At 54.6% G+C, this 114,995-nt stretch carries 106 protein-coding genes, 2 tRNA genes and 1 pseudogene (1 of these 109 running past the window's edge); 48 read left to right on the top strand and 61 right to left on the bottom strand.

Annotated elements, in window-relative coordinates; genetic code table 11:
- A protein-coding gene (locus DES29_RS04260) for a molybdopterin-containing oxidoreductase family protein (protein ID WP_236578871.1) crosses the window boundary here: on the bottom strand, nt 1-1,927 show its 5' portion. Its footprint begins 758 nt before the window's first position; 1,927 of the gene's 2,685 nt are visible here — the first part of the coding sequence; its start codon is at nt 1,925-1,927; its stop codon lies off the left edge, out of view.
- Between the two features lie 762 nt (nt 1,928-2,689).
- On the opposite strand from DES29_RS04260, the gene dksA reads away from it, so the two are divergent.
- The 3 genes from dksA to sppA all read left to right on the top strand — a co-directional run bounded on the left by dksA (nt 2,690) and on the right by sppA (nt 5,738).
- Nucleotides 2,690-3,106 carry an RNA polymerase-binding protein DksA gene (gene dksA / locus DES29_RS04255; protein WP_016475237.1) on the top strand — a complete coding sequence of 139 codons (417 nt, stop codon included), beginning with the start codon at nt 2,690-2,692 and terminating at the stop codon, nt 3,104-3,106.
- A gap of 81 nt (nt 3,107-3,187) precedes the next feature.
- Nucleotides 3,188-3,913: a pyrimidine 5'-nucleotidase gene (locus DES29_RS04250; RefSeq protein ID WP_038025264.1), complete on the top strand. Its 726-nt coding sequence runs from the start codon at nt 3,188-3,190 to the stop codon at nt 3,911-3,913.
- 16 nt (nt 3,914-3,929) lie between these two features.
- Entirely contained in the window at nt 3,930-5,738 is a 1,809-nt protein-coding gene (gene sppA / locus DES29_RS04245) for a signal peptide peptidase SppA (protein WP_113854497.1), read from the top strand.
- A gap of 147 nt (nt 5,739-5,885) precedes the next feature.
- Here sppA and DES29_RS04240 read toward each other — a convergent pair whose 3' ends face one another.
- From DES29_RS04240 to DES29_RS04230, 3 genes are all read right to left on the bottom strand, one after another.
- Entirely contained in the window at nt 5,886-6,659 is a 774-nt protein-coding gene (locus DES29_RS04240; RefSeq protein ID WP_016475234.1) for a HesA/MoeB/ThiF family protein, read from the bottom strand.
- A gap of 80 nt (nt 6,660-6,739) precedes the next feature.
- Entirely contained in the window at nt 6,740-8,275 is a 1,536-nt protein-coding gene (locus DES29_RS04235) for a S41 family peptidase (RefSeq protein ID WP_021995115.1), read from the bottom strand.
- Between the two features lie 69 nt (nt 8,276-8,344).
- Complete coding sequence (locus DES29_RS04230; protein ID WP_021995114.1) at nt 8,345-9,595, bottom strand: murein hydrolase activator EnvC family protein; 1,251 nt, start codon at nt 9,593-9,595, stop codon at nt 8,345-8,347.
- A gap of 131 nt (nt 9,596-9,726) precedes the next feature.
- Here DES29_RS04230 and DES29_RS04225 point away from each other — a divergent pair, with 131 nt between their 5' ends.
- The 3 genes from DES29_RS04225 (at nt 9,727) to DES29_RS04215 (ending at nt 11,691) form a co-directional block, all read left to right on the top strand.
- Nucleotides 9,727-10,131, top strand: coding sequence for a rhodanese-like domain-containing protein (locus DES29_RS04225; RefSeq protein WP_005429343.1), 405 nt, complete (start codon nt 9,727-9,729; stop codon nt 10,129-10,131).
- Between the two features lie 120 nt (nt 10,132-10,251).
- Entirely contained in the window at nt 10,252-10,794 is a 543-nt protein-coding gene (gene secB / locus DES29_RS04220) for a protein-export chaperone SecB (protein WP_005429346.1), read from the top strand.
- Nucleotides 10,795-11,028: 234 nt separating this feature from the next.
- Nucleotides 11,029-11,691 carry a response regulator gene (locus DES29_RS04215; protein ID WP_005429348.1) on the top strand — a complete coding sequence of 221 codons (663 nt, stop codon included), beginning with the start codon at nt 11,029-11,031 and terminating at the stop codon, nt 11,689-11,691.
- Between the two features lie 74 nt (nt 11,692-11,765).
- On the opposite strand, the gene trmL is transcribed toward DES29_RS04215, so the two are convergent.
- From trmL to ftsY, 6 genes are all read right to left on the bottom strand, one after another.
- Nucleotides 11,766-12,236: a tRNA (uridine(34)/cytosine(34)/5-carboxymethylaminomethyluridine(34)-2'-O)-methyltransferase TrmL gene (gene trmL / locus DES29_RS04210; RefSeq protein WP_005429350.1), complete on the bottom strand. Its 471-nt coding sequence runs from the start codon at nt 12,234-12,236 to the stop codon at nt 11,766-11,768.
- Between the two features lie 73 nt (nt 12,237-12,309).
- Nucleotides 12,310-13,215, bottom strand: a complete 906-nt coding sequence (gene rpoH / locus DES29_RS04205) for an RNA polymerase sigma factor RpoH (RefSeq protein WP_113854500.1) — start codon at nt 13,213-13,215, stop codon at nt 12,310-12,312.
- Nucleotides 13,216-13,547: 332 nt separating this feature from the next.
- Nucleotides 13,548-14,456 (bottom strand): cell division protein FtsX, encoded by a 909-nt coding sequence (locus DES29_RS04200; RefSeq protein WP_005429352.1) that lies wholly within the window; start codon nt 14,454-14,456, stop codon nt 13,548-13,550.
- Complete coding sequence (locus DES29_RS04195) at nt 14,453-15,148, bottom strand: cell division ATP-binding protein FtsE (protein WP_005429353.1); 696 nt, start codon at nt 15,146-15,148, stop codon at nt 14,453-14,455. The genes DES29_RS04200 and DES29_RS04195 overlap by 4 nt, the downstream gene beginning before the upstream one ends.
- Before the next feature lie 12 nt (nt 15,149-15,160).
- Nucleotides 15,161-16,630, bottom strand: coding sequence for a Ppx/GppA phosphatase family protein (locus DES29_RS04190; RefSeq protein WP_016475230.1), 1,470 nt, complete (start codon nt 16,628-16,630; stop codon nt 15,161-15,163).
- A gap of 50 nt (nt 16,631-16,680) precedes the next feature.
- Nucleotides 16,681-17,613 (bottom strand): signal recognition particle-docking protein FtsY, encoded by a 933-nt coding sequence (gene ftsY / locus DES29_RS04185; RefSeq protein WP_016475229.1) that lies wholly within the window; start codon nt 17,611-17,613, stop codon nt 16,681-16,683.
- A gap of 47 nt (nt 17,614-17,660) precedes the next feature.
- Between ftsY and rsmD the strand changes: the two genes are divergently transcribed.
- Both rsmD and coaD read left to right on the top strand, forming a co-directional pair.
- The gene (rsmD, locus tag DES29_RS04180; RefSeq protein ID WP_236578873.1) at nt 17,661-18,365 is read left to right on the top strand and encodes a 16S rRNA (guanine(966)-N(2))-methyltransferase RsmD; all 705 of its coding nucleotides are present in this window, start codon (nt 17,661-17,663) and stop codon (nt 18,363-18,365) included.
- A gap of 77 nt (nt 18,366-18,442) precedes the next feature.
- Complete coding sequence (gene coaD / locus DES29_RS04175) at nt 18,443-18,934, top strand: pantetheine-phosphate adenylyltransferase (RefSeq protein WP_005429366.1); 492 nt, start codon at nt 18,443-18,445, stop codon at nt 18,932-18,934.
- Nucleotides 18,935-18,989: 55 nt separating this feature from the next.
- On the opposite strand, the gene DES29_RS04170 is transcribed toward coaD, so the two are convergent.
- The 8 genes from DES29_RS04170 to DES29_RS04135 form a co-directional block, all read right to left on the bottom strand.
- A complete protein-coding gene (locus DES29_RS04170) occupies nt 18,990-21,176 on the bottom strand; it encodes an AsmA family protein (RefSeq protein WP_021995110.1) in 2,187 nt (728 codons plus the stop codon).
- A 130-nt stretch (nt 21,177-21,306) separates the two neighbouring features.
- The gene (gene ahpF / locus DES29_RS04165) at nt 21,307-22,863 is read right to left on the bottom strand and encodes an alkyl hydroperoxide reductase subunit F (protein ID WP_021995109.1); all 1,557 of its coding nucleotides are present in this window, start codon (nt 22,861-22,863) and stop codon (nt 21,307-21,309) included.
- Nucleotides 22,864-23,051: 188 nt separating this feature from the next.
- On the bottom strand, nt 23,052-23,615 hold the full coding sequence (gene ahpC / locus DES29_RS04160) for an alkyl hydroperoxide reductase subunit C (RefSeq protein WP_016475226.1): 564 nt from the start codon (nt 23,613-23,615) through the stop codon (nt 23,052-23,054).
- A 151-nt stretch (nt 23,616-23,766) separates the two neighbouring features.
- Nucleotides 23,767-24,135 (bottom strand): helix-turn-helix domain-containing protein, encoded by a 369-nt coding sequence (locus DES29_RS04155; RefSeq protein WP_005429373.1) that lies wholly within the window; start codon nt 24,133-24,135, stop codon nt 23,767-23,769.
- Between the two features lie 126 nt (nt 24,136-24,261).
- Nucleotides 24,262-25,356 carry a redox-regulated ATPase YchF gene (ychF, locus tag DES29_RS04150; RefSeq protein ID WP_021995108.1) on the bottom strand — a complete coding sequence of 365 codons (1,095 nt, stop codon included), beginning with the start codon at nt 25,354-25,356 and terminating at the stop codon, nt 24,262-24,264.
- Between the two features lie 173 nt (nt 25,357-25,529).
- Nucleotides 25,530-26,051 carry a 2-thiouracil desulfurase family protein gene (locus DES29_RS04145; protein ID WP_021995107.1) on the bottom strand — a complete coding sequence of 174 codons (522 nt, stop codon included), beginning with the start codon at nt 26,049-26,051 and terminating at the stop codon, nt 25,530-25,532.
- A gap of 4 nt (nt 26,052-26,055) precedes the next feature.
- On the bottom strand, nt 26,056-26,709 hold the full coding sequence (gene pth / locus DES29_RS04140) for an aminoacyl-tRNA hydrolase (protein ID WP_021995106.1): 654 nt from the start codon (nt 26,707-26,709) through the stop codon (nt 26,056-26,058).
- 19 nt (nt 26,710-26,728) lie between these two features.
- On the bottom strand, nt 26,729-28,543 hold the full coding sequence (locus DES29_RS04135) for a DEAD/DEAH box helicase (protein WP_113854495.1): 1,815 nt from the start codon (nt 28,541-28,543) through the stop codon (nt 26,729-26,731).
- 78 nt (nt 28,544-28,621) lie between these two features.
- Here DES29_RS04135 and DES29_RS12455 point away from each other — a divergent pair, with 78 nt between their 5' ends.
- The gene (locus tag DES29_RS12455; RefSeq protein ID WP_156022155.1) at nt 28,622-28,795 is read left to right on the top strand and encodes a hypothetical protein; all 174 of its coding nucleotides are present in this window, start codon (nt 28,622-28,624) and stop codon (nt 28,793-28,795) included.
- Nucleotides 28,796-28,868: 73 nt separating this feature from the next.
- On the opposite strand, the gene DES29_RS04130 is transcribed toward DES29_RS12455, so the two are convergent.
- The 7 genes from DES29_RS04130 to DES29_RS04100 form a co-directional block, all read right to left on the bottom strand.
- Nucleotides 28,869-29,513, bottom strand: a complete 645-nt coding sequence (locus DES29_RS04130) for a 50S ribosomal protein L25/general stress protein Ctc (RefSeq protein ID WP_016475223.1) — start codon at nt 29,511-29,513, stop codon at nt 28,869-28,871.
- Between the two features lie 82 nt (nt 29,514-29,595).
- On the bottom strand, nt 29,596-30,549 hold the full coding sequence (locus DES29_RS04125) for a ribose-phosphate pyrophosphokinase (RefSeq protein ID WP_038025314.1): 954 nt from the start codon (nt 30,547-30,549) through the stop codon (nt 29,596-29,598).
- Between the two features lie 121 nt (nt 30,550-30,670).
- A tRNA-Gln gene (locus DES29_RS04120) sits at nt 30,671-30,745 on the bottom strand.
- The gene (ispE, locus tag DES29_RS04115) at nt 30,736-31,680 is read right to left on the bottom strand and encodes a 4-(cytidine 5'-diphospho)-2-C-methyl-D-erythritol kinase (RefSeq protein ID WP_021995104.1); all 945 of its coding nucleotides are present in this window, start codon (nt 31,678-31,680) and stop codon (nt 30,736-30,738) included. Before ispE ends, DES29_RS04120 begins: the two co-directional genes overlap by 10 nt.
- Entirely contained in the window at nt 31,677-32,219 is a 543-nt protein-coding gene (locus DES29_RS04110) for a lipoprotein insertase outer membrane protein LolB (RefSeq protein WP_005429394.1), read from the bottom strand. Before DES29_RS04110 ends, ispE begins: the two co-directional genes overlap by 4 nt.
- Nucleotides 32,216-33,982, bottom strand: a complete 1,767-nt coding sequence (locus DES29_RS04105; RefSeq protein WP_021995103.1) for a tetratricopeptide repeat protein — start codon at nt 33,980-33,982, stop codon at nt 32,216-32,218. The genes DES29_RS04110 and DES29_RS04105 overlap by 4 nt, the downstream gene beginning before the upstream one ends.
- 117 nt (nt 33,983-34,099) lie before the next feature.
- Nucleotides 34,100-35,515, bottom strand: coding sequence for a sensor histidine kinase (locus DES29_RS04100; protein WP_005429397.1), 1,416 nt, complete (start codon nt 35,513-35,515; stop codon nt 34,100-34,102).
- 106 nt (nt 35,516-35,621) lie between these two features.
- Here DES29_RS04100 and mutY point away from each other — a divergent pair, with 106 nt between their 5' ends.
- A complete protein-coding gene (gene mutY / locus DES29_RS04095; protein WP_016475218.1) occupies nt 35,622-36,725 on the top strand; it encodes an A/G-specific adenine glycosylase in 1,104 nt (367 codons plus the stop codon).
- On the opposite strand, the gene rapZ is transcribed toward mutY, so the two are convergent.
- The 14 genes from rapZ to DES29_RS04025 all read right to left on the bottom strand — a co-directional run bounded on the left by rapZ (nt 36,713) and on the right by DES29_RS04025 (nt 50,491).
- On the bottom strand, nt 36,713-37,603 hold the full coding sequence (gene rapZ, locus DES29_RS04090; RefSeq protein WP_016475217.1) for an RNase adapter RapZ: 891 nt from the start codon (nt 37,601-37,603) through the stop codon (nt 36,713-36,715). The two genes, mutY and rapZ, sit on opposite strands and share 13 nt — an antisense overlap.
- 27 nt (nt 37,604-37,630) lie before the next feature.
- Nucleotides 37,631-38,107 (bottom strand): PTS sugar transporter subunit IIA, encoded by a 477-nt coding sequence (locus tag DES29_RS04085; protein ID WP_016475216.1) that lies wholly within the window; start codon nt 38,105-38,107, stop codon nt 37,631-37,633.
- Nucleotides 38,108-38,141: 34 nt separating this feature from the next.
- On the bottom strand, nt 38,142-39,587 hold the full coding sequence (rpoN, locus tag DES29_RS04080) for an RNA polymerase factor sigma-54 (protein ID WP_113854494.1): 1,446 nt from the start codon (nt 39,585-39,587) through the stop codon (nt 38,142-38,144).
- 26 nt (nt 39,588-39,613) lie between these two features.
- Nucleotides 39,614-40,390, bottom strand: a complete 777-nt coding sequence (gene lptB, locus DES29_RS04075) for an LPS export ABC transporter ATP-binding protein (protein ID WP_005429403.1) — start codon at nt 40,388-40,390, stop codon at nt 39,614-39,616.
- A gap of 35 nt (nt 40,391-40,425) precedes the next feature.
- Entirely contained in the window at nt 40,426-41,022 is a 597-nt protein-coding gene (gene lptA / locus DES29_RS04070) for a lipopolysaccharide transport periplasmic protein LptA (RefSeq protein ID WP_113854493.1), read from the bottom strand.
- A gap of 7 nt (nt 41,023-41,029) precedes the next feature.
- Nucleotides 41,030-41,722: an LPS export ABC transporter periplasmic protein LptC gene (lptC, locus tag DES29_RS04065; RefSeq protein ID WP_005429405.1), complete on the bottom strand. Its 693-nt coding sequence runs from the start codon at nt 41,720-41,722 to the stop codon at nt 41,030-41,032.
- Nucleotides 41,723-41,724: 2 nt separating this feature from the next.
- A complete protein-coding gene (locus DES29_RS04060; protein WP_005429406.1) occupies nt 41,725-42,258 on the bottom strand; it encodes a KdsC family phosphatase in 534 nt (177 codons plus the stop codon).
- Nucleotides 42,258-43,250 (bottom strand): KpsF/GutQ family sugar-phosphate isomerase, encoded by a 993-nt coding sequence (locus DES29_RS04055; protein WP_016475212.1) that lies wholly within the window; start codon nt 43,248-43,250, stop codon nt 42,258-42,260. The genes DES29_RS04060 and DES29_RS04055 overlap by 1 nt, the downstream gene beginning before the upstream one ends.
- A 196-nt stretch (nt 43,251-43,446) precedes the next feature.
- Nucleotides 43,447-44,175, bottom strand: a complete 729-nt coding sequence (locus DES29_RS04050) for an amino acid ABC transporter ATP-binding protein (RefSeq protein WP_187116533.1) — start codon at nt 44,173-44,175, stop codon at nt 43,447-43,449.
- Between the two features lie 58 nt (nt 44,176-44,233).
- Nucleotides 44,234-44,917 carry an amino acid ABC transporter permease gene (locus DES29_RS04045; protein ID WP_005429419.1) on the bottom strand — a complete coding sequence of 228 codons (684 nt, stop codon included), beginning with the start codon at nt 44,915-44,917 and terminating at the stop codon, nt 44,234-44,236.
- A gap of 10 nt (nt 44,918-44,927) precedes the next feature.
- On the bottom strand, nt 44,928-45,662 hold the full coding sequence (locus tag DES29_RS04040; protein ID WP_005429420.1) for an amino acid ABC transporter permease: 735 nt from the start codon (nt 45,660-45,662) through the stop codon (nt 44,928-44,930).
- A gap of 170 nt (nt 45,663-45,832) precedes the next feature.
- Nucleotides 45,833-46,735 carry an amino acid ABC transporter substrate-binding protein gene (locus DES29_RS04035; RefSeq protein WP_113854492.1) on the bottom strand — a complete coding sequence of 301 codons (903 nt, stop codon included), beginning with the start codon at nt 46,733-46,735 and terminating at the stop codon, nt 45,833-45,835.
- 224 nt (nt 46,736-46,959) lie between these two features.
- Complete coding sequence (locus tag DES29_RS04030; RefSeq protein WP_005429422.1) at nt 46,960-47,802, bottom strand: enoyl-CoA hydratase-related protein; 843 nt, start codon at nt 47,800-47,802, stop codon at nt 46,960-46,962.
- The gene (locus DES29_RS04025; protein WP_016475211.1) at nt 47,762-50,491 is read right to left on the bottom strand and encodes a bifunctional acetate--CoA ligase family protein/GNAT family N-acetyltransferase; all 2,730 of its coding nucleotides are present in this window, start codon (nt 50,489-50,491) and stop codon (nt 47,762-47,764) included. The genes DES29_RS04030 and DES29_RS04025 overlap by 41 nt, the downstream gene beginning before the upstream one ends.
- A 236-nt stretch (nt 50,492-50,727) precedes the next feature.
- On the opposite strand from DES29_RS04025, the gene mtnA reads away from it, so the two are divergent.
- From mtnA to DES29_RS04000, 5 genes are read left to right on the top strand one after another with little or no spacing between them, the layout of a single operon-like run.
- Nucleotides 50,728-51,822: an S-methyl-5-thioribose-1-phosphate isomerase gene (gene mtnA / locus DES29_RS04020; protein WP_016475210.1), complete on the top strand. Its 1,095-nt coding sequence runs from the start codon at nt 50,728-50,730 to the stop codon at nt 51,820-51,822.
- Nucleotides 51,809-52,495, top strand: coding sequence for a class II aldolase/adducin family protein (locus DES29_RS04015; RefSeq protein WP_016475209.1), 687 nt, complete (start codon nt 51,809-51,811; stop codon nt 52,493-52,495). The genes mtnA and DES29_RS04015 overlap by 14 nt, the downstream gene beginning before the upstream one ends.
- Complete coding sequence (locus DES29_RS04010) at nt 52,492-52,749, top strand: hypothetical protein (RefSeq protein ID WP_021995100.1); 258 nt, start codon at nt 52,492-52,494, stop codon at nt 52,747-52,749. The genes DES29_RS04015 and DES29_RS04010 overlap by 4 nt, the downstream gene beginning before the upstream one ends.
- Before the next feature lie 17 nt (nt 52,750-52,766).
- Entirely contained in the window at nt 52,767-53,267 is a 501-nt protein-coding gene (locus DES29_RS04005) for a hypothetical protein (protein ID WP_016475207.1), read from the top strand.
- Nucleotides 53,268-53,270: 3 nt separating this feature from the next.
- Nucleotides 53,271-54,302 carry a DUF7146 domain-containing protein gene (locus DES29_RS04000; RefSeq protein ID WP_016475206.1) on the top strand — a complete coding sequence of 344 codons (1,032 nt, stop codon included), beginning with the start codon at nt 53,271-53,273 and terminating at the stop codon, nt 54,300-54,302.
- An 8-nt stretch (nt 54,303-54,310) separates the two neighbouring features.
- Here DES29_RS04000 and DES29_RS03995 read toward each other — a convergent pair whose 3' ends face one another.
- The 6 genes from DES29_RS03995 to DES29_RS03970 all read right to left on the bottom strand — a co-directional run bounded on the left by DES29_RS03995 (nt 54,311) and on the right by DES29_RS03970 (nt 61,668).
- Nucleotides 54,311-55,174, bottom strand: coding sequence for a DMT family transporter (locus DES29_RS03995; RefSeq protein ID WP_016475205.1), 864 nt, complete (start codon nt 55,172-55,174; stop codon nt 54,311-54,313).
- Nucleotides 55,175-55,280: 106 nt separating this feature from the next.
- Nucleotides 55,281-57,086 (bottom strand): aspartate--tRNA ligase, encoded by a 1,806-nt coding sequence (gene aspS, locus DES29_RS03990; RefSeq protein WP_021995097.1) that lies wholly within the window; start codon nt 57,084-57,086, stop codon nt 55,281-55,283.
- A gap of 330 nt (nt 57,087-57,416) precedes the next feature.
- Complete coding sequence (locus DES29_RS03985) at nt 57,417-58,070, bottom strand: DUF502 domain-containing protein (protein WP_016475204.1); 654 nt, start codon at nt 58,068-58,070, stop codon at nt 57,417-57,419.
- Between the two features lie 101 nt (nt 58,071-58,171).
- Nucleotides 58,172-58,396 carry an FmdB family zinc ribbon protein gene (locus DES29_RS03980; RefSeq protein ID WP_005429440.1) on the bottom strand — a complete coding sequence of 75 codons (225 nt, stop codon included), beginning with the start codon at nt 58,394-58,396 and terminating at the stop codon, nt 58,172-58,174.
- A 196-nt stretch (nt 58,397-58,592) separates the two neighbouring features.
- Entirely contained in the window at nt 58,593-60,641 is a 2,049-nt protein-coding gene (fusA, locus tag DES29_RS03975; protein WP_021995096.1) for an elongation factor G, read from the bottom strand.
- A gap of 325 nt (nt 60,642-60,966) precedes the next feature.
- Nucleotides 60,967-61,668, bottom strand: coding sequence for a response regulator transcription factor (locus DES29_RS03970; RefSeq protein WP_005429444.1), 702 nt, complete (start codon nt 61,666-61,668; stop codon nt 60,967-60,969).
- A gap of 237 nt (nt 61,669-61,905) precedes the next feature.
- On the opposite strand from DES29_RS03970, the gene DES29_RS03965 reads away from it, so the two are divergent.
- From DES29_RS03965 to DES29_RS03950, 4 genes are read left to right on the top strand one after another with little or no spacing between them, the layout of a single operon-like run.
- Nucleotides 61,906-63,330, top strand: coding sequence for an efflux transporter outer membrane subunit (locus DES29_RS03965; protein ID WP_113854491.1), 1,425 nt, complete (start codon nt 61,906-61,908; stop codon nt 63,328-63,330).
- Between the two features lie 14 nt (nt 63,331-63,344).
- On the top strand, nt 63,345-64,646 hold the full coding sequence (locus tag DES29_RS03960) for an efflux RND transporter periplasmic adaptor subunit (protein ID WP_113854490.1): 1,302 nt from the start codon (nt 63,345-63,347) through the stop codon (nt 64,644-64,646).
- Nucleotides 64,647-64,656: 10 nt separating this feature from the next.
- The gene (locus tag DES29_RS03955) at nt 64,657-65,379 is read left to right on the top strand and encodes an ABC transporter ATP-binding protein (protein WP_005429449.1); all 723 of its coding nucleotides are present in this window, start codon (nt 64,657-64,659) and stop codon (nt 65,377-65,379) included.
- Nucleotides 65,376-66,584 carry an ABC transporter permease gene (locus DES29_RS03950; RefSeq protein WP_005429451.1) on the top strand — a complete coding sequence of 403 codons (1,209 nt, stop codon included), beginning with the start codon at nt 65,376-65,378 and terminating at the stop codon, nt 66,582-66,584. Before DES29_RS03955 ends, DES29_RS03950 begins: the two co-directional genes overlap by 4 nt.
- Before the next feature lie 99 nt (nt 66,585-66,683).
- On the opposite strand, the gene DES29_RS03945 is transcribed toward DES29_RS03950, so the two are convergent.
- Together DES29_RS03945 and DES29_RS03940 are read right to left on the bottom strand one after the other, a co-directional pair.
- Nucleotides 66,684-67,190 carry a single-stranded DNA-binding protein gene (locus DES29_RS03945; protein WP_005429453.1) on the bottom strand — a complete coding sequence of 169 codons (507 nt, stop codon included), beginning with the start codon at nt 67,188-67,190 and terminating at the stop codon, nt 66,684-66,686.
- Nucleotides 67,191-67,225: 35 nt separating this feature from the next.
- Nucleotides 67,226-68,440: an MFS transporter gene (locus DES29_RS03940; RefSeq protein WP_021994889.1), complete on the bottom strand. Its 1,215-nt coding sequence runs from the start codon at nt 68,438-68,440 to the stop codon at nt 67,226-67,228.
- Between the two features lie 114 nt (nt 68,441-68,554).
- On the opposite strand from DES29_RS03940, the gene DES29_RS03935 reads away from it, so the two are divergent.
- Nucleotides 68,555-71,347, top strand: coding sequence for an excinuclease ABC subunit UvrA (locus DES29_RS03935; protein ID WP_113854489.1), 2,793 nt, complete (start codon nt 68,555-68,557; stop codon nt 71,345-71,347).
- A gap of 219 nt (nt 71,348-71,566) precedes the next feature.
- On the opposite strand, the gene galE is transcribed toward DES29_RS03935, so the two are convergent.
- Nucleotides 71,567-72,586: a UDP-glucose 4-epimerase GalE gene (gene galE / locus DES29_RS03930; RefSeq protein ID WP_016475197.1), complete on the bottom strand. Its 1,020-nt coding sequence runs from the start codon at nt 72,584-72,586 to the stop codon at nt 71,567-71,569.
- 136 nt (nt 72,587-72,722) lie between these two features.
- Here galE and DES29_RS03925 point away from each other — a divergent pair, with 136 nt between their 5' ends.
- On the top strand, nt 72,723-74,993 hold the full coding sequence (locus DES29_RS03925; protein WP_021994887.1) for a patatin-like phospholipase family protein: 2,271 nt from the start codon (nt 72,723-72,725) through the stop codon (nt 74,991-74,993).
- Between the two features lie 56 nt (nt 74,994-75,049).
- On the opposite strand, the gene DES29_RS03920 is transcribed toward DES29_RS03925, so the two are convergent.
- The 3 genes from DES29_RS03920 to DES29_RS03910 are packed head-to-tail and all read right to left on the bottom strand — an operon-like array spanning nt 75,050 to nt 76,556.
- Complete coding sequence (locus DES29_RS03920; RefSeq protein ID WP_005429460.1) at nt 75,050-75,523, bottom strand: DUF2721 domain-containing protein; 474 nt, start codon at nt 75,521-75,523, stop codon at nt 75,050-75,052.
- A gap of 11 nt (nt 75,524-75,534) precedes the next feature.
- Nucleotides 75,535-75,990 (bottom strand): DUF2721 domain-containing protein, encoded by a 456-nt coding sequence (locus tag DES29_RS03915; RefSeq protein ID WP_005429461.1) that lies wholly within the window; start codon nt 75,988-75,990, stop codon nt 75,535-75,537.
- Nucleotides 75,991-76,034: 44 nt separating this feature from the next.
- Nucleotides 76,035-76,556, bottom strand: coding sequence for a YbaK/EbsC family protein (locus DES29_RS03910; protein ID WP_113854498.1), 522 nt, complete (start codon nt 76,554-76,556; stop codon nt 76,035-76,037).
- 251 nt (nt 76,557-76,807) lie between these two features.
- Here DES29_RS03910 and ruvX point away from each other — a divergent pair, with 251 nt between their 5' ends.
- On the top strand, nt 76,808-77,233 hold the full coding sequence (gene ruvX / locus DES29_RS03905; protein WP_016475191.1) for a Holliday junction resolvase RuvX: 426 nt from the start codon (nt 76,808-76,810) through the stop codon (nt 77,231-77,233).
- A gap of 48 nt (nt 77,234-77,281) precedes the next feature.
- On the top strand, nt 77,282-78,130 hold the full coding sequence (locus tag DES29_RS03900) for a lysophospholipid acyltransferase family protein (RefSeq protein WP_016475190.1): 849 nt from the start codon (nt 77,282-77,284) through the stop codon (nt 78,128-78,130).
- 91 nt (nt 78,131-78,221) lie between these two features.
- Here DES29_RS03900 and DES29_RS03895 read toward each other — a convergent pair whose 3' ends face one another.
- Entirely contained in the window at nt 78,222-79,088 is an 867-nt protein-coding gene (locus tag DES29_RS03895; RefSeq protein ID WP_005429465.1) for a symmetrical bis(5'-nucleosyl)-tetraphosphatase, read from the bottom strand.
- Between the two features lie 165 nt (nt 79,089-79,253).
- Here DES29_RS03895 and galU point away from each other — a divergent pair, with 165 nt between their 5' ends.
- Complete coding sequence (gene galU, locus DES29_RS03890) at nt 79,254-80,093, top strand: UTP--glucose-1-phosphate uridylyltransferase GalU (protein ID WP_016475189.1); 840 nt, start codon at nt 79,254-79,256, stop codon at nt 80,091-80,093.
- Between the two features lie 100 nt (nt 80,094-80,193).
- Here the strand turns inward: galU and DES29_RS03885 are convergent, their stop codons facing one another.
- The 5 genes from DES29_RS03885 to rfaE1 all read right to left on the bottom strand — a co-directional run bounded on the left by DES29_RS03885 (nt 80,194) and on the right by rfaE1 (nt 84,258).
- A complete protein-coding gene (locus tag DES29_RS03885) occupies nt 80,194-81,066 on the bottom strand; it encodes an NAD(P)H-dependent oxidoreductase (RefSeq protein WP_113854488.1) in 873 nt (290 codons plus the stop codon).
- Between the two features lie 95 nt (nt 81,067-81,161).
- Complete coding sequence (locus DES29_RS03880; protein WP_016475188.1) at nt 81,162-81,656, bottom strand: adenylyltransferase/cytidyltransferase family protein; 495 nt, start codon at nt 81,654-81,656, stop codon at nt 81,162-81,164.
- A gap of 20 nt (nt 81,657-81,676) precedes the next feature.
- Entirely contained in the window at nt 81,677-82,243 is a 567-nt protein-coding gene (gene gmhB, locus DES29_RS03875) for a D-glycero-beta-D-manno-heptose 1,7-bisphosphate 7-phosphatase (RefSeq protein WP_005429469.1), read from the bottom strand.
- Nucleotides 82,243-83,244: an ADP-glyceromanno-heptose 6-epimerase gene (gene rfaD, locus DES29_RS03870; protein WP_021994884.1), complete on the bottom strand. Its 1,002-nt coding sequence runs from the start codon at nt 83,242-83,244 to the stop codon at nt 82,243-82,245. Before rfaD ends, gmhB begins: the two co-directional genes overlap by 1 nt.
- Before the next feature lie 90 nt (nt 83,245-83,334).
- Nucleotides 83,335-84,258, bottom strand: a complete 924-nt coding sequence (gene rfaE1 / locus DES29_RS03865) for a D-glycero-beta-D-manno-heptose-7-phosphate kinase (RefSeq protein ID WP_005429477.1) — start codon at nt 84,256-84,258, stop codon at nt 83,335-83,337.
- 346 nt (nt 84,259-84,604) lie between these two features.
- Here rfaE1 and DES29_RS03860 point away from each other — a divergent pair, with 346 nt between their 5' ends.
- From DES29_RS03860 to DES29_RS03790, 15 genes are all read left to right on the top strand, one after another.
- On the top strand, nt 84,605-85,990 hold the full coding sequence (locus tag DES29_RS03860) for a phosphomannomutase/phosphoglucomutase (protein ID WP_016475187.1): 1,386 nt from the start codon (nt 84,605-84,607) through the stop codon (nt 85,988-85,990).
- 8 nt (nt 85,991-85,998) lie between these two features.
- The gene (locus tag DES29_RS03855; protein ID WP_016475186.1) at nt 85,999-87,444 is read left to right on the top strand and encodes a glucose-6-phosphate isomerase; all 1,446 of its coding nucleotides are present in this window, start codon (nt 85,999-86,001) and stop codon (nt 87,442-87,444) included.
- A complete protein-coding gene (waaC, locus tag DES29_RS03850) occupies nt 87,441-88,409 on the top strand; it encodes a lipopolysaccharide heptosyltransferase I (RefSeq protein ID WP_113854487.1) in 969 nt (322 codons plus the stop codon). Before DES29_RS03855 ends, waaC begins: the two co-directional genes overlap by 4 nt.
- 5 nt (nt 88,410-88,414) lie before the next feature.
- Nucleotides 88,415-89,728, top strand: coding sequence for a 3-deoxy-D-manno-octulosonic acid transferase (locus DES29_RS03845; RefSeq protein ID WP_016475184.1), 1,314 nt, complete (start codon nt 88,415-88,417; stop codon nt 89,726-89,728).
- The gene (thiD, locus tag DES29_RS03840) at nt 89,689-90,513 is read left to right on the top strand and encodes a bifunctional hydroxymethylpyrimidine kinase/phosphomethylpyrimidine kinase (RefSeq protein ID WP_113854486.1); all 825 of its coding nucleotides are present in this window, start codon (nt 89,689-89,691) and stop codon (nt 90,511-90,513) included. Before DES29_RS03845 ends, thiD begins: the two co-directional genes overlap by 40 nt.
- Before the next feature lie 80 nt (nt 90,514-90,593).
- Nucleotides 90,594-90,670 (top strand) — tRNA-Met (locus tag DES29_RS03835).
- Nucleotides 90,671-90,833: 163 nt separating this feature from the next.
- Nucleotides 90,834-92,162: a tRNA (N6-isopentenyl adenosine(37)-C2)-methylthiotransferase MiaB gene (gene miaB / locus DES29_RS03830; RefSeq protein ID WP_038025254.1), complete on the top strand. Its 1,329-nt coding sequence runs from the start codon at nt 90,834-90,836 to the stop codon at nt 92,160-92,162.
- Nucleotides 92,163-92,196: 34 nt separating this feature from the next.
- Nucleotides 92,197-93,282: a PhoH family protein gene (locus tag DES29_RS03825; RefSeq protein WP_016475181.1), complete on the top strand. Its 1,086-nt coding sequence runs from the start codon at nt 92,197-92,199 to the stop codon at nt 93,280-93,282.
- Entirely contained in the window at nt 93,275-93,733 is a 459-nt protein-coding gene (gene ybeY, locus DES29_RS03820; protein ID WP_005429490.1) for an rRNA maturation RNase YbeY, read from the top strand. The genes DES29_RS03825 and ybeY overlap by 8 nt, the downstream gene beginning before the upstream one ends.
- Nucleotides 93,734-93,807: 74 nt before the next feature.
- Entirely contained in the window at nt 93,808-94,641 is an 834-nt protein-coding gene (locus tag DES29_RS03815; RefSeq protein WP_021995263.1) for a CorC family transporter, read from the top strand.
- Nucleotides 94,642-94,658: 17 nt separating this feature from the next.
- A complete protein-coding gene (gene lnt, locus DES29_RS03810) occupies nt 94,659-96,263 on the top strand; it encodes an apolipoprotein N-acyltransferase (RefSeq protein ID WP_021995264.1) in 1,605 nt (534 codons plus the stop codon).
- Nucleotides 96,264-96,412: 149 nt separating this feature from the next.
- Nucleotides 96,413-97,324 (top strand): glycine--tRNA ligase subunit alpha, encoded by a 912-nt coding sequence (gene glyQ / locus DES29_RS03805; protein ID WP_016475178.1) that lies wholly within the window; start codon nt 96,413-96,415, stop codon nt 97,322-97,324.
- A gap of 25 nt (nt 97,325-97,349) precedes the next feature.
- Nucleotides 97,350-99,440, top strand: a complete 2,091-nt coding sequence (gene glyS, locus DES29_RS03800; RefSeq protein ID WP_021995265.1) for a glycine--tRNA ligase subunit beta — start codon at nt 97,350-97,352, stop codon at nt 99,438-99,440.
- Nucleotides 99,441-99,596: 156 nt separating this feature from the next.
- Nucleotides 99,597-100,334 (top strand): lysophospholipid acyltransferase family protein, encoded by a 738-nt coding sequence (locus tag DES29_RS03795; protein ID WP_005429495.1) that lies wholly within the window; start codon nt 99,597-99,599, stop codon nt 100,332-100,334.
- A gap of 15 nt (nt 100,335-100,349) precedes the next feature.
- Entirely contained in the window at nt 100,350-101,081 is a 732-nt protein-coding gene (locus DES29_RS03790; RefSeq protein WP_021995266.1) for a M48 family metallopeptidase, read from the top strand.
- Between the two features lie 52 nt (nt 101,082-101,133).
- Here DES29_RS03790 and rsmA read toward each other — a convergent pair whose 3' ends face one another.
- The 4 genes from rsmA to DES29_RS03770 form a co-directional block, all read right to left on the bottom strand.
- The gene (rsmA, locus tag DES29_RS03785; RefSeq protein WP_016475175.1) at nt 101,134-101,931 is read right to left on the bottom strand and encodes a 16S rRNA (adenine(1518)-N(6)/adenine(1519)-N(6))-dimethyltransferase RsmA; all 798 of its coding nucleotides are present in this window, start codon (nt 101,929-101,931) and stop codon (nt 101,134-101,136) included.
- On the bottom strand, nt 101,912-102,874 hold the full coding sequence (gene pdxA, locus DES29_RS03780; RefSeq protein WP_021995267.1) for a 4-hydroxythreonine-4-phosphate dehydrogenase PdxA: 963 nt from the start codon (nt 102,872-102,874) through the stop codon (nt 101,912-101,914). Before pdxA ends, rsmA begins: the two co-directional genes overlap by 20 nt.
- A gap of 86 nt (nt 102,875-102,960) precedes the next feature.
- Complete coding sequence (locus tag DES29_RS03775; RefSeq protein ID WP_231293665.1) at nt 102,961-104,352, bottom strand: peptidylprolyl isomerase; 1,392 nt, start codon at nt 104,350-104,352, stop codon at nt 102,961-102,963.
- Nucleotides 104,336-106,654 (bottom strand): LPS-assembly protein LptD, encoded by a 2,319-nt coding sequence (locus tag DES29_RS03770; protein WP_113854485.1) that lies wholly within the window; start codon nt 106,652-106,654, stop codon nt 104,336-104,338. Before DES29_RS03770 ends, DES29_RS03775 begins: the two co-directional genes overlap by 17 nt.
- Before the next feature lie 238 nt (nt 106,655-106,892).
- Between DES29_RS03770 and DES29_RS03765 the strand changes: the two genes are divergently transcribed.
- From DES29_RS03765 to DES29_RS03725, 9 genes and pseudogenes are all read left to right on the top strand, one after another.
- Nucleotides 106,893-107,903, top strand: coding sequence for an aminoglycoside phosphotransferase family protein (locus DES29_RS03765; RefSeq protein WP_113854484.1), 1,011 nt, complete (start codon nt 106,893-106,895; stop codon nt 107,901-107,903).
- Between the two features lie 12 nt (nt 107,904-107,915).
- Nucleotides 107,916-108,638 carry a nucleotidyltransferase family protein gene (locus DES29_RS03760; RefSeq protein ID WP_005429506.1) on the top strand — a complete coding sequence of 241 codons (723 nt, stop codon included), beginning with the start codon at nt 107,916-107,918 and terminating at the stop codon, nt 108,636-108,638.
- Nucleotides 108,635-109,606, top strand: coding sequence for a tRNA dihydrouridine synthase DusB (gene dusB / locus DES29_RS03755; RefSeq protein ID WP_113854483.1), 972 nt, complete (start codon nt 108,635-108,637; stop codon nt 109,604-109,606). Before DES29_RS03760 ends, dusB begins: the two co-directional genes overlap by 4 nt.
- 53 nt (nt 109,607-109,659) lie before the next feature.
- Nucleotides 109,660-110,037, top strand: coding sequence for a helix-turn-helix domain-containing protein (locus tag DES29_RS03750; protein ID WP_005429509.1), 378 nt, complete (start codon nt 109,660-109,662; stop codon nt 110,035-110,037).
- A gap of 3 nt (nt 110,038-110,040) precedes the next feature.
- Nucleotides 110,041-111,594 carry a bifunctional phosphoribosylaminoimidazolecarboxamide formyltransferase/IMP cyclohydrolase gene (gene purH, locus DES29_RS03745; RefSeq protein ID WP_005429510.1) on the top strand — a complete coding sequence of 518 codons (1,554 nt, stop codon included), beginning with the start codon at nt 110,041-110,043 and terminating at the stop codon, nt 111,592-111,594.
- A gap of 135 nt (nt 111,595-111,729) precedes the next feature.
- Nucleotides 111,730-113,034 carry a Tol-Pal system beta propeller repeat protein TolB gene (gene tolB, locus DES29_RS03740; protein ID WP_005429512.1) on the top strand — a complete coding sequence of 435 codons (1,305 nt, stop codon included), beginning with the start codon at nt 111,730-111,732 and terminating at the stop codon, nt 113,032-113,034.
- 46 nt (nt 113,035-113,080) lie between these two features.
- On the top strand, nt 113,081-113,611 hold the full coding sequence (pal, locus tag DES29_RS03735) for a peptidoglycan-associated lipoprotein Pal (RefSeq protein WP_005429513.1): 531 nt from the start codon (nt 113,081-113,083) through the stop codon (nt 113,609-113,611).
- A 93-nt stretch (nt 113,612-113,704) separates the two neighbouring features.
- The gene (gene ybgF, locus DES29_RS03730) at nt 113,705-114,451 is read left to right on the top strand and encodes a tol-pal system protein YbgF (RefSeq protein ID WP_005429515.1); all 747 of its coding nucleotides are present in this window, start codon (nt 113,705-113,707) and stop codon (nt 114,449-114,451) included.
- A gap of 311 nt (nt 114,452-114,762) precedes the next feature.
- A pseudogene (locus DES29_RS03725) lies at nt 114,763-114,995 on the top strand (NAD-dependent malic enzyme); the annotation flags it as partial.

The raw sequence follows: 114,995 nt of genomic DNA, 5'->3' as shown, positions 1-114,995 counted from the left end.
TTTTGATGCGCTTCAGACGTCCGTCGAGCAGCTCTTCCATTGTGTCCCAATACGCAAGGTCATCCTTCATGAAGGACGGATCGCAGGCACGTTTGCAGTTCTCGTTGCCAAGTTCCGCGCAGCGCTTGATGAGCTTCGACCAGAACAGCGTTTCGTCCTCGGTCTCCCAGACGTGTGCGACGGCTTGCCGGGCAAATACCATGTTCATACACTCGACGAGCATGTTCGTTTCAAGCCATTCGCGTGCTGGCAGCAGAATGTCTGCGAATTTCGAGAATGAGGTCGGATACATGTACATGTGCACAACGAGATCCATTTTCTCGAGAGCGGGAACCCAAGAGGAAGCGTTCCCGTTAACGCCGAATTTATTGCCCGAACGCTCGAGCCACACTTTAAGCGGATAAGGTTTGCCGGTGAGAATGGCGTTGAGGATGGCTGAAGGCTGCCCGGCATCCCACTGCAACAATCCTTTATGTTCATTCGAACCCAGACGCTTAGTGAGCTGACCTTCGGGGAGCAGATAAGAGCACCGCGTTGCCAGAGAGCCCGCCGGCACGACGTTGCTCGACGGATTGCGCTGCATAAGGGCGCCCGGCCGCTCGACATTGCCCATGAGAGCGTTGAGGATGACTGACCCCATTGCGGCTTGGACGGAGTTTGGCGTTTGGTCAGTAGCCACGCCGAGCGATATGCCTGCGGGGCCATCGGCGTACATCAGAATGGCTTCTTCGATTTTCTTCGGATCAAGCCAACATTCTTTGGCGGTCGCTTCGAGCGTCCAGGGAGCACATCTTTCACGCAGCGCATTGAAGCCCGTGCGGTACTTCACGCCCGCCCATTCAAATTCGCCGTCAAGCACAGGATCCAAAGCATCATCCCACGGGTACTTGATTGGCTTGGGAGAATTGGTTTTTGCATCCCATACAACGAAGGTTTTGGCGTCACCTGCAGCATCAAGGTCTGAGGCACGAACAAGACGCTTCGTTTCTGCATTGACAAGATAAGGCAGGTTCGTCCACTTCATGACGAACTCATGATCGTAGAGATCCTTCTCAATGATGTAGCGGGTCCAGCCAAGCATGAGCGCAACATCCGTACCGGGGCGGATCGGCAGCCAAATATCAGCTTTGGCTGCATCGGGCTGAAATCTTGGGTCAATTGAAATCGTACGCACGCCTTTAGCACGCAGTTCGACCAATGCTCGGCCGCCGCCGGCCGTGCAGCTGTAGGAGGCGTCTGTACCCCAGAGGACGAGCGTTTTAATCGCTGAGTTCGGGTTGTAGATTTCGCGTGCAGATTCGTCCGCAATCGAGGTTGAAGGGCCGCCGTACATCATGTCGTAGGCGAGCGTTCGCGGGAGATAACACTGCGCGCACCCTGGTTCGTACCAGTTTGGTGTTCCAAAGGCGTTGCAAAAGCGTGGAATGCCGCGGAATGCAGGATTGCCGCCGCCGCCAGTGGTGACGAGCACGGCTTCCGCACCATACTCATGCCGTACGGTTTCCATCTTCTTGGCAATGATGTCAATGGCCTCATTCCACGAAATGCGTCGCCATTTGTTCTCACCGCGCTTGCCGACGCGAAGAAGCGGATATTTATTGCGGTTGGGGTGATAAAGCGCTGAAACGCCCGAAAGCGCTTTTGCGCAAAGTGCACCTTTGCTCATCGGATATTCAGGGTTGCCTTCGAGCTTCACCACGCGCCCATTACGTACATGGGCGAGCACCCCGCAGTTGTGGATGCAAGCGCGGCAGCAGGTCTTGACGATCTTTGTTTCTTCTTCCGCTGCTGCGGCGATAGGCGCTTCAGCGGCCGACGCGGTTGATACGAGCCCGCCCGATAGTGGGTGCGAGAAGACGGCAGCAGCGCCGCTGAGTGCTGTGGCTTCAAGGAAGCTTCGGCGGGAAATCTTGTGCAGTTCCATCATGATTCTCCTGGAACATATGAGACAGATGCGTTTTTTTGAGGCAAACACCACCCATCAGACGGAAAGACAATGCTTCCCGCCGGCTTATCGACTAAGGTCGTGTGTTGATCCGGCGCCTAGGGGTGGTTAGGCGCCTCTTGCTTGCGGGATGCGATGCGTTCGCGTGGTGGTCTCCTTTGTTTGAACGTGCATCAGACGAAGGTCATGTTGTTATCTTGGGGCTGCACTTCAAATCGTTTTTTGGGGTTGCTCTAGTGCTTTCGAACTAGTTTCATCGCAGCGGTTGAGAGTCGCTACGCAGAAAATGAAACCTATGTTGTGAATTAAGCAACTTAAAATGAGAACCAATCTCAAATAATGTAATATTGTTGAAAACCAATAAGATAAATGGGCACGAAAGCGGTGAGATGCGAATGGGCACATCAGAAGGCAAGATGCGGAATTACCCGAGCTCAAAACAAGGTGAAGTCACTGTTGGGATCTTGTATTTCGGGTTGAATTCAAGCGTGTGTATTGAATACTTAAATCGGCGTGATTGATGAAATCTGCTTAACGCGGAGAGCTTGAAATGCCGACGGGGTTTGAGGGTGGCATCAGCGTGATTTTTTCGGTATAAAGCACTCCTACCTTTTTACTGCTCTGGTTCAAAAAGGCGCATGGTTATAAGACTTCTCAAATTCAAACGGAGGGCAATCATGCGGCTGCAGCACCGCCTGTGCGGGCAACGGACTTGAGCGCATAACCAAGGGAAGAACACCGCAAATGGCCAAAAAAGTTCTCACTGCTGAAGAAATTCTCAAGATGCCTGATGACGACTACATGAACGCTCAGCAGCTTGAGTTTTTCCGCCGCCGTCTGACCGACTTGGAGAAGGAACTTCGCGCCAATGCCGATCAGACAACCGTGAATCTGCGTGAAACGACTGTTGTGCCCGATCCTGCTGACCGCGCAACGATTGAGGAGGAGCATGCACTCGAACTGCGCACGCGTGACCGTGAACGCAAGCTGTTGAAGAAGGTGCAGGCGGCCATCAAGCGCATTGATGATGGCGACTACGGATACTGCGAAGAAACGGGGGATCCTATTGGTGTGGCTCGTTTGATGGCTCGGCCGACGGCAACACTTTCGCTCGAAGCTCAGCAGCGTCGTGAACTTAAACAGAAGATGTACGGGGATTGATGCATCATGACGGTGCAGCGCCCGCAAGTAGGACGCGCTCCGCAATTGACATGGGCGGCACGGAACCCGGAGGAGGGAGTCGTGCCGTTTTTGCTTTCTGGAAAGCAGCTCCATGGCTCTGCCGGACGCAAGGTTTGGCTTCTTGATTTCGACGATACGCTTTTTGCTTCTTCTGCGGGTCTGCTCCATGAAGTGCACCTGCGCATGAATGCCTTCATGACGGAGCGCATGGGGATGAGTGAAGAAGAGGCTAACCGTCTGCGGAGTCATTATTGGCAGACGTACGGCTCAACCTTCATTGGACTCTGGCGCAGACACGGCGTTGATCCTAAGGAGTTTCTGCCTGCGGTGCATGACTTCGATTACGCGCCTTTTGTACAGAATGCACCACAGCTGCGGCGCCTGCTTTCCAAATTGCCGGGGCGTCGAGTGCTGTACTCCAACGGACCACGGCTTTATGTTGAGCGTTTGCTTCCAGCTTTAGGGTTGAGGCATTTTTTTCACGCTATCGTGAGCAGCACCGATATGCGGCTTTTCGGTGACTGGCGCCCAAAACCTAATGTCTCAATGTTGCGAGCGGTATGTGCTCGCTTGAAAACAAGGCCTGCCGATGCGGTGTTGGTTGATGACTCCCTCATGAATCTCAAGGCCGGAAAAGCGGCTGGACTTGCCACAGTCTGGTGCGTGGGATTGCGCAGGAAGCATGCAGGACTGCTTCTCCCTGCCGGAACACCAGCCAAACTGCCGGAAGTTGACTTAGTTGTGCGAAATGTTGAGGAACTTGTGCGGCGTGCGCACCTCCTTTGAACTTGGAGAGATTTGAATGACTGTTCTAAAGTGTCTCTGGCGAGTGCTGGATTTTTGCCGACGCCTTGTTTTGAATTTGATTTTTTTGGGAGTGTTGGCAGCTGCTGCGCTGATTTGGTTGTTTGCTCGTCCGAACACGCCAGCAGTGGAACCCGGAACTTTACTGGTGCTTGATTTGGACGGCACAGTCGTCGAATCAGATCCACTGCGCTCGATTTCCGCTGACTTAAAGTCCTTGATGAAGAGCCGTGGCGCATCAACGCGCTTAATCGACGTTACGGAGGCTCTTCGTTTCGCCGGTTCGGATGAGCGGATTGCGGGCGTTATTATCAAGGTTGACGGACTCACTAAACTTGGTCTTGCTAGCGCCCGCACGATTGGCAGTGCTATCGAAGACTACAAGACTGCCTCTGGCAAACCGGTATTTTCCTGGGCTTCCGGGTACACGCAAGCACAGTATGCGGCTGCTGCACATGCCGATGTGGTGGCGCTTCATCCGATGGGCTCTGTCATGGTGAAGGGACTTTCCGGAACTACTCTTTATTGGGGCGGATTTTTGGAAAAACTCGGCATTGGAGTGTCCGTCTTTAAAGCGGGCGCCTTCAAAAGTGCTCCTGAGGCTTACAGTCTGCGCGCACCGACCACAGACAATCTCATCGCTCAAGAGGGTTACTTGTCTGAAGCCTGGAAAGTTTTTGCTTCTGACCTTGAAGATGCCCGCGGTTTAATTCCGGGATCAGTGGATACGTATCTGAAGGGGCTGTCCGAGAGGCTCAATGCAGGGGAAAGTCCTGCTGAAGCAGCGAAGGCAGCAGGACTTATTACCGATTTGATGGCTCGCGAAGCATTTGATGAAACGCTTGCCAAACAGTTTGGCGGCGGTAATCTGAAGAACGTGAAGACAGTGAACTTCGGGGCATACCTTGCTGAAACGGCGCGTAGCCGCAGTGCGGCGCAGCCGGGAGCCGTTGCAGTTGTGCTCGCAGAAGGGGCGATCTCTTCAACGGGTGCCACTGGAATTGATGCCGAGGAATTGGTGCAGCGCATTGAGCGAGCCGCATCCGCTCCCTCAACCAAAGCACTGGTGCTGCGAATTTCGAGCCCGGGTGGTGACGCGTTGGCAGCTGAGGCGATTCGTGAAAAACTTGCGGCTGTCCGAACAAAAGGCCTTCCCGTCATCGTCAGTATGGGAAATGCGGCTGCTTCTGGCGGCTATTGGATTAGCCTGGCCGCAGATCGAATTGTGGCGGATCCCTTGACGCTCACCGGATCGATCGGCGTTTTCAGCATTGTGCCGGATGCCGCTGCAGCACTCGAGAAGCTTGAACTTGGTATTGGTGGCTTCCGAACCAGTGATTTTGCTGATTTTGGCAGCCCGTTACATAAACCTAATGCTGCAGAAGCAGCATTGCTGCGTGCTGGCGTGATGCGCACTTATGCGCGTTTCAAGGATTTGACGGCCCAAAGCCGAAAGAAAACGCCCGAAGCGGTTGAGGCGCTGGCTCAGGGACGCATTTGGATGGGAACGCAGGCAGCGCAAAATGGGCTTGTGGATAAGCTCGGTGATCTCAATGATGCTGTCAAACTTGCCCGTCAGGTTGCGGGATTGAAGACCAACGAGCCTATTCGTATCTATGATGTTGAAGCCGACGCAATGACGAGCATGTTGTCGGGCTTGATGGGTGAGGCAATGCTTAAAGTGTTCGTGCAGCTGCCGATCACTGATTTTTTGCAGTTAAGGAATATACCCATTCGAGATGCCGAAGCGGCGTTGCTGTCAAGCGGCCGTACATTGGCGTGGTCACCGGCAGGGCTTGATCTTTAACCCGTTATCGTTTGCAGTAAAGGCGAGGTCCTGAAGGACTAAATATAAAAGTTCAGTAAACCATACACATCATCCGACGATGCCATTGCTGCAGGTAGAGAGCAAAGCATAAGCATTGATCTCTACCTGATTGGAGTTGTGAAGGTTTCAGCAAGCAGTGCCGCCGCAACATGGACAGCCTTTTAGACGGCTATAGCGCATCTCATGCATGTCCATATTGAGAAGATCGACAAACAACATGCGTCGAGTTAGAGGGCGGCCAATACCGGCGGCAAGTTTCAGCGCTTCAGTAGCCTGTAGCAGTCCGATAGTGCCAGTAAGTCCCGAGAAGACCCCAAGCGTCGAGGCCTTTTCGTCATTTGCTGCGTCATCTTCTTCAAAGAGGCATCTGTAGCAGGGAGAGTCTGGATCACGAAAGTCAAAAACCGTGACCTGCCCGGAAAGCTTTACGGCTGCAGCGAAAACAAGCGGTTTCTTTTCGATGAAGCAGGCGCGATTGGCTAACTGCCGAGTGGCCAGATTGTCGGAGCAGTCGAGGACAATATCGTGTTCTCGTACGAGTGTGCGCAGTTCCTCCACATCTGCCATTCGGTGTGGAACGGCCCGAATGTCAAGCACTGGATTCCATCGCAGTAATTCCTGAGCAGCATTTTGGGCCTTATTTAGACCGATAGAGGAGCCGTCATGGAGAATCTGACGAGAAAGGTTGTTTTCGGACACTTCGTCAGGATCAACAACGGTGATGTGTGAAGCGCCGGAGGAGGCCAGGTAAAGGAGCGCCGGAGAGCCGAGTCCGCCCGCTCCGATCACTAAGAATCGCGTTTTGAGAATGCGCTTCTCACCGTCTTCGCCCAATTCCTTGATTCGCATCTGGCGGGATAGACGTTCGCGCAGCGCGGCAAAACGTTCTTGATCGTTCATATTTGTGGTCCCAAAAAAAGGCGGACGATCCTTCAAAAAGCATCGAAGGATGCGGCCGCCGGTTGAGGTGGGCGCGTTATTTATTCGCTCTTCTTTTGAGTCTCGGTGGGTTTGTTGTCCGATGTATTCTCTTTGGCCTTCTTTGCTTCGGCCTCGGCTTGCGCCTTAGCTTTTGCCGCATCTTCGGCGCGCAGCTTCTTCGCAACCGAAATCGGCTGACCGCGCAGACGGGAGGTTTCAACTTTTTCCCCCTTCAGATGAGCAATGGCTTGCTTAAGCTGCCAGTCTTTGTCATCACCGAAAAGGTAAACCCAATCTGGCGTCTTGGCTTCATCGTTGTCGTCATAAGGGAGCGCTTCGGCCTCAGCCTTTTTATCCTTGTCGGACTTTTTGGCGTCCTGCTGATTGGCAAGGTGGTGAGCCAGATCTGCCTCACGAACCTGGAAGGTCGGGAAGTTGCCTTTGGGCGTGTCGTCCACATAGAAGTCGGGTTCAATACCGCGGGCTTGAATCGAACGCCCCGACGGCGTGTAGTAACGCGCCGTAGTGAGTTTTACGCCGACAGTCTTTTCACCGAAGGTCATAGGCAAAATGGTTTGCACAGATCCCTTGCCAAAAGAGCGGTCGCCCAAAAGAACAGCGCGCTTGTGATCCTGCAGTGCACCGGCCACAATTTCGGATGCAGAGGCTGACGAAGAGTTAATCAGTACGACGAGCGGCACTGTTTTCGCTGCCGGGGTGAGCTCCGCAAGCGCTTTGGCCGCATTGCCCGAACGATAATCTTTTTCTACAGCTTTAAAAGCATAGTCGGACTGAGGTGTACGTCCCTTGATCGATACAACATCGCTTTTTCCCGGCAAAAATGCGGCGGAAACGCCGATCGCCGCCTGAAGCAGGCCGCCCGGATCATTACGCAGATCAAGAATAAGACCTTTCAAGTGTCCGGATTTCTCAAGCTTGTTGATGTTGGCAGCGAGATCTTCTGCCGTACGCTCTTGGAATTGCGAGATGCGGATGTAGCCGAAGCCGTCTGCAAGCTCTTTCATACGCACGGACTGCGTTTTGATGGTTGCGCGCTCAATTGTGAAGGAGAGCGGCTTCATTTCACCCTTACGAGCAATTTCAAGACGAATTTTTGTTTTCGGCTCACCGCGCATACGCTTCACGGCTTCTTCGAGCGTCAAGTCGGCAGTGGCTTCGCCGTCAAGCTTCGTAATGATGTCGCCGGCGCGAATGCCTGCTCTCGCGGCAGGGGTATCGTCGATCGGAGAGATCACGCGTACGCCGGAGACATCTTTAGTGACTTCAATGCCGAGGCCGCCGAAACTCCCATGTGTCGCTTCACTCATGTCTTCAAAGCCTTCTGGGTCAAGGAAGCTTGAGTGTGGATCAAGACCGCTGACCATGCCTTCAACGGCGAGCTCAAGAAGCTCCTTGTCGGAGACCTCGTCAACGTAGTAGTCCTTCACGGCGTTAAAGACGCTCGTGAACTGACGCACTTCCATCAGCGGGAGTTTGGTTTCAGCTTGCTTGTCGGCATAGACCTGCATGCCGGTAGTGGCAAGAGCGCCGGCCAGAGCGCCGGCGACGAAAAGAGAAAGAAGACGGAGCTTCATTGGTATATGTTCAATAAAAACGGTCGAGGGGAAATCCCGGGGGTGCCGCAAAAGTTTTTGTATTTTCGCTTATTTGGCGAGCCACGGCTGTGGGTTGATGGGTTTGCCCTTGTAACGTATCTCAAAATAGAGTCCGGGTTCATCGCTCGCACCAGATGTGCCAACGGTGGAAATGGTTTCGCCTGCGGTGACCTTGTCACCGACATTCTTTAAGACAGATTCGTTGTTTGCGTAGACAGACATGTAGGTGCCGCCATGATCAATGATGAGCAGGTTGCCGTAGCCGCGAAGCCAGTCCGAAAATACAACTCGTCCAGCCGCACAGGCAGAAACTTCGGCACCTTCTGGAGCACTAAAAAGAATACCTTGCCAAACGGCTGATCCTGTACGACGACTGCCGAAGCCAGCAGCGACTCGACCCGATACCGGGCGGATAAGACGTCCCTTTGATTGTGCAAAAGAGCCAGAAGGCAGCGGAGCAATGGGCTTTTGATTCTTTTGGGCAGCCGCCGCGCGTTTGGCCTCTTCTGCGCGAGCGGTAGCTTCTTCTGCTGCGCGCTCGCGTTCGAGTCGTTTGTCGATAGAAGCGACGAGATTTTCCAATCGAGTCTGGTCTTTTTTTAGTTTCTCAATTGCCGCCTGTTGGGTGGCAATCTCGCGGGCCAACTTCTTCACAGCAGATTGACGATCTCGTTTTTCGTCTAGCAGTTTGGCGTGATTTTCTTCCTCTTCGCGTGCAATGCGGGAGAGCTCTGCGCGTCGTGCACGCGTTTCTTTTTCGACAGTGTCGATCTGGGTCTGTTTTTGAGTTAAGGCCTTTGCCGCTTCTTGCTGAGCAAGCGACAGGTAGCGTAACTCCGCTGCCGTGCGGGCGAGTTCATTCGGGTTCCCGCCCTCAATGAGCGACTGCCAACTATGTCGCTGGGCATGTATATATTGCGCACGCATGATCTGCTCGTAGCGGCTGCGGGCTTCTCGGAGGTCTCGCTCCACGCTGCGACCGTCTTGTCTGAGTTCGGAGAGCCGCTGCTCGACAGTACTGCGTTCCGTTTTAAGGGTACGCAGGCGCCGGTTTGCTTCGGAGATGGACTGGTCGGCTTTCTTCAGGTCATTTTCGGCCGCTTCGTTTTCCGCCTCACGAGCAGAGAGTTTTTTTTCAAGTTCGGAGAGCTTTTCATCAACCGAGGCTTTGCGATTTTCGGCCTGTACCTTTTGCTTGGCCGTGGCGTCAGACTTGAGCGCAGCAGAAGTTTCTGCAGGCGCAAAAACACTGAGCAGCGCCAGACAGAGCACAAGCGAGAGCAGACGAAAGAATGACATGGGCAAGCGCATGGAGTGGTTTGCGCGGAAGTCCGGAGGCAAAAGTATGGAAGAGATGCGGGGTCGATGGTCGCCGCAACCTATAATCCTACCTTCTTGGGAATTTTTTCCAATCGATTTTTCATAGTCCCATGTCTCAATTCATTGTTCAAAACGCGCTTCTCATCATCATTGCCGTCATCGCAGCCGTGTCGCTTGCCATGCCGCTTATCAATACTCGCCGCTTTGGCCCGATGGTGTCGTCTGAGCAAGCCGTCTCCTTGATTAACAAGCAGAACGCACTTGTGGTTGATGTTCGAGCTCAGAAAGATTTCAAACGCGTGCGCATCGCCAATTCGGTGAATATTCCCGCCAATGAGATTCAGAACCGTCTGGGCGAGCTCTCAAAGGACCGTACGATTATTGTCGTCGACAACTCGGGGAATATGTCTGCAGCAGCATCAAAGCTTCTGCGCGGCGTGGGCTTTACTAAGGTTTACGTGCTTGACAGCGGTCTCGTTGGCTGGATGCGCGACAAGCTGCCCCTTGAATCCTGAGGATTCGTCCCCATATATAAAGATACTGGTGTGCGCAGCTCACTGGTACTGAATTTTTGAACGCTCGGAAGAAACATAGTGCCGACCGGGCGCCGCCACTTTTAGAAAGGACACTTCAAAATGGCCGAAAACGAAAACGTGCAGAATCCCGAAGCGCAGCAGCCGCAGGCTCAGCCCGAACAGGATGATCAGCCGGTCTTCCAGTTGCAGCGCTGCTACTTGAAGGACGCTTCTCTCGAGATGCCGCACGCACCGGATATTCTGCTGACTCCTCAGGAATCGGCTCCGCAGGTCGATATCCAGTTCGAAGTGAGCCAGCGCCTCGTTCAGGCTGATCTCTACGACATTACCGTGCGCGGCACGATTACGGTTAAGGCTCCGGAGGATAAAGTGATTATCCTGGCCGAAGGCCGTCAGTCCGGTATCTTCTCGATTCACGGAATCCCTGCTGAACCGCTGCAGCACGTCACTAATGTGCTCTGCCCGTCGATGGTTTATCCCTATCTTCGTGCCAATCTGGCGGATCTGATGACCCGTGCAGGCGTTCCGCCGGTTCATCTCCCGGAGGTGAACTTCGAGGTGCTCTATCAGCAGCGTCTCGCTCAGGCTCAGGCCGAAGCGCATGCTGCTGCTGAGAAGCAGGGTGACGCTGCGCAGAATTAATTCACATCTGCGCTGCACCAAAAGAACGGTCGGCCCCATCATATTAGGGACGACCGTTTTTTTCTGACGGAACGCTACGCTATACCTCTATAGTGGAGCAACCTTCGGCCATTGACTGAGTAGACCCTGGTCGAACGTATGGGTGGAAAAGCCGTATCCTGCGGCTAGAATGGACGTTAATAAGTAGAGGGCTTCCTCCGGCTGACGGATGAAGCATGTGGAGGGAACCAAATAATGATTCGTATTCTGCTGATTGACGACCACACGCTTTTCCGCAGCGGGGTTAAGGCACTTCTGCAGCGTCAGCCTGATTTTGAGGTTGTCGGCGAAGCCAGCGATGGCCTGGAGGGCGTGAAACTCGTCGAGCAGGTTGAGGCAGATGTCGTGCTTCTCGATTTGGATATGCCAAGCATGAATGGCCGTGAGGCGCTCGAGCAGATTCGTGAAACACATCCGAATCTTGCTGTGCTGATGCTCACGGTTAGCGAAGACTGTGAAGCACTCGGCGAATGTCTGAAGCTAGGTGCTCGTGGGTATCTTCTTAAGAAGATTGATCAGGATTTTCTGCTGCGCTCGATCCGCGCGGCTTATAACGGCGACAGCGTGATTTCCCCGCAAATGATGACAAAGTTTGTCAACCGTCTGTCGGAGCCGCCGGAAGCTGCTCGCACTCGTCAGGCACAAGGGACGGATCCGACTGTTTTGACTCGTCGGGAACGGCAGACTTTGGCCTGGCTTGCTCGCGGAGTTTCCAATAAGGAGATTGCACGTGCACTGAATCTTGCTGAGTCGACCGTCAAAGTTCACGTGCAGAGTATTTTGCGAAAGCTCAATCTTTCATCCCGTGTGCAGGCCGCGATCTATGCGATCGAGCACAAGATAGACAAAGAGCTCTAATGGGAGCTAGGGATGGAGGCGCTCTAAATCATTTTTCGAGCGCCTTTATCTTTGTCCTTGATGATAAATGACGGTCAGCAGCCACCAGCATAGTTCTGTTGCCGCCAGGCTTCAAAAACAGTCACTGCAACGGCATTGGAGAGGTTGAGCGAGCGGTTGTCCGGGCGCATTGGCAGTCGAATACGGTTTTGTGCACTGAACGCGCTGCGGATGTCATCAGGAAGGCCGGAGCCTTCAGCGCCGAAAATGAACCAGTCGCCCGGTATGAATTTCAGCTGCGAAAAGACGGTTGACCCTTTCGTCGTCATCGCGAACATACGTTCCGGGTTGGGGTGCTCAGCAGCTAGAAACGCTTCCCAATTGTCATGGATTTTGAGTGTTGCATATTCCCAGTAATCTAGACCGGCGCGTTTCATGTGTTTGTCTTCGAGTGAAAATCCCAACGGTCGGATGAGGTGCAGCGAAGCGCCCGTATTGGCACAAAGACGGATGACATTGCCGGTATTGGGCGGAATTTCAGGGTGAACGAGTACAACGTTAAACATGACGGAGAGCGGGAAAACGAAAGCCGCCGCATGATGCGGCGGGATATAAGTGTATTCGTTGTGCGTCTGCTGGTCAGAATGGATCTTGACCTGCGAGCTTTTCTCCCATTTTTTTGATGGCAAGCTTTTCAATCTGACGCACGCGTTCTGCAGAAACGCCAAGTTCGTGCGCAAGCGCCTGCAGTGTTACCGGTTTTGCAGTGCCGTCGGCGTCAACGGTGAGGTAGCGTGCTTCAATGACTCGGCGGCTGCGGGGGTCCAGTGCGGCTAAGGCCGTCTGCAGCCCTTCGCCTTCGAGGTGCTGGCGGTCTTCAGCTTCGAGTATGGCTTCGGGTTGATCGCTTGTGCGGGTAAGCCAGTCCGAAGGTGAGAAGCGGTCATCATCGTCAGAATCTGCCGGTCCATCAATGCTCGTTTCTTGCCCATACATGCGCTCTTCCATATCGAGGACCTCTTTGGGTTTGACATCCAATGTGAGCGCGATACGTTGGGCTTCCTGATTGGTGAGTGCTGCTTGGCTGTCTTCTTTCAGTTGTCGGAGATTGAAGAAAAGTTTTCGCTGATTCTTCGTAGTGGCGAGCTTGACGATGCGCCAGTTTCGGATGATGTATTCCTGAATTTCAGATCGAATCCAATGGACGGCAAAAGTCATGAGGCGGGCGCCACGATCAGGGTCGTATCGTCGAATGGCTTTCATCAGGCCAATGTTGCCTTCCTGAATGAGATCGGCGTAAGGGAGGCCGTAGCCCAGAAAGCCACGAGCAATGGAGATTACCAAGCGAAGATGGGAGAGCACGAGTTTTTGTGCAGCCTCCAGATCATTTTGATCGCGTAGCTTCAGGGCAAGCGTTTTCTCTTCATCGGCCGTCAGCATTGGCGCGCGTTCCGCGGCGCGAAGGAATGCATCTAAGTCACCCAAAGGCCCTGACGGCGAATAAGGCACAACTGCGGTCGAGCGTTCAGATTTGACGGACGGCAGGTGCGTGGCACGTATTGTGGGTGCAGTTGATTGGCGTATAGCAGGAAGCTGATGGGGATGCTCGGACGATTTTACGGATTTGACTGCATCAAGAGATTGTGTCCTCAGCTCGTCAGAGCCCTCTGGCAATGCATTCAGCTGTGGCTCGTCAGGCGTAGCTGCGTCGTGATCAATAATGAGCGGAGCATCAACCGAGAAGGATGTCATGTGCGGCGGCGGAAGGGAAACGGATCCATCAAACAATAGCATTGAGTTTTAGGGGATAAGGACGTTCTCCCCCAAAGACTTGTAGCAGAGGGTTTCCCAAAGGGCAAAGAGTGAAAAGGGTACAGTTACTGGGCCTTGGCAATGGTTCGCCATGCGCGTAGTGCGGCAAGCGACGATGTGAGGCCGCCGAGCACGGCAGCCGCGGCAACAAAACCTAAACAGAGTTCGAGCGTTGGAAGTGTGAGTGTGACGGAGCCGCCGTAGAGCGCTGCGGCACGGTCAAGGTATGGCTGCAGGAGTTTGATCCCCGCTGCAGAAAGTCCAAGCGCAGCAGCGGCAGCAGTGCCCATCAGCACCATGCCGCGCCAGGCATAAGGGCGAGCGGCGAATCCTGGGGCTGCTCCAATCAGATAGAGCGTGCACATTTCATCTCGCGCAGAGGCGGTCGTCATTCGAACTGCACTTTCAAGAACAAGAATGACAAGAAGTGCTACGACGGTACCGAGACAGGCAAGACCCACCCATGAAGCCTGAGTGACGGCCCGCAGTTTCTCATGCCAGGATGCTTCATAAGGCGCGAAATCGACGCCCGGCAGGGCGGAAATACGTTTTGCGGCGGCAGCGATTTCATCAGCACTGGCTCGATCGTCCAAAACGGCCACAATGATGTCGGGCAACGGGTTGCCTCCGGCTGTCTGAGACGGCAGCCCAAGCTGAGCATTCAATGCCTTAAGTGCTTCATCTTTCCCAATAACTTGGGCACTTGTCACTAAAGGTGCTGCACGGACAGCATTAGCTACCTTGACGGCATCTGCACCTTCCTTAGTGAAAACCGTCAGCTCAACCGATGTTGGAAGACTTCGCAGAGGTTCCGATAGTCCGTAGAAGACTAAGGCAATCCAAAGAGGAATCGTTAGTGCCAGAGCTGAAAGCAAAACAGCAAAGGCATTAGCTCCTGCGTTGCGTTTCAAGCCGCGGAACATCTCTTCGAAAGCCCAGCGGCGGCTGGTGATGAAGCCGGTGAAGAAGCTCATGCCCGAATCTCCGTATCAACAGCCATTGAACCGGGCGTGGAAAGTATGATTTCGCGGAGTTGGGCTCTGGGAACTGTCAGTGCTTTGTGGCTCGCGCAGACAACGGTGACGCCTGCTCGCGCGAAAGTGGCTAGAAGTGCAAGCAGCGCTTCACCATTAACATCGTCCAAATGTGCAACGGGTTCGTCGGCAAGGATGACGACAGGACGATTGACGACCGCACGTGCGAGGAGCGCAAGCTGCCGCTGACCCGCAGACAAACGGGCAGGGAAGGCGTCGGCGTGTTCGGCGAGACCGCATTTCTCCAGCGCTAGAAAACCGCGGCGGCGGGCTTCAGCATAAGACTCTTCTGCAGCTAAGGCCGGGAGCATGACATTTTCATGGACGGTACGGTCATCAAGCAGCCGTCCGTCCTGCATCATGAGCCCCATAGAGCGACGTAGCCACCGGCGTTCCATTTCGTTGAAATGATCGACACGGTCGCCGGCAACGATAACTTCGCCCGAAGTCGGTCGAACAAGCCCTGCGAGGAGTTTCAATACGGTGCTCTTTCCGCTTCCTGTCGGTCCGCGGAGCAGTACGAATTCCCCCCGTCCTACTGTGAGAGAGACGCGGTCGACAACCACGGAGCCGTCAATGATAACGCTCGTGGAATGAAGCTCAAGGAGGGGTTGAGGAACTGCAGGAGCCATTGAAAGTGCTACTCAGAATTTTTCGATCTTAACACTGCGGCCGACGCGATCCCAACAGTCTGACTCTTCCTTCAGGAGGTAGTCAGTGAGCGGATGGGCGTTAAGCCAGACTTCCGCGAGGCGAACAACAAGTTGTTCGTTGCTGCGATGGATAGTCATTATGGGAAGTTCAACATCTTTTCTGGCATGGCAGAAAATAACAGCAAGCCGAATGGCGAGTGCTGCTGCGCGAGAAATAAGGCCAGAAGAAAATGCGCCTTCGAGTTTTTTCAAATTGCCGCGCTGCGAGAGCACGATTGCTGCCATCATGTCTTGTTCACGGCGGCTAAAGCCCGGCATATCGGCATTCTTGATAATGTATTCTCCGTGACGATGGTATCGCGAGGAAGAAATTGACATGCCGCATTCATGTACAAGTGCTGCCCAGCGCAGATATCTCAGCAGTTCGGGTGAAGCGTCAGGACAGAGCTCTCGATAGAAAGCCAGCGTAATGTTGGCGACGCGTTCGGCCTGTTCGCGATCGATCCGAGTCGCGGTCATGAGTCCCTCAATAGCTACATCTCGGGTGTCGCGATTAGAGACGCGGCCGAGGAGATCATAGAGGAGCCCCATGCGCAGAGCGCCTTGAGCGGGGCGCATTTCGCGAATGCCAAGCACACGATAAACGGCAGACAAAACGGCAAGACCGCCAGCGATGACTTCACGGCGGTCTTCTTTGAGGCCGGGAAAGTTCACATCCTTAACGTCACGCATGTCCAGGAGCATTTTGCGCAGTCGCTCAAGGTGCTCAGGCGTCACCTCACCGTCAGTGTTCCAGCCGAGCGCGTGGCAGATGTCACTTACAGCTCCGAACGTGCCTGCTGAACCATAGCACTCATCGTAAGTGCCGCGTCCAAACGTAGTGATAGATTCCTCAAGTTCTGCGGCACAAGCTGTAATCGCGCGATCAAGCGACTTCTGCGTAATTTTGCCTTCACGAAAGAAGCGGATGGACGTGTTGACGCAGCCCATACGGAAACTTTCATAGCGTTGAGCTTCTAATCCCTTCCCGATGATGATTTCAGTACTGGCGCCGCCGATATCGACCACTAGACGCCGTTTATCTGAAAGCGGAAGCGTATGTGCGCATCCCTTGAAGACAAGACGTGCTTCCTCGTGTCCAGAGAGAATATCAATGCGGTAACCAAGCGTTTCTTCGGCTTTTTTTAAAAAATCGGCCGCATTGGTCGCTACGCGCATAGCTTGAGTGCCGACGGCACGAACTTGAGTAGAAGGCAGACCTGCCAGACGCTCATTGAAGCGAGCAAGCGCGGCCAAAGCGCGCGCTTGAATTTCAGGCGTTAAAGCGCCCTTGTCGTCGAACCCACCGGCAAGGCGAACGGTTTCCTTCAAGTAGTTTTGCGTGTGAATACTGTCGCCTTCAAGGCGGCCGATTTCAACGCGGAAGCTGTTGCTGCCAAGATCTACAGCACCCAGAAGCATGATGAATCCTTCAATGAATAGTGATGTGCACTGCCTGCGGCGGCGTTACTTTATTTTGCGTCCAGACCAACCAGCGCATTGGCAAATTCTTCAGCACTGAAAGGCTGCAGGTCTTCGAGTTTTTCGCCTACGCCGATATAGTAAATGGGCAGTCTCCGCTCTCCTCGGGCAGCTGTAATGGCTGCAAGAACGCCGCCTTTGGCCGTGCCATCCAATTTGGTAACGATCAGACCGGTAAGGTGAGCGTAAGTGTCGAACGCGGCCACCTGCGCCAATGCATTTTGGCCGTTTGTACCGTCTACCACGAGAATCACCTCATGCGGCGCACCTTCGAGCGCTTTTTCTTGAGCGCGGCGGATGCGCGAGAGTTCTTCCATCAGATTGGTCTGCGTAGGAAGTCGTCCCGCTGTATCGGCGATAACCACATCCATGCTGCGGGCCCGGCCGGCATTGACGGCATCAAAAACCACCGCTGCCGGATCACCTCCAGTCTGTGCAATAACTTCGACGCGGTTGCGTTCACCCCAGACGGCGAGCTGCTCCCGTGCGGCAGCACGGAAAGTATCACCGGCGGCTAAAAGGACGCTCTTGCCGTTGTCGGCGAAACGTTTGGCAAGTTTACCGATACTAGTCGTTTTACCAGCACCGTTCACACCGCACATCATGATGACGCAAGGCTTTGCTTGATCAACGTTGAGTACGCCTTCAGCAGGTTTGAGAATGGTGACCAGCTCATCACGCAGCGCGAGTTTCACCTCTTCCTGAGTCTTCAATCCTTGGAGCTTAATATCGCTGCGAAGGCGCTCTAAGATATGCGTTGTTGTCTCTACGCCGACATCAGCGGAGATCAGCGCAAACTCCAGCTCCTCGAGAAAATCCTCGTCAACGACGCCGCCTGAAAAAAGTCCGACGATATTGACGCGGGTGCGTGAAAGCCCATTTTTCAAACGGGAAAACCAACCCTCAGAAGAACCCAAAGCCATACTTGATGAAGATGTTGAAAAGTCCAAGAAATGCGCGTAAAGACGCTGTGAGCGCAAGTTTAACAACCTCACGCGGTGAGCGAGAGGGTGCAGTGCGCATCGTTGGGGGGCGTTGGCGCCGCACGCCGTTGGCGGTTGCCGACCGCAATGGACTGCGTCCTACTCCGGAGCGAGTGCGCGAGACCGTTTTCGACTGGCTTGGGCATCTTTTAGGCTCCTTTTCGGGCAAAAGCGCGTTGGATCTTTTTGCGGGGTCCGGTGCTTTGGGTTTTGAAGCGCTGTCGCGCGGCATGAAAGCCGCGGACTTTGTTGAGCGCGATAGCCGTCAGGCGGCGCTTTTGAAGCATGCAGCGGCAAAGCTCTCTGAAAAAGAGGCCAATGGCACCCAGATCCGAGTTCATCAGGGAGATGCTTTTCAGTTTCTTGAGGGGGCAGCATCCTATTACGATGTGATTTTCATTGATCCTCCCTATGCACTGAATCTGCAGGACGAAGCGATTGTTGAAGCAGCAAAATGTCTGGGGCCGAATGGCATTCTTTACGTTGAACGTTCGGGTGTCCTGACGTCGCCGGAAGTGCTTGACCAACAAAAACTCGTTCGCTTAAGGAGTATGAGTGCAGGGCAGGTGACTTGCGAACTTTTGGGTTTTGCAGCTGGTTCTCTGGCTGCATTGGCCAAAGTCAAGAAGCCGCTTCGCGGTAAAGCGGCGAAGATTGCCGCTAAGCAGGCACAGAAGGCGGCTCAAGGTTAAATTCAACGCTCTTATTGCTTCTTTAACGTCTGATCAGCTCTGGCTGATGCACGGACAGGACTAGAGAATTCCTCACAATGCTCAATGCTGTTTATCCTGGAACGTTCGATCCCCTGACAAACGGTCATCTCGATCTGATTGCCCGCGCCTCACGTATCTTTCCTAAGGTTTATGTGGGAGTGGCGACAAGTGCCGGCAAGCATCCGCTTCTCTCGCTTGAAGAACGCCTTTACTGTGCCCGGTTGGTGTGTGCTGACTTTGCCAATGTTGAGCCGCTTCCCGTTACGGGATTGCTTAAGGATTTCGTGATGTCGCACGATGTGGGTGTTATTGTGCGCGGAGCACGTGCCGTAAGTGACTTCGAATATGAGTTTCAGATGGCGGGCATGAATCGGCAGCTGATGCCAGAGGTTGAGACAGTATTCATGACACCGTCACTGCAAAATCAGTTCGTGAGCGGTACGTTTGTGCGTGAAATTGCTCGTCTTGGCGGTGATGAAGCGGCGGCTTTCGTTGATCCTCGTATCTGGCCGACACTGCAGTCGGCGGCCAGACGCAACCCAATGTAACACCTGACCGCAAACAACGAACTAAAGCAAGTTTTTAGGCTCGGCGGCACTCGAGTCAGATGCTCTGCTTCGAGGATCTGTCCGCGTCAGTTGGTTGCCTAGGCGCTGCGCTCTCATCTGAATCCCAAGGCATCTTCGGCAATGAAGGCAGTTTGGGCATGTCGATTTCCGGGAATTCGATGCCGTTCCAAAAATCTTTCATGGCTCGTTCAAACTTTTGTCCAAGTTTCTTCAGTGTGAATGGCTCATCAGCATGCGCCGCCGCAGCAGGTTGCGCCGCAGCAAACCAGTTGATGATCCATTGAGGAGCGGAACCCGTCTTGAAGATTACTTGCACAGGCAACATGAGTTCCGGCGTTTTGCCCTCGGCGGCAAGTGTCGCTTTAATGTCAATGGTCATCTGCGAATGTGAGGCTTCGCCGGCAAACTCAGCGATCCACGGCAATTCGGCTGAACCGACTCTCGGGGCAAGTGCTTTGCCGGAAATCTTGATGAAGTGTTCAGATTCTGACGTTTTGGTAAGGGCGATGTCAGCAGTCAGTTCACTCAAGCGCGTCCGTGCAGTCTTTGCGACCAATTCTGGAGGGAGTGTTTCGGGCGCTTCATTGATGAGAATCTGACGCGCTTTCTCCAGATCAATGCCAAGCAGTGTGCCTTCGGTTAAGTGGACTTTTCCTTTAGCCTCAGCAACAGTAATGGTGCCTTCGAGCGGATAGAAGGTGCCCTCGAGGTCGAAAGTTCCATCCATCCGCCCCGCAATTGGGGCCGGCACTGCAAAGGCATTTTGTGCATCGGCTCCCTTTAGAGTGCTGTTGATACGCCAAATACCGTCCGGCGTGAGAATGCCGGCAAGCTGTACTGCGCCGTTAAGAAAAGCGGCTTGGCCGCGGGTGAGATTGACGATGCCTGCGGAACGAGTGAGATCCGCCGACACATCGTTAAGAGCAGTGAGCTTTCCTGTTTCGGATAGTTTGAGGGTGCCAATCGTAAAGGCGATTTTGAAGTCTCGTCCGTCTGCTGCGACAAAATGTCCCCAGAGAGGAGAAAGGCTCTCAAGCGTGGCCGCGGATGCCGCTCCCAATGCGATGTTGCCCGATACGGCATTGCCGGACAGCTGAGCGAGATGCAGGCTGACAGTTGTGCCAAAAAATGTGCCTTCGAGGTTGGTTTGCAGTGTATCGGCGGAGAGGTTAAGCGTGCCGGTGAGTCGATTGACAGTAGTGGAGTCGGTTGAGCTCGAGAGGTCAAGCGCAGAGAGCTTAAGTGAACCGTTGGCCCAGGAAAGATCAACACCGGCGGTGCCTGCAAGTGACCAATTACGCTTGGCTGCAGAGAGTTGTCCTCGCGCAGAGGCGTATTCGGCAAAAATGCCGTCGGATGTGATGGATGCCGTTGGTGCCTGAATAGAGAAGGTAGTGCCCTCTCGCAGGGAACCTTCCAGCGCTGGTTTTTCCGCAATCCAAGGCTGGCCCATTGGGGCGCCGGTCAGCCTATTGGCTGAGGCGGATGCTTTTAAGTTCATCGAGCCGGAGATGCCGTCAAAAGTGGCAGCAGGCATCTGCAGCACCAATCCTTTTTGAGCATCAAACGTGAAGACGCCGGTAAATGTCAAGGTGCCAGTAAGGCCGCTGAGCGTCTGTGCGGACCCTTCCGAAATAGGGGCGGCCGAGATGCTCGGTGCCTGAGGGAGCGTTAACGTACCCGCCAGACGCACCGTTCCGCCGGTTTCAGAGAGATTGGAAAATTCGGCATCGAGCGCTGAGAGCATACCTGCGCCAACATGCGGCAGAGCATCAAAACGAATGGATGCCTGAGTGAGTTCGAGTTGGTCGATATTCCAGAGGGCATGTTCGGCAGAGGAGGTTGTGTTCTCAAGCAGCTTCGCGTAGGAGATATCGTTGAGCTCAAGGCGATCAACGGCAACACGGTCGACGCGCGGCGATTGAGCGAAGAGACTCCATGGGGCGAGTTCAATTTCTGCGCTGGCAAATCGGCCGGCATGAGCGCTGTCCTTTGCGCGAATGAGCTCTCCGGCAGGTATACGGAGAATGAGTTTCGGCAAGCGCTTCAATTCCACATCGCCAGAAAGTTCCGCTCGCAGCCCAAGATGTGACTCGAGCATGGCTGCGGCCCGTGCTGTAACGCGTTCAGGAGTGGCGTAGAGCGTGAGGGCGCCGACGAGGGAAAGAACGAGAAGCGAAAGAAAAAGCAGAATGACGATTGTGGTGCGGAGCGTTCGCATGAAGCAGCCTGTGATAGAGAGTCATCAGCGATGTAGTCTGCCACACAACAAAAGAAGCAGGAGCTGAGATGGCAAATCTCGTGCATCCTGCTTCTAGTCGGCGAAGGACTGTTGAAGTCTCTCGATGAAATTAACCTTGCTGACGAATCAGCCAATCGAAGGCGCCGAGCGCAGCAGTTGCTCCGCCGCCCAGGGCGATAACGACCTGCTTGTAGGGTGAGGTTGTGCAGTCGCCGCCGGCAAAAATGCCTTCGGCAGAAGTGGCGCCGTGGTCGTTGATGATGATTTCATTCCAATCGTTCAACGCGACCGTTCCCTTGAGCCAGTCAGTATTGGGTACGAGGCCAATCTGGACGAAGCAACCAGAAGCGGGGAGGATTTTGAATTCACCCGTAGCTTTGTCTTTATAGCGAACGCCGGTGAGGAGCTGACCATTGCCTTCCAGGGACTCTACTGTCATGTTGAAGATGACCTTGGCGTTGGCCGTTGCAAGGAGTTTCTTAACGAGTACTTCGTCTGCAGTAAGCTGACCGCCGCGCTGCAGCAATGTGACTGAGCGGCAGATTGCAGCCAAGTCGATGGCGGCTTCAACACCGGAGTTGCCTCCGCCAACCACCACCACATCCTTACCCTTAAAAAGCGGTCCATCGCAGTGAGGGCAGTATGCGACGCCTTTGCCCTGATATTCCTTTTCTCCAGGAACACCGAGCTGGCGCCAACGAGCGCCGGTTGCAGCAATCATGGCCTTGGTCTGAAGATGTCCGCCCGAGGCAAGCTCGATTTGCCAGAAACCGTCCTGACGTTCCACCTTGACGGCGCGTTCGAGTGCCATCACGTCAACGCCGTAGTGATTAACGTGCTCCATGAAACGACCGCCGAGCGCCACGCCGTCAGTCGACAGGATTGATGTGAAGTTCTCAATAGAGCTTGTTTCGTTGACTTGTCCGCCAGGACGCTCGCAGAGGAGTCCCGTACGCAGCCCTTTGCGGGCAGCATAAATGGCCGCAGTGGCACCGGCTGGGCCGGCGCCTACGACGAGGACGTCGAACGGTGCTTTGGCAGAGAGCTTGGCAGCCTGTTCCTTGACAAAACCCTCATCGAGCTTGGCAACAATTTCTCCGAGCTCATGACGGCCTGCCATGAACTCCTTGCCGTTCAGAAAAACTGTCGGCACGGCCATGATGCGGCGTTCTTTCACTTCATCCTGAAAGAGCGCACCGTCGATCGTTGTTACTCGTACGTTGGGATTGAGCACGGCCATGAGGTTGAGAGCCTGCACAACATCCGGGCAGTTATGGCATGACAGGGACATGTAAACCACGAAATCGTAGTCGCCCTGCAGTCCGCGCACACGGTTAAGCAGATCAGGAGCCGACTTGCTCGGATAGCCGCTTGCTTGCAGCAGCGCAAGAATCAGGGACGAGAATTCGTGCCCCATAGGGAGTGCAGCAAAACGGATGCCCATGTTTTCGCCAGTGCGCGAGATAGTAAAGCTCGGGCGGCGAACCTGAAGATCCGCCGGGGCATCGGCGACAGTAATCAACTTCGAGACGGAAGCGAGATCCGAGAGCAGTGAACGAATTTGTTCGGATGCTTCAGAAGCGTCACCCGCAAAGGTCAGCGTGATGGGGTTAACGAGGCGATCAAGATAGGACTTAACCTGTTGAAGAGCGGAAGCGTCAAGCATAGTAAAGAGTCAAGACAAGCTGATGGCGGCCGCTGCATCTCTCTGGTCAGCGAAGCGAGGACCGCGCGTGTTCTGAAGGGAAGCGTATGAAAAAAAAGGCCGCCTGGTTTAAAGGCGGCCTTCTTATGTTCTTTCGGCGGCCTTATGCTCTCAGTTGTTTGTTTCTGAGATTGGAGCCGCAGGAAAGATTAGATCTTGCCCACGAGATCGAAGGACGGAACCAGCGTTTCCTTGCCCGGACGCCACTTGGCAGGGCAGACCTGATCAGGATGAGCGTCAACGTACTGAGCCGCTTCAACCTTGCGGAGAAGCTCAGAGGCGTCGCGGCCGATGCCGCCGTCGTGGTGTTCCATGACGACGATCTTGCCGGCGGGGTTGATCACAAACGTACCACGTTCCGCAAGGCCTTCCTTCTCAATCAAAACGTCGAAGTTGCGGGAGATCTGGCCAGTCTTGTCGCCAAGCATCGGGAATTGCACCTTGCCAACGGCGGCGGAAGATTCATGCCAAGCCTTGTGCGTAAAGTGAGTGTCCGTCGAAACGGCGTAGATCTCAACGCCCAGTTTCTTGAATTCAGCATAGTGGTCGGCGAGGTCTTCGAGCTCAGTCGGGCACACGAAGGTGAAGTCGGCCGGGTAGAAGAAGACGACGGACCAATGGCCCTTCAGATCCGCATCCGTAACCTTCTTGAAGGCGCCTTCGTGGTAGGCCTCGGTTTCGAACGGCAGGATTTCAGTAGTAAGCAGAGACATTGGATTCTCCTTGTCAGTTGACTGGTTTGGACGGCGGCATGGCGTGTCGTCCGAATGAAATATATTCAATGGCGCTACTTTAGCGATTATTTATCGAGCTGTCAAATCTAAAAAGTAAAAACTATTAACAAGAGAATGATTCGCAGCTTCGTTAATTTTTAAAGCGATCAAACTGTTTGCGGATATTGGGTGCAAGCCGTTCAAGTGCATCAAGCGTCGTGAAGACAGATGCGCGGCCGCGTTGTGAGAGCTCACGAAACCGTGTAAGGAGTTCGTTTTCCTCTTCGATCACAAGGTGTCTTTCTCCGGTGATGATAAAGAGCACATCGAAACCGCAGGCTGCAAGACGCGGCATGCGCCATATGCCTGGATCGGCAGTGCCGGATTCAAAGGCGTCGTAAGCTTCGAGCGGTACGCCGAGGAGCTGAGCAATCTGGCGAGGAGCATAGCCGAGACGTTCTCGCTCGCCTTTGAGCCGCTCGCCGGCATCCTTGCGCCGTTTGGTGGAGGTCGTAGCCATGCGTAGCAATGAAGTGGTTGGGAACGATGTGCAGTATAAGGTCGTCGGAAAGACGAAAAAAGGCCGCCGACGCCCAAGAAGCAGAGCGGTCCGGCGGCCTGTGCCGAGCGGCGTTGAAATAGCGCGTTAGACGTTAAAGAGGAAGTTCATTACGTCGCCATCCTGAACGATGTAGTCCTTGCCTTCGGCTCGCATCTTGCCAGCTTCCTGAGCACCTTTTTCTCCGCGGTGCGCGATAAAGTCATCATAGGCGATCGTTTGGGCACGGATAAAGCCGCGCTCAAAATCAGTATGGATTACACCTGCAGCCTGCGGAGCGGTGTCGCCTTTGTGAATGGTCCAAGCACGTACTTCTTTGACGCCGGCAGTGAAGTAGGTCTGCAGCCCAAGCAGATCATAGGCGGCGCGGATGACACGGTTGAGACCAGGTTCAGACATGCCCATGTCTTCAAGGAACATTTCCTTGTCGGCGTCGTCGAGGTCGGCAATGTCCGCCTCTGTCTTGGCACAAACAGCAACGACCGGAGCATGTTCCTTCGCCGCAAACTCACGAACGGCGTCAAGAAGCGGGTTGTTTGTGAAACCATGATCTTCAACGTTGGCCACATACATGGTGGGCTTCATGGTCAGAAGAAATAGCTGGCGGATGACTTTTTGTTCGTCTTCGTTAAGCTTCACCGAACGCGCGGGCATGCCTTCATTGAGAACAGGCTGAAGCTTTTCGAGCACAAGAACCAGCTTCATTGCCTCCTTGTCACCGCCGGAGCGGGCCTGCTTGGCATAGCGGTTCAAAGCTTTTTCCACGGTTGCCAGATCGGCAAGCGCAAGTTCGGTATTGATCACAGCGATGTCGTTGAGCGGATTCACTTCTCCGGCAACATGCACGACATTGTCGTCGTTGAAACACCGAACGATATGTGCGATGGCATCACACTCGCGAATGTTGGCAAGGAACTGATTGCCAAGACCTTCACCCTTGCTCGCTCCTGCAACGAGACCGGCGATATCGACAAATTCGACAGCAGCGGGCACGATGCGTTCGGGCTTAACAATCTCCGAGAGCTTCTGCAGGCGGGGATCAGGCACTTCAACAATGCCTACATTGGGTTCAATGGTGCAGAAAGGATAGTTCTCAGCGGCGATACCCGCTTTTGTGAGCGCGTTGAAGATCGTGGATTTGCCGACATTGGGAAGGCCGACGATGCCGCATTTCAAGCCCATGATGAATCTCTTGATGGAATGGGGTGGAAGATGCGCTCAAAAAACCGCAATGCGCGGGAGCGCGGCAGAAAACCGGCCGCAAGCGGCGGTCGGTGCGCAATAGGAACCCGCTATTTTAGCAAGGCTTATCGAATGACAAGCACAGAGAAGTGATATTGGACAATTGCTTGTGTTCAGACGGATGCTGCTGCATCTAAGGATCGGATGCGGTCAATGAGCGCTTCAATGGTTTCTTCGCTGAAAAGTTCAATACCAACATCGGCAAGCGCCTGCGCAGCGATACCGCGTCCGGGAACGAGTCGACCGGAGAAGGTGCCGTCATAAATACAGTGAGGACTACAGGATGGGCTTCTTGCTTTCAAAAGCGCAAATTGTGCGCCCTGCGTTTGAGCGGCAATCACCGCAAGCTTCGCTCCGCGCACATATGGATCAGAAGCGTCGTCTCCGCGGCAAGAACAAATCTTTGAGCGGCCCGATAGAACATCGCTGGCAGTACTGCCCGGGCAAATCTCACAAGGTTGGCGCGGAACAGGAAGACCGCCGTCGACCTCAGGACAAATGGGCACCCAGCGAATATGTTGAACGGTGACTTGGTATTGAGCGAGGTGCTCAAGAATAGAAGGCTTCAGGCGCCCGTCGTAACGGCAGCGCTCCCCGAGGAGACAGCGGCTGATGAGTACGGCGGGCGCAACCATCGCGTCAGGCCTCAATGGTTTGGCGTCCAGGCTTCTGTGGAGGCGCAGGTTTCTTGGGCGTTCCAAAAGCCGCAATGGCGCGGTGAGCTTTTTCCATCTCCCCTTCAGCCCAGAGCGGTGCCGTCTCGAGGGCAGCTAAGGCGCAGGTACGAATGGCTTCTTCGTGCTCGGATGAAGGCGCAGAAAGGACAAAGTCGAAGACTTGCTGAGCCAGGCCGAGCGTTCGAGGATGACCGATACCGAGACGCAGGCGCCAGAAGTCAGGCGTGCCAAGCTGCTGAGTAATGGACTTCAAGCCGTTGTGACCAGCATTGCCGCCGCCCTTTTTGATGCGCATGCAGCCGGGAAGCAGGTCCATTTCGTCGTGGGCGACAAGGACTTCAGCGGGTGTGATCTTGAAGTAGTTGGCCATGGCCGAGACGGCTTCACCTGAGGCGTTCATGAAGGTGAGAGGCTTGAGGAGCCAGACTTCATGGCCGGCAATGCGGCAGCGTGCTGTCTCTCCCTGAAACTTCCGTTCTTCGTGGAAATGCGCACCGAGTTTGCCGGCGAGCATGTCAACAAAACGAAAGCCCGCATTGTGCCGGGTACGAACATAGTCCGGACCCGGGTTGCCGAGCCCGACGATAAGACGGATGGGCAGATTCTGTTGAGCCATTTGCTTACTTTAAGAAATATCAGCGGCGCGGTCCGCGACGGCGGTTGTCATCGTCAAAGCGTGAATAACGCTCAGAACGGTCGTCACGATCAAAGCGCTTACGTTCGGGACGATCATAGCGATCGTTTCGTCCTTCGCGCTCAAAACGATCGGAACGGCCTCGATCACCGCGTTCTTCTCGCGGCGCACCTTGGTCGAGCTTCACCGTGATGGGGCGTCCTTTGAAGCGAACCCCCTGAAGGGCGTCGATGACTTGCTGCGCGACTGCGCTGTCGACTTCTGCGAGCGTAAAGCGGTCGGAAATATCAATTGCTCCGATTTGCCGCGAGCTTACATTGGCCTCATTGGCAATGGCACCGACGATATCGCCCGGGCGCACGCCGCTCATGCGGCCGGCTCCGATAAAGAGACGCGTCATGCCCTCTTCGGGCTCTCCGCGTTCGCGGCGCGGACGTTCCGGACGTTCCGGACGTTCGCTGCGTTCGCGTCGATCGCACCGATCACCGAAAGCGGGGATCTCCATGTCGTCGTCATTTGTACCTTCGCTTTCCAGTGCGAGGCGAACGGCGGCAGCGGCCACTTCAATCGGGTCGTGTTCTTCGCAGAGTGCCTCAACGATTACGTTGTAGCGTTCAAGTCCTCCTTGAGCGAGGATCTCTGCGATTGCACCGCGGGTAACTTCAAGGCGCTTGGCTTGAACATCGGTAGCTGACGGGACCGTACGGATTTCAATTTTTGAGCGTGTAGCGCGCTCGAGGGCTCGAATGTGGCGGTGTTCGCGCGGTTCAAGAATGGTGATGGCTGTACCAGTGCGGCCTGCACGGCCCGTTCGGCCGATGCGATGCACGTAGGTTTCATAGGACGCCGGGATACCGAAATTGATGACGTGCGTCAGGTTTTCCAAATCGATGCCGCGAGCGGCAACGTCGGTGGCGACAATCGCATCAATCTTGCCGGATCTGGCATTACGCATAACGCGGTCACGAGTGGGCTGATCAAGGCCGCCGTGCAATGCCTCGACGCTGTAGCCGCGGACGCGAAGTGCTTCAGTCAGCTCATCGACTTCGTTGCGGGTGCGGGCGAAGATGATGGCAAGTTCGGGATCCTCAAGATCAAGAATGCGTCCAAGCGCTGCCGTGCGGTAATTGCGTCCCACGATATAAGCGATCTGAGGAACACGGGGGGCTTCGCCTTCGGGTGTTTCTTCCTTGGCAATAGCGATTCGCACGGGGTTCTTCAGATGTTCGTCGGCGATTTTCGCAATTCTCGGCGGAAGCGTAGCGGAGAAGAGTGCTGTCTGTACGCCCTCGGGGAGTGCCTCGAAGATGGCATCCAGTTCGTCGGCAAAGCCGAGGTCAAGCATCTCGTCAGCTTCGTCGAGAACTACGGCCTTTACGGCATCAAGCTTGAGCGTGCCGCGATTAATGTGATCAAGGGCTCGACCTGGCGTGGCAACAACGACATGCGTGCCGCGCTTAAGCGAGCGGATCTGTCGGCCATATTCCTGTCCGCCGTAGATCGGCGTCACGATGATGCCGGCATCTCGGCCGTAGCTGTGAAAAGATTCACTCACCTGCAGGCATAGTTCACGCGTCGGAGTGAGAACGAGAATCACCGGGTCGGAAGGCTCTTTGCCAAGTGCCCAGCGTTCAATAAGAGGAAGTGCGAAGGCGGCAGTTTTACCCGTGCCAGTGGCGGCCTGGCCGAGAACGTCTGAGCCCGCAAGAATGGCTGGAATGGCAGCCTCTTGAATAGGGGTAGGTTCTTCAAAGCCAAGGGCAGTAAGGGAAGAGACGAGTTGGGGCGAAAGGCCCAGTTCGGCGAAATCAGCCATGTTTGAGTAATGTCCAATGGTCGCTGGCGGCCTCGCACATCAGAACTCAGAAACGAAGGCAGATGAGGCGTTCAGCAAATGTTGAGTAAAAACCTGCTATCGAAATCAGGCATGCTGCAGAGTGCATTCGCTCTGCAAGAGGTGGCAATGACCACACAAGATCGGGCATTCGCAAGGAAATGCCACGATGAAGGCTTTGGAAGTCAAAAGTCTTCTGAAGATAAGCAAAAAGCCCGCATCGGCTTGGGTTAGAAGCCTCGCGGGCTTGCGCCGTATCTGCTGGAGCCCTGAAAGCTCCAGCAGCGGGCGAAAGTATCCTGACGGATTACTTGGCCGGGGCGGCAGCCGGAGCAGCGGCACCATCGGCCGGAGCAGCGGCGGCAGCATCGCCTTCAGCGGCCGCAGGAGCAATGATTTCTTCTTCGACCGGCTGAATAACGGAAGCGATGACCGAGTCCGTAACCATCTTGACGCCTTCCGGAACAACGAGGTCGTTGGCGTGCAGGGTCGTGCCGGTTTCCATCTTGGAGAGGTCAACGGCGATGAATTCAGGCAGATCACGCGGCAAGCAGGCCACTTCGACGTAGGCGGCAGCACGCGAGATGATGCACTTGTCGATCTTAACGGCCGGGCTGAGTTCTTCGCCCGAGAAGTGCAGCGGCACACGCATCGTCACAACTTCATCCGGCGCAATGCGCTGGAAGTCGATGTGCATGACCTGCTGCTTATACGGGTGCATCTGGAAGTCACGCAGAACAACGAGTTCTTCCTTGCCGTCGAGTTCCATCGTCAGAATGGAAGCGTGGAACTTTTCCTTGCGCAGCGCAAAGAAGATCGGGTTGTGTTCAAGCTCGATCGGGGTGGCGGGGTTCTTGCCGCCGTAAATGATGCCCGGGAGCTTGTCCGCGCGGCGCAGACGGCGGCTCGCACCCGTACCTTGCGTTGTGCGCGTGGTGGCGATGACTTTCATGGGATGACTCCTAATAGAGTGTTTTTTTTTAAAAATAGAAACGGCAACTCCACAATCGCGACCAACTGTGGAGCTGACGGGATCAGCATTCCGAGAAGAGTGAACTCACGGAAGCTTCGCGCGCGATGCGCGAAAGGGTTTCACCGATGATGGCCGCACAGGAAACCTGGCGAATCTTCGGGCAAGCTTGGGCGGCCGGGCTGAGCGGAATCGTATCCGTCACAACGAGCTCATCCAAAGCAGAGTTAGAAATGCGTTCGATCGCTGCGCCCGAGAGCACCGGGTGCGTGATGTAGGCCACGACGGCACGAGCGCCGCGTTCTTTGAGCGCGCCTGCAGCATTGCAGAGCGTGCCGGCCGTGTCAACAATATCGTCCGTGATGATGCAGGTGCGGCCGGCAACATCACCGATGATGTTCATGATTTCTGCAACATTGGCGCGCGGACGACGCTTGTCGATGATAGCAAGATCGGACTCAATGGCTTTGGCCATGGCGCGAGCGCGGACAACGCCGCCCACATCAGGCGAAACTACGATCGGATTCTCAAAGTGACGAGAGGCGAGATCCGAGAGAAGCACCGGCGTGGCATAGATGTTATCGACGGGGATGTCGAAGAAGCCCTGAATCTGGTCGGCGTGGAGGTCCATTGTGAGGACGTGGTCAACACCGGCGGATTGGAGCATGTTGGCAACCAACTTGGCCGAAATGGCCACGCGGGCTGAGCGAGGACGACGATCCTGACGCGCATATCCGTAGTACGGAATGGCGGCAGTGATACGGCGAGCCGAAGCGCGCTTGAGCGCATCAACCATGATGAGAAGTTCCATCAGGTTGTCATTCGTCGGAGCACAGGTGCTCTGCAGAACGAAAACATCCTTGCCACGAACCGTATCGAGTAGCTGAACGCTAACTTCACCGTCGCTGAAGCGGGAAACTGCCGCGCGGCCAAGGGGAATGTGGAGGTATTCGGTAACGGCTTGGGCAAGCTTGGGATTGGCATTGCCTGCAAAGACCATCATGCTTTCCGGCACCATCGGGACCATGATTTCTGCTCTCTTGCAAAGGGCTCCAAGGCTCTTTGAACGGTTGGGGTTGAGACCGACGGCAGGGCCGTCAGGTGCTTCATCTGGCCGCTATTGCGGCCAACTTGGGGGGTGGCAGGGGTGGAAGGAATCGAACCTTCGGTAGCCGGAATCAAAATCCGGTGCCTTACCGCTTGGCTACACCCCTAAATTTTCTTCTTCGGCGTCTTCGCTCCACGGCTTCAGCGGATGTTCCGGAAGACTGCTGATGCAGAATCCGCGCCAACCCGAAGGCAGACGGGATAGCTCCGGAGCAGACGCATCAGCGTCGCCGTTAAGGATGGGAGCAAATACAGCACTACCAGAACCTGTCATACGAGGCTCACCAAACTCGGGCCCTAGAGCCGCAAGCTTGTCGAGCGCCTCGAGAACAGCCGGCTCAAACTGTGCAGCGATCGATTGAAGATCGTTGCGGCCGGGAAGAGCTGGCCAATGGTTCCGGAGGAGGTCGGAAAAGACGTGTATTGTCTGAGATTCGCTATCTCTTGTCAAGGCAGGAGCATTGAATATGTCGGCTGTGGAAACACTTCGTCCCGGCCAGATGACCAAGTAACGCCCTGGAGGGACCTCAATAGGGGTGATCCGTTCGCCAATGCCTTCAACGAAGGCATTGGCGCCTCTGATGAAAAAAGGAATGTCAGCGCCGAGCTGCTCACCGATTGCGGCAAGCTCATTACGGTCGAATCCCAGTTTCCAGAGACGATTGAGACCGATAAGGGTTGTGGCGGCGTCCGAACTTCCGCCGCCCATCCCTGCGCCGGCAGGAATGCGCTTTTGAACGTGAATGGTGGCGCCGGGGAGTTGCCCGCAACAGCGTTTTCCATGGTCTACGGCAGCAGTCAGAAGTGCCTTGGCCGCACGTATGCAGAGGTCTTTTTCAGGGGCGCCAATGATGTCGCCCGTGCGTTCAAGCTGGCCGTCAAATCTTTCAATCAAATCAATCGTGTCAAAAAGGTTGATCAGAATGAAGATGGATTCCAAAAGATGTTTGCCGTCGGAGCGTTGACCAATGACATGCAGGAAAAGATTGAGCTTTGCGGGGGCAGGCAAGTTGAGGTAGCTGCGTGCGGCGGTGGTTGTCATGCTTCTACAAAAATCGTGAGCTGCACTAACGGTGCAGCAGAGGTCTGACCGGCACGTCCGTCAATCCTCAGTCGCTGAGGCGATCCGTCGGTGAATCTCGAAAGAATTTGAGCGCGCCAAGGCCCGTAGACTGACATCTCTGCTGCAGCAGTCTGTTCGAGTAAATTGGCGAGCGGCACTACAGGGAGTGTGAAGCCGAGTAGTTCAGTGAGCAGTGCATTGATGTCGGAACGTGTGACAGCGGGTTCAGAAAGGCTGCGCGTGAAGGAGGCGCCGCGGCTTGTTTCTTCAATGCGAGCGAGAATGCCAGAGAGCGGCGTAAGGAGATCAAGCCGCAGAAATTGAGGCGTTTTCGTAAGTTCAAAGCGTCCGGTTTGATTTTCCAAACGACCGTCTGCTGCAGTGATGCGCAGTGAAAACCGGCCGCGCCAGACACGAGCGTTTTGAGGAGTAACCGCGCAGCCCGAAAGAAGCGTAACGGCGGACAATCCTGCTGCAAGACTTTGAAGACAGAATGTACGGCGTGAAGTAGACGTCATTGCGCGGTCTTTATCGGTAATTCTGAGAGCTTCCAGCGGGCAGCAAGCTGATCGACAAGCGCTTTTGCATCGTCCCCGCCTTGACGGGCCAGTTCATGGAGCGTTCGAAGGGCCTCTGTTTTTTTGCCTTGTGCAGCATAAATTTCTACGAGATGCCCCGCTACTTCAATATCCCAAAGTCGCTTGAGGGATGCGGTAGTGAATTCGGCTGCTGCACGATAGCGGCCTTCCCGGAAATTGAGCCACCCCATTGAATCGAGGATGTAAGGATTAAGGGGTTCAGCACGGTAGGCGCGTTCAAGCAGCTCACGGGCAAATTTAAGATCTCGATTGTCTTCGGTCAGCAAGTATCCCAGCGCATTGGCGCCCTGAACGTGCTGAGGATTGACTGTCATCAGTGCGCGGAGATGTTTTTCGGCTTCAGTGCGCAGCCCCGAATCCATTTCCACCATCGCGGCATCGTAGAGTACTTCAGGCTCTGTTGGATAGGTTTGTGCTGCCTGCTGCATGAGAGCTACGGCTTCCTGCTTGCGGTTGAGCTCAAGCAGCAGTTTGGATTCCGCACTCATTAGTGCAGGCGCGTCGAGTTTGAGCTCTTCGCGGCCTTCACGCAAAGCTTTTAACGCATCTTCCGGCCGACCGGCATCCGTGAGTGCGAGCGCTTCACGAATGCGCGCATCGACAGCAAACGGGCCTCCACGCAGTTCGGCATAGTATTCGGCAGCCCGTTCAGGGGATTTCTGCATCAGCGCCGCGTTGCCGAGTCGAAGCCAAACTTCAAGACGCGTCAGGTCGATGTCTTCGCTTTGTGCGCGAAGCATCTCTACATAACGTTTGAAATAGGCTTCAGTCTTGGGAGCGTCTCCCAGATCGGCAGCAAGTTCTCCGGCGTTGAACGCGATTCGCTCGTCGGACGCAGGTTGCTTCATAGCGCGCACAAGCGCATCAAGCGCTGAGGCTCGACGGCCGAGACGCTCTTCAACGCGGCCAAAGATGAGGAGCACATAGCTGTCGTTCGGATGTTTCTTAAGATATTTTTCGAGCATTGAGCGGGCTTCGCCCATATTGCCCGCTTGCCAGCAAACATCAGCGGCTTCGCCGAGTCGCTCATGATCATTAGGTACGGCGGCGCTTGCTGCTGCGGCGCGACGGCAAGCCAGATCGCCCTGACCCGTACGGGCGAGGAGCTGTGCAAAGCCGATTTGTACGTCTGCACGCTTGGGGTACTGAGCGACGATCGGTTCGAGCGTTTGTACTGCTGTTTTGAGGCCGGAACCAGGCTTGACAGCTGCTAATCCGGGATAGAGCCTTACAAGCCAGCTGCCCTTTTCGGCAGGTGTTTTTTCAGTTTCTGACGAACGACGAGAAAGTTCGTCGATCTGTGCGCGAACTGCCGCTTCATCGCCACGTTCCACAGCATCGGCAAGCAGTGTCAGCCGCGCTTCAAAAGCTGCGGGATCGCTGTCGAGCCATACCTTAGCTGCGGCAATGGCTTTTTCAGGATTGCGTGTTGCAACAGCTGCTTCCCAGGCGAGCTTGGCAAGGTCAGCCGATTTTTCGTTTTTCGCAGCGTCCATCCAAGCTTCGTAGGCAAAGCCGGTATCGCCGCGATGTACGGCAATGTCGGCCGTAATCAACTCAAAAAGCGTGCGGTTCGGGTGCGCCACTTCCGGATGTCCGGCCGGCATGCCCGGATGAGCAAAGGCGCTAGCGGCGACCGCAAAAACAGTCGAGACCGCAAACTTGAAAAGACCGCTTGACATGTTGCAGGGTAGTCCTTGGAGGCTGTGAAAGGGAGATGCGTTTAAGGGTCGCGCAGAACTTTTCATTCTACAACCGCTCGCCCGTACTTCTTCCGTATCGGTTCGTGTCTGCAGTATTTAGCGGACAGCTTCCGTTCGCGGCAAATCAATGCGGACTTCAAAACCGCCGGTGGGGAGATTGCGTGCTTCAATGCGGCCGAAATGAGCCTGCACCGCACGCTGGGCAATAGCGAGTCCTAACCCAAAACCCGTACCGGTTTGCTCATGACTGCCGCGCACAAAAGGGTCGAAAGCGTGTTCGATTTCTTCAGGAGGCATACCGGGACCCTGATCGCAGAGCGAAATGCGCACAAAGCGAGATGTTGCCGTAAGCGTTACGGAAAGACGACTACCTGCGGGGGTCTGACGCAGACCATTGCGCAGGATGTTTTCCATTGCACTTCTGAGTGCATCGGCATTGATTGGCAGGACGAATTTGGATGGTAATTCATCTTCAAGCACAACTGAAACGTTCTTTTTCTGTGCCTCAAATGCCGTGTTTTCAACGACCTCAGCTGTGACGGCTGAAATCGATCCGGGAGTGAGCGGCATGCCGGCCCCTTGCTCATATCGTGCGTAGGCGAGCAAGCTGCCGACGAGTCGATCCAGTTCGTCTACTTCTCTTTCAATTCGATCAAGCGAGGGACCGACTCTGTCGGCATCTCGGCGGGCAATGTCTAAAGCCACATCAATGCGGGCAAGCGGGCTTCTCAATTCATGACTCACATCGTGAAACAACCGTCTCTGGCGGTTGATAAGCCGGCTAATTTGTCCGGCCATTTTGTCGAAGATGCCTGCTAAAGCAGCAACTTCGGCGTCAGCGCGTCCGATGGAGTTTTCGACGCGTGTATCGAGCTTGCCTTCCGCAAATGCCCGCATTGCGCCATCGAGTTTCCGCAGCGGCCGGGTGTAGTAATAGGCAAGAATTGCAGAAACAAAAGCCGTCAGAATCAGGGCAACCAAAAAGAGAACATAAATAGGAATTCCGGTGCCAAAGGGGTTGAAGAATGGCAGGTCGTGATTGGAATGCTCAAAAACAGCGAAGGCTGTGTAAGGGCGCCCGTTGATTTCGATGTCTTCTACGGCGTTGAGCGGATAGTTCTTAAGGACGTGGTCTTCAACCTCTGGGATGGAATTCTCTTCGATAGAGCGGAGTGCAAGCTCTGGCGCCGTACGACCACTGATTTCGGAGCCATGATCATCGACGATATAAACGGTTGGCAGCACGTTTCCGGGACTTTTCAGCCATTCCACTAATGCATCCTGTCCCTTGAGCTGATAGATAATCAGTGCGGCCTGTACGGCCTTGCGTCCTCCGACAAACACGTCGACCTTTCCGTAGCGCGCTTCGTCACGGTTGAGGTATGTGTGAACGCCAAAGCCCAGAAATGAGGAAAGAACAATAACGGCGAGCAAACCAGCAAAAAGCCGCCAGAAGAAACTGTTGATGCCGCGAATGCCGGCAAACCAGCCGAAAGCGCTCGATATGATCATGGACGGAGGGGCGGAGATGAAAAGTGAATAGAGTCTCATTATCAACGGATGGTTGATTGTGTCGTGAGACAATTTGGCGCTTCTTGCTTTTCTTGATCATTCTCTTATGACTGCTTTCACCTTTGCTGAGACGCTTGCTTGTTGGCAGCGGCGTGCGGGTCGCACTGACCTGCCTTGGCAGCAGTATCACACTCCCTATGAACGGTGGCTTTCCGAAGTAATGCTGCAGCAGACGCAGGTGGAGACGGTCATTCCTTATTTTGAACGATTCCTTGCTGCATTTCCCTCAGTGGAGGCGCTGGCGGCAGCTTCGGAAGCGCAGGTAATGAAGCTGTGGGCGGGGTTGGGCTACTACAGTCGCGGACGAAATCTTCACCGTGCTGCGCAAATGGTGGTGAAGGAAATGCAGGGAAGATTCCCAACGACTGCCGACGAACTAATCAAGCTTCCAGGTATTGGCCCCTCAACAGCCGCAGCGGTGGCTGCTTTTACGTCCGGCGAAGCGAAGGAGCCAATGATTGACGGCAATGTAAAGCGTGTGCTCGCACGTATTGACGGAATTCCGGGGCGTGTTGGCGAGAAGGCTTTTGAGACAACGCTCGCTGCAGCAGCACGACGCAAACTCCCTGGATCGGAATGCATTGCAGCCTATACGCAGGGACTCATGGATCTGGGAAGTCTGGTTTGCCGCAGAAAATCTCCCAATTGTGCGGCTTGTCCCGTGCGCAATTTTTGCAAAGCATTCGCGTTGGGGTGCCCCGAAGACTATCCGCGGCCGAAAACAACAGTTGCTAAAAAAGAACGCTGGCTGGTTCTGGTTTTCGTTGCGACGTCCGCAGGGTTTTGGTTTGCCCCTGTGCGCGGACGAATTTGGAAGGGGCTCTATGCACCGATCGTGGCGGAATGCAGCGAGAAAGCGTGGAACTCGTCAGTTATTGCTGAGGCACCGGAGCATTTGCGATTTCTTTTTCAAACAGCGCAACCATGCGGCATGCCTCGGGTGCACGAGCTTACGCACCAACGTCTGCATTTGCGGGCTGTCCTCTGCCGATGCGAAGCAGGTACAGGCGATGGTGAAGCATTGCATACGGAAGGCTTCACGCCCTTCGGCGAGAAGCCTGATGCGTGGCCTGGGCTGCCGACGCCGGTACTGGAGTATGCAAAAATCGCTTTGCGCGAATGGAGAGGCGCAGACGCTTATAGTGTCTGAAGCTTATTTTCCGGGAGCAAATTGGCTGAAAGCGCTCGATGACGGACAATTGTGCCGGCTTGATCGGCAAATCGGCGTCCAAGCATTTCTGCAACATATACCGATCGGTGCTGTCCCCCGGTACAGCCAATGCAGATGGTGAGGTAGTGGCGATTTTGTCCGCGATAGTGAGGAAGCCATTTAGCGATGAACGCGGCGATGTCGTCGATCATTTCGCTCACTAAGGGCTCTTGAGCAAGGTAAGAAGCAACAGGGGCATCAAGCCCCGTAAGCGGGCGAAGCTCGGGGGAGTAATAGGGGTTGGGCAGGCACCGCACGTCAAAGACAAGGTCAGAAGCGTAAGGAAGGCCACGCTTATAACCGAACGATTCAAAGGTGAGCGTGAGTTTGGCAGCAGGCTGTTTGACAAACTGCTGCACCCAACGACGAAGCTGCGAGGGCAGCAGACGCGTTGTATCGAGAACGTGAGCGGTCTCCGTCACCGGCGCCATAATTTCTCGCTCACGAGCAATCGCTTCATTCAGGGTGAGTTCTCGTCCCTGATGTTCGGCTAATGTGCTCAAAGGATGTCTGCGGCGAGTTTCAGAGAATCGCCGCAGAAGCTCTTCATTGGAAGCTGTGAGAAAAAGTATGCGGACATCGATGCCGCGCTGACTAAGCGCTTCGAGCGCCGTAAAGGCATTCTCAAAGGTTGCATGCGAGCGGGCATCAATAGCGACTGCTGCAGCTCGTGTGCCGTTTTTTTCAAGATTCTCAGCAATCGGCAGCAGAAACTCTGCAGGCAGGTTATCGATGCAGTAAAAGCCTGAATCCTCGAGCTGACGGATCGCAATGGACTTGCCGCCGCCTGACAAACCGGTAACGATGATGAGCTGCATGATGTACATCCTTCCTGCAGAGAATATTCACTGGGCGGCGGCAGTCTGAGCGGTCTCCCAGTGGGTGAGAAATTCACAGACTTCAACGGGGGTTGAGGCCTTGAGGAGTGTTTCGCGGGCCTCGGCATCAGAAAAGAGTTCGGCGGTTTCGCGGAGGAGTTCAAGATGGTCGTCAGCGCCATCCTCAGGGGCGAGAATTACGATGAAAAGCTGCGCGCCAGTTTTATCTGGCGACGGTACTTTAAGAGGTTCGAGAGTGCGCAGCAACACAACTGCCGGTTCTTCAAGGCCGGTTAAACGCGCGTGCGGCACAGCGCATCCGAAGCCAAGGGCTGTACTGCCGAGCCGTTCGCGTTCGTTGAGCGCCGTAAAGGCTTCGTCATGCGGGATGCCATAAGCGCTTTCGAGCGCAAGACCCGCTTCTTCAAAGAGACGCTTCAAGCTGCTCAGATTCAGATCGAGCCGAACGGCCTCAAGCGTAATGTAAGTGGAGAGCTTATTCATAAAAAGATCAACCGCGGCCAAATGGTCTGCGAGGTCAGCGACCGCGCAGACGAGCCGTGGGAATGCCTTCAAGGTCGCGGTACTTTGCCACTGTTCTGCGGGTAATGTCAAAACCTTCAGCGTTAAGCAGTTCGGTCAGAGCTTGGTCGGAGAGGCGTTTTTGAGGCGGTTCCCCTGCGATGAGTGTACAAATACGCGCACGGATTTTTGCAGGAGATACCGCTTGACTGATGCCGAGAGCATCAACGGCCCGTACTGAAGGGGGCATGAACAGACTGCGGAGCTCAAAAACACCGAGTGGGCACTGAAAAAACTTTCCTGAGACAGCGCGGGATACCGTGGAATCGGCTACGCCGAGAGCGCCGGCGGCTTCGCTGATGGCGAGCGGAACCAATGCAGAGCGGCCTTCGGAGAAGAAAGCCTGCTGACGGTCAACAGCAAACTGTGCAGTACGCAGGAGTGTCGATTGCCGAGCCTCAATACCAGAGATCAGTCGGCGTGCTTCGGCGAGGTAATGTCCAAAAGGTGAAGATTCGTTGACAGAGAGTCCCTGAGCCATTGAAGATAAACGAATTGCTGGCTGTGCTTGTGGATTGAGCATGGCTTCCCAGCGATTGCCTCGATGTCGCACCTGAATGTCGGCAATGACGTATTGCACAGCCTCGGGGGCATATCCGGAGGCTGGATGCGGATCGAGCGTCTGTAAAAGCGCAAGTGCATCCTGCAAAAGCGTTTCGTCACCTTTGGCTGCAGCCAGAAGGGCTCGGCGGTCATTACCGGCAATTTGCCGCAGGTGATTTTTTAAGAGCACGACGAGCAGCTCCCCAACAGCTGTTTTGACGGTGCCCTCTGTGATGCGGCGTTCCACCTGCAGGATAAGTGCGTCAGTAGGACTGGATGCGCCTACCCCCGGCGGATCGAAAGTCTGCAGTAGGGCCAGCGCCTTCTGCCAGTCTGCAGCCGGAGCGGCGGCGATGGACATATAGCTTTTGGCAACCTCTGCAAGCGGCGTTGTCAGAAAGCCGGAGTCGTCAAGCTCTTCAATGAGACAGCCGACGAGCGGGTGAATTTTAGGGTTGTCTGGAAGGGACCCCAATTCTTCGAGCAGATCTTCCCGCAGCGTGCGTTGAGCTGCAACCCGTTCGATAACGGGCGTTTCGTCAGGATCACCCGCCCCCGAGCCTGTCCAGCTGGTGTATGTATTTTCAAGTGGGCCGTGATCTTCTGGAGCAATGCTTTCGCCTTCGTGCCGAACAGCTTCCGTCTCCTCATGCAGGGCACCAGCCGTCGGCTGAGTGTCTGCGGACGGTCGTTCGAGTTCTTCGCACTCGATAAGCGGATTATCCTCAGCGGCACGTTCAGCTTCAGCAAGGAGCTCTCCGGCATTCATATGCAGCAACTTCAGTGCATATTGCTGCTGAGGCGTGAGCGTCTGCTGCTGCAGCGGTGCCGTAGTGAGGCTAGCGGAAACGAAAGACATGGCGTTCGACCTCCGGCCCCTAAGGCTTACATGCTGAAGTTGTCGCCGAGATAGAAGGCGCGAACGTCAGGGTTGTTGATGATGTCCTGCGGATCCCCTGAAGCCAGTACGCGACCCTCGTTGATAATGTATGCATGGTCGCAGATGGCGAGTGTCTCACGGACATTGTGGTCCGTGATGAGTACGCCGATGTTGCGGTCGCGCAGAAAACGTACGATGCGCTGAATCTCAATCACGGCAATCGGATCAACACCAGCGAAGGGTTCATCCAAGAGAATGAACCGAGGGTTAGCCGCAAGGGCACGGGCGATTTCTGTGCGGCGGCGTTCGCCGCCCGAGAGTGAAAGTGCTGCGTTGGTGCGTAGATGCTTAATTTGCAGTTCGTCAAGAAGCATCTCAAGGCGATGTTCAATTTCGCTTGTATCGAGTGCCCGGCCGTTTTCATCGACCTGCATTTCGAGAATCGCACGAATATTGTCTTCAACAGAGAGTTTCCTGAAGACACTCGCTTCCTGCGGAAGGTATGACACCCCCAGGCGAGCCCGCTTATAAATTGGGAGCCGCGCGATGGATCGGCCGTCTAATTCAATATCACCGCCGTCGGCAACGACAAGACCCACCACCATGTAGAAAGTCGTCGTTTTACCAGCACCGTTGGGGCCGAGAAGACCGACAACTTCGCCAGATTTAACGGAGAGATCTACGCCCTTGACGACCTGACGGGAACCGTAGTTTTTCTTCAGTCCGCGTGCAGCCAGAGTGTGAGTGTGCTTGTGAGCGCGGTCGTCGAGTTCGTTTGCCATGGGGTTACAGTCCTCTTGTCTAGCGGGACGGTTAATCAGTTGCGGGGGGTGGAGAGCTGTTCTGCAGGAGCAAGCTGTGTGCCAGTACGCGGGGCAGGAGCTGTATTGCTTCTCGGCGCGATGATTGTTGTGACGCGCTGCTTCTCACCTTTGACGGTGGAACCCTCCACCTTCGAACGGGCGTTACGCATGTCGTAGACGATACGTTCCCCCTCTGTCATATCACGTTCCTTGCCATTTTCCGTGCGCGAGAGGTATGCCGCTCCAATGAGCGTCACGGTATCTGTCTCCTCGTCATAAACAATCTTAGAGGCTCGAGCATGCATCCACTCATTGATTGGATTCTTCGGATCTGGGTCTCGTTGCTGACGAAAGCGCGAGGGCTCTCCCGTTACCGTTGCTTGACGGTAGCCTTTAGGCGTAATGCGTACTTCGAGCCGGGCGCCGGTGATTTGCATTGAACCCTGATCAACAATGACGTTGCCTGTGTATACAGCCGTTTGCTTGACTTCGTCGCCGTCAAATCTGTCGGCATGAACTTCGATCGCTTGGTCACGGTCTGTGGACAGCGCGAAAACTGGAGCAGCAAGCGCTGCAGTCAAGGCGACAAGGAAGAATTTCTGGATGTTCATGGCGTTCTTATTCTCTGCGGGCGGTCTCTGCAGACGTTTCCGATTCGGCTGTGGCGGTTGTCTGCACGGTCTGAACAGCTTCAGCAGGCGCAGCACTGTCTGCTTTACGGAAGCTCTGGGGATGGAAGACCGACTCAACGCCGCCGTAGAGCTCGAGCACTCGGGTTACATTATCGTATAGAAGACCATTTTGAGAGCTTGTTTCGTCTGCACCGCGAGTAATTTTTACGGGTGAGTCAGTCTTAAAGCGCTGCGTATCAAGCCATCCCGTCAGGTGTTCTGTTGTAAAGGTCATCGGCGGCTGGTCTTGATATTGTCTGCGGTGCACGAGCACATGACCGGTGAGATCGATGGTCTCAAGACCGTCGTTGCTCCATCCTTCGTCGGCTTGTGCAAATGCAGGGGCGGAATTGGGGTCGAGAGAAATGACCTGAATGCGCTCTGCCCGCATGCGTTCGTCGGAGAAGTGCTGGACATCGTCCGCATAAGCAAGCAACTTCGGCGTGCCCTCTGGCGTGAAGTCAGTGAGTGAAACGTTGCGCGCAAGAAAATCCGGACTCATTTCGCTCGGGACGTACTTAAGTCCGGCAACCTGTGTCTGAATGGAGTACCAATAGCTTGTCGCAACGAGTGCGAAGAGAATGGCAGAGCCAATAATGGCTGTAAGCCTTTCGCGGATGATCATGCGGCGGTGCGCCATTTTTATTCCTCTGCAAGTGCGGCAGCAATAATGGGCTCCCACTTCCCTTGCGCACGAAGGATGCGTTCTGCGAAGGCACGTACCGCTCCTCGTCCGCCAGGGACGGGCGCGCGCCAGTCAACAACGGCGTCGAGCTCGGGGCTGCCATCGGCAGGCGTAGCGGCCAGACCTGCAAGTTTCAGGCAGGGAATATCTGGAAGATCATCTCCCATATAGGCGATATTTTCAGGCTGAAGCTTCGCTTCGGTCAGCATCTTTTTGAGTGTGGGAAGCTTGCGCAGTTTGCCCTGCTCAACACGGGTCATGCCGAGCTCATCCGCGCGGTGCGCGACGATTGATGAGGTTCTCCCCGTGAGAATAGCCACTTCAATGCCGGCTGCCTGCAGAAGTTTGATGCCCAAACCGTCACGTACATTGAATGTTTTCGAAAGTTCACCCTCGCCGGTGAAGGTGAGCGATCCGTCAGTGAGTACACCGTCAACATCCAGAACAAGCAAACGGATTGTCTGAGCTCGTTGGTCGAAGGTCTTGGTCATCAGAGCACTCTTGCGTTCATAAGGTCGTGCATATGGAGTGCACCGACAAGGTGGTTGTCGGCATCAACGACAAGCAGTTGGTTGCACTGGAATGCTTCGAGCGCTTTGACGGCTGCGGCTGCAAGCTCGTCGGGCGAAATAGTGTGCGGCGAGGGCGTCATAACGTCGCGCATCATGACGTCTCGAACGTCGCCCATGCGCTCAATCAGACGGCGCAGGTCCCCTTCGGTGAAGATACCAATAACGCGGTTGTCTGAATCAACAACTGCCGTCATGCCGATGTGCTTCTTGGTAATTTCTCGAACAGCATCGAGTACGCGGACATCAGCTGTCACGCGAGGCAGTTCGTCTCCTGTGCGCATAATGTCCCGCACATGGAGGAGCAGTCGGCGCCCGAGTGCTCCGCCCGGATGGCTACGGGCAAAATCTTCCTGACTGAAACCTTTGGCGGACAGGCAGGCTACGGCTAGCGCATCGCCAAGAGCGAGGGTTGTCGTCGTCGAACTGGTTGGAGCCAGATTGAGCGGACAGGCTTCGCGATCGACATGACAGTTGATGTGCAAATCCGCATGCTGGGCCAGCGTAGATTCTGGGTTACCGGTCATGGCGATCAGGATTGCTCCTTCACGCTTCAGAATTGGGACGATCATCAGCAGCTCCTGAGTTTCGCCCGAATATGAAATGCCAAGAACAATGTCTTCACTCGTGATCATGCCAAGATCACCGTGTGCGGCTTCGCCGGCATGCACGAAAAATGCCGGAGTGCCTGTTGAAGCAAAAGTTGCCGCAAGCTTTCTGCCAATGTGGCCGGACTTGCCAACTCCGGAGACAACCAATCGGCCGCGGCAGCCCAAAATTGCTTTAACGGCCTGAGCAAAATCGGGCGTTTCTCCGATGCGACGTGATGCTGCGAGGATGGCATCCGCTTCGTGCGAAAGCACGTCTTGTCCGAGTTTGAGCGCGGCATTCGCATCAAAGTGCGTTTCAGTCATGTTGAAAACCTTCGGCAAATGAAATTACAGGCAACCCATAATGATAAGGCAGAGCGGTTGGCACGCGGGATGCTTGAGGCACATCGCAACAAAGAGTACCAAACCCGTTCAAATCCGCTCAAAAAAGAAACCCCCTGACCGATCCTATTTTTCGAGGATCGTCTACAGGGGGTGGAATGCGAAAAGTCAATCGAGATCAGTGATTGAGGATCTTCGAGAGGAACTTTTGGGCACGTTCAGTGTGCGGCTGATTGAAGAACTGTTCGGCCGGCAGATTTTCGATGATCTCACCGGCATCCATGAAGATGACGTGATCGGCCACTTTTTTGGCAAAGCCCATTTCGTGGGTAACAACCATCATGGTCATACCTTCCTTGGCGAGGCTCACCATGACATCAAGCACTTCATTAATCATTTCCGGGTCAAGTGCAGAGGTCGGTTCGTCAAAGAGCATGCAGATAGGATCCATTGCGAGTGCACGGGCAATAGCCACACGCTGCTGCTGACCGCCGGAAAGCTGACCAGGATACTTTTCCGCATGCTTGAGCAGACCGACTCGATCCAGCAGCTTCAGGCCGCGGGTAAGAGACTCTTCGCGGGAACGGCCAAGTACCTTCATTTGAGCAAGGATCAGGTTTTCCTTGATTGAAAGGTGCGGGAAGAGTTCAAAGTGCTGGAATACCATGCCGACGCGACTGCGCAGCTTGGGAAGATCTGTTTTCGGATCGCCGACGGAGACGCCGTCAACGATGATTTCACCTTCCTGGAAGGGTTCGAGGGCGTTAACAGTTTTGATTAAAGTCGATTTGCCCGAACCAGAAGGGCCGCAGACCACGACGACTTCGCCCTTTTCGACGGTGACGTTGCAGTTCTTGAGTACCTGAAAGTTGCCGTACCACTTGTTCAGGTTCTTAATTTCAATCATTGCCATGGGGAAAATCCTTTCTTCTAAGAGGGCCAGAGGCGCACTGGATTGGGCGCGTTCAGCGCGCCGCGGACATCTTCGTCTGCAGACGACGAATCAGCATCGAAAGAGACAACGATACTGAAAGGTAGCAGAGAGCTGCGAAAGAGTACATCAAAACCAGCTGGCCGTCGCGCTGGGCGATCTTGGCAACTGCGCCCATGAAGTCGCTGCCGCTGATTACATAAACAAGGCTTGTATCCTGGAAAAGAATGATTGTCTGCGTCAGCAGTACTGGAAGCATGTTCCGGATAGCCTGCGGCAGAATCACGTAGCGCATAGTCTGGCCATACGTAAGACCGAGGCCGGTAGCGGCAAAGAACTGTCCGCGGCCAATCGATTGAATGCCGGCACGCATAATTTCAGCGAAGTAGGCCGCCTCAAAAAGCACAAAAGTGATGATCGCCGTTAGATTGGCGCCAATCATGACAGGATGATCAAGACCAAATGCGATCTTGAGCACCTCAGGCATCAAAAGGAAAAACCAAAAGAGCACCAAAACGAGCGGTACGGCGCGCATTAGGTCAATGTAGAGTTTGGCGATATATGAGAGCCACTTAACGGTTGACAGGCGTGCAAGTGCAAGAAGAGTACCGAGCGCTAAACCCAACACGGCGGTAATCGCAGTGAGTTCGAACGTATAAGCCGCACCTGCGAGAAGGAAGTTAACGGAACCGGTGATTGAGGAAAAATCGAGACTCATGGCGGATTCCTTACTTAGCGGCAATGAAGCCCGGGATGACGCAGCGTGACTCAATCAGAGTCATCACGCGATTGACCACCAGCGCGATCACGATGTAGAGGATTGTTGCCCAGAGATAGGCCGCAAAGAACTGGAACGTGTTTTCCCCCATTTCATTGGCACGCATCGTGAGTTCGGGAAGCCCGATCGTCATGGCGACGGCTGTGTTTTTTACGAGGTTCATCGCTTCACTCGTCAATGGCGGCACGATGAGTCGCATAGCCATCGGAAGGATAACGTAAACATATGTTTCAACAGTCGTAAAACCTAATGCCTTGGCTGCATTAGGGAGCCCTCTGGGGATGCTGGCGATGCCGGCACGTACTTGCTCTGCAATACGCGATGAGGTGAAAAAGCCCATGCAGATAAAGGCTGTCATGAATTGGGCAATCGCGGGATCAGCCTCAATCATCCAGTCTTTGTACCAGGGAATAATTTCCGGAACGACGAAATACCAGATGAAAATCTGGACAATCAACGGGATGTTGCGGAAAAGTTCGATCCAGGCTTCGCAGGCACCGCGTACGATTTTGATGGGCGAAGTTCTTAGGGTGCCAACGATGATGCCGAGTACGAGGGCAAGCAGGAAAGCAGAAACAGCAAGTCCGACAGTCCAACCGGCGCCGTCAAGAATGTAACGCCACCAGGGATCGTCGGAAAGCAGCGACTGCTCCATGAGCGAGTCGAGACTGAAATTGAGCGCCATGACCGAAGTCCTCTTGTTGTGCGCCTGACCGGCGGCGCTTCAGGAGGAAGCGGCGGATTACAGGAGCGGTGGGATCTTTCTGGGAGGTAGAGAAAAGTCCCGGGCGCAGTTCAATAATGGCTAGCCTGAACTGCGCCGGGATAAAGAGTAGGAGTCTTTAAGGGCGGCGATCAGATGCCCTTATCGGACGGGTTGGCAAAGAGCTCCTTGGTGTAAGAGTTCATCTTAAAGTTGAGATTGATGTTCTTCGGCGGAATCGGGCTTTCGAACCAGGTCGAATAGAGCTTGGCCAATTCGCCGGAGGCGATCATGCCCTTAACGGTCTTGTCGACCACAGCCTTGAACGGAGCATCATCCTTACGGAACATGGCGCCGTAAGGTTCAACGCCCAAAGAGGCGTCGAGAATCGTAAATTCGGAAGCATTTGGGAGATTGGAGATCTGCCCGGCGAGAAGGACGTCGTCGAGGATGAAGGCGTCAGCGCGCTTATTGGCGACAAGCTGCATGGACTCAGCGAAGTCCTTCGTCATCAGATAGCGGATCTTCAAATTGTGGGTCTTTTCAAATTCTTTGATGAGCGCAACGGACGTAGTGCCAGAGGTGACGGTGACCGTCTTGCCGTTGAGGTCTTCAAGTGATTTGATGCCGCTCGACTTCCAGACTGCTGCAGAAACCTGAATGCCGAAATAGCTCACAGAGAAGGCCGCTTCGCGCTGACGTTTCAGTGAATTCGTTGTAGAGCCACATTCAATGTCGACCGTGCCGTTTTGGATGAGCGGAATGCGGTTGGCGCTGGTGACAGCCTGATACTTGACGTCAAGCGTTTTGAGGCCGAGCTCAGACTTCACAGCGTCAGCTACGCGCTGGCAGACAGTGAAGGCATAGCCAACGGGTTTGCCGTCAGCGTTGAGATAGGAGAAAGGCACCGAGCTTTCACGGTAGCCAAGAGTAATTGAGCCGGTTTCCTGAACCTTTTTCAGGGTGCCTGTGAGTTCTGCGGCGCTGACAACACCAGACAGGGCAAAAAGACATGTCGCGGCGGCGACAGCAGTACGGCGGGAAAGCTTGAACATAAAGTGCTCCTTACTCTTTTGAACGGGTCCGAGCAGGACTCGGGATCGTAAATGGATACAAAGCAAGGTGCGTGCCAAAGTTCAAAAATGTCTTAAAACACTCTTTTTCGGGGCATCATGTAAGGGAATGTCTGCCTGGAGAATGCAAAACAGACGCCTTTTTGGGGCGTCTGCTTCAATTTGGTGCGCACCACATTGGTGCTTATTTGCCTTGATATCGGGCGTTAGGCTTCTGCTGGATCATCTTCGGTTTTGAAGATGGGTTTCCTGCCTTCGAGAAAAGCTTTCAGTGCTTCGGCGGCTTCGGGAGAGCGAGCCTGACGGGCATAAAGGTTTTCTTCATAGTCTGTCAAATCGGCAAGTGCTTTACGCCGTGCGGCAGTGAGTAGAGCCTTGGTGCCAGCGACGGCACCAGGCGGAAGAACTGCCAGCCGTGCAGTTTTGGCGGCTACGACCTGATCGAGGTGCTCATCGTCAATGACACGGGTAATCAGCCGCATGGCTTGTGCTTCATCTGCGCTGATCGGCTCGGAAAGAAGGAGCTTTTCGGCAGCGGCCGGATAACCGGCGGCAGCGGCCATAATCTGTGCGGCACCATAGCGAGGCGTACGTGCCAAAGCGACGGCAGGAAGTGAAAAAAGAGCTTGTGGGCTTACATAGACCAAGTCGCAGTAAAGCAACGCGGCAAAGGCTTCGCCGACGCAAGGACCACTCACTTGGGCGATGATCGGCTTGGGAAACTTTGCAATGGAGTCAAAGAATCGGCGAGTTTCGCGTTCGAGGTCTTCCGGGGCCGAAAACATCTCTTCAAGGTCTGCTCCGGCAGAAAAAACGTTCCCTGAGCTCTTCAGGAGTACGACGCGGACGGCAGTCTGCATGATTGCCTGATCAAGTTCGTCAGCTAAGTCGGCAAACATCTCGGCGGTAAGCGCATTGCGGCGCTCTACGCGGTCAATCGTCAGGTGCAGGATGCCGTACTGCAGCGAATGAGTAATGCTCACGTTGAGTTCCTTGAAAAAAGTTGCGTCAGGAGGGTTGGAGCCGCCGAATCCATCGGCGAGCTTCACGGGAGTCGCCTGCGGATGCGTTGTCCAGCATATAGCCGAGAGCAGTCATGGCGTGTTCCATCGCTTCATTGCCTGGAAGGACAAGTCCCACCATTGTATGGAAACCTTCAGCAAAAGCTTCGGTTTCGAGCTTATTCATCAGTATTCGTGCAAGACCTTGACGCTGCCAACTGTCAAGTACAGCAATACCAAATTCTGCTTCTTTATCTGTGTTGCCGCCGTTTTGCACTGCAGACCATCTGCCGCTTGCGACCAATGCGCCGGTTTCGGCAAAGAGTCCCCATACGCCGCTTTCAATCCATGAAGGACGACAAAGTGCGGCCAGACGTGCCGTTGAAGGACGGGTTGCCGTATGAAAACGATAGAAATAGGACTTATCGGAGAGCGTCATGACGAACGTGCGAAATGCGTCGAAGTCGTTTTCTGTCAGGGCTCGGAGAATGAGCGGTTCGCCTGAACGAGCTCTTGCTTCGGTTTGATCTTCTATCGGCGCAGGCCGCAGCACTAAATGCGGATAGTCGCGGCGTGGGATAAGCGGTGCATCATAGAGGGCAACGGAGGCATCGATGACGAGCAGTCCGTTATCGGTTGGAACAACGGGTTCAAGGCGTAGGCTGCGCAACGCGGGCAGCGCAGCTGCTAAATCTCCCAGGCGTCCGAGAGCGTCCGTGAGTTCGTCCCAATTAATTGGCGGCAGTCCGCGGTAAGCATCCAAAGTTTGAGCGTAACGAGGGGCGTGTGCTAGAGATTCCGCTTCGTCTTGAGAGAGCGGAGCCAGGGCCACGGAGAGATCGTTGTAAAGCGTTGATGCCAAGCCGGCCCCGCCAAATTCGACCACTGGACCAAGTACAGGATCGAGTCGAATGCCTAAACGCAGTTCCCGTTCAAAGGCATGTTGCGACATGGATTCAACCAGGACGCCGTCGGGCTGCGACCAAGGTGAGTTTTCCGCCCAGTTGGTGGTGAGCTCTTTCCAAGCATCCGCTAGTGCTTCAGCAGAATCAAGATTGAGAAAGACCAGTCCCGACGCGCTGCGGCTGCCGAGTGCCGTACTAGAAGCCTTGATGGCGACGGGCCAGCCGAGCTCTCTGGCGGCCTGCTGAGCTTCCTCCAAACTGTGCGTGATTCGTCCGTCAACGGGTCTCAAACCCAGATGCCGCATCAGTTCATGGAGCTCCCTAGGCAGGAGGGTGTGTCGTCCGCCCTCGCGCACTCGGTGAAAAATCAGGCGAATGCAGGCAAGTGCTTCGGCTGAAAGTTTGTTCTTCCGAGGTTTAGGCGGTGAACGGCGGGCATTGAGACTGGCTGATCGCGACGCTAGGCAACCGAAGGCGAACATGGCTTCGTCAGGAGAGCGAACGGCAATCAGCCGTGAATTGGGCAGTTGATCGAGCTGCCGCCGTACAGCAGCATCCGCCGTACTGGAAATCCAGGAAATAAAAACGGGTTTATAGGTTTTAACTGCCGCGCGTGCAAGCTCGGAGAGTGTGGGATCAAGTTGCGACATGGGACTGGGGCCCACGACAACGGCGGCGCCGTCAATGCCGGCGTCTTCGAGAACAATGCTGAGTGTCTCGGCTAAACGACCGCCGGATGCTCCCGCCCCGACAACGACGGGATTGACGGGAAGACGCTCTTCTGGATGAATTTTTGCCAAAAATTGAATGGTGCGGTTGGCGAGACCTTCGAGATGAATGCCTGCTGCTTCGGCTGCATCTGCGGCTAATCCGGCAAAGCCGCAGCCATTGGCAATGACGGCTATTCGTCGTCCAGCCGGAAGTGTTCCAGACGCGAAAGCAGCGGTCGCGGCGAAAAAGTGTTTGAAGGTGCGAACACGTTGTGCGCCTGCGTTTTCGAGCAGTGCATCGAATGCATCATCAGCCCCCGCATCTGTGCCAAAACGATTAGCAGCCAGGCGGTCGGCAGCGTAGCCTGAGCCAGGACCAGCTCGAAGCACTACGACAGGTTTGAGATCGGTTGCCCGGCGAAGGGCCGCATGAAATGCTCTCGGACAACGAAGCGCTTCGACTTCCACCGCAATAACACGAGTCGAACGATCCTGCGCAAACCAATCAATGAGTTCTGCAAGCCCGACATCAATTTCAAGCCCCGTGCTGACAACACCGGAAAACCCAAGTCCAGAAGCAGCGGCTCGTTCAATGAAACCGGTGGCGATCATTGCAGATTGGGCGATGAGCGCAACGCCGCCAGGACGAGGGGTTCGCGGCCAAAAACTGGCGTTGATGCCTTGTACTGGCGCCATTGTGCCGATGGAATTGGGGCCTAGCAGACGCGAACCCATGCGCTTGACAGATTCGTAAAGCTGTTCGACAGTCGATAGTTCAATTAACGGGCCTTCCTGCTGTGGCGCAAAGAGCACCGCTTTAGGTGGATTTTTTTCAAGGGATTTCAAAGCATTTGGTAAGTGCTTTGACTTGACGCAGAGGATGGCAAGATCAATTTCGGAATCCGGAATGGCATAGGCATTCGGATAGCAACGATGTTCGCCGACAAAGCGGTATTTGGGATTGACCGGCCAAAGAGCATTTAAACCCGTGGAGAGCGCCACTGAGCGCCAAACATGGTACCCGCGGCTTGCTGGCATGCTGCTTGCCCCAATGACGACGATCGAGCGGGGACGTAGTAGTGCGTCGAGCGCGGCATGCGAAGAGTGCGCGGTCTGAAGCATGAGCGGAAGTCGTGGGACAAAGAGGTGGACTGAAAGGAACAGTTTAACCGGCCATTCAGCGATTCTGGTGGCAGCAGGAATGCGGCCGAAGGGCTGTACACATCGATTGGCAAACACCCCTTGCTAAAATTGGAGTCGGATGCATCTGCCAGCAGCCTTAGCCATAGTGCTTTGGAAAAAAGTGGGACAAGATGTCGTCGGCACGCTTGCAAAAATGAACATCAAGGATTCCCAGGATGAAAGTAAACGGCATTCCCACCCGCACTATTCGCGCACTTGACAACGGTTCTGCCATTGAGATCATTGATCAGACGTTGTTGCCTTATCGATTTGAAAAACGAATTTTGAGCGACTGGCGCGATGGCGTAGAGGCGATTGAGACCATGCGAGTGCGCGGCGCTCCGCTGATTGGGATCGCAGGCGCCTGGTCAGTCGTTCTGGCCGTTAAAGAAAATCCTGAAAACGGTCCTTTGCTTGCTGCTGCAGAACGTATTCAGTGTGCTCGTCCTACGGCTGTCAACCTCGTCTGGGCAGTACAGAAAATGCTGACGGCTTTGTTGCCACGCGAACCATCGCAGCGCTTTGACACAGCGGTGAAGCTCGCAGCTCAACTCACGCAGGAGGATGTTGATACCTGCCGCGCTATCGGTGATATGGGCTGCAGTCTCATAGCGGAGCGTTATCAAGCGCTTCGCCGACCTGTCAACATCCTTACGCATTGCAATGCCGGATGGCTGGCCACCGTTGATTACGGCACTGCGTTGGCGCCGATCTATGCTGCATTTGAGCGCGGTACGCCGCTTCACGTGTGGGTGGATGAAACTCGTCCGCGCAATCAGGGACTCCTTACGGCTTGGGAGCTGCGTCAGCAGGGGGTGCCTCACACCATCATTGCTGATAATGCCGGCGGGCAGCTCATGCAAAAGGGTGATGTTGATTTGGTGATCGTTGGTGCTGATCGCATCACCCGACGCGGAGATGTCGCCAATAAAATCGGAACATACCTCAAGGCGCTTGCTGCTTTTGACAATGACATCCCGTTTTTTGTGGCAGCACCTTCGTCAACCATTGACTGGAAGCTCAATGACGGTAAGCGTGAAATTCCAATTGAAAATCGCTCGGCAGCCGAGGTGCTCACTGTTCGCGGTGTTGACCAAACGGGGCACGATGCATCTGTGCAGCTTGCGCCCCCTGATGAGGCGGCAGTTAATCCGGCATTTGATGTGACGCATAATCGTTTCGTGAGCGGCATCATTACCGAACGCGGAATCTTTGCGCCAACGGATCTCGCTACTCGTTTTCAGGATCAAATTGCTAATGCTGGGCTCTGAAGAACAGGCGTTCGAGAAACGTCTGGCGCTGCGCATGGCGGTTATTGATACCGCCAGAGAGATGAATCGCAGGGGCATCAATGTGAATAAATCGGGCAACGTTTCTGCACGCACGAGCGGCGGGCGTAGCTTTTTTATTACCCCGACGGGCATCCCTTATGAATCGCTTGAGCCTGACGATATCGTGGAGGTGAGTCTGGATGCCGAGCGTTTTGAAGGACGATGTCTGCCGAGCAGTGAGTGGGAAATGCATGCCGAAATTTACCGCCGTCGTCCGGATGCGGGGGCGGTAGTGCATACCCATTCGTGCTATGCAACTGCGTTGGCTTGTCAGAATCTTCCGATACCAGCATTCCACTATATGGTGGCTACTGCCGGAGGTCGTTCAATCGATGTGGCTCCGTATGCCACTTTTGGCACTCACGAACTAGCAGTTCGAGGGGCCAATGCGCTTGAGGCGAAAAATGCATGTTTGCTCGAACACCACGGCGTACTCGCATTAGGTGCCAATCTTGCCAAGGCGCTCACGCTTGCGGCAGAGGTGGAAAATCTTGCGCACCAATATGTCGTTGTGAGAAGTCTCGGTACCCCGCGACTTATCTCTGATGATGAAATGGATCGTATTGTGGAAAAGTTCAAAACCTACGGTCATCAGATCAAGGAACAAAAGTGAAGAAGCCTATTCAACCGCCAGCAGCCTGGCTGCGCATTGATGGTTCAGTTGTTTCCTGTACGGAATCCGTAAAGGTGCTTGAGGAAAACTGGCATGAAGCGGCAGAGTTGCTTTCCGAGAGTTATGAAGATGCCGTACTTTTGGGTGTGGGTAAAAATGAATTCAAACGCGCTATGCACGCGTTGATTGATGCACTCGAATGCGATTGGGCGGAAAAAGTTGCTCCGATCGAATCGATTGTGAAGAACAAATGAGTACTTTGAGTAAAGCAATGAAGAAGCTGGAGGCGGCGGCGCTTCTGGTATTGATTCCGATAATGCTGGCGGCGTGCGCTCATCCGCAGCTGATAGATCTTGGAACCGCTGAATCGCAGGTCGTTCAAAAACTGGGTGAACCTAATGCGACAGTCCCATTGGCTGACGGTCGTACGCGTCTCGTTTATTCGCAGCAGCCTTTTGGGCAGGAATGCTGGTGGATGACTTTCAGTGCTGACGGTCGATTTGAGAAGCTTGAGAATGTTCTCAATCGAGAGCACTTTGCGCTCATCAAGCCGGGGCGTTCAACCGAAGCGGACGTTTGGAATCTATTTGGTCAGTACGCCGAGAGGTACGAATTTCGGTTGAAAAATCAGCATGCCTGGATGTATCGCTTCAAGGATGAGGGGATCTTTGATATGGCCTTCTGGGTACAGTTTGATACTCGAGGCATAGTGGCTGAGGTGGGCTATACGTTGGATCCCTATAAAGATCGTGACCATTGGTTGTTTCCGTAAGCGATGAGAGAGCGAATAGACCGCATCAAGAATGCCGCAGAAGGACATTGGCCGGAGATATTTGCTTCTGTCGGTATGGATGCTGCGCTTTTCCAGCGTCAAAACCGACCCTGTCCGCTTTGCGGCGGCCGTGACCGGTTTAGTTTCTTTGCCAAAGAAGTCGGCGGTCGCTGGTACTGCCGCGGCTGCGGTATGGGTGACGGTATCAAGCTGGTGCAGCAATTCACTAAGAAGGAATTTGTTCAGACGCTGGTCCATCTCGAGACGCTGCTAGGACTGCCTGTCCCGAAGGGGAAACAGGGGCGTTATGAAAGATCAGCAGTTGCTCGACACAAGCTTTGGGCAGAAAAACAAAGGGCTGAACAGTCAGCTCTGTGGGAGAAAGCGTTTCCTCTCGGCGAGATCGATCGGCAGACGCCTGTTTGGCGGTATCTATGCGCCCGCGGATTGGGCGATTTAGTGCCGAGCCGAGAATTACGCTTTGTTAAAAAACTGGCGTGCTGGGAAGTCCCTGATGGGCAGAATATTGATGGTGCGGCGAAAGCGCGATTGGTAGGTGAGTTCCCTGCAATGTTGGCCCGATTGACTAATGCAGAAGGGAAATTCATAACGCTTCACCGGACGTATCTGACTGCTGACGGCAGTAAAGCACCGGTGCATTCGGCCAAAAAACTTGCTGCAGGTGCCGTCGAAAATGGAGTGATTCGGCTTTATCCGGCTGGCGGCGTTGTCTGCCTTGCAGAGGGTATTGAAACCGCGCTTTCCGTGCATGCGCTTACGGGGCTTCCAGCTTGGAGTGTGGTGTCGCTTCCCGGCATGAAACGCTTCGGGCCGGAAACCATCCCGGATGGCGTGCGTACGATTCGGATATGCGGAGACAACGACCGATCCTACGCTGGTGCGGCTGGTGCGTATGAGCTTGCTTCTCGTCTGCGCCGCAGCCGCCCGGAGCTAGAGGTGTCGGTACATATTCCGCAAGCGGCTGGAACGGATTGGAATGATGTTTTGCTAGCTCACGGGATGCTTAAGCTATAACTGCGAGTTTATTGCTTGGTTTTTTTCCGCGAAATGACGGTTGCTGATACACCAGCCGTGATGATGACGGCTATGCCTAAGGCTGTTTCTGGTGAAATTGGCTCGGAGAAGAAAAGGAGACCAAGTACAGCCGCAAAGACGATCGCAGAAAATTGCAGCGCACTCGTAAGAAGCACGTTGCCGGCACCCCAGGCACGGGTAAGTGAAAGCTGCGCGAGCGTGGCGGTAATGCCGATGCCGAGCAGTCCGGGGAGGTCGTTGAGGCGTACGGGATGAAGCATTCCTTCCGTAGCGATATGACCGATTAATCCTGTGACTGTGCCAAAAAGCGTGAAATAGAAAACGATACGCCATTCAGGTTCCCCCACACGGGAGAGCTCTTTGACTTGAGAGTAGGCGAGCGCTGAGAAAAAACCAGCTGAGAGACCAATCAGCGCTGCAAATTCCTGACCGGAATGCAACTCAGGTTTAAGCGCCAGAATGACACCTATGAAACCCGCCACAATGGCAGCTAGCAGGCCAAAGTTAAGCGACCGTCCCATGCGAATGGCGGCCACGGAAGCAAAGAGCGCCATGTAGAGCGGACTGGTGTAGTTGAGTGTCATTGATGTGCCGAGCGGCAAAACGGCGAGTGTATAGAACCAGATTGTCAGCCCGAGCGTACCAAAGCAGCTCCGCTTGATATGCGAGAACCAGAGGTGCGTGCGCAGGTCTTTCTTCTGCCAGAGTACCCAAAGTCCTAACGACACCATGCCGAAGAGCGAGCGGTAGAAAACAAGCTCAAAAGTGGAAAAGTAGTCGGAACACCATTTTGTGCACGCAGCCATCAGGGAAAAGAGAAAGGCTGCAGCGAGCATCCAGAGACTTTGCATGGCGATTGAGAGATGTTTGCAAATAGAAAAGCCCCGCGGTTGAAGCGGGGCTTCATGGAGGCGGGAGTGTTCTGAGAGAGTACCCCGCCCCCGGCGAAGATGGTGCTTACGCAGCCGGTTCTTCTTTCTTCACTTCGCGGCGCAGTTTGATGTGCAGTTCACGAAGCTGCTTTTCATCAACGGGCGACGGGGCCTGTGTGAGCAGGCACTGGGCACGCTGCGTCTTCGGGAAGGCGATCACATCGCGGATCGACGGCGCATCAACCATCATGGCAACAATGCGGTCAAGGCCGAAAGCAAGACCGCCGTGAGGAGGCGCACCGAACTTGAGAGCGTCGAGCAGGAAGCCAAACTTCTGACGAGCTTCTTCCGGACCGATCTTCAGTGCGGCAAAAACCTTTTCCTGAACATCTTCGCGGTGGATACGGATGGAGCCGCCACCGATTTCCCAGCCGTTCAGCACGCAGTCATAAGCCTTGGCATAGCAGTGTTCGGGATCCGTGAGGAGCTTGTCTTCGTCGCCGTCGAGCGGGCAGGTGAACGGATGGTGGCAGGCCACCCAGCGCTGATCTTCTTCCGAGTATTCGAACATCGGGAAGTTGATGATCCAGAGGGGTTTCCACCCCGGGGTGAACAAGCCGGTTTTGACACCAAAGTCGGAATGGCCAATCTTCAGACGCAGGGCGCCCAGACTGTCCCAGACAACCTTAGCTTTGTCGGCCCCAAAGAAGACGATGTCGCCGTCCTTAGCGCCGACGCGCGTGAGGATCCCGTTGAGCTCTTCGTCAGAGAGGTTCTTGACGATCGGGGACTGCAGCCCTTCGCGGCCGCGGGCAAGCTCATTGACCTTGATGTAGGCGAGTCCCTTGGCACCGTAAATTTTGACGAACTCGGTGTAGCTGTCGATTTCCGAGCGCGGCAACTGGGCTGCACCCGGCACGCACATCGCCACAACCTTGCCGTTATGGAGCGACTTAACGCCAGAGAACACCTTGAAAGCGGAGTTTTCAACAATGTCGGTGACTTCATGCAGACGCAGGCTGATGCGCAGATCGGGCTTGTCCGAACCATACTTGGCCATTGCGTCGTCCCACAGCATCACCGGGAACGGATTGACGAAGTCGACGTCAAGGACCTCTTTGAAGACCGTACGGATGAGTTCTTCCATCAGGCCGCGGATTTCGTCCATGTTGAGGAAGGACGTTTCAATATCCACCTGAGTGAATTCCGGCTGACGGTCGGCACGAAGATCTTCGTCGCGGAAACACTTGACGATCTGGTAATAACGGTCGAACCCAGCAACCATCAGCAACTGCTTGAAGAGCTGCGGTGACTGCGGCAAGGCAAAGAAGCACCCTTCCTGAACACGGGACGGCACGAGATAGTCGCGGGCACCTTCAGGCGTGGAGCGCGTCAAGGCCGGCGTTTCAACGTCAATGAAGCCATTGGCATCCAGAAACTTGCGGAAAGCCATCGCAGTGCGGTAGCGGGTGCGCAGGTTCTTCTGCATGACCGGGCGACGAAGGTCAAGCACGCGATAGGTAAGGCGCGTCGTTTCTGAGAGATTCTCGTCGTCGAGATGGAACGGAGGCGTAGCAGACGGATTGAGAATTTCAAGTTCGTGGCAGAGCACTTCGACACCGCCCGAAATCAGGGAGAGGTTCTTAGTGCCTTCTGGGCGAGCACGGACAACACCCACTACCTTGAGACAGTACTCATTGCGGCAGTGGTCGGCCGTAGAAAAGACCTCGGGGCGGTCCGGATCGCAAACGACCTGAACAAGACCTTCGCGATCGCGGAGGTCAATGAAGATCACGCCGCCGTGGTCGCGGCGACGGTGGGCCCAACCGTAGAGGGTCACAGTCTGGCCGATGAAGGACTCGTCGACCAAGCCAGAGTACACGGTTCGCATAAAAGCTCCCTGATGCGTCAAGGCTGCAAAAGCTGCCGACGCAGTAAAACAACAAAAAGTCGGCGCTCGGCATCCCTTTTGGGGATGTCGGCAACCCAAAAATCGTTCTGCCTGCACGCAAATTCATGGTGTCACTGAAGACAAAGTCAGAACATCCCAGAGCGGTGCACGCTTTTAGGTCACAAGTTTAGCGCCATCGGGCGCTACAAACGGGGCCGATGGCGTGCAGAACTGTTTTGGAGGGCGATGAACGCTGCGTGACGCGAATTTGGATCAAGGTGTTATGAGGATTTCACTCAAAATGGCGTTGACACCTTTTTGGCTGCATTGTTAGATCGCCGGACGGTCGGAGCCCTTCTGCACCTGAAAGACGGCAGACTGAGCCTCGAGCGATTTGGGTGACATGACACCCAACGACACGTGGAACTTAAAGGCATCTTCGATTGATACACGCGAACGCTTAAGTTGTGAACGCGGTGCCATGAGCACGTAGCCCGAGGTCGGGTTCGGTGCGGTGGGTACAAATACGGTAACCACATCGTCATAACCAGTTTCGGCTGCTGCAGCGCGTCCGGGTGTTGAGACGATGAAGCCGTATGTCCAACAGTCCTTTTTGGGGAACTCAATGAGGACGACTTCCTTGAAGCTCTCTGTACGGTTAGAGAGCACGGTTTCCATGATCTGCTTAACGCCCGAATAGATGGGACGAACTAAAGGGATTTTTTCTAGAAGTTTTTCCCAACGGGCTACAACCCAGCGCCCGATCACATTAGCGGCAAAAATGCCGGTGACCAGAATCAGTGCGATAGCAAGCACAAGACCAATTCCCGGAATGTGAAAGCCAATCAGCGCATCGGGCCGAAACTCCGGCGGCAGGAGCTGCACGAGTGAATCTGACCAACGGATGATCGATTCGAGTGCCCAGAACGTGATGGCAAGCGGCACCCACACCAAAAGGCCGGCAGAAAAGAATTTCTTGAACATAGCGTCGTCAATATCAATGAATTGCGAGAAAGGAAAAACCGCGCAGCCCGATGAGGGCGGCGCGGTCTTTGTGGCATTCAATAGGTCGGCATACGGATGAACTATTTGTCGCCGTGAACATGAGCGGCAGGGACGGCCTTCGGGCCGCCGTTAAAATCTGTGGCCGCCCAACCAGTACCCTTCAATTCGAATCCAGGCGCTGAAAGCTCTTTCTTCATCGTATCCTGGCCGCACTTAGGGCATTTCGTGATCGGCTTGTCGCTCATCTTCTGCAGATAGTCTTTTTCAAATCCGCAGTTAGTGCATTTGTAGGCGTAGATCGGCATTTTTTTGGGGCTCTTCTTTTGAGGTGAGAGCAAATTTAGTTTCGTGACGGCGCATTATAGAAAGGAGAGGCCGTCAAGGCATGCCGTAGGATGTACAGAAATGGCAACTGTACTTGACCGGATAGAAAGAGGCCGTCTTCACGAAGACGGCCTCTGGTGGAATTCAGGTTCAAGTGCTCTTAGAGCGTCTAGACCATCATTCCTCTTCTTTGCGCTGATAGTGGCTTGCAAGTTCGGCCTGTTTGGCTGCCGGAACCGGCTGATAGCTTGCTAGTTCCATACTCCATGCGCCGGTGCCCTGCGTGAGTGCATGCAAACGCGTAGCGTAGTTTTCAAGCTCTGCTAATGGAACGAGCGCCATGACCTGAATTTCTCCTCCAGGGAGACCTTCGGTGTTGGTTACCTGTCCACGGCGGCTAGCGAGGTCTCCAGCAATGTCACCCATATAAGACTCAGGTGCACTGACCTCCACAGCAACGATGGGTTCCAGAACCTGAGGTGAGGCTTTGCTCAGTGCGTCAAGGAAGGCCTTACGGCCAGCGGCCACGAAGGCAACTTCTTTAGAGTCGACCGGGTGGCTCTTGCCGTCATAAACCACGACACGGACGTCTTCGATGGGGTAGCCTGCCACAAAACCTTGCGAAAGTACCTCACGCACGCCTTTTTCAACGGCAGGGATGAGGTTGTAGGGAATGACGCCGCCCTTGACCTGATCAACAAACTCAAACCCCTTGCCGCGAGGCAACGGTTCAACGCGCAGATACACTTCACCGAACTGACCTGCACCGCCCGTTTGTTTTTTATGACGGGCGTGACCTTCGGCAGGTGCACTGATCGTTTCCCGGTACGGAATCGACGGAACCGAGGTTTCGACTTCGAGCTTAAAGTTCGTGCGCATACGGTTCAGGATGGAGCGAACATGCATGTCAGTTAATCCGCGGATTACCGTTTCATTGAGCACGGGGTCATGTTCCACGCTCATCGTTGGATCTTCGGACTGCATCTTGGTGAGCACTTCGTTCATGCGGCTTTCATCGCCGCGGCGCGCTGGACGAATCGCTAGGCCGTACATGGGGCGTGGGAAGTTGATGGGACGCATGCGTACGCCGCTGTCGAGCGGATCACCATGGATGACGGAGCCGTAATTGACTTCATCGACTTTGGCAATGGCACCAATGTCGCCGGGGCTGAGGAAATCAGTTTCCTGTGTGTGCTTGCCCTGGAGAATGAGTGGCCGCGGCGCTTTGATAGCACGCTTATTGTCGTCGACGTAAATTACATCGTCCTTCTTGAGTGTGCCTTGATGCACACGGAAGATGCCGATTTTGCCAATGAAGGGGTCGTTGACGATTTTGAAGACCTGAGCAATGAGCGGCAAATTCTTATCTGGGTAGGTTTTGAATGGCGTGCCATCGCGTTTGATGAACAGCGCATCATTTGCCTCTGCAGGACTCGGCAGATGGCGAATGATTACTTTCATGAAATCACGAATACCGATCAGTTTCTTCGCGGAGCAGAAGCAGACAGGAATGACGTGTCCTTCACGCAATGCCTTGGTGACGAGCGGGTGGAGGGCGCGCGGGTCAATGCTGCCTTCCTCCAGATAACGCTCGAGCATTTCATCGTCTTCCTCAACGACGCGTTCAATGAAAGCACGGTGCACATCATCAACCGTCATGATGTCGCTGTCGCCGTCTTCGCGGTCAAAACAGTCAATAACATGCGTACGGTTGCGTGTCGGGAGATTAATAGGCAGCACCCCCGGTCCCCAGGTTTCCTGAAGTTCACGCAAACATTTTTCAAGATCAGCCTCTGGATCGTCCATGTGATTGATGACGATCATGCGGCACAGTCCGCGCTCTTTGGCCATAGCCATGAGGCGGCGCGTTAGGAGCTCCGGTCCTTTCGTAGGATCGATGACAGCGCAGACGGATTTGACGGCGTCAAGCGCAGACATGTCCTGACCAAGGTAGTCCGGATACCCCGGGGTGTCGAGAATATGAATGCGAACCGGCGTGAGATCGGTCATCGCCGTGTCAATGTGCGCGACGGCAAGACGGATTGAATGTCCGACTTCTTTTTCCAGAAGATCGTTATCACACATTGTTGTGCCGCGTTGAATGCTGCCCATTTCGGGGATCATGCCGGCGCGGTAGAGCATGGCCTCAATGAGAGTGGTCTTCCCGCAGGAACCGTGCCCGACCAGGGCTAGAGTACGAAGATTCTCGGTGGCATAGTTGCTCATGCTGAACCCCTTTTTTCTTATGCTGTTGTTTTGTCGAAAGACAGAAAACATTGTGCGCCGTACGCTCAACAGACCTTTGGAAAGCCCAGACAGTATTGACTTGGATCGCGCAAGGTGAACAAATAATCGCCAGAGGATCAGCACTGAGCGATACTAATAAATTGTGCGGCTACAGTTTTATGCGGGCCTCACAGACGCAGGCAGAGTTGTTCATTTGTTTGTATACAAATGTTTGCGCAAACGATTCTGATCTTGTATAACAAAAAACGACATTACCAGCAAAATGCGGAATGTCGTTTTTTGTTTGGATAAGAGCGTTTAATTTTCAAGCGTCAGGATGTATGACGAGTTGGTAGCCAACGCCCCGAATAGATTCAATGGCAATCTTTTTTCCAATAACGGCAGAAACTTTATGGCGAATGGCGGATACATGAACATCGATTGCACGATCATAAGGCCCCATTGGACGACCAAGTACTTTGGGGTAGATCTCTTCCTTAGGAACAGGTGTGCCAGCATGTCGAGCAAGTAGTTCAAAGAGCGAAAATTCCGTTCCTGTCAGGGCAATTGGACCGGCAGCGGAGTTCACAGAACGCTGTGCAGGATCGATTGTGACAGGGCCAACAATAACCGGGGCGGCAGCCGCCCAGGCGGTGGCGGAACGGCGCAGGATGGCGTTGATGCGCGCGACTAGCTCTCGTGGCGGACAGGGTTTTTGCACATAATCGTCCGCTCCGAGCTCCAACCCTACAATGCGATCGACCGGGTCGCCGCGGGCGGTAAGCATTAAGACTGGAATATGCGACTTCTCTCGCATCTTTTTGAGTACTTCCACGCCGCTCATGCCAGGCATCATTACGTCGAGAACGACCAGATCGAATGGTTCGCGCGCAAGATGAGCAAGCCCTTCAGGGCCGTTGTGCGCAGGGACAGTATCGAAACCTTCAAGCGTGAAGTAGTCAACGAGCAAAGTGACGAAGTCGACATCGTCATCAATGATGAGAAGGCGGCGGGGGTTCTTAAGCATCGGAAATTAAATGATATAGAACAATATCATCCGTAATCTTAACAAAAGCGCAGTCAAGCACGATGGTATCGGTGAAAGAGTGTCGAAATTCAAAAACAGGAGTTTGTAGATTCTTGACGTTTCTTAACACAGAACGACCCCATCTCCTCAGTATTCGCTAGGCTGCCGTCCGCAAAAATGCGGACAACAGCAAAAGATGTTCCGTCAACATCTCATAAGCACGGAGATTTCAATTAAATGAAAACAAAACTGCGGTTTATTCCGCTGACCTGTGCGGTCATTCTTACGAGTACAGGTTGTGCAGTTCAGTCTCCGGATTATTCCCGATTACTCTCCGATGCTGCACCTCAGCAATGGACGGCTTCAACGCTTCCGGCAGGCCATATTGCTGCTTGGCAGGATTTTTGGGCTCGCTGGGAGGATCCGGTGCTCGTGGAGTTAATCACCAAAGCACTTGCAGCGAATCCGGATATAGAGACTGCGGCAGCTAATCTTCGTGCCGCTAATGCGAGCGTAACTTCTGCCAATGCAGCACTCTGGCCTACGGCGAGTCTTGGACTCAACGGCAGCCTCAATCATGCCGACGGTACGGGGCGAAATAGTTTTTCGGCAGAAGTGAGTGGCGGCCTCTCGCTCAATCTGGCCGGAAGCGAATTTTGGCAAGCTGATGCGGCAACTCTCAAGGCCATGGCTTCGGCCTATACGCTTGAGGATGTCCGCGCAGCAACCGCGGCGGCAACAGCTGAGGCTTACGTCAATCTGCGTGCAGCTGAGGCCAGTCTTGCCGTAACAAAGGCGTCATTGGAAACCTATCTAGAAACCGCCGAAACCGCTCAATGGCAGTTTCAGGCTGGCACTGGTTCGGCTTCGGAGGCTGAAGATGCTCTGATGCAGGTGGCGTCTTCCCGCGCACAAATTCCAACGCTTGAAAAAAACATCATTCAGTATAGGAACGCACTGATGCGTCTTACGGGTTGCCCCGTTGATGAGTTGGGACTGGAACCGACGGGCATCATTCCGGTGCCGCCGATGGGGGGCGCGGTGTCGATGCCTGCTGAACTGATTGAACAGCGTCCCGATGTACGAGCCGCTAAAGCAACAGCAGAAGCTGCGGTAAAAAATTTAAAAAGTGCCAAAAGCGATTTTTTCCCTACGCTTTCGCTTTCTGGAAATATCGGTACGACAGCAACGGCAGTGAGTGCTTTAGGGGCATCTGGAACTGGGGTCGCCGGTTTGGCTGCAGCACTGGCAATGCCGATTCTCAATTGGGGAAACCTCATCGCCGGAGAGGAAACGGCGATGGCGAATCTTCAGAGTGCAGTGGCGTCTTACCGTTCAACACTGTTGTCGGCATTGGAGGAAACAGACAATGCCCTAACGGCCATCCGCAGTGCTGAATATCGAAAGGGCGACCTTGAGCGAGCTGTATCTCATGCCCGTACGGCAGAAAAGCTTGCTCGTGATGAATATGGAGCAGGTATTGGCGAATACACGATGCTCCTCTCAACACAGCGATCGCTCCTTTCTGCACGTGAAAGCGAATTGAACAATCGTGCAGACCGAGCTAACAGCTACATCACGCTTTATCGCGCGCTCGGTGGAGATTGGGCTGTCAATCAAAGTGTTAGTAAATCTGCTGCGCCGACCGCTGCGGGCAAATAAGTAAAGGAATTGCGATGACTGACGCAAAGAAAAATGAAAACAGCGAGGCTGCGGTTGCAGAGCTGCTTGGCGAAAGAAAGCGCCCCTGGTATGTGCGCGCAGTGCCGGCGGCTGTCGTTTTGGCTCTCGCGGCTGGCGGTGGATGGTATTGGTGGCTTGGACAGCAACAGGGACCTAAAGCGAACTATGTGACACAGACCGCTAAGACAGGCAATCTGGATGTAACCGTTTCAGCAGACGGTACGCTTAATCCAATTCGCACTGTAACGCTTGGCTCTGAACTGTCCGGCATTGTTCGTAAAGTCAATGTTGACGTCAATGATGAGATCAAAACCGACCAAGTGCTCATTGAACTCGATACCCGCAATCTTGATTCCAAAGTGGCAAGCGCTCGTGCTTCATTAGCAAGCGCTGAAGCTAAGCTCGCGGAGAGCAAAGCAACGCTTAAGGAAGCTCAGGTGAAGGATAAGCGCCTCAAGGAGCTCAATAAACTTTCAGGCGGCAAGATGCCGTCTCGAACGGATCTGGATGCTCAGGAGGCTGCAGTAGCTACGGCTAAGGCCGCTGTAGAGGTTGCTAAAGCTACTATTGCGGATGCACAAGCGGCGCTCGAGACAGCGGAGACGGATCGTTCAAAGGCCAACATTAAGTCGCCTATTGACGGTGTGGTTCTCGCTCGTTCGGTTGAACCGGGTTACGCTGTAGCCGCCAGTTTGCAAGCTGTGGAGCTGCTGTCGCTAGCGACTGATCTGCGTGAACTTGAACTCAAGGTAAATGTGGACGAGGCCGACATTGGAAGCATTCAATCTGGACAGAAAGCCTACTTTACGGTTAGTGCCTATCCGGATAAACGTTTCCCGGCAACGCTGACAAAGGTGGCATACGGAGCGACAACGACGGAAAACGTTGTGACATATACGACTTATCTCAATGTTGATAATGCCGACCTGTTGCTGCGCCCAGGGATGACGGCTTCTGCAACCGTGACGACCGCGGAGCGTCGAAACGTGCTGCTCGTGCCGAATTCAGCGTTGCGTTTTACGCCACGCACTTCTGCCGTACAGGATTTTTCTGGAAGCGCGGCCACCATGTTTATGCCAAGAGGACCGCATAACGGCAGCTCAAAACGTGTTAAGGAAGATATTTCCGCTTCACAGAGTGTCCGTGAACGAACGGTGTACATCTTGCGAAATGGAGATGCTGTTCCGGTCAGCATCAAGACCGGTCTTACTGACGGTACGCGCACAGAAGTGATTTCTGGTGACCTCAAAGATGGCGATCAGGTAGTTGTCGATCAGCAGCGCGCTAAGTCTTGAGGAGACCGTCATGAGTGAAACACCGCTCATTGAATTTCGCGGCATCGGCAAGCGATACGGTACCGGTGAAGCGGCCTTTGTCGCCTTGCATCACATTGATCTGCAGATTCAGCAAGGCGAATTTGTCGCCATTATGGGGCCGTCCGGCTCGGGCAAGTCAACAGCGATGAATATCGTTGGCGCACTTGATCGTCCATCGTGGGGCGAGTACCTCTTTGACGGTGTGCATGTTGAGAACCTGACAAATGATGAACGAGCACTACTGCGCCGTCGGTGGATTGGTTTTGTTTTTCAAGGATTCAATCTCCTGCCGCGCACAACGGCAATGGAAAACGTTGAACTGCCGCTGCTTTACCGAGGATTGAAGCGTGCCGATCGTCAACGTTTAGCGGCTGCAGCGCTCGAACGCGTTGGGCTCCTTGAGTGGGCACACCATACGCCGGCAGAACTCTCCGGCGGTCAACAGCAGCGCGTAGCAATCGCCCGAGCGATTGTCATCAAGCCGAAGCTGCTGCTTGCTGACGAACCGACGGGCAGTCTTGACAGTTCGCGCAGCATCGAGATTATGAAGCTCCTCAGAGATCTCAATGAAGAAGAGGACATCACGATCGCTCTCGTTACGCACGAACCTGATATGGCGGCCTTCGCAAGGCGACACATTCTCTTTAAGGACGGCAAACTGGTGGACGATGACCATGGAGCCAAGCTTGACTTCAAGGGAGAATCAATGTGATTTGGAATGCATTTCTTCTGGCTATTCGTCAGATCTGGCGCAATCCGCTACGCAGTCTCCTGACCGTCTTGGGGGTTGTGATCGGTGTGGCTGCCGTCATTACGATGGTGACGATTGGCAATGGCGCATCTACTGCCATCAAAACGGAAATTGAATCCTTCGGCAACAACCAGCTGATGCTTCGGCCAGGCATGCGCTTGGGGCCCGGGCAGAAAGTAGGGGCACCGAACTTTCGTCTTGATGACGTGACAGCACTGCGCACTCAGCTCGCCGGTATTGAGGCAGTAGCGCCGCAGGTCTCCAAGTCAATGACTGTCGTTGCCAACGGACGGAATTGGCAGACGAGCGTGGTCGGCACCAATACGGATTACTTTACGATTGACAACCGGACGTTTGAAGATGGCCGTAATTTTGAGGAGGCCGAAGAACGAGCGGGCAGCGCGGTTTGTGTCATTGGATCGACTGTAGCAAATGAATTGTTTGGCACAACGCAAAATGTTGTTGGCCGGCAGATTCGAACCGGCGGCTTCTCCTGCCGCGTGATCGGATTGCTAAAGACCAAGGGAACGGCTGCCATGGGGGGAGATCAGGACGATCTGCTCGTTATGCCGCTGAAGTCAGTGCAGCGTCGCATTCTCGGTGATAACCGAGTGTCGGCACTCCTTATTCGCATCAATGCGGATAGTGACAGAGAGCGTTTGAAGACTGCAGTTAAGGATTTGATGCGTGAGCGCCGTTCCCTTTCGTCAGGTGATGACGATAACTTCCAAATCATGGATACGGCAGAAATTGCGGCAAAAGTGGCTTCTACTACTCAGATTATGACGACCTTGCTGGCTGCGGTGGCAGGAGTGAGTCTCCTCGTCGGCGGTATCGGCATTATGAACATCATGCTGGTGTCCGTGACGGAGCGCACCCGTGAAATCGGCATTCGCTTGGCAATCGGGGCGCTTGGCAGAGAAGTGCTTATGCAGTTTTTGATTGAAGCTTTGATGCTTGGATGCTTGGGCGGCATCTTGGGAGTTTTGGCAGCGCTTGGCGCGTCCCGACTCTTTTGCACGCTGATGAATGTGCCTTTCGTTTTTGATCCGGGTATTAATCTGCTCGCGTTCACGGTATCGGCACTTACCGGCGTCGTATTTGGGTTCTTCCCAGCTCGCAGGGCAGCAAAACTCGATCCTATAGAAGCCGTGCGTCACGAATAGTGCTGATTATGTAGTCAAAAGAAAAGCTCCGACTTGCAGTGCGGAGCTTTTTCATATGACGAACCGGTGATGTGTGGTGTCGCTTCGTTGCCTTCCGTTTTAGAACGGGACGTCTTCATCCAGTGAGTCGATGGGCGCCGATGCGGCGGCAGGTGAAGCCTGCGGCTGCGGGGCAGCAGCCGGAGAACGAGGCGCTGCGGGGCGAGGTGCGGATTCAAAGCCGTCGCCGGCAGGGACGTAGCCACCGCTCGGGCCGCCTTGACCACTGCCGTCACGGCCACCAAGAAGCTGCATATTTTCGCAGACCACTTCGGTGGTCCAACGGTCGTTGCCGTTCTGATCAGTCCACTTGCGGGTGCGCAGGCGGCCTTCAACGTAGACAGAGCGCCCCTTTTTGAGATAGTCGCGGGCGATTTCTGCTGTACGACCGAAAAGCACAACGCGGTGCCATTCCGTTTCCTCGGTGAACTGACCGTCACGGTTCTTGTAGCGACGGGAGGTGGCGAGACTGAGGGTACAAATTGCTGTACCGCCATCGGGTGTGTAGCGGACGTCCGGATCTGCGCCCAAATTGCCGAGAAGAATGACCTTGTTGACGGAAGCCATGATTCTTACCCAAAACTAAAGCTAAAAAACAAAAATTATTTAATGACTTCGCCGGGCTCTCGGTTCGGACGGGCAGGTTCCTGCAGCCCAAACGATGAGGCGAACCAAATAAGCATAGCAAATGCACAGACGAAGAAGACCGCTTCGGGCCCGAAGTGCTGTGAAATTGCACCGCCGAGCGCGCCGCCGACAAAAAGCCCAATATTCTGTGTTGTATTGTATACGCCCAATGCAAGCCCTCGGTCAGCTGCCGGAGCAATTCGAGAGACTAGATTTGGCAGTGTGGCCTCTAGTACATTGAAGCCGATGAAAAAGATGCCGAGAAGGAAAGCAATTTCCCAGATGGAATGAATGAGATATGCAAAGAGCACAAAAGCTACAGTGAGAAATCCAATCATGAAGCGCATGACTCGGACAACAGCTTGCTTCTTTTCACCAAAAATTAATGGCGGAGCCATAAGAGCGAAACCAGCGATGACCGCAGGCAGATATACCCACCAATGATGCTCACTTGGCAGCCGCATGTAGACGAGCCGTGTTGGAATAACCACGAAGATGGCGGTGAGTACTGCATGAAGCACGAAGATGCCGATATTGAGGCGGACGAGCTGAGGATCACAAACGACCTTCCTCCATGATCGATGTTCATTTTTTTCATCGATGGCTGACTGGGGTGCCGGAGGAACAACGAATTTGACAACCAGGACAGCAATCAGGGCAGAAATGCCAGTGAGTGTGAAAAGCCCTGAAACCCCCCATAGCTTTGTGAGCGGTGGCGAAATAAGGAGAGAAAGAGCAAAGGTAAGGCCTATAGAGGCGCCGACCATGGCCATTGCCTTAGTGAGGACCTGTACGCGTACGCTGTCTGCGATGAACGCGGTAACGGCGGCGGAGATAGCTCCTGCACCCTGCAGCATGCGCCCTAGCATAACGATCCAGATGTTGGCGCCCGACGCAGCGAGGAAACTGCCGAGTGCAAAGATGATGAGTCCGAAAATGATGACGGGTTTGCGACCAAGTCGATCTGAAGCAACGCCAAAAGGAATCTGGAGCAGACCTTGAGTGAGGCCGTATATGCCTAAGGTAATGCCGACAAGCGTTTCGCTGTCACCGCCAGGCAGCTCTCGTGCATAGACGGCAAAGACCGGCAGAATAATGAAGAGCCCGAACATGCGCAGCGCAAAAATACTCGCGAGCGAAAAACTTGAGGTTCTTTCCTGCGGCGTCATATGGGCGGCGGAGCTAGCCATGAGAAAACTCTTTGGATGGGCAATGGTTTGGGCATCGGCTGCTGAAGCCGACATTCTTGTGACGTGCGGCGGTTATAGTCCTTAGGAGTTTCCGCTTTCTTAAATTTTCCTGCCATGACAACTTCCGGCACTATCGAGGTGCGAGGTGCGCGCACTCACAATCTGAAGAATATTTCTCTCGGACTGCCTCGCGGCGCATTTATCGTCGTCACGGGACCATCCGGGTCAGGCAAGAGTTCGCTTGCCTTCGATACGCTTTACGCAGAAGGCGAACGACGCTATGTCGAGAGTCTATCGCCACGGGCTAGACAATTTCTGGAACAACTCCCGCGTGCTGATGTCGATGTGATTGACGGTTTGCCGCCGGCTGTAGCTATTGGCCAGACGACAGGCGGTTTGCATCCCAAGAGCACAGTGGGAACTTTGACGGAAATCGATGACCATTTGCGGCTCTTATATGCTCGTGCGGGTACTGCATATTGTCCAAGGCACGGATTGCCGCTAAAAGCTGAGTCTGTGGCGTCAATGACGGATAAGGTGCTGTGTGATGCGGGGGATCGGCGGATCGCTGTTGCGGCGCCAATCGATCTGGGCATGGAAGTTTCGGCAAAGGCCTTTCAAGCGCTTGCCGCAAAGCTTCAGACGGAAGGGTTCCAACGGGTACGTATTGACGGCCAAATAATGCATCTCGACGATGTCAGCGGCGGTGAACCGCTTGGAGATGGGGCGCATGTTCTGGAGTTGATCGTTGACCGCCTGCGTGTCCGCGGAGATGTTCGCGAGCGTATTGCACAGAGTCTCGAAACTGCGCTAGAGCGAGGCGGTGGGCGTGCTGTCGTTTTTGATTTGGATGGAGAAGGTGAAAACGGCGGCGTTTGGGAAAGACGATTTTCATCAAAAAATGCTTGTCCGCTCTGCGATTTCGCGGCTGGCGAATTGGAGCCGGGCGACTTTTCCCGGTTTAGTCGGCGCGGAGCCTGCCCGCATTGCGGCGGTACAGGACTAGTGGATGTGCTTTTAGCAGAGCGGCTGATTGTTGATCCCTCCAAATCGCTCGCCGGCGGGGCTTTTGCTGGGAATCCGTCCTCAACTTGGCGTCAGATGCTGATGCAAACGGCAGCCGCTGCTGGTTTGGATGTTGATGCGCCGTGGCAGCAGCTTCCTGAAGCGGCACGCCGCGCTCTGCTGGATGCCGTTCAGGGGGCAATAGAGGCACATTTGCGCGACGCTACGCCTTCTGAGAAAAAAGTTCTTTCAGCATTTATGACGCAAGTGTCTTGTCCAGATTGTGATGGTTCTGGACTGGGCATTGTGGGCAGAACCGTGCGGCTTGACGGACAGCGTTTTCCAGAGCTCCAGGCGCTGTCTATTAAGGATGTGGCACTGAAGCTTGCCAATCTGCAATTGGAGGGCGTCCGTGGTGAGATCGTTGCTCGCGCTGCGGCAGGTGCAAGGTCAAAACTCGCTTGCCTTGAAAATCTGGGGCTTGATTACCTCACACTTTCACGTCCCGGACGAACATTGTCGGGCGGGGAATTGGAGCGTATTCGACTCGCGGCTCAGCTTGGTTCGGGTCTGTCTGGCGTGCTCTATGTGCTCGATGAACCGACAACAGGTCTTCATCCAAAGGATGCTGAAGCCTTGGTGCAGGTCCTTAAACGTTTGCAGGCGCTCGGCAACACGGTACTGGTTGTGGAGCACGATCGCACGGTGATGGAGGCTGCGGATTGGCTCGTTGACATGGGACCGGGAGCGGGAACCGCCGGCGGAGAGGTGACAGCTCAGGGAACATTGGCGGCATTAAAGGCTAATCCTCATTCACTTACAGGTGCATGGCTTTCTGGCCAAGTCCAGAATGCTCTGCCCAGGCGCCATTTCAATGCTACAAAGGCCGACAAACTTGAACTGAAGGGCGCTGTCGGCCGCAACCTCAAGAATGTGAATCTCACGATTCCAGTGGGAGGACTCACTGTCATTACGGGAGTTTCGGGCTCAGGTAAATCAACATTGATCGTGGATACGCTGCTCCCTGCTCTGAAGGCAGTGGTTTCCAAAGACGCCAAGGCGGCGGGTGCAGGGCTGCCCTTCAGTGAACTTTATGGGGCTGAGTATTTTGATCAGGTGGTAAGTGTTGATCAAGCTCCGATTGGACGGTCGACGCGCTCCAATGCGGCAAGTTATACGGGGGCATTCACGCCTATCCGTGAACTTTTTGCCGAAACGCTTACCGCACGGGAGCGCGGGTATTCGGCCTCCCGCTTTTCTTTCCTGAATCATGGCGGTCGATGTGAAGCCTGTGCCGGTGAAGGCGTGGTGCGCGTGCCGATGCAGTTCCTTCCGGACCTGTATGTTCGCTGTGATGTATGCGGCGGAGCGCGCTACAACCGAGAAACATTAGAGTGTCGCTGGCAGGGAAAGTCCATTGCTGATGTGCTCGAAATGACCGTAGACGACGCTCGGGATTTTTTCGCTTCGCACCCGCAGATAATGCGGCGTATGGATGCACTCGCTGACGTGGGTCTGGGTTATATCCGCTTAGGACAGAGTACTGCCGACTTTTCCGGCGGTGAGGCGCAGCGACTGAAACTGGCAGCAGAACTGTCTCGATTGAGTTCAAGCCGCACCTTTTATCTGTTGGATGAGCCGACAACCGGACTTCATTTTGCTGATGTAGCCAAGCTTTTAGCGGTACTTCGACGCCTTACTGATATCGGTGCCACAGTTGTTGTGATTGAACACGATATGCAGGTTGCGGCCTGTGCCGATTGGGTAGTTGACGTGGGGCCCGGGGCCGGTGAGGCTGGCGGTGACATTACGGCACAGGGAACGCCGTCTCAGGTCGCCCGCATGAGAAAAAGTCTGACTGCATCTTGGCTAAAGGATGCATTGAAAACGCTTAGATCATGAGCGATTGAATCTATGCAGAAGTTATCAATTCAATCCATTTGGAGATGAATGCTTTGTAAGTGAATAACTTCGAAAATTAGATGCAACTAGTTGAATTATAAATAAATAAGTTGTGGATAATTTCGTGGATAACATTTTGGAGGCAGTTCATGCAATTGGGATAAATATCGATTGCAGAACTGCCTGAATGCTTCGTCAGTAAAACTTGCTCAATCGCTGCTAGCGGGTTTCGCATTCAGTTTTAAGCAGAGACTCAAAGTGCCAAGAATCGCGGCACATATCCTCAATGTCGAACTTGGCCTTCCAACCGAAAAGCTTCAATGCCAATGTCGGATCGCACCAGTTGGCAGCGATATCACCGGCACGGCGAGGCGCAAAATGCAGAGGAATTCGGCGACCGCTTGCGTCTTCAAAGGCTTTAACGACCTCTAGGACGCTGTAACCGCGGCCGCAGCCGAGATTAACTGCAATCCAGCCGGTGTGTGAAACTGCATATGGAAGCGCATCGGTGTGGCCCTGAGCGAGATCCACTACGTGGATGAAGTCGCGTACGCCCGTGCCGTCAGGCGTGTCGTAGTCATTGCCGAAAACATTCAGACAAGGCAGCCTGCCGCTCGCAACGCGGGCGATATAGGGGAGCAGGTTGTTCGGAATGCCGTTTGGATCTTCACCGATGAGTCCTGATGGGTGAGCCCCGATGGGATTGAAATAGCGCAGGCATACAACGCTCCATTCTGAGTCTGAACGGCAAAGATCGGCAAGGATTTCTTCAATGTGAATTTTCGTTCGACCATATGGATTGGTCGCTTCACCGGTTGGCTCCGCTTCAGTGAGGGGAAGATGCTGCGGAGTTCCGTAAACAGTGGAAGAGGAACTGAAGATGAGGCGCTTCACGCCGACAGAGCGCATGGCTTCGAGCAGTTTGATTGTGCCAGAGACATTGTTGTCAAAATACTCAAGCGGTTTCCCGACGGATTCGCCTACCGCTTTAAGGCCGGCAAAGTGAATGACAGCTTCAATATGCTCGTTACGAAGTACTTGTTTGAGCAGCGCCCCATCACGAATGTCGCCTTCAATGAACGTCGGCGTGTGACCTGTAATGCGGCCGATGCGATCGACGACACTTCGATCAGCGTTTGAAAGATTGTCATAAAGAATGGGTTCATGACCGGCTTCCAGAAGAGACACGGCCGTATGGGAACCGATGAAGCCCATGCCTCCTGTGAGCAGTACGCGCATAATCGTCCTTATAGTATGTGGGCGTAAAGGCATTCCGCCAACTGCGGCAGCCTATGAAGACTCACTATTTTCCATCGTGTTATCCCGGGCGGCAACTTCAGCGTTGCCTTCTGCTGTCTCTGATTTTGGATTGCTCATGATTCTGCGCCTTCCAACGCTTCACCATGCCGTCCTGACGACTGCAGTTGTCTTTTTAACTATTTCAACTTCGAGCTGGGCTAAAACCCCCAGTGAGGTTCGCGCCGCCTGCCGTGCTGAAGGGCGTCCTTGTGTTGGATTAGTGCTTTCCGGCGGTGGTGCCCGCGGCTTTGCGCATGTTGGGGTTATCAAGGTACTCGAAGAGTTAGGCGTCAAAATTGACGTTATTGCCGGCACATCAATGGGCTCGATGGTTGGCGGAGCTTATGCCGCCGGATTTACTGCCAAAGCTCTCGAAGACACAGTATTGGAGGTGGACTGGAGCAAGATGCTTGCGCCTCGTCCGCAGCGCGACATCTTGTCTTGGCGGCGCAAGCTTGATGATTACAAGAGTCTGCCTTCTGCAGGGATTGAAATCAGCAACGATGGTACGCCGCGCTTTCCCGATGCTTTTGTGCCATCAGAAGAATTGGATCTTTTTTTGGCACGAAAAACAGCGTCTTCAGCGATGGTTGAAGATCTTTCCATGCTGCCGATCCCCTTTGCGGCGCCAGCAACCAATCTTGTTACTGGCAAGCGTGTCGTCATGCAAAAGGACTGCACACTGAGTCAAGCGATGCGTGCGTCAATGTCGGTGCCGGGAGCCTTTTCACCAGCCAAACGGGGCGATGATCTTTTGGTCGACGGCGGATTGGTTGACAATCTGCCGGTTGAGCTTGCCCGAGAAATGGGGGCTGACATCGTCATCGCAGTTAATGTCGGGACCCCGCTCAGCGGGCGAGAGCAACTCAACGATGTGGTCGGTGTAATGTCGCAGATGGTAAATCTGCTGACCGAACAAAACGTTACGGCCTCTCTGGCCAGTCTTTCCGATCGCGATATTCTTATTCGTCCGGAACTGAAGGACTATACGTCCGCAGATCTTGACAAGAGCCGTGAAATCATTGCTGTGGGAGAGGCTGCCGGTCGAGCTGCAGCCGATCGCCTAAAGGTCCTTGCTGTTGGCCGTCAGGAATGGACAGCATGGAACCACGCTCGCACACAGAGTTTCGTCAACTTCGACAGAAGTCCGAAAGTGATTACGGAAATCCGAGTCGCACAGCAAGGGGATGCGGCTGTGCCGCCCGAAAGAATTGTTGAGCGTGCGGCTGTACCTTCGGGGCGTGCTGCTGATCGCGAGCGCTTGGATGATGCAGCACGTACGGTGTGGGCCGATGGTTACTTTGACAGTGTTGTTTATCGGTTAGATCCGGGACCTGACGGATCGGCAGCACTCGTCATTGAGCCCAAGGAGAAGCGAGCCGGCTATTCGAGTGTTCGTCTGGGCGGGTCTTTGGAAACGGACTTCGACAGTGTGAGTACCTACAACCTGCTTTTTGCGCACAGTTGGCATCTGCTGAATGCATGGGGAGGAGAATGGCGCAATGAAATTCAGGTTGGCGATAAACAAAGATTTCTTTCAGAGTTCTATCAGCCGCTGGGTACAACCTTGCCGCTCTTTATTCAACCGAGTATCTCGTATGAACGTATGCGCTTTGATAGATATTCCGGTCACGAAGCCGTGGCGCAGTGGAGGAGCACGTTTGTAGATGCCAAAGTGCTTTTAGGCTGGGAACTCGCGCGATGGGGTTATGCCGGCCTATCTACAGGGTGGCTTTCTTCACATACAGATATTGAGATTGGCCGCGATCAGCCGCCTTGGCGGCGAAAGTCAGCTCCCTATATCGGTGCTGAGCTGATGCTTGATACGCTCGACAGCGTGAGTTTCCCGACGGAGGGCATGCGGCTACAGGTGAATGGGAAACGCTCTAATCAAGCCGTCGGACTGACGGAGTCCAATTACATGTTCGGTATTAATGCGCTGGTGCCGTTTTCTGTGGGGCGTTGGACTTCTGTGTTCGAGGGAGAGATCGGGCGTTCTTCAGTCGCTGGAATGTACCAATTGGGCGGAGCAGGACGTATGCCAGGCGTGCCTTATGGCCGGTGGTCAGGCTCGCGGCTGGAGTATGTAAAGGCTTCGCTGATGCGCAATGTTTCCGATTGGATGCCCATTCGCGTGCCGGTGTGGATTGGCGGAGCACTTGAGGCAGGGCGTGCTTGGAATGATGTGCATGGACTGTCGAGCAATGATGAGAATGATCGCGCGTGGGCCAAGTCCGTTTCAGCATCGATCGGTGTTGACAGTTTGATTGGTCCCATCTTTTTAGTGGTTGGCCGCACGAAGGGAGAGGGCACCTCTATTTATTTCCGTTGGGGATATAGACAATAGAGAGCAAACGGGCGTCGTTCCAGCCGAACGGCGCCCGTATCTACGATGAATAGCGGCTAGTCTTCTAGACTCCATTTGCCGTGACGCGGCACTTTATCGACGGCAAGTTTTAAGGCTTTGAGCGAGACGTTAATCTCGCCAGCAAAGAGAAGCGCAGAAAGAACGATTAGAAGAACTGCCGCAACGAGGATGCAGCTTTCGAGGATGTGGATGTCAAGATCGAGAAAGCGAGCACTCACGCTGACCGCAACCAGAATGGCTGAAAAGAAAGCCGAAAGCGCAACGGAGAGCATGCCGCGACGCAGCAGCGATGCACGCATGTAGAGAAGATCGATTTCAGTGTCTATTACTGAGCGGATGATGGAATTATCGATGTTGCCTTCGCGTTTAGCCATCAACTGACGAATACGGTTCGTCGCATGGTTGTAGCGATTGGTCATGCAGATCATCAAGAGTCCTACGCCGGAAATTAAGGTAATCGGCGCAAGTGCTAATGAGAGCGAGTCATTAAATTCGGTGATGGTAAGCACGTGACGTCTCCTTAAAGGCCTGGCTCTTTCGTTTTGCCGGGCAAATGATCGATGGCTGTTTCCAGAGCATGAAGCGAAAGGCGAACTTCCAGACTGAAATAAATCGACGAGGCGACAATCAGTGCCAGCGCGAATGCCAACCAGATTGAGGAGAGTGTGACGAAATTGAGGTTCGAAAGGTGTGCGGCAACGTTTGTTGCCACAATGAGGCCCGAGCAGACATCCGAGAGCACGAGGCTCAGCATTGCTCGGCGCAGATAGCGCGAACGACGGAAGATCAAGTGGATTTCGAAATCGAGATCCGGTTCTTTTTCGTAGTCACCGTCTTCACGACGTTTGAGGAGTTGACGCACACGATCGGTCGTGTGGTTGTAGCGGGCAGTCATGCACAGCAGCATGAGGCCGACGCCGGAGATAAGCGTCACCGGTGTAATCGAATTGGTGAGCAAAGCGGCAAAGGAGTCCATGTCAAGAGACCTTAGGTCGGAGGTTTAGGCAATTTACGACTTGTTTATTGGTTTTGTTTTTCAGCGGGGGCAGAGGCCGCATCACGAAGGAAGGCGGCTACCTTTGGCGCAACGATACGTTTGAAATCGTCGGTCGAAATAATGATAGAAACATCGCGTGAGCCAGCATTGAAGGCCAGTTCGCTATAACGCGTGAAGAGTGTCGGATCGCAGATGAGTTCAAGATCGGGATGAAAACTCACTGGCGGTACGGCGCCAAAGATGCATCCCGTTAAGTCCATTACTTCATCTGGACTGGCGAGCGAGGCACGACGTCCGCCGACTGCTGCGGCAAGCTTGCTGAGATCGGCTTGCATGTCGGCCGGAAGAACGCCGAGGACATGCTTTTTTACGCCGTTGCCCTTCACGGTGCAGCAAAGCGCTTTAGCGCCCTGACCAAGTTCAGTGCCGCGGATTTCGGCTACCGATTGGCTCGATTGGCCGGCGGCAGGGTGGTGAATGACGCGGAAGTGCGCGCCGCCTTCGGTGAAAAGCGTCGTCAGACGCTCAAGAACGTTGTCGATCATCGCTAAAAATGCAAGAAGGCTCGCCGACGAAGGCATCCGTGGAACGGACGCACAGGTAGGAGAGCCTCAAGAACCAAAAAAGGGGAGGCGCAAGAGTACGCCTATTCAGCCGCAGATGCGAGTGAACTGGCGGAAAAGTTTGTAGACCTCTGCAGGCGTGGGCCACCTAATGTGGCCATAATGAGGTCCTTCGCAATTTTTCGACAATTGAAGATACAACCGACCGGAACTTCCCTGACGCAGATCAAGCTATGGCAAAACCTTTGGAAACATTCCTCACAGAACCCGGCACCGTACTGGCATTTGATTTTGGGCTTGCCCGCACCGGTGTGGCAGTGGGCAATACCGTTACGCGAACAGCAGAACCGCTCGTTATTCTGGATGCGTCTACCAATGAGTCGCGTTGGCAGAGTATTGAAGCATTGATGTCTGAGTGGAAACCGAAATTTCTCGTTGTCGGCGTGCCCAGACTAGGGGACGGTAATCCGTCAACGCTCACGGCTCGCTGTGAACGTTTCGCCCGTCAGCTTGGCGGTCGTTATCATCTACGGGTCTTTACTGTCGACGAGCGTTTCTCTTCGGTGGAGGTCGCCCAAGGGCGCGACCACATTGATGATCGCGCGGCCGCCGTCATTCTTGAACAGTTCTTCCATGAAGCCGTTACGGTGGCAGAGTGAAGTAGAACTATCCGTCAATTCCATTCATCTCTTCCAAAAAGAACGCCTATGCGCAGCATCGTCGGGGGCGCGCGGCTTATTCTGCTCGCCGTTGTCATTGTTATTCTTTTCTTTCTTGTGGTTGGCATTTTTCCCGTAGTGCCAGACAGTATGCGTGTGCGCATGGTCAAGCGTTGGGCGCCTCGGCTTCTCCGAGTTTTAGGCATCCGCCTTGATGTCAAGGGCCGGATTCCTAATGCTGAGGCGGCTTCAGGGTTGCGTGAAGACGGACCCGGCTACCTTGTCTGCGCCAACCACATATCGTTCGCTGATATTTTTGTGCTGGATTCCATTCTTCCGGTGCGCTTCATCGCTAAAAAAGAAATTTCAAAGTGGCCGATTTTCGGACTGATTTCCAAGCACGTAGGAACAATCTTCATCGATCGCTCAAGCCGCCGCGCGATTGTTGATGTTGTGGAAGTTATGGACAAGCACCTTGCCCGCGGCGAGAACGTACTTTTTTTCCCGGAGGGGACAACGGGGCCGGGCGATGCGTTGCTGCCTTTCTATGCGAATCTCTTTTCGGCTGCCAAACCTGCGGAATACAACGGAATTGAGGTGCTTCCGATTACGCTGAAGTACTCTGTGAACGGCATACCCTCAACGATGCCGTCTTATGCATCAAGGGATCTTTTCACCGTATTAAAGGATATTGTCAGAACGAAGAACGTTTCGGTTGAAGCAACGATCCTTACGCCGATTAAAGCAGCGGCCTACGACCGGCGAACCCTCTGTGCAGAAACCTCCCGTGCCATGGCTGAAGCGCTTGGCTGGCCGGATGCCACAGCCGCCAAGGCTGAGGCACTTCGTGCAAAACTTGCCAAAACCGGAACAGAAAAAGCTTCAGCAGCTGAGTAGATGCTGACAGCAGTCTCTTAATGCTGGGGAATTCAACCAACGCCCGAAGTATTCAATATGCTTCGGGCTCTTTTGATGATTTACTTTCGCTTCAGTCTTTTTTATGTTTTTTTGAAAAAGCGAGTGGGTTGGCCCAGCAGGGGCATTTTTCCTGAAAGATGCGGCGATCCGGGAAGCGAACGGCGGTAAGCTCGCCACCCCAGAGACAGCCGGTGTCTATGGCAACCAGATTGGGGCGGTTGATGAGGCCCAGCATTGACCAGTGCCCGAAGCATATGGTGTGGTCGCAGAGCAATCTATGTTTGTATTCAAACCAAGGGACCCAACCTTTGGGGGCAGTGCCGGCCCCTTCTTTTAAGTCAAAGTCAAGCTCCCCTGTGAGGGCATTGACAAACCGCATGCGAGTAAACCCATTGAGAATCGCACGCATGCGTTTTTCACCCGTCAGATCGGGTGACCACTGCGTATTGCCGTACATGCCTTGAAGCCAACGCTGCCACTGAGGGCCAGCGAGCGCTTCGTGAGCTTCCTGAGCGAGTTTTTGAGCAGTTGGAAGATCCCATAAAGGATGAATGCCGGCGTGAGCGAAGAGAACGTCTCCTTGTTCGATGAGAAGCGGTTGGTTGCGCAGCCAGTTAATTAATTCGTCGCGATCCGGCGCAGATAGGATATCGGCAATGGTGTCTTTCTTATGCATTTCGCCTGCGCCTGCCGCAACAGCAAGAAGGTGGAGGTCATGATTGCCGAGAATTGAGCGGGCGCGACTGCCGAGATTTTTCACAAAGCGCAGTGTCTGAAGGGATTGCGGACCGCGGTTAACCAGATCCCCAACAAAAAGCAGCTCTGCATCTTGCGGGAGCTGTGTAAGCAGTTCTTCAAGACTTTCAAGGCACCCCTGAAGGTCGCCGATGGCGAATAAAGTGCCAGACGATGATGTAGAGGTAGTTGAGCTCACCATACAAAGACGCTCCAGATGTCGATGGAATCTTGAAATAAACGTACTTGCCCGAACAGGCTCTGCCGCGTTAAGCTCGATCCCGCTTCGGTGCTGCGGTCGCCCGGAATTCTATTTCGCGCCGCCTGCACTGTCAGTTATTTTTCATTGACTATCCCATTCAATTCCATGAAGCCCGTACGCAAAGTTGTATTCCCGGTCAACGGTCTCGGCACGCGATTTCTCCCCGCCACTAAGGCAATGCCTAAGGAAATGCTGCCAGTCGTGGACAAACCCTTGATTCAGTATGCTGTTGAGGAAGCTGCGGCTGCGGGCGTTACTGAAATGATTTTCGTCACCGGTCGCAACAAAAGGGCGATTGAGGATCATTTTGATACCTACGCCGAACTGGAACGCGAACTCGAAATGAAGGGTAAGCAGGAACTCCTTGAAATCGTGCGTGAGATCGTGCCGCCTGGTGTTCGCTGCATCTACATTCGTCAGCCGCAGCCGCTCGGCCTCGGTCATGCGGTGTTGTGCGCTCGGCCTGTTGTAGAGAACTCGCCTTTCGGCGTTATTCTTGCTGACGATTTGATCGATGCTGGCCGTTCCTGCATTGGTCAGCTGATCGAAGCGCGTGCTCGTCAGGGCGGGGGGGCGGTTTTGGCCGTTCAGGATGTGGCGCCTGAAGAAACCAAGAAGTACGGCATCGTGAGTGTGGACGACGCTGCTCAAGGAACACCGCGTCTTCGCGGTATCGTGGAAAAGCCTGAGCCAGCCGTGGCGCCTTCGCGTTTGGCGGTGATTGGCCGTTATGTGTTTGAACCGGAAATATTCGATTATCTCGAAACGGTTTCGGCTGGTATCGGCGGTGAAATTCAGCTCACCGATGGTATTGGAGCTTCGCTTGAAACCGTGCCCACCTACGCGCATCGCTTTGAGGGTACGCGTTTTGACTGCGGCAGCAAGCAGGGCTTCCTTGATGCGACTATTCACTTTGCACGCAAGCGTGGCTTCCGCATCGGCTGATCGCGAAACGAACTAACCGATAAAAGGCTCCCGAGAGATTAATGACCTCCGGGAGCTCTTTTTGGGGCGGGAAGCGTGCAATCTGCGCACAAAGGAAAGGTTACGGTTTGAGGCTGAATTTGCTGTCCAAATGGCGACGGAGATCGCTGCGAAGCTGTTCGAGCTTAGCGGCGTAGTCTTCATCAAGGTTGCCTGGCGTTTGGTCATTCACAAAACGGCCGAGATTTTTGGCGCCCCAGAACGCGGCGGTATCGTCGTCAAGCGTTTTGAAGGCCGTCATGTATTTATCCCAAGTGGGATTGGATTTTTCGCCCGCAGCGCGAGGAAGCCCGTCACCTAAGTCACCGCGTCCCATGCCGACCCAGCCAGCGTTCATGATGGTGAATATGCCTTTGCCTTTAAGCAAGCCTTCAAGACCATTTTGAGCATCCCGGTAAGCGAATTTCTTCTGAAAAACGCGCTCCATATAGCCCTTAACGATGGTGTTCGGTGTGTCGTGCCAATTTGGATAACAGAAGACGATGAAGTTAGCGCTGCGTACATACATCATTTCTTCGGTGATATCAGCTGGCGTTTTGCCGAACCCGTCTTTGGCCTGATAGAAATTTTCACGCGTAAGAATCGGGTTGAAGCCAATGGCGTAAAGGTCACGCAGCTCTACGTCATAACCCTTGTCCATGAAATGCTTCATGGCCGTATTGACGAGATCCCATTCAACAGATTCGCTTCGCGGATCGCCCACGACGAAGAGAACGCGCTTAACACCCGGGCGAAGGGAAAAACGATTGGGCTTCACGCTCTGACGGAGGGCCTGCGGAACCACGGATGCGGATGTGACAGCATCAATATTCTTGGGTATGACGGCAGCGCTCTTGGCCGTACGGCGGCTGGCGCCCGATATGCTGTCGGCAGCTTGAACAGTCAATGCGGAAAGGGTAAGCGCAAGAACGACAGCAGGAATGGCGGGTTTCATAAAGGGGTGGCCGAAGATCAGAGCGGTACGAACGACAATCTCGAAGATATCGCGCGGGCTGCTCTTGTTAAACAGCTGTTGTGCAGCAGGAATGATTAAGCGTTTCGTACTTTTTGGAGAAGTGCAGTGGTAGAGCGCAAATGTTCAAAAGTGATCGTTACGCAGCGTCCGCCCCAGCTGGCGGCGAGCTTCGCCTCCGGCAGGTTTTCGGGTTCGTAGTCGCCGCCCTTGACATAGAGATCTGGGCGAGCCAGTTCAACGGCCTTCAGCGGCACTTTGTCCGGAAAGACAACGACAAGATTAACGGATTCAAGTGCAGCTAGCACAGCTGCACGATCTGCTTGCGTATTGATCGGGCGGTCGTCGCCTTTGCCGAGCAGCTTCACGGAAGCATCACTGTTCACGGCGACAATGAGACTAGCGCCTAGTGCACGGGCTTGTGCAAGGTAGGTAACGTGTCCGCGGTGCAGGATGTCGAACACGCCGTTGGTAAAGACGGTCGGGTGAGGCAGAGCCGCGGCTCGTTCGGCCAGGTCTTCAAGTCGGCAGATTTTCTGCTCAAAAACGGGAGGTGGACAGCGCAGACTCATTGGTGTCAGGAAAAAATTAGTTAAGAGCGAATGAATGCAGTCATCCAGTCGGAGCGCACAGCGGAAAGCAGATCCTTTGCTGTTCGCGTGCTGTCGACACATGCTTCAGGCTGGCATTTGCCGTCAGTGCCGAGCAGAACCCGTTCTGGGAGTCCGGCGGATCGACCTGCTGTGCAGTCCCCCGGCTTATCGCCGAAAAGGATGGATCGAGAAAGATCGATGTTGAGGTCCTTTGCTGCGTCCAGAATCATTCCGGGCTGAGGTTTGCGGCAGCGGCATTCACGCCGGTAGAGGCCCAGTGCCTTTTCCGGGTGGTGCGGGCAGAAACGAACAGCGGCAATTGGAGCCCCCGCCTCCGCAAAGACGCCGCACATCCAGTCGGTGAGTGCATGAAAGTCTGCTTCAGTGTAATAGCCTCGTCCGATACCGGATTGATTGGTGACGACGACCAGCAGAAAACCTGCATCCGTGAGCATTCGAGCGCCCTCAAGGACGCCCGGCACCCATTCAAAATGCTCTCGGTCGTGTACGTAGGCGTGATCAATGTTGATCACGCCGTCACGGTCAAGAAAAGCCGCACGTTTCATTATTCAACAGTCGGGTACTCTTCGAGGAGCACCTTCATGTAATCAGTCGTGCCTTCGGTCACTGTACGGAAGTTGACATCGCACCCAGCGGCTCGCAGCTTCGTGAGGTTTGCCTGTGTAAAGGCTTGATATTTGCCTTTAAGCGCTTCGGGGAAGGGGATGTATTCAATTTCGCCCGCCGCTACGGCGCCCTGCAGCGTAAGCTGCTCTTTACCCTCGCTTGCTCGAATGCCGTTGACCACGGCAAGCGACACGTTGTTGAAAGGTTCAGCTCGGCCGGTGCCGCAGTTGTATATGCCGGAAACCGGTTTATCGAGGAAGTGGAGCAGTACTTTACAGACGTCTTCCACATAGACGAAATCACGGCTTTGTTCACCGTTGCCGTAGCCGAGACAGCCTTCAAAGAGCTTCACTTTATGATCACGTCGGTACTGGAAGTACTGATGGAAAGCAACGCTCGCCATACGGCCTTTATGTTGTTCGTGCGGACCGTAGACGTTGAAGTACTTAAGCCCTACGACTGGCGCACGAAGAAAACTGAGTTCGCGGCGAAGGACTTGATCAAAGAGATACTTGGAGTAGCCGTAGACGTTGAGCGGCCCCTCATATTGAACTTCTTCAATAAATTCCGTGTGAGCGCCGTAGGTGGCGGCTGATGACGCATAGATGAACGGAATTCGCAGTTCCTGAGCCCAGCGGTAGAGCTGGAGTGTGTAGCGGTAGTTGTTTTCCATCATGTAGCGGCCGTCAGTTTCCATGGTGTCGGAACAGGCTCCCTGATGGAAAATCGCGTCCGGGCGCGGTGCAGTACTGGCTCGTACCCGCTCGATGAAGTCGCGTTTATCAAAATAGTCTGAAATTTGGCACTGAGCCAAATTCTTAAATTTGTCGCCTTTTTCAAGATTGTCAACGGCAATAACGTCGGTGATGCCGCGGCGGTTGAGGGCGATGACGTTGTTGCAGCCGATGAAGCCGGCTGCGCCCGTAACGAGAATGCTCATCGCGTGAAAATCTCCGAAAAGGAATACTAGAGCTCCGATGAAATCGGCGCGGATATTGATAATTAAATGCGAGATCTCTGCGGTTGACGATCAGCCGAAGAGCTCCTCATAGGATACTGCGGCTGTACCGAGCTTCCCGACGACAATGCCGCCAGCACGATTGGCAATCTGTACAGCTTCCTCAATTGGCATGCCGGTAGCAAGCATGGCGGCAAGAATACCGATGACGGTGTCGCCGGCCCCGGAGACATCGTAGACTTCGCGCGCCTGAGCCGGCACAGTAAGTTGGCCTTGAGGACCGAAAAGCGTCATGCCTTCTTCGGAACGTGTAAGGAGCAGATAGTCAAGCTCAAGTGCCTGGCGCAGATTCTGTGCGCGTTCGATAAGCGAGGCTTCGCTTGTCCAGGTGCCAACAACCTGCCGGAGCTCAGCGCGGTTGGGTGTAATGACAGTGGCGCCGTGATAGCGGCTGTAGTCGTCCCCTTTGGGGTCGACGAGAATGGGAAGTTTGACCGCTCGGGCTTCGGCGATCATTGTGGAAATATGAGATAGACCGCCCTTGCCGTAGTCCGAAAGTACCAGTGCTTGATTGGTGGTAAGCAGTTTCGAGAACGTGCCGAGATGGCGCTTGAGCGTTTCTTCTGCTGGCATTGCTTCAAAGTCACATCGTACGAGCTGCTGCTGCCTGGCGACTACGCGCAGCTTCACCGTGGTTTTAAGCGCTGGGTCGAGTTCGAGTTCAGGCTGGATGCCTTCTGCACGCAGAAGTTTTTCGATGCTTTGTCCGGCTTCGTCGTTGCCTACTACAGAAAGAAGCGTTGACGATGCCCCTACAGTAGCTATGTTGCGCGCGACATTTGCCGCACCGCCGAGACGCTCTTCGGTTCGAGTGACGCGAACGACGGGGACAGGGGCTTCAGGAGAGATGCGTTCGGCGTCGCCGAACCAATAGCGGTCGAGCATGGCGTCGCCAGTAACGAGGACGTGTGCACGCTTGAGTTGAGCTAGATCCATGGATTGTTCCTTTGGCCGATACGGTAGAGCAAGTTGTTATTCCGCGTCTGAGGTTTTCCCTTGTTGACGGCAACCTTCGATACTCCAGGACTCCGAAAAAAGCGGCGTTAACGGATTTGTGTGGCCGATTGTATCGGTCTGATGCCCCGTTCGGGGAGCGCATTTTCGCGCACTCGTGCTGATTTTGGCGATAACAGCCGCGAATGGATGTTAACGGTCTTTTTTATCCGCTCTTGGAGAGCTGCGCATTGGCAACTAAAATATCAGCCGCAAAATAGGATCGTCTGCGCTGCAAACGTGCAAAGCGGTCTTCGTGAATTGCATTCAATAAAGAAGGAGTCCTTTCATGCAGGTTGATTCATCCATTTTCAAGGCTTACGACATTCGTGGTGTCGTCGATAAGACGCTCACGGAGGACGTAGCCCGAGCAGTTGGTCGGGTTTTAGGTAGCCTTGCGGTGGAAGCCAATGTGTCGGCATTCTGCGTGGGACGTGATGGCCGTCTGTCGGGCGAACGGCTGATGAACGCACTGGTCGAAGGGATTGCAAGTACCGGCATGAAGGTGCTTGATGTGGGGGCGGTGCCGACTCCGGTCCTTTACTATGCAACGAAGTATTTCAATTGCGGCACTGGTGTGGCCGTTACGGGTTCGCATAATCCGCCCGAGTGGAACGGCCTCAAGATGATGGTCGCCGGAATTACGCTTTTTGCCGATGCCATTCAGGACATTCGTCGCCGAGTGGAGGCGCAGGATTGGATTGAGGCTACCGTTCCGGGGGGCGTTGAGAAGGTTGATGCAGTCACCCCCTATATTGAAAAAGCGCTTGCAGGCATCAAAATCGGGCGCCGACTCAAGGTAGCAGCCGATGCTGGCAGCGGAATTGCGGGCCCCGTAATGCTGCAGCTGCTTTCGAAGCTTCCCGTCGATGTCGTCCCGCTTTTCTGCGAACCTGACGGCCGCTTCCCTTTCCACCATCCGGACCCTTCCAAGCCTAAGAATTTGGAGGACCTTATTAAAACGGTCAAGACCGAGGACTGTGACTACGGCTTCGCATTGGATGGCGACGGTGATCGTTTGGGGGTTGTTACAAAGCAGGGCGAAATCATTTTCCCGGATCGCCTGATGATGCTTTTTGCCGAAGATATTCTGAAGCATCATCCGGGTGAACCCATTGTGTATGACGTTAAGTGCTCACGAAAGCTTGTCGACTGGGTGAAAGCTAAAGGAGGCGTTCCGACGATCAGTCCGACGGGGCACTCACTGGTGAAGGCAAAACTGCGCGATACGCATGCACCCTTTGCAGGGGAAATGTCGGGGCATCTTTTCTTCAATGACGAGCGTTGGACGGGGTTTGACGACGGACTTTATGCCGCTGTGCGCCTTTTGGAAATTCTTTCGCGTACCGACGATCCGTCAGGCGTTCTTTCGAAACTTCCTAATGCGGTGAATACTCCGGAGCTCCAGATTCCGATGGCAGAAGGAGAACCCAAGCGCTTCATTGAACGGTTGCGCGCCGAAGCCGGGCAGTTTACCGACGCGGCGGATGTGATTAAGGTCGACGGTCTGCGTGTTGAGTGGAAGGATGGCTTTGCTTTAGCGCGTTCATCCAATACTACGCCTGTCGTCGTGCTGCGCTTTGAAGGCGATACGCCCGAAGCGCTCAAACGCGTTAAAACCCGCTTTATCGAAGTGCTTCGCAGTATCGAACCTAATTTGGTCATTCCTGAATAAAAAAGTCCATGTCTTCCTCCCCTTCGATTCCATTTCTGCGCGAAAGCGCCGCCGGAGATGCGTCACAGGCTGTAGCTTGCGGCATCAAACTTGATCTTTCTCGTCAACGACTCACGCATGGCGATCTTGAGGGACTCTTCAAATTCGCTGCTGAAAAAGATCTGCTCGGAGCTCACGCACGGATGATCCGTGGTGAGTGCGTCAACGGCAGTGAAGGACGTCCTGCGCTCCATACGTCGCTGCGCGCGTTCAGTTTGTCTGCTCCGCGCTACGCGGAGGTGTCTCAGGAACGTCGCCGACTTTTTGATTTTGCACAGCGAGTGCGTGACGGCCGTTGGTTGGGCTGCCGCGGCGACCGTATTGTGGATGTGATCAATATCGGCATTGGCGGCTCCGAGATGGGACCGAAGGCTGTCTGGCACGCATTGCAGACAGCCAGTCCAGATATTCATCTGCACTTTTTGGCGAGCGTTGACGGGGTGCTCTTGGATCGCATTTTGGCGGCCTGCAATCCGCGTTCCACGCTCGTGATCGTTTCGTCAAAAAGTTTCAGTACGCGAGAAACGCAGGTGAATGCTACGGCGGTTGATCAATGGCTTCTTGACAACGGCATAGTTGGTGCAGACCGCAGTCGCCATATGGTGGTGGTTTCGGCTAATCCGCACGCGGCTGAAATGATGTGCCTGCCGCTTGAAAATCAGTTCGCCATGTGGAACTGGGTTGGCGGACGCTTCTCCGTTTGGGGAGGCATTGGGCTGCCCGCGATCATCGCGCTGGGCCCCGAAGCCTTTCAGGAGTTCCTGCAGGGGGCAAACGAAATGGATCGCCATTCGCTCGAAGCCTCTATCGATCAGAACTTGCCTGCGCTGCTTGCACTGACAGCGTATTGGAATTCAACAGTACTGAAGATCCCGACGCACTGCTTGTTGCCTTATGACGAACGTTTGCGTGTACTTGTGCCGTGGCTGCAGCAGCTGCAGATGGAATCGCTCGGCAAGAGCCACGGCATCAACGGCGAGCGCCTCAAAGGACGTACGGGCATGCTCGTCTGGGGTTCCAACGGCAATGAAGCTCAGCACAGCTTTTATCAGTGGCTGCGCGATGGGACGGGCAGCACGAGCATTGATCTCATTTGGAGTGAAATGCCCGGACATCGCTATGCCGAACACTATCGAGTGCTTTTAGCCAATGCTCGGGCACAGGCCGAAGCGTTGGTCGCTCGAGATCCGAAGGCTCCGTATTTCAATGCCGTGTCAACGATTGTGCTTGATGCCGTCACGCCGCGGCGACTTGGCGCCGTGATGGCGATGTATGAGCACAAGACAACGATGCTCGGCACGTTATATAACATCAATCCGTTTGATCAGCCCGGTGTTGAACTTGGCAAACGGCTCTCAAAGTTTGCAGAAACCGGCGCTGATCCTAAGAAGCTGCTTGAGGAAGCTCGCGAGTGAAGAAGATCCTCATCATCAAGTCCTCTTCGATGGGGGATATCATTCACGCGCTTCCTGTTGCCCATGACATCCGACAGGCGTTGCCTGATGCGCGAATTGATTGGGTGGCAGAGGAATCTTTCGCAGATATTCCCCCGCTTGCCCCGGCGGTTGAAAAGGTTTACGTCACGGCCTTTCGCCGATGGCGCAATTCCCCGTTCTCTGTGAAAACTCGCAGAGAGGTCAGTGCATTAAAAGCTGAGCTGCAGGCCGAACATTACGACATTGTCATTGATATTCAAGGTCTGATTCGCTCGGGACTGGTTGCCCGTTGGACGAAAGCGCCGACAGTGGGCTACACGCGGCAGACGATTCGTGAACCCTTGGCAGCCTTTTTTTATCAGCAACATCTCGATCTCCCCGAGGCATTGGGCGCCGTAAAACGCTACCGGATGGCCGCCGCACAGGTGTTGGGATACACAATTGATCCCGAACATGCGGTGTTTGGACTGAAAGCCTGCGGCACCGCGCCGCTGCAAACATCAGGACGGACGGCGGCATTTGCGGTCAATACAAGTCGAGATGAGAAACTTTGGCCCGAAGACCATTGGATGAAGCTCGGATGCGCGCTCGCGAAGGAGGGTATTTCGCCCGTCTTTTATTGGGGAGGCGCCAAAGAGGAAGCCAGGTGTCGCCGAATAGCTGCCGGGATTCCCGGCGCCGCAGTGGCGCCAAAGGCCAGACTAAGGGATGTGGCGGCTGGTTTGGCGCAAGCGCAATTAATGATTGGGGTCGATACTGGGCTAACCCATCTGGCTGCCGCGATGGGTATCCCCAGTGTGGGGATCTTCGTGGCGACACCGACCGCTACGTTGCGCCTGATTGGCGACGGCCCAGCGGAAAGCTTGGGCGGCATCAAGCAGATTCCGAGCGTTGAAGATATTCTGGCCGCTGCGCATCGCGTGATGGCTACTGAGACAAACTAATAATCATGAAAATCACTCCGGGCATTTATCGTTCCGTCTCTACCGTAGCATTGCCGTTGGCGAGCCTCTATCTGATGTGGCGTTCGCGCCGGCAGCCGGCTTATCGAGACTATTGGGATGAGCGCTTCGCCTGGGGAACGTATCCGCTACGCACAGAACGTCCCCGTGTGTGGATCCATGCGGTGAGTGTCGGCGAAACGAATGCTGCTAAGCCGCTTCTGGAGGCCATGCTGAAGTCATGGCCGGAGTGCGATGTTGTGCTGACGCACATGACGCCGACCGGCAGAGAGGCGGGAAAGCGCCTCGTGAGATTGGCGCCCGAGCGGATACGCCAGTGTTATCTCCCATATGATGCGCCTTACGCTGTTGAAAAATTTGTCCGCCAAGTACGGCCGACGCTCGGGGTCATCATGGAAACTGAAGTGTGGCCCAATCTCATGCACGAAATGACGGCTCACGGGATTCCTGTGGTGCTTGCCAATGCACGAGAAAGTGAAAAGTCGCGAGCGCAAGCTCAAAAGGCCATTGAAGTCATGGGACCGGCCTTCGGAAGCTTCGCTGCCGTACTGGCTCAAAGCGACGAGGATAAGGCACGCTTGGAAAGCCTCGGCGCCAAGGATGTTTTAGTCACAGGCAGCGTCAAGTTCGACATTGTTCCTGATGCGTCACAAATGGCGGCAGCAAAGGCCTGGCTTACTGTGCTTTCGCGACCGGTAGTGCTCTTGGCTTCCACCCGAGACGGTGAAGAAGCCGCTTTTCTGGAAAGCTTTAAAAAGCATCCGGCATTGCTGGCAGAGACTCTCGTCGTAGTAGTGCCGCGTCACCCGGAACGTTTTGAGCGCGTGGTAGAGCTTTTTGAATCGGCGGGTCTTAAAACGATTCGGCGCTCGACACTCTCAACGGCAGAAGACCTTCCCGCTGACATTCAGATCGTTGTGGGCGACAGTATGGGAGAAATGAGCTTTTACTGCGGGTTGGCTTCCATGACAGTGATGGGCGGTTCATTTGGTCCTTTCGGTTCGCAAAACGTTGTGGAGCCGGCAATGGCTGGGTCGCCCGTCGTGGTTGGACCGTCGATTTTCAATTTTGAACGCATTATCCGCGAAGGCATTGCCGCTGGCGGTATGGTCCAGGCGACGGATGCGGAAGCAGCAGTTCTTCAGCTGGAGCAGTGGCTCAAGCACCCAGAGGAACGTAACGCAGCCGGGGCGGCAGCTAAAAATTTCGCGCAGAAATGCGCCGGCGCCACGGCTCGCATGATGACGGTATTGGAAAAGCTATGGACGTATGCACGCAAGAACGAATCCCGAATGTCCTGACGATAGCGGGCATTGATCCCTCTGGGGGAGCAGGACTGATCGCCGATGTGAAAGCAATCAGTGCTCTTGGCGTTTACGCGGCGGGTGTGCCAACAGCACTTACCGCCCAAAATACGTTGGGGGTGCAAGGTGTGCTGCCGATTCCGGCCGCTTTCGTAAAGGAGGAGCTTGACAGCGTTTTCTCGGATCTCACTATTGATGCCGTCAAGGTGGGGATGCTCAATGATGGCGAAGTTATCGCTGTTGTTGCTGCAGCGCTTCGTCGTTACGCGCCGAAATGGATTGTCGTTGATCCGGTGATGGTCGCTAAAAGCGGTGACAGACTGCTTCGCCGGGATGCGCTTGAGGCGCTTAAGCATGAGTTGCTGCCGCTTGCTTCCGTTATGACGCCCAATCTTCCAGAAGCAGCGGATCTTTTAGGGCAAGCGGAGGCGAGTACTTTTGAAGAGATGACAGTTCAAGGCGAGGCTCTGTTAAAAACCACCGGCGCCGACTGGGTGTTGATGAAGGGCGGGCATTTAAAAGGACAGGAGTCCGATGACTGCCTAATGAGTCTGACGGAACGTCATTGGTTCTCTGCGCCTCGAATTGCCACAGAGAACACGCATGGCACGGGCTGCACACTTTCATCCGCGATTGCAGCAGAATTGGCGCGTTTGAATGATGTGCCAAAGGCCGCAGCGGCGGCCAAAGACTATGTTGCTGGTGCAATTGCCCATGCTGATGAGCTTGAGGTTGGTGCGGGATACGGGCCAACACATCATTTCTGGCAGTTGTGGTGTTAACACATTAGATGAAACAAAATGTTTCTATAGGAAATGGCACTATTGACTAAATTCTTAAAATTGGCAATAATTTCCTTCTCGGCGCATTAGCTCAGTCGGTTAGAGCAGAGGAATCATAATCCTTGTGTCCGCGGTTCGAATCCGTGATGCGCCACCAAATTTCAAAGCCCGGTCCGCTTAAAAGTGGTTCGGGCTTTTCCATATGGATCGACGGAGGTTCTCTCCGTCCGTCAATGAATTCCCCGCCATTTTGCCGCTGCCTTGCCTGTCGAAATCGATGGGAATGGAATACAGCGGTGCAACGCCACCGGATATAAACCGTGTCTGCGAAAAAACTTTATCTGCGCAGCTTTGGCTGCCAAATGAACGACTACGACTCCAACCGCATTGTTGACCTTCTAGGCGAAGCGATGCAGCTTGAAAAGACTGATGATCTGAATGAAGCAGATGTGGTTGTCCTCAATACTTGCTCAATCCGAGAAAAGGCTCAGGAGAAGGTTTTCTCCGATTTAGGCCGCATTCGAGAGGCTAAACGGGATCGTCCGGACATGATGATTGCTGTGGGCGGATGTGTAGCTAGTCAGGAAGGTGCTGGCATTGTGAAGCGCGCACCTTGGGTTGATGTGGTGTTTGGACCGCAGACGATGCATCGTTTGCCGGAAATGCTCGGCGAGCGTGCTCGAACAGGCAAGCCGCAGGTTGATGTGAGCTTTCCTGAAATTGAGAAGTTTGATCATTTGCCGGCGCCTCGTGCAGAAGGTGCTGCGGCTTTTGTATCCATCATGGAGGGGTGCTCAAAGTACTGCACGTACTGTGTGGTTCCTTATACCCGCGGTGAAGAAATCTCTCGTCCGCTCGTTGATGTTTTGGTAGAAGTTGCGCAGCTTGCCGATCAAGGCGTCAAAGAGGTGACGCTGCTCGGACAGAATGTCAATGCCTATCGGGGTGTGACGCCAGAAGGCGATGCGGCAGACTTCGCGATGCTGCTCGAATACGTGAGTGAAATTGATGGTATCGAACGCATTCGCTACACGACGAGTCATCCGCGCGAGTTTACGCAGCGTCTGATCGATGCCTACACCAAGCTGCCGAAGCTTGTGAGTCATGTGCACCTCCCCGTACAGGCCGGCAGCGACCGAATTCTCACGGCCATGAAGCGCGGTTATTCAGTGCTCGAATACAAATCCATCATTCGCCGTCTGAAGGCTGCACGCCCAGGTATTGCCATTGCGACGGACTTTATCGTCGGATTCCCGGGAGAAACGGCTGAAGATTTCGAGAAGACGATGCGGCTGATTGATGATGTTGGATTTGATGCTAGCTTTAGCTTTGTCTATAGTCCGCGTCCTGGCACGCCTGCTGCGCGTCTGCCCGATGAAACGCCTTACAGCGTGAAGCTCGAGCGTTTGCAGCGACTGCAGCGAAAAATCGATGACAACGCCGCAGAAATCAGCCGTAACATGCTCGGTAAAATCGAACGAGTATTGGTGGTCGGGCCTGCCCGCCGCGGTGAAGGGATGCTTTCGGCACGCACGGATAACAACCGTATCGTCAATTTTGCGGGAGACCCGTCGCTGATCAATCAGATGACCAATGTGCGAATTACGGAAGTGTTTCCGCATACGCTCGGCGGCGAACTCGTCGATTAAACGGCGGCGTCTTCAGAATGGGAGAATTTCCGCAATGACTAAGGAAGTGATGCATCCGAAGGCGGCTGCAATGGAACAGTTGTCTTTTTCCGCAAGTGCTGGTCAGACGGCGCTCGCGCATTTATGCGGTCCGCTCGACGAGAATCTGCGGCAAATGGAAACCATTCTGGGCGTGAAAATCGTCCGTCGAGGCGAGCAGTTTCGAGTGTCGGGCGAGAAGCATGCTGCGCATAGAGCGCTGCGTGCGCTTGAGGTGCTGCTTGATCGCGTTGCGCGTACCGGAGCCGAACTCACGCCGAATGATATTCAGTGGCACTTTGTGGGCGGAGACGACGAACATCGTGCAAAGACGGCCAATGCTGATGAGGTGAGTGCTGGGGAGGTGCTCCTCAAAACTCGTCGACACGATCTGCGAGGACGTACACCCAATCAGCGGGCTTATCTGCAGGCGATTCTCAGTCACGACATCAGCTTCGGCATCGGTCCGGCTGGTACGGGTAAAACTTATCTGGCGGTTGCGGCGGCTGTTGATGCATTTGAACGAGGAACGGTCGAACGAATTGTTTTGACACGTCCGGCAGTCGAAGCAGGCGAACGTCTGGGATTCCTGCCGGGGGATCTTTCGCAGAAGGTGGATCCGTATTTGCGGCCGCTTTACGATGCGCTTTTTGACCTGATGGGATTTGACAAGGTTCAGCGCCTGATGGAGCGACAGTCCATTGAGGTGGCGCCGCTGGCTTATATGCGCGGCCGTACGCTCAACAACGCCTTTGTTATTCTCGACGAAGCACAGAATACGACGGGCGAGCAGATGAAAATGTTTTTGACGCGCATCGGGTTCGGGTCCAAAGCGGTAATTACGGGCGATATTACGCAGATTGACTTGCCTCGCGGCGTGCTCTCCGGGCTAAAGGAAGCAGCAAGAGTGCTCCAAGGTGTTCGCGGCATCAGCTTCACGCACTTTCGCTCGAGTGATGTTGTGCGCCACCCGCTGGTGGCGCGCATTGTTGAGGCTTATGATGCGGCAGCTGTTCGTGATGAGATTGAACGGCGCGCAGAGCGTGAGCATCGTAAAGCAGAAGGAACGCGCTCCGCAGAAAAGGACTTGCATCATGCATGAATTGACACTTCACCTGCAGCAGGCAGGATTGTTCAAGGATAAGCTTCCGCATCGCAGTACGATGGCTCGCTGGATCCGTGCCGCGTTGGAGCTCGACGGAGAATTCACCGTTCGCTTTGTTGATGAAGAGGAAGGCCGCGAACTCAATCATCAATTTCGCCGCAAAGACTATGCGACAAATGTTCTGACGTTTGACTATCAGCGTGAGCCTGTGGTGATGGCAGACATCGTCATCTGTCCAGCTGTATTGGAGCGTCAAGCCGCCGAACAGCAAAAACCGCTGCGCGACCATTTGGCTCATCTTCTCATTCATGGCGTGCTGCATGCGCAGGGTTACGACCATCTGGACGATGAGGAAGCGGAGGTCATGGAGGCGCGCGAAACCGAAATCATGGAGAGCCTTGGGTTCCCCAACCCCTACAGCGACCGCATTGGTATGGTCCACGATTAAAACGAGGCGGCGGAATTCGCGAAGCGGCGCTAAATGCCGTTAATATGAAAGTTCCGCATGCCGCAGAAAACTCCATGTCCTCCGAACCCCATTTAGAAAAAAACAAAAGCTTTCTTGACCGGCTGACTTCGGCCTTTCGTTCCGATGAAGATGCCGGCGACGCTAAACAAGACCTCATTGGCGCACTTTCTGAAGCGCGCGCGGACGGTCTGATCGGATCTGATACCTTCTCCATGATGCAGGGCGCGCTCGAGGTTTCCAGCCTGCGTGCATATGACCTGATGGTGCCGCGCGCTCAGGTGGATGCTGTTGATTTGGAAAAGCCTACCGACGAAATGATCCGTACCGTGATCGCCTCCGGACATTCTCGGATGCCGGCTGTTGAGGGTGATCTCGACAATGTGCTCGGCGTGCTTCACGCCAAAGATCTCTTGCAGCTTTTGCTCGATCCCTCTCGTAATGTAAAGTCACTGCTTCGTCCCGCGCGTTTTGTGCCGGAAAGTCAGCCGCTGAATGTGCTGCTGCGTGATTTCAAGGAAACTCGGAACCACCTCGCGCTGGTCATTGATGAGTTCGGCAGTATCTCCGGTCTGATTACGATTGAAGATGTGCTGGAACAGATCGTGGGCGACATCAGTGATGAGTTTGATCACGACGACAGCAGCACCAACATCGTGGCTGAGGACAACCATTGGCGCGTACGCGCCGTTACGCCCATTGAGCAGTTCAACACATTTTTCGGAGCAGACTTGGTTGACGAATACTGCGAAACTATCGGCGGTCTCATTACTGACCGATGCGAGCATGTGCCGCAGATAGGCGAAGAGATTGTAGAAAAGGGTTATCGATTCCGCATTCAGCGCGCAGATGCCCGTCAGGTACAGCTGCTCACGGTTGAGCGCGCCTAAAGGTTCAATTTTCAGGCATGCGGGCGTTGACACTTCTTCGCACGAAATCGATCGCTGCGCGCTGCGTGCTTTGCCTTGTCAGCGGCGCGATCTATGCGGCGGCATTCGCTCCGTGGTCAGCACATCTGTGGGGGCTGACGGCCCTGCTTTTCGGACTGGGGTTAATTGTTTCTGCACAAAGACCGGCCCAGGCGGCATTCTTTGGGTTTTTATTTGCACTCGCGGCTTTCACTATCGGATTGGAATGGTCGGTGCGCTCAATGCATGAGTTCGGTCGCTTGCCGCTCGTGCTCGCTTGGGTAGGAGAGGTGCTGCTTGCGGCTGTCTGTGCGCTTTGTTGGGCGGCAGCGGCGTGGGTGGCTATATGGCTCACTCCTTCGCGCAAGGCGCTTCGATGGATTGCACTCGCGCTGACACTTACAGCTGCAGAATGGCTTCGCGGAGCTGGGGGATTGGACTTTGGCTGGCTGACGCCGGCTTTAGCCACACTCGACACGCCATGGGCATCGTTAGCTCCATTGGGCGGGCCGATGGGGGTAACGTTCGCGCTTTTGCTTTCGCTGACTGGAGCGGGCGCTTTGATGACGTTTCTTTTCAGTGCCTTTCGTCGCAGGCGTTTGGAGGGCTCTGAAACCGCTCTGGCTGTCGGAATTGCAATTGTTGTACTAGGACTTTCGTTTTGGAGCGGGCGACAGCTTTGGTCGACGCCAGGACCCGCCGTGGCACTTCGTTTGGTGCAGATGGATCTGCCGGTGGTTGACGGCTGGACACGTCCAGACTCAGTCACTCGACTCGTCGAAACCACAAAATGGATGGAGACGCCTTGGGAGGCAGCGCAAAAGGATCTGACGCGTGTTGTATTGACGCCCGAAGGCATTCTGTCGGCTGATTCCGTTCGCCCGAGTGCAGCCCTTCGTGCGGCCATGGGGAACTTTGCGGCTGCGGCTCAAGGACCGGTGCTCTTCAACGGATTTCGCCGAGGAACCGAAGGAAACTGGTACAACAGTGCATTCTTTGTGGATGCTGAAAATCGTGTTGCGACCGTTGACAAACGTAAGCTCGTGCCGTTTGGGGAATTTATTCCGGCAGGGTTCCGCTGGTTTGTTGATCTCTTAGGGATTCCGCTTTCTGATCTTGCTTCTGGGAAGCCCGAGCAGCCCAATCTCAATCTCGGCCGCGGCATTTATGCGGGGCTATTGATCTGCTATGAAAATATCGATGGTGAGGTACTCCGCAGCTTCTGGGCAGATCCAGAAAGGGACCCAGGTATCTTTTTTGTGACGGCCAATTTGGGGTGGTTTGCACCCTCCATCATTCCGCAACACCTCGACATGACAAGACTGCTTGCACTGGCCTCTGCTCGGCCAGCGGCATCTGTCAACATGAATGGACGCTCGGCGGTAGTAAATGCCCGCGCAGAGGTTGTCTTTCAGGCACCGGTTTCGGGACGCGCTGTGCTGGATGCGTCCTTGCCGACGGGTATCGGCAATCCGACGCCGTTTGTTCGCTGGGGAAATATTCCGACGGGGATCTTCTGGGGGTGTCTCCTCCTGCTTTGGGCACTGATGCGTTTGCGCGGTCATTTTTCGTCAAATAGGACAAGCCGTCAGGCTGAGGGCTGAGGCATTTCTTTGCGATGGGATTCCTGCCGAATCAAAGGGAATCGGTCCTTAGGTCGATATAATTAGCTTTTTGCGTTGAGCGCCGTGCTCTTGAGCAGCGCTTTCCTTCAAATTTGCCGCCGCCCGCAGAGGGCGGCGCGGACAAAACGATGATTACTTTTCAGGAAGTGATCCTGCGCCTGCAGGAATACTGGAATCGGCAGGGCTGCGCGCTGCTGCAGCCGATCGACTTGGAAGTCGGCGCCGGCACCTCCCACACCGCGACGTTCCTGCGGGCTCTTGGTCCCGAACCCTGGCGCGCTGCTTATGTTCAACCCTCGCGTCGTCCGAAGGACGGCCGTTACGGCGAAAATCCCAATCGTCTGCAGCAGCACCATCAGTATCAAGTGGTTTTGAAGCCTGCTCCTACGAACATCGTCGACCTTTATCTGGGCTCGCTGCGTGCATTGGGGGTCGATACGGAAGTCAACGATATCCGCTTCGTCGAAGACAACTGGGAGAATCCGACGCTCGGCGCCTGGGGCCTCGGCTGGGAAGTCTGGATGAACGGGATGGAAGTGACGCAGTTCACCTATTTCCAGCAGGTGGGCGGTCTCGAATGCAAGCCGATCACGGGTGAAATTACCTATGGTCTTGAGCGCCTGACGATGTACCTGCAAAACTGCGACAACGTGTACGACTTGGTGTATACGACATGGAAGGAACCTGACGGTTCTGAGCGCGTCCTCACGTACGGCGACGTCTTCCATCAAAACGAAGTCGAACAGTCAATTTACAACTTCGAAAAGAGTGACTGCGACAAGCTGCTCGGTCAGTTTGATTTCTATGAAGGTGAAGCCAAGCGTTTGATGGATTTGAACCTCGCGCTTCCGGCTTATGAAATGGTGCTCAAGGCCGGGCACACCTTCAATCTCCTTGACGCGCACGGCGCCATTTCTGTCACAGAGCGCGCGCATTACATTGCCCGCATCCGCACGATTTCCCGCAGTGTTGCGCAGAGCTACTACGACTCGCGCGAACGCCTGGGCTTCCCGATGCTTAAGAAGTCTGAAGTCTGTTGAAACGCAAGGGATGGAGAAAAATAAAATGACGAATCTTCTCGTTGAACTTCAGACTGAAGAGCTTCCGCCGAAGGCGCTGCGCAAGCTTTCGGAAGCTTTTGCCGAAGGTGTTCGCAAGAGTTTGGCTGATGCGCATTTCCTTGCCGACAGCAGCGTGGCTACCGCCTACGGCGCTCCGCGCCGTCTGGCTGTGCACATTACGGATGTGCTTGCCAAGAGTCCGGACGAAACGTTCCGCCAAAAACTCGTGCCCGTTAAGGTGGGTATCGGCGCAGACGGTCAGGCGACGCCGGCACTCGTTAAGAAGATGGCGGCTCTCGGCATCAACTGTGCAGTCACGGATCTGGAGCGCGTTGATGACGGCAAGAACGAACAGCTTTATTACGAAGGCGTGCGTCAGGGTGTTGAGCTGGCCTCAGGACTTCAGCATGCGCTCGAATATGCTGTGAAGCATCTGCCGATTCCCAAGGTGATGACCTATCAGCTCGCGGACGGTGTAACGACAGTTTCCTTCGTGCGTCCGGTGCGTCATCTGACGGCGCTTTTGGGTACAGAAATTGTACCGGTCGAACTCTTCGGCCTGAAGTCTGGTCGTCTGACGCGCGGCCATCGCTTCCATACGAGCGAGCCGATTGCCATTGAAAATGCCGACAGCTATGTTGAGCAGATGAAGGCTGCGTTTGTCATGCCTTGCTACGATGAACGCCGTGCAGTGATCGAAGCTGAGCTCAAGCGCCGCGCAGCTGCGCTTGATGCCGAAGCGATCATGCCTGAAGACCTTCTGGAAGAAGTTACCGCGCTTACGGAATGGCCGGTGATTTATGAGAGCCAGTTTGAAAGCGAATTTCTCGCGGTTCCGCAAGAATGTCTCATTCTTACGATGCAGCTCAACCAGAAGTACTTTGCACTTGAGGATCGCAGCGGCAAGCTGATGAACCGCTTCCTGCTCGTTTCTCAGCTCATTGCCAAAGACGGCGGCAAGGCCATTTCCGAAGGCAATGCTCGTGTGGTTCGTGCTCGTCTTGCGGACGCGAAGTTCTTCTATGATCAGGACCGCATGCACACGTTGGAAAGCCGTGTTGAGGGTCTGCGTCATGTCGTTTACCACAATAAGCTCGGCAGCCAGTATGAGCGCATGCTTCGTGTTCGCCGCATTGCGGCGGCCGCGGCAGCCCTGCTCGGCGCCAACAAGACCGAAGCGGATCGTGCTGCCATGCTTGCCAAGGCCGACCTCCGGACTTTGATGGTGGGTGAGTTCCCTGAACTGCAAGGCATTATGGGCGAGTACTATGCCGAAAACGACAAAGAGCCCAAGGATGTTGCGCTTGCAATCCGTGAGCACTATCAGCCGCGTTATGCGGGGGATGCGCTTCCGTCGACATCTGTGAGCCTTGCCGTGGCACTTGCCGATAAGCTCGAGACGTTGATTGGTCTCTTTGGCATCGGTCAGCTCCCGACGGGCGAAAAGGATCCGTTTGCATTGCGCCGCCACGCTCTGGGCGTGTTGCGCATGCTCATTGAGAAGGAGCTTGATGTGAGCCTGCCAGCTCTCATTGATGCTGCTTGGGAAGCCGAAAAGGATGTTGCCGGCGTCGTCGATAATCGACAGGAACTGCTCACGTTCTTCGCCGATCGTTTGCGCGTCATGCTTCGTGAGCGCGGCGCCACGGCACAGGAAGCTGATGCTGTTCTTGCAAAGCGGCTTGACAAGCTCGCCGACATTCCGAAGCGCATCGGCGCCGTGCGTGCCTTTATGGATCTGCCGGAAGCAGAGGCGCTTACGGCTGCCAACAAGCGCATCGGTAATATCCTCAAGAAAGTTGAGGGTGAGGTAAGTGAAAAGATTGATCCGGCGCTGCTTCAGGAGGCCGCTGAAAAGAATCTTTTCGAAGAACTCCGCGCCGTTGAACCTGCTGCTGAAGCACTCTACGCTGAAGGCCGCTTTGAAGATATGCTCGTTACGATCGCTGCGCTGCGTTCGCCGGTCGACGCTTTCTTTGAAACAGTAATGGTGAATGCAGAGGATCCCGCGCTCCGCGCTAATCGTCTGGCATTGCTTAAGCGTCTTTATGGCGTTATGAACGCTGTGGCGGAAATTTCTCGCCTGGCTAAGTAACGCTGCTCGATCTGCTTTTTTGACATCGACAGCAGGGCCCGCCTGCCGCATCCTCAGACTTTCCCAAAGAGAGGTCATCGGATCGGCGATGCGGGCCCGCGCCGCTTCTGGATCTAGAAAAGTTCGACTGGATACTTTTGAAAAAGGATTGCCAAAGTGACCTTCGCCAACAATCTTCGAGGTTGGATCTTTTACTTTTTCCTGGCGATTTCGATCATCGTCCTGACAGTGCTGCTTTTATGCTCCTGGCCGTTCATGAGCTATGAGCGTCGCTACGAGGCAGTTTGCCGGCCTTGGGCGAAATGCGTTCTGAAGTTGCTCGATGTTATTTGCGGAGTTCGATGGCGAGCTAAGGGGATGGAGAACATGCCTGACATTCCCTGTGTAGTGCTCGTAAAGCATCAGTCGGCATGGGATCCGTTTTGGCTGGGTGCTTTTCTAAAGCATCCGCCGTGCTTTATCTATAAGAAGTCGCTTCATTGGATTCCTTGTTTAGGTTGGGCGCTTGCAAGCATGAACATGATGGCTATTGACCGCAGCAAAGGACGACAGGCTTTTGAACAATTCATGCGTCGTGGTCCCGAATTCGAAAAGCGCGGTTGGTGGGTGACACTGTTTCCTGAAGGCACACGTGTGCCGATGGGGGAACATGTTCGCTGGAAAACGGGAGGCGCACGTTTTGCGTGTTCGGCCGGTCTGCCGATTTTGCCCATTGCACATAATGCAGCGATTTGCTGGCCGAAAAACAGTGTTGGTAAATGTCCGGGCGTCATTGATGTTGAGATTGGACCACTGATTGAAACCAAAGGGCGCGATCCGCATACGGTCACTGCAGAAGTGGAAGCTTGGATTGAAGGGCGCGTGAACGCCATGCCGCAGCATGCGGGGCACTAGGAGATCCCTCAGGAAATGAGCGCTTCGCTGCAGCGTCAGCTGCCTCATGCATCATCGGTTAGCTTGAACGGGCGTCAGGTCCCCTATGTCACGGTGGCTAATCCCCGACGAAAGTCCATCAGTATTTATTGGACGGGACGCGTTGAAGTTCGTTGTCCGCCGAGTACAACGAAACGGCGAGTTGAGGCCGTGCTGAAGGAGCATGCAGATTGGGTGCTCGCACACTTGCCGGCTGAAGGCGTTCCGGCCAGTCGTTATTGCGATGGCGGTGTTATTCCTTACCGCGGCGGACAGGCCGTGCTTGTCCTTGGTCAGGAGCGCTCTGTCATCATGAAGGTGGGAGATCGTACGGAGGTTTGGCTCAAGGTGCCTAAAGGGGCTGATGAGGACGCCGTGAAGATGGCGCTGGCCTTGGCCCTGAAGAAATATGCCTGGCGGGTTATCAACGACTGCTGGATGCGCGTCATTGAAACTGCGCCAAAGCTGCCTGTCGTTTGGCGGTTGTCGAGCGCCAAAACAAGGTGGGGCAGCTGCACATCACGAGATACGATACGTTTGTCCTGGCGCCTTATCGCTCGGTCAGATACAGAGATCGAATATGTGATTGCCCATGAACTGGCGCACTTGAAGGAATTTAATCATTCTCCGCGCTTTTGGGCGGAGGTGGAGCGGATTTATCCTGGTGCCGTGCAGATCCATGAAAGCATGCGCACGTTGAAGGCTGCGGATAAGTTGGACGATCTCTAGCATCCATGCGAACGGTTTGCCCGATGTAGTCAGGCAAACCGTTTTTAAGAGTTCAGCGGCGGACAGCTGCTTCACGAGCCAGCCGAACGAAGTCATCCACTGATAGTGTTTCAGCACGGGCCGTGGGTTCTACTCCCGCAGAGATAATGCTCGACTCATCAAGGAAAGCCGAAAGCGATCCGCGCAGCATCTTGCGGCGCTGCTGGAATGCTGCGGCTACGATCTCGCTGAAGACCGACATGTCAACTGCAGGGAGATTTTCTACGGGTTTGGGCACCATGCGTACTATTGAGCTGGTGACTTTCGGAGCGGGTACGAAAGCGCCGGGCGGAACGTCAAAAAGCTTATGCATGACGTAGCGATACTGGAGCATGACAGAAAGACGACCGTAGGTCTTACTGCCAGGCACTGCAGTCATACGGTCGACGACTTCCTTTTGCAGCATAAAGTGCTGGTCTATGATGCGCCCCGCGGCGGGTAAAAGGGCAAAAAGAAGCGGAGACGATATGTTGTAAGGCAGGTTCCCCAGCACACGCAGACGCTTGCCGGGCAGAACCGTTTTCCAGTCGAGGGTAAGCGCATCGGCCTCAATGAGTGTGAGTTCTTCGGGTGTGAACTGTGTGCGCAGAAACGCCGCAAGATCGCGGTCGATCTCGACCGCTGTTTCATGACCGGCAAGACTTACCACTTCTCGAGTGAGTGCTGCCTGTCCAGGGCCGATTTCAATCAGCTCATCGCCGGGTTTGGGATCAATCGAGCGGGCGATCCGTTCGATCCAATGCCGGTCATGAAGAAAATTTTGTCCGAATCGTTTACGGGCATGGTGCCCTTCAAGCCATTGCTGCGTCACGATTGCCTGCAAGCGTTTGAGCGAGTTCAAGGGCCGCAGTCATACTGCGGGCGTCGGCGATGCCGCGGCCGGCGATATCGAGCGCCGTACCGTGGTCTACCGAGGTGCGCACGTAAGGCAGACCAAGCGTGACATTGACGCCTTCGGCAAAGCCCACATGCTTTAAAACGGGAAGTCCCTGATCATGGTACATGCAGAGAACTGCGTCCCAACGTTCCATTTTGCCGGGAACGAAGATGGTATCGGCAGGAAGCGGGCCAACAATGTCAAATCCCGGTGCCTTTGCTCGTTCGAGCGCGGGGGTGATCACTTCAATTTCTTCTCGCCCCATGTGGCCGGATTCACCTGCGTGCGGATTGAGCCCGGCGACTGCAATGACAGGGTGCGCAATACCGAAGTCTCGAACAAGCGCACGTTTGAGAATGGCGAGCACCTCATCGAGTACTTTCGGTGTAATTGCATCAGCCACGTCTCTGAGCGGCAGATGGGTGGTAGCAAGTGCCACCTTGAGCGCATTCTGACGAGGCGAAGAGGTGAGCATCATCACGACACGTTTGACGCCGGCAAGATGCTCAAAAAATTCAGTGTGGCCGGTAAATGCTTCACCGGCTTCCGAGAGGATGCTTTTTTGCACTGGGGCGGTAACAACGGCCGCATCAGTGCTTGAAACGCAGATCTGATGTGCACGACGCAGCGTTTCAAGTACATAGGGGCTGTTGCGCACGTCGAGAACCCCCGCATGCACCGTTGTCCCAAGAGGAACATGTTCAAACGAAATGTTCGCAGGCGGCTCGGCGGACAGTCCAAGCTGCACAGCTTGCCTGAGGAGCATTTCACGGTCACCCACAAGAATGATGGGGGCCGTCGATTTCCAAGCGGCCTTTACGGACACTTCTGGACCAATGCCGGCGGGTTCCCCAGTGGTGATGACGAGCTTCGTCATTGTAGATTCTCCCAAATTTGAAACGGCGCTCAGCAGTCGATGCAAAGCGCCGTTTTCAATGGTGTTTCGAGCAGACGGGCGGTCGATCAGCGGCGCAGCATGTCTTTGAGCTGTGGATCGCGGATTTCAACAAAGGCCTGATCGCGCAGTTCGCGTTCCCATTCATAGGAGGCTTCGGCAAGCTTTTTTTGACGAATAGCTTGGCGAGCCGCCACGCGCATGCGTTCGGGATTGCCGTCCTTTTCTGTGCGGCGCTCAACGACTTGAATCAGATGGTAGCCGTAAGGCGTGCGGATAGGATCGGAAATCTGACCGGGCTTGAGTTTATTCATTACGCCTTCAAACTCAGGCACCGTGTCACCGGGCTGTAGCCAGCCGAGATCGCCGCCGCGCGTAGCAGTGGAGTCTACGGAGTGCAGGCGAGCCATCGTAGCGAAGTCGGCTTCACCCGACTGCACGCGATTCTTAATGTCATTGAGACGACGGATCACATCCCCTTCAGGCGTGATATCGCTGACGAACATGAGAATGTGGCGGGCATGGGTCTGTTCGACAGGGCCGCCGCCTAACTTCGCTTGAACACCGTCGCGTTTGTCTTCGAGCTTGAAAACGTGCCAGGCACGCTGCGAAGAGACAACGTAGACGGAACCCGGGGTGGAATTTGCGCGCAGCGCCTCTGCAAAAGTAGCCGGCAGATCGTTCAAAGAACGCCAGCCGAGATCGCCGCCCTTCATCGCATCGTCGGCTCGCGAAAAGCTCGCTGCGAGCGATGAGAAGTTTTCTCCGTCGCGTGCACGTTTAGCGAGACTTTCCGCGGCGGTCTTCACGCTGTCATTTTCGGCAGGGGTTTCTACCGGCAGCAGAATATGCTCAACGTGATATTCCATCTTGTCGTCGCCCTTGATGCCGGCTTGCTCGGCAAGATAAGCGTCGATTTCGCTTTCCGAGATGTCAATTTTTTCGTTTACTTCACGTTCACGCAGGCGCTGTGTGGTGATTTCATCCCGAATTTCATTACGGAAGGAGGCAAAGTTGACACCGTCAGCAGCCAGACGTTGACGAAGTTCCTCGATGGATAGATTGTTCTGTCGAGCAATTTGTTCTACAGAGGCGTTTACCATCTGGTCGTCGACGCGGATGCCTGTTTGTCGGGCGCGCTGCAAAATGGCACGTTCAGAGATGAGACGTTCGAGTACCTGAGCGCGCAGAAGCTCCATTGCTGGAAGCTGAATGTTCTGGCGGCGCAGGTTAATCGCCACCGTGTGAACGCGCTGCTCAAGCTCATGCTCCGTGATGATGTCATTGTTGACGACGGCAACGATGCGGTCGAGTTCACCGGATGCCGCAGGGGCTTGTTCTCCGGCAGACGGCGTGGCAGGAACGCTGTCCATGATGCTTGCTGCCTGGACGGAAGCGCCCGACAACGCAAGCGCTGTGAGCGTGAAGGCGTAAAGGAATGCTTTATTCATAGTAGTCATACGGATCTGCCGTCGTAGGAAGCGGACCGGTTGTCTGGTAGCCGCGGATGTTGCGGCGCAGTTCAGAAATGGGATTGATGCCAATGCTACCGAGCCCATTGAGCTCGAGTTGTAAGAAGAAGTTGGACTCTTGTTCATTCGAGGCCGTGGTGTAACGCTGGGCGGCAAAGCGCAGTGTCCAGCAGTCGTGCAGGTATTCAAATCCGCCAATCAGTTCAATCGGCTTTTTCTGGTAAAGCGAGTAGTTGTAGCGCAAAAGACCATACAGACGCTCTGTGATCGGCCACTGTACAGAGATGTCAACTTGCTTGATGTTATCGTCGTAGGTGCTGTCCGTTACGGAGCCGGCAGAGTAGTTGTAGCGATAAAAGACACCGATGGTCGAGCGGCGCTTGGGCTGCCAGACGAGACCGGTCTTCACGTTCATCATGCGGTTGAGTGAGGATGAATACTGCGCAGAGGCTGATGCCGTGAGGGACTGTGTAAGGCGAGCACCGACGCTCGCGAGCAAGTCGCTTCTCACGTTGCTTTGCGGAGTGTCCTTGTTGCCGAAGTAGTTTGCTTCTTCCGTCGTGTTGAGAAAGCGAACGTTTTGGTCAGAGAAGTATTGGCGCTGCCCCACACTGGCGCGAAAGAGCTCCAATCCTGAAGTTTTGTCGATCCAGCGCGAAGAAATGACGGTAGTGAGCTGATTGGCTTCCGATACGCGGTCATAGCCTGCGTAGAGATTCGGCGTGAAGAGCGAAGCAAAGGAAAGATCCGATACAGTCGTGTCAAAGATAGGAATATCGCTCTGATCGCGGTAGGGGGTGTAGGCGTAATAGATACGCGGTTCAAGTGTCTGATATGCCTCGCGGCCAAAGAAATGGGAGTCGCGCTCAAATACCAATCCGGAGTCGAGCGTGAAGGTCGGCACCACGAAGCTCGGCGACTTGTCGGTGTATTGGTGGTCGCGGCTGAGATTGTTGAGCTGATACCAGGCCCCTTGAATCTGGGCCTTCGGCACAATGAACCACCCCGCGCCTCGCAGCGGATAGCTTGCACTCTGCTCAAGCACTACACGTGTGCCGTCAAGACGTGTGGGATGCGTGAAACGAGTGGCGTCAACGGTCGTCGTGAACTCGAAGCCGTGGAAGTCGCTGTTATAGGCATTCAGAACCATTTGCGGCACACGTTCGTAAGGAACAACCGTTGTGCCGCCGTCAATCTTCAGCGTTTGATTCTTAGTAACGCGCAGCAGCGAATTCCAATAGGTATCGGTCCAGGTCAGACTGTAATCCTGCGGCAGCACTGATTCGGACGACTCGCGGATGTTGCCGGAGAAGTCCGTAATAAAGTCGTCATCGGATACACGGTTGTAGTCGATGTTGGCACCCAGCTTGTCACGTTGATAGTCGGCCTGAATGCGCGTACTCCAACGGTTTTCTTTGGTAGTGCGGTCGCTCGGCAAATAGTCAAGGTTGACTTGTGCGTTAAATGCGTCGTACTTAAATCGTGCTTCATTGCCCAGCATGACGCCGCGCTTGGTCATGACGCGAGGCGTAAGCGTGTAGTCGTAGTTGGGCGCGATATTGAAGTAATAAGGGATAGAGATATCGACGCCGCGAGTCGAGCTCATGCCGTAAGTAGGCGTGAGGAAGCCCGAACGACGCTGGTTGCTGATGGGAAATGCAAACCAGGGCGACGCGAAGATGGGAACGTTCTGGAAGTGCAGTACGGCTCCGGTGCCTGAAGCAGTGAGATCGTATTCGTCGATCTCAAGGTCGTTCATCGAAATGAACCACGAATCATCGTCGCGCTTACAGGTTGTAAAGGAAACATCTTCGAAGGTTGTACGGTTGCCGGACAAGAAGCGAATGTTTTTCGCGCATCCACGTACATTTCGCGGAGCGTACTCCCACTCCGCCTCATCCATGGAGCCTTCTCGTGAAGTGATGCGAAAACGCATGCTCGGTCCCGAAAAGCTTGCTCCAGCACGGCTGATGCGGGCATTTCCCTTGCCGGTTACTTCATCAGTGTCATGTCGATAGGTGATGCGGTCAGCCGTGAACACAGCGCCGCCTCGACGCACTTCGGCATTGCCTATGAGTTCGAGTTCGTCAGCGAGGGAGCCTTCCATACGTTCGGCAGAGGCAAAGCTTGCGGCGTCATCGGCCTGAGCTCGCTTTATGTCGAGCGAATCGACGGATTCAAGATTCACGCGTACGGCCGACGACGCGGCATCCGCACGAGCCTGAGCGGCAATAAACGCAAGGGCGGCAGCCACGCAGAGCGAGACTGCCCGGACGGGAGGCAGAGGCATGAGAAGCTTCGGGCCTATAAAATAATGAGTTCCATCGCGATGGCCCGTTATTAAGTTCCTAATTGGACTGCAAACCAAGAAGCACATGCAGTAAGGACATTCTCGTTTTCGAGGCGTCCGAAGTGTGAATCCGCGGTTGGCAGAAGGGCCACGCATAGATAAAAGATTCTAACAGTTCAATTCGGCGCGCTTGGGGACTCTGCAGGGTCGGCAGCTGAGGCATCCATTGGAAGACGAGATGAAAACTGAACGCGACATCACACTTGAGGCCTGGCTTTCTGCTCTGGCGCCTGCGCACGGGATCCTGCTTGACACGCTTGTTCCAGCGAGTTCTGATGCGGGGTTTCGCCGTTATTTCCGTGTCGGGACGAGTTCGGGCGGCACGCTGATCGTAATGGATGCACCGCCCGCGCATGAGAATCTCCCGGCATACGTACAGGTGAACAAGCTCATGGCTGCGGCGGGGCTAAATGTTCCTCGTGTTTATGCTGCCGATGAGATGCAGGGCTTTGCGCTTATTTCTGACTTAGGAAAGGAAACTTTCCTCGATGTTCTGAATGAGGAAAATGCAGCCAAGCTCTTTGACGCCGCTACGTCGGCTTTGGTGAAGTGGCAGAAGGCATCGCGTCCGGGACAGCTTCCTCTCTATGACCGCGAGGTGCTTTTGCGAGAGCTGAACCTCTTCCCTGAGTGGTATGTGAAGCGCCACTGCGGAGTCGAATGGGATGTCAAACACGAGAAGTGGTGGCAGATGTCGGTGGACGCAATTTTGAAAAGCAACCTCGCCGATGCCAAAGTGTTCGTGCACCGCGATTTTATGCCGCGGAATCTCATGGTGAGCGATCCGCTCCCAGGGGTCATTGATTTCCAGGATGCTCTGATGGGCCCCGTGACCTATGACATCGCTAGCTTGATGCGCGACGCTTTCATCAGTTGGGATGAAGCCTTCGTCCTTGATGTAACCATCCGCTATTGGGAAAAGGCCCGCAAGGCTGGAATCCCTGTGCCGGACGATTTCGGGGCTTTCTATCGAAGCGTGGAATTCATGGGTGTCCAGCGGCATCTTAAGGTGCTTGGCATCTTTGCGCGTATCAACTATCGAGACGGAAAGCCCAAGTACTTGGCAGATACCCCGCGTTTTATTAAGTATGTGCGTCAGACGGCAGGCCGGTATGTTGAGCTTTCGCCGCTGCGCCATCTCATTGACGAACTCGACGGTGTGCGCGAGCGCGCGGGCTACACCTTCTGATTGGGCGAAGAAATGCGCGCGATGCTTCTCTGCGCTGGTGAAGGTCGACGGCTGCGGCCGCTTACTCAGCTCTATCCCAAACCGCTCACAACCATTGGCGGCGTGCCGTTGGCTGTGCGGCAGATTCTGGCGCTCAAGCGTGCCGGGATTACCGAGATCGTGGTGAATGCTGCATACGGAGCACGAATTCTGCAGGCAGAGCTGGGCGACGGAAGCCGTTGGGGCGTCCATCTTGCCTGGTCTGTCGAAGGACATACGGCCGCTGAAGCTTTGGAGACAAGGGGCGGTATTGTCCGCGCATTGCCGCTGCTCATGGCGGGAAGTGAGGACGGTGCATTTATCGTGGCCGCGGGTGATATCGCTACAGATTACGACTATGCGGCCTTAGCTGAGCAGGCACAATCACTTTCCGCGTCAGGAGATTGGGCGCATCTCGTCATGGTGGCTAATCCAACTTTTCACCCCCAAGGCGACTTTCGGCTGGTCAACGGTCGTATTGCCCGTCGTGATGCCGTCGGCGGAGAGATTCTCACTTATGCCAGTCTTGCCGCTTTTCATCCGCAGCTTTTTGCCGGACTTCACGCAGACCGTGCTCCGTTATTCCCATGGATGTTTGAAGCACTGGATGCAGGACGAGTGTCGGGAGAAAAGCTGGTCGGGCGTTGGGCCAATGTCGGAACGCTCGAAGAGCTTGCACGTGCCGAAGATTTGTTTGCAGCTGCGGGGGCGGCGTGAAAATAGGACCGCACGAATTTAAGTTTCCGCTGATGCTCGCCCCGATGGCTGGATATTCCGACAAGCCTTTTCGGGAAATTGTTCGCGAATGGGGAGCTGATTACGCCGTCGCCGAAATGACAGCGAGCCGCGAGGACCTTCGTTGCCGAGCCAAAAGCTTGACACGCTGGGTGGAGCGGGATGAGCCGGGGCTGCACGTCGTGCAGCTTCTTGGCGCAGATCCTGTTGTTATGGCTGAGGCGGCAAAGGCTGCGGAAGATGACGGCGCTGATGTAGTCGACATCAATATGGGGTGTCCGGCCAAAAAGGTTTTAAATACGGATTGCGGCAGCGCACTCATGAAAAATGAATGTTTGACTGCAGAGATTCTCGAGGCGGTTCGTGCTGCAGTTGAAATACCCGTTACGCTCAAAATCCGCACAGGATGGGATCGGGAACACAAAAATGCGCCGGAGATCGCTCGTATTGCAGAGGAATGCGGCATTGCCATGCTCGTTATCCACGGGCGTACCCGCGCCGACGGATTTCGAGGAGATGCGGAATACGACACGATTGCCCGCATAAAGGCTGAGCGCGGCATTCCGGTTGTCGCCAATGGCGACATCGTTTCGGGCGTCAAGGCGCAGGCCGTCTTGAGGGCCTGCGGAGCCGACGGGCTTATGATTGGCCGAGGGGCTGTTGGACGCCCCTGGCTTTTCGCAGAGGTTCGCGCTGCCCTTGAGGGACGTGCATGGAAGCCGTTAGAAAATGGAGCAGTTCTTCGGCATCTTCTTCATCACAGAGCCAAACATTTCGACTACTATGGTGCCCGTCACGGAATTGTCACATTCCGTAAGCATCTTTGTGCTTATCTGAAGCCTTTTTCGGATCCGCTTGAACTTCGTCCCAAGCTTCTTCGGGAAACGGATCCGCAGGTACAGAAAGCGCTCGTCGAGCAGTTCTTTTCAGAGACTGCGCCGGCTCATTGAGATGCATACTGTTTATTGTCTGCTCCTCCCTAAAAGAAAAAACATTCCCAACCATGTCATCCGACGATTTTGCGCTGCTCGACGATTCGGACCTTAGGCTGCCCGAAGATGCGGTCGACGAGCGCTTCGCGGAACTGTTTGAAAAACAGAACGCCACGGTGCGGACTATCAATGAAGACCTCGAAGCAGTCGTCATCCGACAGCTTGACGAGTACTTTGCCCAGCTCGAGGGCAGAACCCCGCACCCACTTTACGATTTGGTCGTGCACGCTGTGGAACGTCCGCTCATCGAATACGCCATGTCGATGTGCCACCGCAACCAGTGCGCGGCCGCCCAGTTACTTGGCATTAACCGGAACACTCTGCGCAAAAAGCTTCTCGAACACGGAATGCTGCAGGCGCGAGGCCGTTCCAAACAGAAGGAAAAGTGAACTATGCGCAAGCAAGCACTTCTGAGCGTCTCCGACAAGGTCGGCATCGTTGACTTCGCCCGCGGCTTGGTTTCCAAGGGCTATCACATTCTTTCCACCGGCGGCACGGCTAAGCTCCTTGCCAAAGAAGGCGTGGAGGTTGAAGAAGTCGCTGACTACACGGGCTTCCCCGAAATGCTCGATGGCCGTGTAAAGACGCTTAATCCTAAGATCCACGCCGGCATTCTGGCCCGTCGTCCGATCCCCGAACATATGGCCGCGCTCAAGGAGCACGGCATTGATCCGATCGATATCGTCTGCGTGAATCTTTATCCGTTTGAACAAACCATTGCTCGTCCGGACTGCACGCTTGACCTTGCAATCGAAAATATCGATATTGGCGGCCCGACGATGATTCGCGCGGCGGCGAAGAATTACGAATCTGTCGCCGTAGTGGTTGATCCGGCTGACTACGAAACTGTTCTCGCTGAACTTGACGCTTACGGCGAAGTTCAGGCAGCCACACGCTTTGCGCTGGCAAAGAAAGTCTTCGCGCATACTGCCCGCTACGATGGCATGATCACGAATTATCTGACGAGCCTTGACGCAGAAGATAAGCCCCAACAGTTTCCGGCCGTCTTTAATCGCCAGTGGGAGAAAGTTCAGGATCTGCGCTACGGTGAGAATCCTCATCAGCAGGGGGCTTTCTATCGCGAAGTGTCGGTCGCTCCCGGCCTTCTCGCCGGCTACGAACAGCTTCAAGGCAAAGAACTCTCCTACAACAACATCGCCGACAGCGATGCTGCGTGGGAGTGTGTGCGTTCTTTTGATGTGCCCGCTTGCGTCATCATCAAGCATGCAAATCCTTGCGGCGTTGCCGTAGCGGCGACGCACGAAGAGGCCTACGCAAAGGCTTTTCTCACGGACAGCAAGTCGGCGTTCGGCGGCATCATTGCCTTCAACGGTCCGGTTACCCGCTCTTGTGCTGAACGTATTTCGCATCAGTTTGCCGAGGTGATTATTGCGCCTGAATTTGATGAAGGCGCTCTTGAGCTCTTCGGGCAGAAAAAGAACCTGCGCCTTCTCAAGATTGCGTTGGGTTCGGCTCACAATGATTTTGAATTCAAGCGCGTGGGCGGCGGTCTTTTGGTGCAAACGCCTGATATTCAGCTTGCTACTGAGGCTGACCTGCGTGTCGTGACGAAGAAGGTTCCGACGCCCAAGCAGATCAGCGACATGCTCTTTGCGTGGAATGTTGCTCGCTTTGTGAAGTCCAACACAATCGTTTATGCCAAGGACGGCATGACGCTTGGCGTGGGCGCAGGCCAGATGAGCCGAGTTGACAGTGCCCGCATTGCAGCGATCAAGGCTGAAGAAGGCGGTTTGTCGCTCGCCGAGAGCGTGGCAGCATCTGACGCATTCTTCCCTTTCCGCGACGGTCTTGACGTCGTCGCAGATCAGGGCGCAGTGGCAGTCATTCAGCCGGGCGGTTCGATCCGTGATCCGGAAGTCATCGCTGCTGCCGACGAGCGCGGCATCGCGATGGTCTTCACGGGCGAACGTCACTTCCGCCACTAACGTTTGTACGCAATCGAGTTGAGGCGGATTAGGTCCGCCCAACGAAGGCATCGCGTATAGTCTGCAGTTAAAGCCGGCGCCGGGGACGGATCCAATCCTGCCGCGGCGCCGGTATTCGTATTAAGGGAGATTCTTGTGAAAGCGTTCTCGCAGCACAGCCTTTCGCGCCGCACACTCCTTGGAGCCGGCATAGCCGCCGGTGCGCTGTCCGCCTGTCCGGCCTTCGCGGATCTGCGCATTGAAATCACCGGTGTAGGGGCCAATCAAATACCTATTGCCATTCAGCCGTTTCAGGGGGCGTCTGCCGCTCCGACGGATCCTGCTGAGGTCATCGCAGCAGATCTTGAGCGGTCCGGTGCTTTTCGCCGGATCTCGGTGACTCAAGAGGCGAGTGCAGAAAACCTTGAAAAACCCGAAGGTCTTGCGGCTGCTGGTAAAGCGGGCGCAGCGGTCTATGTCGTCGGCGCCGTGCAGGCGCTCAGTGATGGACGCTGGGATGTCCGCTGTCTTTTTTATGATGCTGTGAGCGGAGAACAACTCGACTCCATCGGCGTATCAGCCGGGAAAGATTTGCTTCGCATGGCGGCGCATCGCTGCGCTGACCGCATCTATACCCGTCTTACGGGTGAAGGTGCAATGTTTGCGTCACAGATTGCCTACGTAGCGCAGCTGGCCAAGCGCCGTTATGAACTCATTATTGCTGACAGCGATGGCGGCGTGCCGCGTACCGCTCTGCAGTCTCCCGAGCCGATCATTTCGCCGACCTGGTCTCCCGACGGCCGACAGCTCGCTTATGTGAGCTTTGAGGAGCGCAAGCCCATCGTTTATGTGCACGAATTGTCAACCGGCCGCCGTCGTAAGGTGGCGAATTTCCGAGGCAATAATTCGGCGCCGGCTTGGTCCCCTGACGGTCGTGAACTTGCCGTTGCATTGTCCCGTGACGGGTTGACGCAGATCTACCGCATCAATGCGGACGGTTCGGGTCTCAAGCGCTTTACGCAGAGCTACGGCATCGACACAGAGCCCGTTTACTCAAAAGACGGCCGTTGGATCTACTTTACGAGCGACCGCGGTGGTACGCCGCAGATTTACCGCCAGCCGGTGGCTGGAGGGGCTGCTGAACGAGTGACTTTTGGCAGCAGCTACGCGATCAGTCCGGATATTTCGCCTGACGGGATGCGTATGGCGTATATCTCCCGCATTGACGCCGAATACCGCCTCGCGGTAATGGATCTGTCGACGGGGCAGGACATGCTGGTTACGAATACCAATCGTGATGAATCACCGTCCTTTGCTCCCAACGGCCGCTTCTTGGTATATGCCACTGAGGTGAGCGGTCGCGGAGTGTTGGGCACCTGTTCGGCTGATGCCCGCTTGACAACGCGTCTTTACGGGGAAGGCGATATTCGCGAACCCGCCTGGGGACCGATTCTCCCCTGAGTTCGATACAAACCCGATTTTCGTTCTTTTTTTAAAGGAGCTTACAATGTCTATTTCTTGGAAGGTTCTCGCAGCTGCGGCTGCGGTCACCGCTGTACTTTCTGGCTGCTCATCGGTTTCACTTGACGAAGGCAACAAGGCAGGGACGCTCGCTGGCGAGCAGTCCGCCGCTCAAACCACTGCCGTCAATCCCTTCTTGGATCCGGCCAATCCGCTTTACCACCGCTCGGTTTATTTCGCGTTTGACTCCTACGAAGTTTCTCCGGAGTATGCCGCTGTGGTTGAAGCCCACGCCAAGTGGCTTGCTGCCAATCCGGAGGTGAAGATTGTCATTCAAGGCAACACCGATGAACGCGGCGGCCGTGAATACAACCTTGCGCTTGGACAGAAGCGCTCTGAAGCCGTGCTGCAGCGTCTGCAGCTGCTTGGTATTCCCAGCAGCCGCATCGAGGCCGTTTCTTTTGGCAAGGAAAAGCCCATTGCACTTGGTCACAGCGAAGAAGCCTGGGCGCAAAATCGCCGTGCCGATATCGTGTATCCGGAAAGCGTGCTGAAAGCTCAGCCCGCCGCCAAGTAAGAGCTCGTCCAATGCTGGGGCCATAGTGCCCCAGCAGGGCGGAAACGGTCGGTCGATTATCGACTGATCCTTTCTGAGTTTAGTGAGTTGTCCATGTCCTCATTCACCCAATGCATTGCACGCACTGCGATCGGACTTGCTGCCTTATCGGCGGCCTGCAGTGTTCAGGCTTTTGCCGACGATGATGCGCGCCGCGCGATTCTTGAGCTTAGAGAGTCCATCAAGACGCTTCAGACTGATCTGGAAGCCAACCGCAATGCGCAAATTCAGCTTTCGACGGAAATTAATAATCTTAAAGAGCTGAATCGTCGTTTGACGGGCCGCATTGAAGAATTGGTTAATGCGCAGAATCAGGAAAAACGCAATGCCCGGACTCAGTACGAAACGCTCGACAAGCGCCTTGCCGTATTCGAACCTCAGGTTGTGGTGATTGACGGTCAGTCCATTGAGGTATCTGCAGAAGAGAAAAAGGCCTACGATACGGCAGTGGCGCTTTTGCAGACCGGCAAGTACGGCGATGCGGAGAAGGCGTTCAAGGACTTCAATGACAACTTCAAGAAGTCGCCCTACCGGATGGATGCACTTTTCTGGTGGGGTACCAGTGCTTTTGCCAATGAGCACTATAAAACGGCAATTTCATCTCAAAATCAACTGCTTCGAGAATTCTCAAAAGGCGCTCGAGCTGCTGATGCAATGATGCTTGTGGCAAGTTCACAAGCCGCCAGCGGCAGCATTAATGCTGCTAAAGCAACCCTGCAAAAAATCATCAAGACCTACCCGAAAACTGACGTCGCCAAAGAGGCTGCTCAGCGCATTCGGGAGTTTGATCAGAAGAAATAGTTTACGAACGGCTTTGCTTTTTCGGGTTATCCCTTCCGAAAAAACGAGCCTAGAATGATTCCCAAGTTCTAGGGCGGCATTTCCCCGCATTACCCGCAAAAAGGAACAGGAAAGCGCACCTAGGCCATACCGCGAAGGCTGCTTCAAGAGCGGGAAAACAACTCTTGGAGCGACGCTTTCCGACAATATTTTTCTGACGTTGCTGACCAACACGACGGAAAAATAAACCACCAGGATGTTGCAAGCGCAGCTCCCTATGGATCGCGGGATAAGGAATCCGCGGTTCGACCACCCATCAAGGAGGTAATTCCATGACTCAGTGCGACAAGCTTCCGGCCTCGGCCATCTTCCACTGCCCCTTCGTCAATAAGGGCGAAGCATTCACAAAGGAAGAGCGCGCCAAATACGGCCTGAGCGGTCTGCTGCCGACTGCCGTTTCGACTGTTGACCAGCAGGTCGAACGCATGCGTGAAATGCTTAACCGCTTCGAGAAGCCGATCGACAAAGCACTCCTCCTCGACAGCATCCGCAACACGAATGAAGA

Source organism: Sutterella wadsworthensis (assembly GCF_003315195.1).
Taxonomy (GTDB): Bacteria; Pseudomonadota; Gammaproteobacteria; order Burkholderiales; family Burkholderiaceae_F; genus Sutterella; species Sutterella wadsworthensis.
The sequence above is the reverse complement of the archived record's forward strand: the minus strand, read 5'-3'. Positions and strand labels throughout refer to the sequence as shown.

Coding starts and splice junctions, on each gene's coding strand:
- dksA (WP_016475237.1), top strand. CDS start 2,690: ATGGCCAAAAAAGTTCTCACTGCTGAAGAAATTCTCAAGATGCCTGAT.
- sppA (WP_113854497.1), top strand. CDS start 3,930: ATGACTGTTCTAAAGTGTCTCTGGCGAGTGCTGGATTTTTGCCGACGC.
- DES29_RS04240 (WP_016475234.1), bottom strand. CDS start 6,659: ATGAACGATCAAGAACGTTTTGCCGCGCTGCGCGAACGTCTATCCCGC.
- DES29_RS04235 (WP_021995115.1), bottom strand. CDS start 8,275: ATGAAGCTCCGTCTTCTTTCTCTTTTCGTCGCCGGCGCTCTGGCCGGC.
- DES29_RS04230 (WP_021995114.1), bottom strand. CDS start 9,595: ATGTCATTCTTTCGTCTGCTCTCGCTTGTGCTCTGTCTGGCGCTGCTC.
- DES29_RS04225 (WP_005429343.1), top strand. CDS start 9,727: ATGTCTCAATTCATTGTTCAAAACGCGCTTCTCATCATCATTGCCGTC.
- secB (WP_005429346.1), top strand. CDS start 10,252: ATGGCCGAAAACGAAAACGTGCAGAATCCCGAAGCGCAGCAGCCGCAG.
- DES29_RS04215 (WP_005429348.1), top strand. CDS start 11,029: ATGATTCGTATTCTGCTGATTGACGACCACACGCTTTTCCGCAGCGGG.
- trmL (WP_005429350.1), bottom strand. CDS start 12,236: ATGTTTAACGTTGTACTCGTTCACCCTGAAATTCCGCCCAATACCGGC.
- DES29_RS04200 (WP_005429352.1), bottom strand. CDS start 14,456: ATGAGCTTCTTCACCGGCTTCATCACCAGCCGCCGCTGGGCTTTCGAA.
- DES29_RS04195 (WP_005429353.1), bottom strand. CDS start 15,148: ATGGCTCCTGCAGTTCCTCAACCCCTCCTTGAGCTTCATTCCACGAGC.
- DES29_RS04190 (WP_016475230.1), bottom strand. CDS start 16,630: ATGCTTCTGGGTGCTGTAGATCTTGGCAGCAACAGCTTCCGCGTTGAA.
- ftsY (WP_016475229.1), bottom strand. CDS start 17,613: ATGGCTTTGGGTTCTTCTGAGGGTTGGTTTTCCCGTTTGAAAAATGGG.
- coaD (WP_005429366.1), top strand. CDS start 18,443: ATGCTCAATGCTGTTTATCCTGGAACGTTCGATCCCCTGACAAACGGT.
- DES29_RS04170 (WP_021995110.1), bottom strand. CDS start 21,176: ATGCGAACGCTCCGCACCACAATCGTCATTCTGCTTTTTCTTTCGCTT.
- ahpF (WP_021995109.1), bottom strand. CDS start 22,863: ATGCTTGACGCTTCCGCTCTTCAACAGGTTAAGTCCTATCTTGATCGC.
- ahpC (WP_016475226.1), bottom strand. CDS start 23,615: ATGTCTCTGCTTACTACTGAAATCCTGCCGTTCGAAACCGAGGCCTAC.
- DES29_RS04155 (WP_005429373.1), bottom strand. CDS start 24,135: ATGGCTACGACCTCCACCAAACGGCGCAAGGATGCCGGCGAGCGGCTC.
- ychF (WP_021995108.1), bottom strand. CDS start 25,356: ATGGGCTTGAAATGCGGCATCGTCGGCCTTCCCAATGTCGGCAAATCC.
- DES29_RS04145 (WP_021995107.1), bottom strand. CDS start 26,051: ATGGTTGCGCCCGCCGTACTCATCAGCCGCTGTCTCCTCGGGGAGCGC.
- pth (WP_021995106.1), bottom strand. CDS start 26,709: ATGGCTCAACAGAATCTGCCCATCCGTCTTATCGTCGGGCTCGGCAAC.
- DES29_RS04135 (WP_113854495.1), bottom strand. CDS start 28,543: ATGGCTGATTTCGCCGAACTGGGCCTTTCGCCCCAACTCGTCTCTTCC.
- DES29_RS12455 (WP_156022155.1), top strand. CDS start 28,622: ATGTTGAGTAAAAACCTGCTATCGAAATCAGGCATGCTGCAGAGTGCA.
- DES29_RS04130 (WP_016475223.1), bottom strand. CDS start 29,513: ATGAAAGTCATCGCCACCACGCGCACAACGCAAGGTACGGGTGCGAGC.
- DES29_RS04125 (WP_038025314.1), bottom strand. CDS start 30,549: ATGGTGCCGGAAAGCATGATGGTCTTTGCAGGCAATGCCAATCCCAAG.
- ispE (WP_021995104.1), bottom strand. CDS start 31,680: ATGACAACCACCGCCGCACGCAGCTACCTCAACTTGCCTGCCCCCGCA.
- DES29_RS04110 (WP_005429394.1), bottom strand. CDS start 32,219: ATGACGTCTACTTCACGCCGTACATTCTGTCTTCAAAGTCTTGCAGCA.
- DES29_RS04105 (WP_021995103.1), bottom strand. CDS start 33,982: ATGTCAAGCGGTCTTTTCAAGTTTGCGGTCTCGACTGTTTTTGCGGTC.
- DES29_RS04100 (WP_005429397.1), bottom strand. CDS start 35,515: ATGATCATATCGAGCGCTTTCGGCTGGTTTGCCGGCATTCGCGGCATC.
- mutY (WP_016475218.1), top strand. CDS start 35,622: ATGACTGCTTTCACCTTTGCTGAGACGCTTGCTTGTTGGCAGCGGCGT.
- rapZ (WP_016475217.1), bottom strand. CDS start 37,603: ATGCAGCTCATCATCGTTACCGGTTTGTCAGGCGGCGGCAAGTCCATT.
- DES29_RS04085 (WP_016475216.1), bottom strand. CDS start 38,107: ATGAATAAGCTCTCCACTTACATTACGCTTGAGGCCGTTCGGCTCGAT.
- rpoN (WP_113854494.1), bottom strand. CDS start 39,587: ATGTCTTTCGTTTCCGCTAGCCTCACTACGGCACCGCTGCAGCAGCAG.
- lptB (WP_005429403.1), bottom strand. CDS start 40,390: ATGGCAAACGAACTCGACGACCGCGCTCACAAGCACACTCACACTCTG.
- lptA (WP_113854493.1), bottom strand. CDS start 41,022: ATGAACATCCAGAAATTCTTCCTTGTCGCCTTGACTGCAGCGCTTGCT.
- lptC (WP_005429405.1), bottom strand. CDS start 41,722: ATGGCGCACCGCCGCATGATCATCCGCGAAAGGCTTACAGCCATTATT.
- DES29_RS04060 (WP_005429406.1), bottom strand. CDS start 42,258: ATGACCAAGACCTTCGACCAACGAGCTCAGACAATCCGTTTGCTTGTT.
- DES29_RS04055 (WP_016475212.1), bottom strand. CDS start 43,250: ATGACTGAAACGCACTTTGATGCGAATGCCGCGCTCAAACTCGGACAA.
- DES29_RS04050 (WP_187116533.1), bottom strand. CDS start 44,175: ATGATTGAAATTAAGAACCTGAACAAGTGGTACGGCAACTTTCAGGTA.
- DES29_RS04045 (WP_005429419.1), bottom strand. CDS start 44,917: ATGAGTCTCGATTTTTCCTCAATCACCGGTTCCGTTAACTTCCTTCTC.
- DES29_RS04040 (WP_005429420.1), bottom strand. CDS start 45,662: ATGGCGCTCAATTTCAGTCTCGACTCGCTCATGGAGCAGTCGCTGCTT.
- DES29_RS04035 (WP_113854492.1), bottom strand. CDS start 46,735: ATGTTCAAGCTTTCCCGCCGTACTGCTGTCGCCGCCGCGACATGTCTT.
- DES29_RS04025 (WP_016475211.1), bottom strand. CDS start 50,491: ATGCTTCAGACCGCGCACTCTTCGCATGCCGCGCTCGACGCACTACTA.
- mtnA (WP_016475210.1), top strand. CDS start 50,728: ATGAAAGTAAACGGCATTCCCACCCGCACTATTCGCGCACTTGACAAC.
- DES29_RS04015 (WP_016475209.1), top strand. CDS start 51,809: ATGCTGGGCTCTGAAGAACAGGCGTTCGAGAAACGTCTGGCGCTGCGC.
- DES29_RS04005 (WP_016475207.1), top strand. CDS start 52,767: ATGAAGAAGCTGGAGGCGGCGGCGCTTCTGGTATTGATTCCGATAATG.
- DES29_RS04000 (WP_016475206.1), top strand. CDS start 53,271: ATGAGAGAGCGAATAGACCGCATCAAGAATGCCGCAGAAGGACATTGG.
- DES29_RS03995 (WP_016475205.1), bottom strand. CDS start 55,174: ATGCAAAGTCTCTGGATGCTCGCTGCAGCCTTTCTCTTTTCCCTGATG.
- aspS (WP_021995097.1), bottom strand. CDS start 57,086: ATGCGAACCGTGTACTCTGGCTTGGTCGACGAGTCCTTCATCGGCCAG.
- DES29_RS03985 (WP_016475204.1), bottom strand. CDS start 58,070: ATGTTCAAGAAATTCTTTTCTGCCGGCCTTTTGGTGTGGGTGCCGCTT.
- DES29_RS03980 (WP_005429440.1), bottom strand. CDS start 58,396: ATGCCGATCTACGCCTACAAATGCACTAACTGCGGATTTGAAAAAGAC.
- fusA (WP_021995096.1), bottom strand. CDS start 60,641: ATGAGCAACTATGCCACCGAGAATCTTCGTACTCTAGCCCTGGTCGGG.
- DES29_RS03970 (WP_005429444.1), bottom strand. CDS start 61,668: ATGCTTAAGAACCCCCGCCGCCTTCTCATCATTGATGACGATGTCGAC.
- DES29_RS03965 (WP_113854491.1), top strand. CDS start 61,906: ATGAAAACAAAACTGCGGTTTATTCCGCTGACCTGTGCGGTCATTCTT.
- DES29_RS03960 (WP_113854490.1), top strand. CDS start 63,345: ATGACTGACGCAAAGAAAAATGAAAACAGCGAGGCTGCGGTTGCAGAG.
- DES29_RS03955 (WP_005429449.1), top strand. CDS start 64,657: ATGAGTGAAACACCGCTCATTGAATTTCGCGGCATCGGCAAGCGATAC.
- DES29_RS03945 (WP_005429453.1), bottom strand. CDS start 67,190: ATGGCTTCCGTCAACAAGGTCATTCTTCTCGGCAATTTGGGCGCAGAT.
- DES29_RS03940 (WP_021994889.1), bottom strand. CDS start 68,440: ATGGCTAGCTCCGCCGCCCATATGACGCCGCAGGAAAGAACCTCAAGT.
- DES29_RS03935 (WP_113854489.1), top strand. CDS start 68,555: ATGACAACTTCCGGCACTATCGAGGTGCGAGGTGCGCGCACTCACAAT.
- galE (WP_016475197.1), bottom strand. CDS start 72,586: ATGCGCGTACTGCTCACAGGAGGCATGGGCTTCATCGGTTCCCATACG.
- DES29_RS03925 (WP_021994887.1), top strand. CDS start 72,723: ATGATTCTGCGCCTTCCAACGCTTCACCATGCCGTCCTGACGACTGCA.
- DES29_RS03915 (WP_005429461.1), bottom strand. CDS start 75,990: ATGGACTCCTTTGCCGCTTTGCTCACCAATTCGATTACACCGGTGACG.
- DES29_RS03910 (WP_113854498.1), bottom strand. CDS start 76,556: ATGATCGACAACGTTCTTGAGCGTCTGACGACGCTTTTCACCGAAGGC.
- ruvX (WP_016475191.1), top strand. CDS start 76,808: ATGGCAAAACCTTTGGAAACATTCCTCACAGAACCCGGCACCGTACTG.
- DES29_RS03900 (WP_016475190.1), top strand. CDS start 77,282: ATGCGCAGCATCGTCGGGGGCGCGCGGCTTATTCTGCTCGCCGTTGTC.
- DES29_RS03895 (WP_005429465.1), bottom strand. CDS start 79,088: ATGGTGAGCTCAACTACCTCTACATCATCGTCTGGCACTTTATTCGCC.
- galU (WP_016475189.1), top strand. CDS start 79,254: ATGAAGCCCGTACGCAAAGTTGTATTCCCGGTCAACGGTCTCGGCACG.
- DES29_RS03885 (WP_113854488.1), bottom strand. CDS start 81,066: ATGAAACCCGCCATTCCTGCTGTCGTTCTTGCGCTTACCCTTTCCGCA.
- DES29_RS03880 (WP_016475188.1), bottom strand. CDS start 81,656: ATGAGTCTGCGCTGTCCACCTCCCGTTTTTGAGCAGAAAATCTGCCGA.
- gmhB (WP_005429469.1), bottom strand. CDS start 82,243: ATGAAACGTGCGGCTTTTCTTGACCGTGACGGCGTGATCAACATTGAT.
- rfaD (WP_021994884.1), bottom strand. CDS start 83,244: ATGAGCATTCTCGTTACGGGCGCAGCCGGCTTCATCGGCTGCAACAAC.
- rfaE1 (WP_005429477.1), bottom strand. CDS start 84,258: ATGGATCTAGCTCAACTCAAGCGTGCACACGTCCTCGTTACTGGCGAC.
- DES29_RS03860 (WP_016475187.1), top strand. CDS start 84,605: ATGCAGGTTGATTCATCCATTTTCAAGGCTTACGACATTCGTGGTGTC.
- DES29_RS03855 (WP_016475186.1), top strand. CDS start 85,999: ATGTCTTCCTCCCCTTCGATTCCATTTCTGCGCGAAAGCGCCGCCGGA.
- DES29_RS03845 (WP_016475184.1), top strand. CDS start 88,415: ATGAAAATCACTCCGGGCATTTATCGTTCCGTCTCTACCGTAGCATTG.
- thiD (WP_113854486.1), top strand. CDS start 89,689: ATGGACGTATGCACGCAAGAACGAATCCCGAATGTCCTGACGATAGCG.
- DES29_RS03825 (WP_016475181.1), top strand. CDS start 92,197: ATGACTAAGGAAGTGATGCATCCGAAGGCGGCTGCAATGGAACAGTTG.
- ybeY (WP_005429490.1), top strand. CDS start 93,275: ATGCATGAATTGACACTTCACCTGCAGCAGGCAGGATTGTTCAAGGAT.
- DES29_RS03815 (WP_021995263.1), top strand. CDS start 93,808: ATGTCCTCCGAACCCCATTTAGAAAAAAACAAAAGCTTTCTTGACCGG.
- lnt (WP_021995264.1), top strand. CDS start 94,659: ATGCGGGCGTTGACACTTCTTCGCACGAAATCGATCGCTGCGCGCTGC.
- glyQ (WP_016475178.1), top strand. CDS start 96,413: ATGATTACTTTTCAGGAAGTGATCCTGCGCCTGCAGGAATACTGGAAT.
- glyS (WP_021995265.1), top strand. CDS start 97,350: ATGACGAATCTTCTCGTTGAACTTCAGACTGAAGAGCTTCCGCCGAAG.
- DES29_RS03790 (WP_021995266.1), top strand. CDS start 100,350: ATGAGCGCTTCGCTGCAGCGTCAGCTGCCTCATGCATCATCGGTTAGC.
- pdxA (WP_021995267.1), bottom strand. CDS start 102,874: ATGACGAAGCTCGTCATCACCACTGGGGAACCCGCCGGCATTGGTCCA.
- DES29_RS03775 (WP_231293665.1), bottom strand. CDS start 104,352: ATGACTACTATGAATAAAGCATTCCTTTACGCCTTCACGCTCACAGCG.
- DES29_RS03770 (WP_113854485.1), bottom strand. CDS start 106,654: ATGCCTCTGCCTCCCGTCCGGGCAGTCTCGCTCTGCGTGGCTGCCGCC.
- DES29_RS03765 (WP_113854484.1), top strand. CDS start 106,893: ATGAAAACTGAACGCGACATCACACTTGAGGCCTGGCTTTCTGCTCTG.
- DES29_RS03760 (WP_005429506.1), top strand. CDS start 107,916: ATGCGCGCGATGCTTCTCTGCGCTGGTGAAGGTCGACGGCTGCGGCCG.
- DES29_RS03750 (WP_005429509.1), top strand. CDS start 109,660: ATGTCATCCGACGATTTTGCGCTGCTCGACGATTCGGACCTTAGGCTG.
- purH (WP_005429510.1), top strand. CDS start 110,041: ATGCGCAAGCAAGCACTTCTGAGCGTCTCCGACAAGGTCGGCATCGTT.
- pal (WP_005429513.1), top strand. CDS start 113,081: ATGTCTATTTCTTGGAAGGTTCTCGCAGCTGCGGCTGCGGTCACCGCT.
- ybgF (WP_005429515.1), top strand. CDS start 113,705: ATGTCCTCATTCACCCAATGCATTGCACGCACTGCGATCGGACTTGCT.